Raw genomic sequence first — 99,073 nt, 5'->3', positions numbered from 1 at the left:
CAGCACCGAGGCGCTGGCAACAGCACTGCACGAGTACATCCGCTGGTACAACACCGAAAGAATCTCCACGAAGCTCAACGGCTTGAGCCCGATACAACACCGAAGCCAGGCCCTTGCAGCCTAGGCCTTACTAACCAGGTCCAACTATCGGGGACCAGTTCATTTCGTCGTCTGAATCCGGACGCTTCCTCAGGTTTGGCTGAGGCACATCATGCCTGTGGATAACTTCTGCGGTTCGAGCCGGTTTCGAGCAACAATGCCTTATGCAAAGATGTACCGATCTTCCTGTCAGCCTGCTGTCTGCCCCCTTCACGCTGGGATCCGCGAAAGCGTCCGGAGTTCCACCCAGCAGACTGCGACGGGCCGACGTCGCGCATGTAAGTCGTGAACTGTACCGCCCGAGCGGCTGGAGCTTCGAGCTTGAGGGCGCGTCACGCGCGCTGTCTGCGGCATCGCCCGGTGCTTGGATTTCGCATGTCACAGCGGCCCGGATTCGAAGCCAAATTCTGCCCGCACGGCTGGCAGATTCGACCGAATTGCATTTAAGCAAACCGCATTCCCTGCCGGAGGTGCGGCGAAGAGGCGTGATCGGGCACTCGGTGTTGGCGTACGAGGACGAGATCGAAGTCGTCGACGGAATTCGAATAAGCAGCAGGTCCCGCACCTGGCTCGATATGGCGAGACGGCTGTCGGAGGGCGAACTGGTCTGCATGGGCGATGAACTGATTCGCGTTCCCAGAGCGGAATTCGAAGACCGGATCGAGCCGTTCGACACGCTTGATGGGCTGCGTTCCCTCGTCGCCCGCCATCCGAATCTTCAGGGTGTGGTCCGGGCGCGGGCCGCGCTCGAGCGGATGCGCGTCGGAGCGGATTCTGCGCCCGAGTCGCTGCTCCGCCTCGCGATGGAGGACGCAGGCCTGCCGGAGCCTCAGCTGCAGGTGCCACTGCGAGAGGACCAGACCGTCGGGCCGACTGCCGATCTCGGCTACAGGAACCGGCGGCTGGCCATACAGTACGACGGCGGACACCACCTTCTCGAGCCTCAAATCTTCAGCGACAGGCGGCGTGACAAAGCATTCGAGGCTGCTGGGTGGACCGTTGTTGTGTTTGGCAAGGCGGATCTGGCTGATGGCTTCGAGCGGGCCATCCGCCTGATCAAGCGCGCGATGCGAGCGAGCCACCTGGACCATCCTCAGGCGTCCGGATTTGCCGATGCGGTCTGAGGACGCGTTGGGGGTGGTAGCGGCGGGAGGTGAGGACGCGTTGGGGTGGTAGCGGCGGGAGGACGCGTTGGGGGTGAAGCGGCGGGAGGTGAGGACGCGTTGGGGTGGTAGCGGCGGGAGGACGCGTTGGGGGTGAAGCGGCGGGAGGTGAGGAAGGGTTGGGTGGATGCGGCAGGAGGTGAGGACGCGTTGGGGTGGTAGCGGCGGGAGGTGAGGAAGGGTTGGGGTGGTAGCGGCGGGAGGTGAGGAAGGGTTGGGGTGGATGCGGCAGGAGGTGAGGACGCGTTGGGGTGGAAGGTGGCGGGAGGTGAGAGAGGGGCTAGAAGAGGCCAACCGGGTTGCCGAAGTCGTCCACGTCCATCCGCATCGCCGCGGGAACGGCCGGAAGGCCTGGCATGGTCATCACCGCTCCGGTCAGGGCCACGATGAAGCCCGCGCCGGTCTTCGGAATGAGGTCGCGCACATGGATGGTGAAGCCCTTGGGCGCCCCCAGCCGCGAGGCGTCGTCCGTGAACGAGTACTGGGTTTTGGCCATGCAGACAGGCAGTCCGGACCAACCGTTCTTCTCAATATCCGCCAGCCGGCGCAGTGCAGGCACCGAAAAGTCCACGCCGTCGGCGCCGTAGATTTCCTGGACGATGGTGCGGATCTTGTCCTCCACGGACATGTCCAGCGGGTACAGATGCCGGAACGACGACGGGCCGTTCACCGCCGCGGCGACCTTGGCCGCGAGCTCATCGCCGCCGTCGCCGCCCCCGCCCCGCCCCCAGATGTCCGCCACCGCTGCCTGGATGCCCTCGCCGGCACACCAGCCGAGCAGCCAGTCGAGCTCCTCCGGGGTATCGGCGGGGAATTTGTTGATCGCCACCACCGGTGTCACGCCGAACCGCTCCACATTCCGGACATGGCGGCGAAGGTTCACCACACCCGCCGCCGCAGCCTCCACGTTCGGCTCGTTCAGCCGGTCCTTGGGAACCCCGCCTTGCATCTTGAGCGCGCGGACGGTGGCCACCACCACGACGGCGGACGGCGCCACATCAGCGATCCGCGCCTTGATGTCCATGAACTTTTCCGCACCGAGGTCGGCCCCGAATCCCGCTTCCGTCACCACGATGTCTGCCAGCCGCCGGGCGGTTTGCGTGGCGATCAGCGAGTTGCACCCGTGGGCAATGTTCGCGAACGGCCCGCCGTGGACCAGGGCCGGAGTGCCGGCGATGGTCTGGACGAGGTTGGGCTTGATCGCGTCCTTCAGCAGCAGCGTCAGCGCGCCCTGCACGCCGAGGTCCGCAACGGTAACCGGCGCCCGGTCGTGGGTGTAGCCGAAGGTGATCCTGCCCAGCCTGTCCCGCAGGTCGGCAATGTCGGTGGCCAGGCAAAAGACCGCCATGATTTCGGATGCGACGGTGATGTCGAAGCCGTCCTGGCGGGGGACCCCCTGGGTGGGGCCGCCGAGTCCAATGACCATCTCGCGAAGGGAACGGTCGTTCATGTCCAGGACCCGCTTGAACGTCATGCGGCGGGGGTCGATATTCAGTTCGTTGCCCTGGTAGATGTGGTTGTCTACGAGGGCCATGAGGGCATTGTTGGCCGATGTGACGGCATGGAAGTCACCGGTGAAATGCAGGTTGATCTCGTCCATCGGCAGAACCTGGGACAGCCCGCCGCCCGTGGCCCCGCCCTTCATGCCGAGGATGGGGCCCAGCGAGGGCTCCCGCAGCGCGACCATCACCTTGTGGCCCGCCCGCGCCAGCGAATCCGCCAGTCCCACAGTGGTGGTTGATTTCCCTTCCCCGGCGGGCGTGGGCGACATCGCCGAAACCAGGACCACTTTTCCCGCTGGTGCAGGGGCTGACAGCTTCGCGGGGTCGATCTTCGCCTTGTAGCGGCCATAATGCTCCACCGCTGCCGCATCGATGCCCGCGCTTGCTGCGATCTCCTCGATCGGCCGCAGCACCGCCCTGCGGGCAATGTCCAGGTCGCTCAGGGAAGTGCTGCTCGGGCCGGTACCGCTCAGGGGAGTGCTGTCAGACATCATTGTCCTTTCCGGAAGGGTTTAGCCGGTGAGCCGGGACCCGTAAACGGTGGCCATCGGGTGGCGGGAGGCATATTCGTCGACGGCGGCGTGGTAGCTGTCGAGGGTGATGGCGGCGGTGCGCTGCCAGCCGGAGTTTGCGGCGTGGATGGCGGCAGCGGTGCCCATGTTGTGGCGGGTGGTGGGGTCATCATGCAGGGCTTCGAGGGCATCGGCCCAGTCGGCGGCATGGTGGCCGTCCACGAGCAGGCCGGTGCGGCCGTGGCTGACTGCTCGTGTGAGTCCGCCGACGCGGGTGGCGAGGACGGGGGTGCCGCAGGCCTGGGCCTCGAGGGCCACCAGGCCGAAGGATTCGCTGTACGAGGGCATGACGACGACGTCGGCGGCTCGGAACCAGCCGGCAAGGTCGGGTGCGCCGACAGGCGGGTGGTGGGTGACGACGTCGTCCAGTTCGGCGGAGCTGACGAGGGTTTTGAGGTTGAAGTCCTTGGCGCCGCTGAGCGCACCGAGGATGGTGAGCTTGAGGTCGATGTCGGGGCGGCGGCGGCGGAGCAGGGCGGCAGCCTTGAGCAGGATCTGCGGGCCTTTGAGGCGTTGGATCCGGCCGGCGAAAAGCAGGTGGAAAGTGCCGGGAGTGATGCCGTGTGCGGCGCGGGACCGGGCGCGGAACGCAGGCGTGAAGACGGAGAGGTTCACACCTGGGGGTGCGACGTCGATGTGGTCGAAGTCGGCGCCGTAGTGGGAGACGAGTTCAGCGGCCTCGGCGGTGGTGTTGGCAATCAGGCGGGTGGCGCCGTCGACGATTCGGTGTTCGCCGTCCTCGCGGCGCCGGGGTTCGGGTTGTTCGCCGGAGTGCAGGAGGAGGTTTTTGACCTTGGCCATGGTGTGCATGGTGTGCACCAGGGGAACATTCCATAACTGGGACAGTTCGAGGCCGGCGACGCCGGAGACCCAGTAGTGGGAATGGATGAGGTCGTAGCGGCCGTGCGGCTGCTGGCCTCGGACGCGTTCAATTTCGGCGACCATGCTGTGCAGCAGTTCGGGGAGTTCTTCCTTGGGGAGCTTGCGCGGCGGACCGGCCAGGACATTGTGGACGCAGACGCCGGGGTCGGGATGTTCGACGGCGGGCTGCCCGGCAGCGGTGGAGCGGGTAAAGATCTCCACTTCGACGCCGCTTTCGGCCAGGGCGGAGGCAAGGCCGCGGATGTAGACGTTCATGCCGCCGGCGTCCCCGGAACCGGGCTGCTCCATCGGGGAGGTATGCAGTGACAGGAACGCCACACGCTTGATCACAGACACGGGCCTCCCTCCTCTCCGGACTGCTGGAACTTCATCGGGTAAAACACTACTCCTGAACGGTCCGCGCGACGGTGGGGCTGCAGCTGCCGCTGGCGTGGTGTTTCACACGCCAGCAGCGCGGCCAGCGGATGTAGCGCGGCCATGCTAAAACCGCAGCCTGCCCGTCACCGCCCCGTGCCCCGTCACTGGCGCCACAACCGGGCCAACTCCGGGAACGCGCCCTCGTATCCGGTGAGCAACGCATCGGCGAGGTCAGGGGACCCTACCAGCGGGTGTTCCGCGAAGGCTTCCAGCGCTGCATCACGGTCGCCGGTAGAGGCCGCACGGACGGTGAGCAGTTCCACTGTCTTGACCTGCTGCAGCAGGCGGAGTTGCGGTTCGGCGGGCCTGTCCTGCGGGAGCGGCACCGCGCCGTCCGGCGTGACCGTGCAGGGAACTTCGACGACGGCGTCCGGCGGCAGCCCGGGAATAGCGGCCTGGGAGCCGCCCGCCCCGGCAAAGGACTGTCCGGTGGAGTTCGGTGTATTGAGGATCAGCTCGGTAGCAGCCCCCACCCCATCGACGACGGCACCCCCGGCCAGCGCCCGCATCACGGCCAGGGCCACCTGCTCGTAACCGCCGCCGGCCAGATCCTCGGGGTTCCGCGCTTCGCCACCGGTCCTGGCTTCGGCCAGGTAGCCCTCCTCGCGGGACAGCCGCGCCGCCTCCCACACGCCGTACGCTTCGTCCCCGGCGATGGCCAGCCGCGGATACAGCTCCGCCTGCTGGCCGTGGATCGACTCTCCGCGCGTCCTGGCCATGGCCCGCATCCCCGCCGTCGCGCGCGCCGCCTCGTAGTAGTAGAACAGGTACTCGTTCGGCAGCAGCCCCAGATCGCGCAGGAAAGGCTGCGGAAACAGCCTGCCCTCCTCGAAGCTGGCCAGGGCTTCCCGGTCGGTCAGCAGGCCGGGAAGGACATCCCGTCCGCCGCTCTCCAGCCGGTACAGCCAGCCGAGATGGTTCAGCCCGTAGTAGCCCACGCCATCGAGCGTTCCCGCCGGCAGCGGCACCTTGGCCGCCCGGGCGGCGCGGTGCACCAGGGCGCTCGCGGAATCACAGATGCCGATCACCTTTCGGCCCAGCACGGGAGCCAGCGCCTGGGTGACCATCCCCGCCGGATTGGTGAAGTTGATCAGCCAGGCGTCCGGGCAATGCGTCCGCATGTGGGCGGCCAACTCCAGCATCGCCGGAATGGACCGCAACGCATAAGAGATGCCGCCCGCGCCGGTGGTTTCCTGGCCCAGCAGCCCGAGGCCCTGGGCCACCCGTTCGTCGGCAACCCGGCCGGCCGTTCCGCCCGGGCGGATGGCGGCAAACACCATCTCCGTCCCGTCGAGGGCCTGGGGGAGGGACGTCGTGGACGTCACCACGGGTGGGCGCCCGGAGGAACGTCCGACGCCGGAACTTCCGTCCGGAGCGCCGCTCACCTGTGAAGACATGGACCGTAGGACGGCCTCGATTGCCGCCAGGCGGCCGCCGTCGACGTCGTACAGCACCACTTCGGTGACCAGCCCGGCATAGGGCCCGGAACACAGGGCACGGTAAACGAGGGGAACCCGGAATCCGCCGCCGCCGGCGATCATGAGCCGCATGGCAGGAGTTTATGCGCAGCAGCCAACAACTCGGCAGGTCCTGAAGCGCCGGAGGCCAGCCGGACGCGTCCCCACCCCACATCGCGGGGTTTCAACGCCAAGGTACACAGCGTAATGTGCCGAACATGGAGGCGAATCCCGCACGCCGTTTCGACCCGCTTTCGGCCGTCCGTACCCAGGCGGCCGGAGAGTTCGACCTGCTGCTGGCCGGGACCGTCTTTCAGGACATCATCTTCACCGGGCTGCCGCATGCGCCCGAGCCCGGGACCGAAATCTGGAGCGAGGGGATGGGCAGCTGCCCGGGCGGCGTGGCCAACCAGGCCATCGCGGCCGCGCGCCTCGGCCTGCGGACCGGGCTGGCTGCGGCCTTCGGCGACGACGGCTACGGCGACTACAACTGGAAGGTCCTGGACCGGCAGGAGCACGTGGACCTCTCACTCTCCAGACGGATCCAAGGCTGGCACTCGCCGGTGACCGTATCACTGAGCGTGGACCACGACCGCTCCATGGTCACGCACGGGCACCCGGCACCGGTGACCTCCTCCGAGCTGATCGGCAATCCGCCCCGTGCGCTGGCTGCCGTGGCGGACCTCGGCCATGAGCTGGAGCCGTGGGCGCTCGCGGCGCACAAGGAGGGGGTGAAACTGTTCGGCGACGTCGGCTGGGACCCCACCGGCGAATGGGCCCATGCGCGGCTTGCCAACCTGCAGTACTTCCACGCCTTTATGCCCAACCAGCGCGAGGCGATGGCCTTCACCGGCAAGAACGATCCCTGGGCGGCGCTGTACTCCCTGGCGGACCGGGTGCCGGTGGCGGTGGTGACACTGGGCGCGCAGGGTGCCGTGGCAGTGGACTCGGAAACCGGCGAGGAGGAATGGGTGCCCTCGCTGCCGGTGGCCGCCTACGATCCAACCGGTGCCGGGGACTGCTTCGGGGCCGCCTTCATCGTGGGGAGCCTGGCGGGGTGGCCCCTCGGCGACCGGCTCCGGTTCGCCAATCTCTGCGCCGCACTGGCAGTCCAGGAAGTGGGCGGTTCCCTGGCAGCGCCCGGCTGGGGCGACATCGCCGACTGGTGGAAACGCGCCAACGCCCGGCCGGAACGCCGCGGCAGCCAGTGGCTGCGCCGCTACTCCTTCCTCGCCGACATCGTCCGGGATGTTCCGCAGGAAGCCCAGCGGCGCGCGGCGGCCACCATTGCTCACCTCTCGGATGCCTGAGCAGGCGCCGTTTTCCCGGCAATTATTCGGCCTGAACCGCCAGCACTAGAATCAGTAGAGTGATTTATCCAGCAGCAACAGGAGACCGCCCGGCTGTAACGGGCCAGGCCGGGACGCCGCACGGTTACGCCCGAACGGCCCACGAGCGTTCCGCGGTGATCGACCTCGACGCCATCCGGCACAACGTCCGACGGCTGGCCGCGGCCGCTGAACCGGCCAAGGTCATGGCGGTCGTCAAGGCCGACGCCTACGGACACGGCGCCGTGCCGGTGGCCCGCGCGGCCCTTGAGGCAGGCGCAAGCTGGCTGGGCGTCGCGCACATCTCCGAAGCTCTGGCACTGCGCGCGGCGGGCATCGAAGCGCCGCTGCTCGCCTGGCTGCACACCCCGGAAAGCAACTTCGGCGCGGCGGTGGCCGCCGGCGTCGACATCGGGTGCTCCGGCTGGGAGCTGGAACAGATCGTGGCCGCCGCCCGGGAACAGGAACGGCCGGCGCGCGTCCACCTCAAGGTCGACACCGGACTGGGCCGCAACGGCGCCACAGTCGAGGTGTGGGACAGGCTGGTGGGCGAAGCCGTGGAGTACCAGGACCAGGGGCTGCTCCGCGTAGTGGGCATCTTCTCCCACCTCGCCGTGGCCGACGAGCCCGAGCGGCCGGAAACCGATGACCAGCTCGCAGCCTTCCGCGAGGTCCTGGCCATCGCCGAGGACGCCGGCGTGGACCCCGAAGTCCGCCACCTGGCCAACACCCCGGCCACCCTGTCCCGGCCCGACACTCACTTCGACCTGGTCCGCGCGGGGCTGGGAATCTACGGCCTCTCGCCCTTCGAGGGGCAGACCTCCGCGGAACTGGGCCTTCGCCCCGCGATGACCCTGCGCACGGTCGTATCCCACTGCAAGGACGTGCACTCCGGCCAGGGCGTCTCCTACGGTTTCAACTACCACACCTCCGGCGAGAGCACGCTGGGACTCATTCCGCTCGGCTACGCCGACGGCGTTCCCCGCATCGCCACCGGCGGTCCCGTCCGCGTGGAGGGCGTCACCTACCCCGTGGTGGGACGGATAGCGATGGACCAGATGGTCATCGACCTCGGCCTCCTGGACGTTTCCCGCGGCGGGCACAGCGTCCTAGGGGCAGAGGCCGTCCTCTTCGGAGACGGCGCCGACGGCGGCCCCACGGCCGATGACTGGGCCCGCGCCGCCGGCACCAACAACTACGAGATCGTCACCCGCATCAGCCCCCGCGTGCCGCGCACCTACATCAACGAATCACCCGCAACCGAAACGCCGGCGCCGTGAGCCTCCCCGAAACCGGCAACGCTCCGCTGTGGGTGCAGACCCTGACGGTCACGACGGCGGACCAGACCCACGCGTTCGGCGCGGCCCTGGCGGAGGTGCTCCAGGCGGGCGACCTCCTGGTGCTCACGGGCGAACTGGGCGCCGGAAAGACAACATTCACGCAGGGCCTCGGTGAGGGGCTGGGCGTCCGCGAGGGCATCATTTCCCCGACCTTCGTACTGGTGCGCATCCACCCCAACCTCCCCGACGGGCCGCGCCCGGGCGGACCGGATCTGGTGCACGTGGACGCCTACCGGCTGGGATCCGCGTCGGAAATCGACGACATCGACCTGGAGAACACGCTGGACTCTGCCGTGACTGTGGTGGAGTGGGGCCGGGACCGTGTGGAGCACCTGACCGAGAGCCGGCTCGAGGTGGAACTGCACCGCCAGCTGGGCGGCGCCGCCCCCGTGCACCTTCACGCCGGGGATCCAACGGGAACCGGTGATCCTGACGCGCCCCTCCTGGACTTCGAGTCGGAGGACGACGACGAACCCCGCACCATCATCATCCGCGGCTTCGGGCCGCGCTGGGCAGAACAGCCCATCCTGGCCGCGGAAGGAATCTCCTGATGCTCATACTCGCCATTGACACCTCAGCCGTGGCCAGCGCCGCGCTGGTGTCCGACGACGCCCTGGAAGGCGTGGTGGGCAGCTTCTCCACCGAGGACACGAGGAGCCACGCCGAGGTCCTTGCGCCCGGAATCGAGCAGCTGCTGGCAGACGCCGGAGTAACCGGAGCCGCGGTTGACGCGATCGTGGTGGGCGTCGGTCCCGGTCCCTTCACCGGGCTCCGGTCCGGCATCGCGACGGCGCGCACCCTGGCGTTTGTCTGGAACACGCCGCTGCACGGCATGATGAGCCTTGACGCCGTCGCCCTCGAAGTGGCCGAATCCACCGAAGCGCCGGCAGAGTTCCTCGTGGCCACCGACGCCCGGCGCAAAGAGGTCTACTGGGCGCGCTACACCCTGGCCGCGGGCCAGCTGCCAAAGCTCACGGACGGGCCGCACGTGGGCTTCGCCGCGGACCTTCCCGACCTGCCGGCCTACGGCGCGGGCGCAGGGCTCTATCCCGACGACGTGCGGGCGGATCCGGACTTCAGCACCGAACAGCCGGACGCGCTGTACCTGGGGCAATTCGCACTGGCGAGGCTGGCAGCGGGCGAGCAGCTCCTGGACTCCACGCCCCTCTACCTGCGGGAATCCGACGCCCAGGTCCCCGGCCCCCGGAAGCGTGCCCTGTGAACCTGCTGCCCGAACCATCCGGCAACGCGCCCGTCCTGCCCCGCCAGCTGGCCTCGGGCGTAACCGTCCGCGACATGCTTCCCGCCGACATCCCTGCGGTCCACGAGCTGGAAGTGCGGCTGTTCCCGGTGGACGCCTGGCCGCTGCAGATGTTCATGGACGAACTGATGCAGCCGGAGACCCGCAGATATCTCGTGGCGGAGGCGCCGGAGGGCATCGTTGGGTATGCGGGACTCATGTGCGTCGAACCGATCGCCGACGTCCAGACCATCGCGGTCGTCCCGGAATATGAGGGCAGAGGCATCGGCACGGCACTCCTCACCGACCTGATCGCCGAGGGCCGGCGCCGCGGCGCAGCCGACATCCTGCTCGAGGTCCGCGCCGACAATCCGCGCGCCCAGCAGCTGTACACCCGCTTCGGCTTCGAGCAGATCCACGTGCGGAAAAGGTATTACCGCGACGGCGTGGACGCCCTGATCATGCGGCTTCAGCTCGAGGACGTGCTCACCCTGCACAATGAGATCGTGCACCAGGACATCGTGCATGACGCCGAACCGCGGCCCGTGCAGACTGACGAAGCCGGCCGCGCCGGCGAGACCGCGCCTACGGAGGCAGACCAGAAATGAACCGCTCGCAGCCGCTGGTACTGGGCATTGAATCATCGTGCGACGAAACGGGCGTGGGTATCGTCCGCGGGACCGAGCTCCTCACCAATACCGTGTCCTCGTCCATGGAGGAGCACGTGCGATTTGGCGGCGTCATCCCGGAAATCGCCTCGCGCGCCCACCTGGACGCCTTCGTTCCTGCCCTGCAGGCGGCCCTGGCCGAGGCGGACGTGACGCTGGACGAGATCGACGCCATTGCGGTGACCTCCGGACCCGGGCTGGCCGGAGCGCTGATGGTGGGCGTGTGCGCCGCAAAGGCACTCGCCGTCGCCACCGGCAAGCCGCTCTACGCCATCAACCATCTGGTGGCCCACGTGGGCGTCGGCCTGCTGAACCCCCGCAGCAGAACCGGCGGCACCGTCGATGATGGCGCGGACAAGCCAATACTGCCGGACAACCTCGGGGCGCTCCTGGTGTCCGGCGGCCACACCGAGATCCTGCGGATCCGCAGCATCACGGACGACGTCGAGCTCCTCGGTTCCACCATCGACGACGCGGCGGGCGAGGCCTACGACAAGGTCGCCAGGATCCTGGGCCTGGGCTACCCCGGCGGCCCGGCCATTGACCGGCTGGCGCGCGACGGCAACGCCAAGGCCATCCGGTTCCCGCGCGGACTGACGCAGCCCAAATACATGGGCACCGCGGAGGAGCCCGGCCGCCACCGGTACGACTGGTCCTTCAGCGGGCTGAAGACCGCGGTGGCCAGGTGCGTGGAGCAGTTCGAAGCCGCCGGCGATCCGGTGCCGGTGGCGGACATCGCGGCCGCCTTCCAGGAGGCCGTGGTTGATGTCATCACATCCAAGGCGGTCCTGGCCTGCCGCGAGCGTGGCATCACGGACGTGCTGCTGGGCGGAGGAGTGGCCGCCAACTCGCGGCTTCGGCAGCTGACCGAACAGCGCTGCTCCGCCGCCGGGATCACGCTGCACGTTCCGCCGCTGGACCTGTGCACGGACAACGGCGCGATGGTGGCCGCGCTCGGCGCGCAGCTGGTCATGGCCGGCATCGAACCCAGCGGCATACACTTTGCGCCTGACTCGTCCATGCCTGTCACCATGGTTTCCGCGCCAAATGCGTCGCAGAACAGGGCCTTTTCGGCGCTGGGAACGCCTTCAACTGCCACCTAGTTGCGTCGGCGCCTTACGCGGTGGGACCGTTCCGCATCTGCTTCACGAGGTCGAGGACCACGGCCTGGAGGTTTCCGCCGCTTTCGGCAGCCACCCGCCGCTGGCGCTGGTATCCCGCGCCGCGGCTGATGATCTTTTCGACGTCGGCCAGCTCATCCAGGCAGCCCAGCTTCGCGGCGATCGGTTCGAGCCGGTTAAGCGTCTCCAGCAGGTGGTCCGTGACGAGCTGCTCGTTGCCCTCGGCGTCGAGGATGATGATCGCGTCCATGCCGTAACGGGCGGCCCGCCACTTGTTTTCCTGTACGTGCCACGGCGGCATGGTGGGGATGCTGCCGCCGGCGTCGAGGATGGTGGAGAACTCATGCACCAGGCACTGCGTCAGCGCCGCCACGGCCCCCACTTCTTCGAGCGTGGCGAGGCCGTCGCAGATGCGCATCTCGATGGTGCCCAGGGCCGGCACCGGGCGGATGTCCCAGCGGATCTCCGAGATGGTGTCGATCACGCCGGTGGTAAACATGTCCTGGACGTAGGACTCGTACTCTTCCCACGTGGCGAACTGGAATGGCAGTCCAGCCGTGGGCAACTGCTGGAACATGAGGGCGCGCTGCGAGGCGTAGCCGGTGTCCTCGCCGCCCCAGAACGGGCTGGACGCGGACAGGGCCTGGAAATGCGGGAAGTAGTTGACCAGGCCGTCAAGCACGGGGAGGACTTTGTCGCGCCGGTCCAGGCCGACGTGGACGTGCACCCCGTAGATCACCATCTGCCGGCCCCACCACTGGGTGCGGTCGATCAGCTTGGCGTAGCGTTCCTTGTCCGTGACCGGCTGCAGCTGCGGCGGGCTGAACGGGTGGCTGCCGGCGCAGAACACTTCCACGCCCATCGGGTCCGTGACTTCGCGGAGGGCGGCCAGGGAGCGGGCGAGGTCTTCCTTCGCTTCCGCGGCGGTCTCGCAGATGCCGGTGACCAGCTCCACGGTGTTAAGTAGCAGCTCCTGCTTGATGTGGGGGTGTTCGTCATCCTCGTTCAGCTCGGGATGCCGTTCAACCACGCCGCGCAGGACCTCGTTGGCTACTGAGGACAGCTCACCGGTCTGCGCGTCCACCAGGGCGAGTTCCCATTCCACACCAAGAGTTGATTGCCTGGATGAAGCGAAATCAATCTTCATGTGTTCCTCGCTGTCTGCTGGCCTAGTGACGTCTGGTCCGGTTGCCGTCCGTTCCTGGCGAACGGCTGGCAGGGGAACGGTCATCCAAGTCTAGTGCAGGGGTAGCATCGAAGAGATGGCTTGGCTACACAGGGCGCGTGAGAGTGTTCACAAAACGAGCCGCCCCGATACCCCCAGAAAACACTCCGGCATTGCAGGCTCCCGGACTGCGGCAGCGCTTGCGGCGCTGTTCGCCATAGCGTCGTGCACGGCGCCACCGTCACCTGAACCAGGACAAAGTACGACGACGGCGCCCGCGGCTTCCGCTTCCGCTTCCGCCTCACCCAAGGTGCCACAGGCCGCGTCTCCGCAGACAGGCACGCACAGCGCGGCCCCGTCCGCGCCGAAGCCCGCAACGAGGGAAACTGCGGCGCTGGGCTGGGGCCCGCAGCAACGCCATGCCGACACTGCCGCCGCTGCGGTGGCAAAAATGACCCTGGCAGAGAAAGCAGGCCAGGTGATCCTGCCCTTTTACACCGGCCTTGACCATGAAGCCCAAGCCGCCACAGTCGAACGCCTCCACCTTGCCGGTTCCATGATCATGGCCGACAACGTCCCCGGAACTGCCACCGGCCTGGTGGACGTTCCGGCGCTGTCCGGCGTGACGCGGCGGCTGGACAAGGCGTCGCGTTCCGGCGGCCGCACCTGGCCCGGCCTGATCGGGGTCGACCAGGAAGGCGGGGCGGTGAGCCGCGTCGGCGCCCCGCTGACCCGCTGGCCCACCCCCATGAGCTACGGCGCGGCCGGCAGCGTGCCACTGGCCGCAGAGGCCGGGACCGGGCTGGCGGCGGAACTCGCGCCGCTGGGCTTCACCGTGGACTTCGCGCCGGCGGCCGACGTCACCATGGGCCCCGCCGATCCCACCATCGGCGCGCGGTCCATGTCCAGTGACCCCCGTGCCGCGGCATCGCTGAGCGCCGGCTTCGCCAAAGGCATGCTCGCCGGCGGCGTGCTGCCCGCTGTCAAGCACTTTCCCGGTCACGGCTCGGTGACCACCGATTCGCACAAGGGCCTCCCCGTCCAGAACGCCACCCTCGCGCAGCTCAAGGCCCGGGACTGGCAGCCGTTCCAGACCGCGGTCAGGGCGGGAGCGCCAATGATCATGACCGGACACATCGCAGTACGGGCCCTTGACCCGGGCGTGCCCGCGTCCCTCTCGAAGGCAACCTACAAGGCGCTCCGCGGGCTGGGCTTCAAGGGCGTGGCTGTCACGGACGGTTTGAACATGGGCGCTGTGGCGGGCCCCTATCCCCACGGGTCAGCGGCCCCGGCCGCGTTGGCTGCCGGGGCGGACCTGCTGCTGATGCCGGCGGACGCCGCCGCGGCGCATGCCGCCCTCGTCCGGGCCGTCACCGAGGGCAAGCTTCCGCTGGCCCGCCTTGAGGAAGCGGCCCGGCGGGTGGTCACCATGATGCTCTGGCGCGGACGGACCGCGCAGCCGAAGCCCCCGGCGGCGCCGGGGAGCGGCGAGGCACTTTCCGCGAAAATTTCGGCCCGCGCCATCACAGTGGTGGCCGGCCGGTGCACGGGCGCCTCCGTGTACGGCCACGTGCGGGTGGCAGGCGGCACGGCAGCGGACCAGGCCCGTTTTGCCGCTGCGGCGAAGGATGCGGGGATCGCCTTGGGAACAGGCCCGCTGGTCACACTGATCGGCTATGGCGGCGGGCCCGCACAGGGCGACATTGCGGTGGCCCTGGACGCGCCCTGGCCCTTGGCGCAGTCCGCCGCGCCCACCAAGATCGCCCTCTATGGCCGCAGCCCCGGAGCCTACAAGGCGCTGCTGGCCGTCCTGGCCGGCAAGGCCACCGCCCCCGGCAAGCTGCCGGCCGCCGTCGGGCACTACCGCCCCGGCACCGGCTGCAAATAGGCACCGGCAGCAGATAGCAACGGGCTGCAGGTAACACAGGTGGTGCCGCCGTTTAATGGAGGGGTGCCGATACTGAATAAAGACATGACCCTGTGCATCTCCCTCTCGGCCCGGCCGAGCAACAACGGAACCCGCTTCCACAACTACCTGTACGACCAGCTGGGCCTGAACTGGATTTACAAGGCCTTCGCTCCGACGGACCTGGCCCAGGCGATCGCGGGCGTCCGCGGCCTGGGGATCCGGGGCTGCGCCGTCTCCATGCCCTACAAGGAGGACGTGATCGCCCTGGTGGACGCCATGGACCCGTCCGCCAAGGCCATCGACTCCGTCAACACCATCGTCAATGACGGCGGCCGGCTGACGGCGTACAACACGGACTACACGGCAATAGAGCAGCTGCTGCAGCGCAACGCCGTGCCGGCCGAGTCATCGGTGCTGCTTAAGGGCGCCGGCGGCATGGCCAAGGCCACGGCTGCAGCCCTGCGCGACGCTGGGTTCAAGGACGTGACCATCATCGCCCGGAACGAAGCAGCCGGCCGGGCGCTCGCCGATCTCTACGGCTTTGACTGGCGGGCGGAGCTGGGCGCCGGCCCGGGGGCCACTTCGGACATGGTCATCAATGTCACGCCCGTGGGAATGGCCGGGGGACCGGAGGCGGACGCGCTGTCCTTCCCCGCGAAGACCATAGCGGCAGCCAAGGTGGTCTTCGATGTAGTGGCCCTGCCGGCGGAAACGCCGCTCATCAAGGCGGCTCGGGAGGCCGGCAAACAGGTCATCACCGGCGCCGAGGTGGCCACCATCCAGGCGCTGGAGCAGTTTGTGCTGTACACCGGCATCCGGCCCACCGAGGAGCAGGTCCGGGACGCCGAGGCGTTCGTCCGGGCGCAGTAGTATTCACGCCCAGCAACTAAACGGGCTCCACGGAGACAGCCACTCTCTCTTCCCCGATCCGGGTGAGGACCAGGGTGGCTGTCTTCTTGCCCGCGGCCTTGCCGCCGGCTTTGCCTCCGCCCTTGCTCCCGGGCAGCAGCTGCTTGCGCAGCTCCTCCGGTGTCACCGACGTGCCGCGCTTCTTGATGTCCAGCACGCCGACGCCGTTCTCCCGGACCCAGGCCTTGAGCGCCCTGACGTTGTACGGCATGACTTCCAGGACCCGGTAAGCCCGGGCAAACGGAGTGTCCACAAGCTCCGGGGCGCAGATGTAGGCGATGTGCTCGTCCACGAGGTGGCCGCCCAGGTCCAGGGCCAGGTCTGCCACGAGCCCGGCACGGATGACGGCGCCGTCCGGCTCGTAGAGGAAACCCTCCACCGGGCCGACGGGGGCCGCCGGTCCGGCGTCGAACTCCTCCGCGCTGGTAAGTTCTGCGGCGCCCTCCGCGCCGATGACCAGCGCCGCCCGCCGGATGCCGGGACGGGCCACGGCGTTGAACCACAGCGCGACTTCCGTGACGTCGCCGCCCACCGAGACCCACTGCGCCTCGCAGCCGGCAGGCACGGAATCGTGCGGCATGCCGGGCCCCATCTTGACGCCGACGGCGCGCCCCGCGGCGGCTAGCGATTCGACGAAGGACAGCGGCGGGGAGAACGCCTCGGGGTCCCAGATCCGCTTGGTGCCGGATGTGGTGGTGGTGCGCCGGGCGGGATCCAGCCAGACGCCCGCCCCGTCCGCCAGCTCCACCGACGTGGCATCCGAATGGACCACCGTGGCGTGCGGAAAGGGAATGAGGTTGATCGTGGCGCAGGCGGCCGTGGTCTCGTCGACCTCCACGGCGGTCACGGCGATGTCCAGCGACGCCAGGGCCATGGCATCCGCGCCGAGGCCGCAGCCCAGATCGGCAACGTGGCGGACGCCCGCCTGGGCAAAGCGCTGGGCGTGCCGGGCCGCGACGTTGAGCCGGGTGGCCTGCTCCAGGCCGGCCTGCGTGAACAGCATCTGCTGGGCAAACTCGCCAAACTTGGCCTCGGCCCTGGTCCGGAGCCGTGACTGCGTGAGCACGGCGGACACGAGTTCGGGGGAGTGGCCGGACTTGCGGAGGCTCGAGCTGAGGGCGAAGGAATCGTCCTCCCGGTAGGGTCCGAGCGAGGCCAGCAGCTCCCATCCTTCTTCTGTGAGGAGCGGGGCGATCTGGTCCTGCGGTGCTTCAGACATGGGATCAAGCCTAGTGGAGCGGCCGCCCAAGCTCTTCCCGATAGGGTGGTCTGAATGGAATCCAGCGAAACGCCCACCCCCGGTCAGCCCGAAAGCACCAACCCCGGCCCGGCGGAGCATAGCCGCCTGGTCCGGTATGCACGGTCCGCACTGATCGCCGGAGCCGTGGCTGCCGTCGTCTGCTTGGTCCTGCTGGTGATTATCTTCCTGCTGGACTCCTTCAATGCCACCGTCTACTCGGTGGGCGGCAAAAACATCAGCGACGCCACCGAAGAAGCCCGGCAGATCCGGGACCTGTACCTGGGCGCGCGTGTTGGCGGGATCGTGGTGCTCATCGTGTCGATCGTGACCGCGGCGGCGGCCGCCGTCGTGCTTGTCCGCGAACAGCGGAAGGCCGGAGACAAAGACGCCGACGGCGGCGAGGACCTGGGGTTCGACGACCTCGCCGGGCGCTGAACGACGGGTCTGCGCGGGTTACGGCAGATGAATTTCTGGCACTCACCTTGACCGAGTGCTAACCCCTTACATAGAGTCATCATTAGCACTCTCCCTAGGAGGGTGCTAACACACGAAGAGCTGCCAGCCTGGCTGCTGCCGGCACCGCGACGACGGTATGCCGCCACGGCGCAACAGTTTTACTGTCCATGAATTTTGACGAAAAGGAGAGGTCCGAGTGTCGGTCTCTATTAAGCCTCTTGAGGATCGTATTGTTGTCCGCCCGCTCGAAGCCGAGCAGACCACGGCTTCCGGCCTGGTCATCCCGGACTCCGCGCAGGAGAAGCCGCAAGAAGGCGAAGTTGTTGCAGTAGGCCCCGGCCGCTTCGAAGACGGCAACCGCGTACCGGTCGACGTAGCCGTTGGCGACGTCGTCATCTACTCCAAGTACGGCGGAACTGAAGTCAAGACCGGCGGCACCGAGTACCTCGTGCTCTCCGCCCGCGACGTTCTGGCGATCGTCGTTAAGTAACTCTCTGGATCCCCGTGCCGCCTTCCGCGTCTGATTTGTGTCTGACCGGTCGGCTGCACGGGGTTCTGTCTTGAAAGGACAAACCATGGCAAAGCAGCTTGCGTTTAATGACGCTGCCCGCCGGTCGCTTGAAGCCGGCATCGACAAGCTCGCCAACACGGTTAAGGTGACGCTTGGTCCCCGCGGCCGCAACGTCGTGCTGGACAAGAAGTGGGGCGCCCCCACCATCACCAACGACGGCGTCACCATCGCCCGGGAAATCGAGCTGGACGACCCGTACGAGAACCTTGGCGCCCAGCTGGCCAAGGAAGTCGCCACCAAGACGAACGACGTCGCCGGTGACGGCACCACCACGGCTACCGTGCTTGCCCAGGCACTGGTCAAGGAAGGCCTGCGCAACGTTGCCGCCGGCGCCGCTCCGGGCCAGATCAAGCGCGGCATCGAGGTCTCCGTCGAGGCCATCGCAGCACGCCTGCTGGAGAACGCCCGTCCCGTCGAGGGCACCCAGGTGGCCAACGTTGCCGCCATCTCCGCCCAGAGCGACGAGGTGGGCGAGCTGCTCGCCGAGGCATTCGGCAAGGTGGGCAAGGATGGTGTGATCACCATCGAGGAGTCCTCCACCACGCAGACCGAACTGGCCCTCACCGAAGGCATGCAGTTCGACAAGGGCTACCTGTCCCCGTACTTCATCACGGACACCGAGCGCCAGGAAGCCGTCCTCGAGGACGCCCTCATCCTGATCAACCAGGGCAAGATCTCCTCGGTGCAGGAATTCCTGCCGCTGCTGGAAAAGGCGCTGCAGAGCTCCAAGCCGCTGTTCATCATCGCCGAGGACGTCGACGGCGAGGCCCTGTCCACGCTGATCGTCAACCGCATCCGCGGCACCCTGAACGTGGTTGCCGTCAAGGCTCCGGGCTTCGGCGACCGCCGCAAGGCCATGCTGCAGGACATCGCCACGCTGACCGGCGCCCAGGTTGTGTCCCCCGAGCTGGGCCTGAGCCTGGACTCCGTGGGCCTCGAGGTGCTGGGTACCGCCCGCCGCATCACGGTGACCAAGGACAACACCACCATCGTTGACGGCGCTGGTTCCGCCGAGGACGTCGCTGCACGTGTTGCCCAGCTGCGTGCCGAGCTGACCCGGACCGACTCCGACTGGGACCGGGAAAAGCTGCAGGAACGCCTGGCCAAGCTGGCCGGCGGCATCGGCGTGATCAAGGTCGGCGCAGCCACCGAGGTTGAGCTGAAGGAAAAGAAGCACCGCATCGAAGATGCAGTGTCCTCCACCCGTGCCGCCCTCGAAGAAGGCATCGTGGCCGGCGGCGGTTCCGCCCTGATCCACGCACTGAAGGCACTGGACGAGGACCCCGCTGTCACGGCACTCGAAGGTGACGCGGCTGCTGCCGTCGGCATCGTCCGCCGTGCACTGGTCCAGCCGCTGCGCTGGATCGCCCAGAACGCCGGCCACGACGGCTACGTTGTGGCCGCCCGGGTTGCCGAGCAGGACAACAACCACGGCTTCAACGCCAAGTCCGGCGAGTACGAGGACCTGATCGCGGCGGGCGTCATCGACCCCGTCAAGGTCACCCGCGCCGCCCTGCGCAATGCAGCCTCCATCGCTGCATTGGTGCTCACCACCGAGACCCTCGTGGCCGACAAGCCCGCCGAGGAAAACGAGCACGCAGGCCACAGCCACTAGGCTGCAGCCCGCTCTCGCGGTTTCACAAGGAGGTCCGGTCCAGCTGTCGCTGGCCGGGCCTCCTTGGCGCTTTAAGGAGCATCTTCCCAGCCGAGACGCCGGTCACACGCCGCGCGTTTGATTCGTCTCGAATGTCACGAATCGGTAACATGGGTGCTTTGTGCTGCCGTTTGAGGGGTTATCTGTGCCAGAAGCGAGATCGACTGACCCGATGAAAAGCATGCCGGGCGGGGAGCCGGCAGCGGGGCAAAACCATGAACCGCGGGCTGCCCGGCTGAAGGCCAAGGCAGGCTACCGGCCCGAGGTCCAGGGCCTGCGCGCCCTCGCGGTGCTCATGGTGGTCACGTACCACGTCTGGCTTGGCCGGGTTTCCGGCGGCGTGGACATCTTCCTCCTCATCTCCGCCTTCCTGCTGACCATGTCCTTCGTCCGCAAGGTGGAGAAGGGCACGCCGCTGCGCCTCGTGAGCCACTGGCTGCACCTCTTCAAGCGCCTGCTGCCTGCCGCCGTCGTCGTGATCCTGGGCGTGCTCGCCGGAACCTGGCTGGTCCTGCCGCAGAGCCGCTGGCCCGACGTCCTCAACGAGGCGTGGGCATCCCTGCTCTACGGGCAGAACTGGCTGCTGGCCAACAGCGCGGTGGACTACTACGCGCAGGACCACTCCGGGGCCAGCCCGCTTCAGCACTTCTGGTCGCTGTCCATCCAGGGCCAGGTCTTCATTCTTTGGCCCCTCATCTTCGCCGGCTCCGCCCTGGTGTGGCGGCTGCTGCGGCGCCGCGGGGAAGTCAGCTACCGGACTGTCCTGATGGTTGCCTTCAGCGGCATCTTCATCGCTTCCCTGGTGTTCTCGATCGACCAGACGGCCAGCAACCAGGCCTATGCCTACTTCGACACACGGACCAGGCTCTGGGAGTTCGCGCTGGGATCGCTGCTGGCCCTGGCCCTGCCCTACCTGAAACCCGGGAAGGCGCTGCGCGTGGTGCTGGGCTGGGCCGGGCTCGCCGCCATGATCTCCTGCGGACTGCTCCTCACCGTGGACCGGTCCTTCCCCGGCTTCATAGCGCTGTGGCCCACCCTGGCCGCGGCCGCCATCATCGTCGCCGGGCAAAGCGGCAGCCGGTTCGGCGTGGACCGGATCCTGTGCTCCAAACCCCTCGTGGCACTGGGGGACAACTCCTATGCCCTGTACCTCTGGCACTGGCCGGTCCTGGTGCTGGCACTGGCGGGCGCCGGCATCGCGGCGCCCAACCTGGTCCAGGGCCTCCTCATCGTGGCTGGTTCCGTGGTCCTGGCCGTGCTGACCACCCGCTTCGTCGAGAAGCCCCTGCGCGAATGGCACTGGCCGCAACTGCGGGCCTGGCGCACCGCCGTCGTTATTGTTGCCTGCGGCGCCCTGCTGGCCGGGCCGGTTGCGGTGTGGCAGTCCAAGCTGAACGCCGAGGAGGCGGCAGCGGCGGCGCAGCCGCGCGAGCTGACTCCGGGCGCCGCCGCGCTGGCACCGGAAAACGCCGGCAAGCCGACGCCGGAAGCCACCGTTATCCCGGCCCCCGCGGCCATGAAAAACGAATGGGCGGACATCGACGGGCTGTGCACCGGCGACAACGTCCCCAGCGACCCGGTGCTGAGCGGCTGCCTGCAGAACAGCAAGCCGGACAAGGTCACCAAGCGGATCGTCGTGCTCGGTGACTCCCATGCGCAGCAGTACATGGCCGCGCTCGGCCCCATCGCCAGGGACCACGGCTGGGAGGTGGTCACCCTCCTGAAGGGGAACTGCCGGTTCGGCGCCGAATCCCCGGAGCGCGACGCCGACTGCAACGCCTTCAACAGGGCCAGCGCCGCGTACGTCATGGAGCACCAGCCGGACGCAGTGTTCACCGTGGCATCCCTTACGCACAAGGAAGCCCCGTTCGAAACCGAAGTGCCCGGCTATCTGGAGGGCATCAAGCCGTTCACCGACGCCGGGATCGACGTGGTGGGGGTCCGGGACAACCCCCGCTTCGCCCTCAACATGCCCGAATGCGTGCAGAAGTACGGCACCGACGCCCTGGAGTGCAACCCGCCGCTGGGTGAATCGCTGGCCGCGAAGTCGCCGCTGGACGCCTACCGGGGAAAGGTGGACGGCCTGCACCTGATGGATATGAGTGACTTCATCTGCGCCGGCGGGATCTGCCCGGCCGTGGTGGGCAACGTTTACGTCTACAAGGACGACAACCACCTCACCAAGACGTACGTCCAGTCCATGATTCCGATGTTCGAAAAGCGGCTCCTGGCCAGCACCGGCTGGAAGTAGCTGGGCCTTTGCGGAGCCCACGCCCGCGAGGGTGTCGCGTGCCGTTGCTCACAATGCCGGCCCGGAATATGGGGATCGGCGCCGAGGTTCTACTATTAATTCATTCCTCCAGCATCACCTTCTGGCCCCGGCCAACCCTGCACAGGCCAGTCCCGTAATGACGGGCTGGTCATCGGCTGCAACCCCTACCCGTGAACCTGTAAACCAAGGTAAGAGGCGCACTCATGACCCAGCCCGAGCACGATCCCTTCGGCTTCATCGGCCTGACGTACGACGACGTCCTGCTGCTTCCCGGCCACACCGACGTGATCCCCTCCGAAGCGGACACGTCGTCCCGGATCTCCAAGCGCATCACCGTCCAGACGCCGCTGCTGTCCGCGGCCATGGACACCGTCACCGAATCCCGGATGGCCATCGCCATGGCACGCCAGGGCGGCCTCGGCGTCGTCCACCGCAACCTCGCGATCGATGACCAGGCCGACCAGGTGGACCGCGTCAAGCGCAGCGAGTCGGGCATGATCACCAACCCGCTCACCATCGGCCCCGAGGCCACGCTGCAGGAACTCGACGAGCTCTGCGCCCGGTACCGCGTCTCCGGCCTTCCCGTGGTCGACGACGGCAACCGCCTCCTCGGCATCGTCACCAACCGCGACACCCGCTTCGTGCCGGAATCCGACTTCCCGATCCGTCTGGTCAGCGACGTCATGACCAAGATGCCGCTCGTCACCGGCCACGTCGGCATCAGCCGCGACGAGGCCTCGCACAAGCTGGCCACGAACAAGATCGAGAAGCTCCCGCTGGTGGACGAGCAGGGCCGCCTGAAGGGCCTCATCACCACCAAGGACTTCACCAAGGCCGAGCAGTACCCGCTGGCCACCAAGGACGACGAGGGCCGGCTGCGTGTCGGTGCCGCCATCGGCTTCTTCGGCGACGGCTGGGAGCGGGCCATGAAGCTCGTGGACGCCGGAGTTGACGCCCTCTTCGTGGACACCGCGAACGGACACTCGCAGGGTGTGCTGGACATGATCCGCCGGCTCAAGTCAGACCCCGTTGCCGCTCACGTGGACATCATCGGCGGCCAGGCTGCCACCCGCGAAGGCGCCCAGGCGCTGATCGACGCCGGTGCCGACGGCATCAAGGTGGGCGTCGGCCCGGGCTCCATCTGCACCACCCGCGTCGTGGCAGGCGTGGGCGTTCCGCAGATCACCGCCATCTACGAATCGGCGAAGGCTGCCATTCCGGCCGGCGTTCCGCTGATCGCCGACGGCGGACTCCAGTACTCGGGCGACATCGGCAAGGCGCTGGTGGCCGGTGCTGACACCGTGATGCTCGGCTCCCTGCTGGCCGGCTGTGACGAGTCGCCGGGTGAGCTCATCTTCGTCAATGGCAAGCAGTTCAAGAGCTACCGCGGCATGGGCTCCCTCGGTGCCATGCAGTCGCGCGGCAAGAACACGTCCTACTCGAAGGACCGCTACTTCCAGGCGGACGTCTCCGGAGATGACAAGCTCATCCCCGAAGGCATCGAAGGCCGCGTGGCCTACCGCGGCCCGCTGGCGTCGGTGGCGTACCAGCTGGTGGGCGGCCTCCGCCAGACCATGTTCTACGTGGGTTCCCCGAGCATCCCCGAGCTGAAGGCCCGCGGCAAGTTCGTCCGCATCACCCCGGCCGGCCTGAAGGAATCGCACCCGCACGACATCCAGATGACCGTCGAGGCGCCGAACTACGGCTCGCGCTAGAAGCACGAAGGCCGGGATGGGCAGTTCTGCCCATCCCGGCTTTTTGCTGTCCTAAAGTACAATCGATGGATAAATTGGTGCCGAGTTTTGGGAGACGAATTGGCTGGGGGATTCCACGGGGCTAACGTGGCGGAGCTGCGGCAACTCGCCTCCAAGATGCGAGCCACGGGCCAGAAGCTGGACGGCGAACGACGGGCATTCAGTGCCCGCGTAGCCGGAACATCCTGGCCGGGGCCGGATGGAGACCGATTCCGTCAGGACTGGGACACTCATCACAGCCGGTCCATGGGAGCGGCAGTGCTATTCCTCAAACGGGCTGCCGACGAGCTGGTGCGGCACGCGAACGAACAGGAGACAGCAAGTTCGGGAAGCGGTGGGTCTATTGCGCGCGGCGTGCTTGCAGGAGTGCAAGCCTCGGTGCCCGGTCCGGGTGACGTTCGGGGCAAATCTGCCGGCCAGGTCCGGACCTGGTGGCTAGGCCTGACGGCTTCCCAGCAGAGGGCCTTCATCCAGAACTACCCTGCAGTAGCGGGCAACACTAACGGCATACCGTTCTCTGTGCGGACCGAGGCGAACCGTGCCAACGCCCAGCGCCGGATCGACTGGCTGAACAACCACGACCCCGAACCCGCGTTCAATCCATGGATGATGGCTATTTCCGGCTATCCCGAGCGCTACGCCGCCGAACACAAGGCATGGGAGGTCCGCCAGTCGGGGCTGGAGTACCTCCGCAAGGCCGTCGAGGGCGAGGTGCAGCTCGCGGCTTATGATCCCGCAGCCAATTCCATCGTGGAACTCATCGGAAACTTCGACGAACAGACGTCAACGGTGATCACTTACGTGCCCGGCACGCTGACCAACGAGGCGTCGTTCTACGGCAGGGGGGCACAGGAGATGGCTCAATATCTGGTCGACAACGATGCCACCAAAAGCACCGCAGCCTTTGTTTACAAAGGCACAGAGTTCCCCGATGGCGGCCCTGAGGCCTTCCTCGTGGAGGCCAAAGAGGACTATTTCGTGGCGGCCACGGCGCCGGTGTTGAAGGAATTTCAGGCTGCCGTTGACGTCGAGAAGCCAGCCGGTGCACAGACGGTCGGCATTGGCCACAGCTGGGGAGCGCGCAACCTCACCGGCTCCGAAGTAGCGGGAGCTCGCTATGACAAGGTCATCGCTTTGTCCGGCGCCGCCATTCCGCCCGGCTGGACCCCGAATCCCCACACGAAATACTTCACGCACACTTACCCCGACCTCCTGTGGACCGCGGAACTCGCTGGTGCGGTGGGTGCCAACTACCCCATGAAGGAACAAGCGTTCGAAAAGTATGTATACGCGCCTCCCGGCGGGATGGATTGGGGTGACGCTGTCAGCATGGAAAACCACAGCCTTATCGCAACCGCCGGAACGGAAAACGATTTGGTACTAAGGGACATTCGAAAGGAAATTCATCGGTGAGGGGCACACGAAAACGCGGAGCGGTGTGGCTGCAGGCCGCCGTCACCATAAGCCTGGCCGTTGGCCTTTCATCATGTGGAGCAGCAGGAGCAACCAAGCAGATGCCGAACATCACGCTGGAAGAAGCAAAAACAAAAGTACTTGACCTCCAGCATCAGATCGTCGGGCGAGTGCCACAGGATCTGGTTATTTCCGTCTTCGAAAGTGACGCCTCCAGCCTTATGTCCTGCGGGGGCGACCGAAAGAAGTGGACAGGCACGGGTCAGGTTGAGCTGCAGCCTGGGCTGGACCGCAACAAATTCCTCGACGAGGTCCGGGACAGTGTGTCAGGCCAGGACGGGTGGAACGCCAGCGACAGCACGGACAAGGACGGCGCGCGTATCGTGAACCTGCTACACGACGACGGTACGCACCTGATCGTCGGCATCTGGGATGGGCCTGAGAGCCTGCAGATTGACAGCTTCAGTGCCTGCTTCGACTTCCCGGAGTACGAGTACGGCAAAAAATACTAGGCACGGGACGGGGCTAGGCTGATGCCATGTCCCAACCACGTCATCCCGCTGAACTGAACCCAAAAAGTGAGCCTCAGCGGCGGCTGGCACTGAAGCCGTACGCCCGTGCCGTGGCCCAGGTGCTCCGGGTCAGTTTCCGCGCTTCGCCGGGTGCCGTGCTGATGAAGGTGGCGGGTTCGCTGATCTCGGCGGTGTTGCCCCTTGTCACCACCTATTTCGCCGGCCTGACCACAACTGCGCTGGCGGCCGCCTACAGCGGGGACGCCGCCGCCGGGCAACAGGCCATCGTCTACGTCATCATCACCGCCGCGCTGGGCCTGTTCTGGGGTGCGTTCAGCAGCGTGGACCGCTACATCCAGCAGCTCATGAGCTTCAGGGTGGGGGCCATTGTGGGCGACCTGATGTACGAGCGGTTCCTTGCGCTGGATTTCTGGCGGTACGACGACAAGGAAACGGTAGATCTTTACGACCGCGCCAAGCGGTTCTCCGACTCCTATGCCAGGGTCCTGGACCGGATCGCGGCCATCTTCACGCAGCTCGTGTCGGTGATCCTGGCCGTCGGTGCACTGCTGCTGGTGAGCTGGTGGATCGCCGCGATCGTGCTCGTCGCAATTGTTCCCAGCGTCTACCTGCAGTTCAAACTGTCCCGCGAGCAGATCGCGCACTGGAACACGCAGGTGGACTCGCGTCGGCAGCGGCGGATGATCGAGACCAACCTGCTCCGCCCGCAGCACATCGCTGAGATGCGCCTGTACGGGATCGTCGGGTACCTGATGGGACTGCGCTCCCGGCTCCGGGACGCGGACGAGAAGCGCCGGCTGGACTTCCAGAAGCGGTACATCCCCAAGCAGCTGGCGGCTGACGCCCTGCAGTACGCCGCGGAGGTCGTCTCGCTCATCTGGGTGGTGGGCCAGATCATCGCCCGGGCCCAGCCGGTGGGGCAGTTCCTCTACGTCCAGCAGATCGTCAGCAGGGCGCTGTCCACTGCGAACAATCTGGTGTCCTCGCTCAGTTCCATCGACGAGGACCTCGCCAACCTCAAGGACTACGAGCTGTTCATGGCGCTCCCCGTGCATTCCAGCCATGCACCGCCGCTGCTGGAGGTCCCCAAGACCGTTGAGCTGCGGGACATCCGCTTCACCTATACCGGCAGTGACATCGAGGTGATCCGCGGCATCAGCATGACCATCCGCGAAGGCCAGCACATCGCCATCGTGGGGGAGAACGGCGCTGGCAAGTCCACGCTGATCAGGATCCTGGCGGGGCTCTACCGCCCGGACTCCGGGCAGGTAATGCTCGACGGCGTGGACCTCGCCGCCGTCGATGTCACCTCCTGGCACCGCCACCTGGCGGTGCTAAGCCAGGAGTTCCTGAAGTACGAGTTCGCCACCGCAGCCGAAAACATCCTCTTCGGCGACGTCGACTCCCCCCGCGACGACGAACGGATCCGCCGGGCGGCCGCCGACGCCGAGGCCCTGGACTTCATCAACAAGCTGCCCAACGGCCTGGACAACCACGTCAGCAACTGGATGGAGGATCCGCGCGGCCGAAAGGGAAGCGGCCTGAGCGGCGGGCAGTGGCAGCGGCTGGCCATGGCACGGAACTTTTACCGGAATGCGGCCTTCATGGTCATGGACGAGCCCACCTCCGCCATCGACGCGCTGGCAGAGCACCGCATCTTCACCCGCCTGTTCGCCGAGCGCAGCAGCACCATCATCGCCATCAGCCACCGGCTCGCCACGATCGAGAAGGCGGACATCGTGTACATGCTGGAGGACGGCCGGATCGTGGAGCAGGGCACGCACCGGGAACTGGTGGCACTCCGCGGCCGCTACTTCCGGATGTTCGAATCCCAGCTCAGCGTCGAGGAGGCCGGCGGGATCTAACGGTCAGCGGAGCAACGCTTAAAGCCGCTCAAGCCACCCGGCATAGCGCTGCGTGCTGTTTGTCATGAGCCACCCCGCTTTTCCACGGAGTTGTCCCCAGCCCTGCGGCTTTCCACCACGGTGGTCCGGACGCGGGCAAGGCTGGGCCGCGGCGGCACGCTGCTGAACCCGAACGTCACCGGAGGGGCGATGGGAGACAGTGTCCCGGCGTTCTCGCCTTCCCAGCTGACGACGGCGGAGCTGACGTGATGCAGGTCGGTCACCCCGTAATACTCCAGCCTGCCGTTCCCCGCCGTGCCGAAGGTCCGGGTTCCGGGGCTGGCTGCAGCCACGAACGGGCTGACTGCGGTCAGCCAGCGGGTGTGGACGGCAACCGGGCGGGGCACCGCACGCAGCAGCGAGCCAAGGAGGGCCCGGCTGCCGATGCCTGCCCGGATCACCAGGGGTCCGGCGTCGACCGTCAATAACTGCCCGGCCCGGACGGCATCAACGTCCACGACGCGGACCTCCTCGAAGCTGTACGTGGCGGCAATGAAGCCAGCCACCTCCGCCGCCGGAGCCAGCAGTATCCGCCGACCCGTCGGCAGCTGGACCATCACGTCCGCGAACGGACCGAAGGGCGACTCCTGCCAGAGCCCCACCACCGTGCGCAGGCCGGACGCGGTTCCGATCCCTGCGATATGGCCGTCGAAGACCCACCGTCTGCCCATCCGGCCACTGTAGCTGGGATAACCTAGAGCAGTGACTTACGAGATTGAGATTGGCCGTGGCAAGCGTGGGCGTCGTGCCTACTCCCTGGATGACATTGCGATCGTCCCCAACCGTCGCACCCGCGACCCCAAGGACGTCTCCGTCTCGTGGCAGATCGATGCCTACAAGTTCGACATGCCGGTCATCGCGGCACCCATGGACTCCGCCATGTCCCCGGCGACGGCCATCACGCTCGGCAAGCTCGGCGGCCTGGGCGTCCTGGACCTCGAGGGGCTCTGGACCCGGTACGAGGATCCGCAGTCCGTACTGGACGAGATCGGCGGGCTTGCCGACGAAACCAACAGCCCGGCCGTCACGCGCAGGATGCAGGAGCTCTACAAGGCGCCCATCCAGCCGGAACTGATCACGTCCCGGCTGGCCGAAATCCGCGCGGCCGGAGTCACCGTCGCCGGCTCGCTGACCCCGCAGCGCACGCAGGAGCACTACAAGACCGTGGTGGCAGCCGGCGTCGACATCTTCGTGATCCGCGGAACCACGGTGTCCGCCGAGCACGTCTCGAAGGACCATGAACCGCTGAACCTCAAGCAGTTCATCTACGAACTTGACGTCCCCGTCATCGTGGGCGGCGCCGCCGGCTACACGCCCGCCCTGCACCTCATGCGCACCGGCGCGGCCGGCGTCCTGGTCGGTTTCGGCGGCGGTGCCACCACCACCACGCGCCGCGCCCTGGGCATCCACTCGCCGATGGCCTCTGCGATCTCCGACGTCGCCGCCGCCCGCCGCGACTACATGGATGAGTCCGGCGGACGCTACGTCCACGTCATTGCCGACGGCGGCATGGGCACCTCGGGTGACATCGTCAAGGCCATCGCCATGGGGGCCGACGCCGTCATGCTCGGCACCGCCCTCGCCCGGGCAGAGGAAGCCCCCGGCAAGGGTTGGCACTGGGGCCAGGAAGCCCACCACCTGGAACTGCCCCGCGGCGACAGGGTCAACATCGGAACTGTCGGTCCGCTCGAAGAGGTGCTCTTCGGGCCGGGCCACCACACGAACGGGACCTCCAACCTGATCGGCGCGCTCCGCCGCTCCATGGCAACCACCGGCTATTCGGACCTCAAGGAGTTCCAGCGGGTCGACGTCGTGGTTTCTCCGTACGCGGGAAACTGAGCTGCCGCTCCCGGCAACATGGCCCGCGCCCTGCCCATCGGCAGACGTACCAAGTACTCTGGTGAACTACAACGTTCCATGAGGATGGAGGCCTGTCATGACCGGTTTTGGTGACCGTCCGGCGGCGACCAAGGGAGCTCTTGGCCCCGAGGCACGGGATGCCGCGCTGGCCGCGCTGAAGGCTTCGGCGGAGCCAGGCAAGGAGCTGGACATCCTCATCGTGGGCGGCGGCATCGTCGGCACCGGTGTGGCCCTTGACGCAGTGACCCGCGGCCTGAACGTCGGCATCGTTGAAGCCAGCGACTGGGCCGCCGGGACGTCATCACGGTCCTCCAAGCTCATCCACGGCGGCCTCCGTTACCTGGAAATGCTCGACTTCGCACTCGTGAAGGAAGCGCTCCAGGAACGGGGGCTGCTGCTTTCCGAGCTGGCGCCGCACCTGGCCAGGCCTGTCCCGTTCCTGTACCCGCTCACCAAACACTTCGTGGAGCGGCCGTACATCGGTGCAGGCATCGCGCTGTACGACGTCATGTCCATCTCCGGCGGGCACAAGCGCGGCGTGCCGTTCCACAAGCACCTCTCGCGCCGGGGCACCCTGCGCGCCGCCCCGAGCCTGAAGGACGACGCCTTCGTCGGTTCGATCCGCTACTACGACGGCCAGGTGGACGACGCGAAGTACGTGGCCAACCTGGTGCGCACCGCCGCCTACTACGGCGCGCACGCGGTCAACCAGACCGCCGTCGTCGACTTCCTGCGCGAGGGGGAGCGCGTCGTGGGCGCCAAAGTGGTCAACCGCGAGGACAACTCCACCTTCAACATCCGGGCCAAGCAGGTCATCAACGCCACCGGGGTGTGGACCGACGAAACCCAGGCCATGGTCACCGAGCGCGGCCAGCTGAAGGTGCGCGCATCCAAGGGGATCCACCTGGTGGTGCCGCGGGACCGCTTCCAGTCAACAGTCGGCCTGATCCTGCGGACGGAGAAGTCCGTGCTGTTCGTCATCCCGTGGGGGCGGCACTGGATCATCGGCACCACGGACACCGACTGGCACCTGGACAAGGCCCACCCGGCGGCCTCCAGCAAGGACATCGACTACCTCCTGGAACACGTCAACAAGGTCCTGAAGCGGCCCCTCACCCGGGAAGACGTGGAAGGCGTCTATGCCGGGCTCCGGCCGCTGCTGGCCGGGGAAAACGACTCCACGGCCAAACTCTCCCGCGAGCACGTCGTGGCCCATCCCGTGCCCGGCCTGGTGGTAGTGGCCGGCGGCAAGTGGACCACGTACCGCGTCATGGCAAAGGACGCCGTGGACGAAGCCGTGCGCAGCATGGACGAGCGCGTGCCTCCGAGCTGCACCGAGACCATCCCGCTGCTGGGGGCCAACGGCTTCAAGGCCGCCTGGAACCGCCGCAACCGGACCGCCGAGGAGTCGGGGGTGCATGTGGCGCGCGTGGAGCACCTGCTGAACCGCTACGGGTCCATGGCGTCGGAGGTGCTGGCCATCATCAAGGACCGGCCCGAACTGGCCGAGCCGCTGCCCGGTGCCGACGATTACCTGCAGGCCGAGGCGGTCTATGCGGCAACCCACGAGGGTGCCCGGCACGTGCACGACGTCCTGACCCGGCGCACGAGGATTTCCATCGAGGCGTGGGACCGCGGTGTGTCCGCCGTCCCGGTAGTCGCTAAGCTTATGGGAGAAATTCTTGGCTGGAGCGACGCGCAGCGGGAAAGCGAAGTCAAGCATTACCTTGCGCGGGTGGAAGCCGAACGGCTCAGCCAGCAGCAGCCCGATGATGAATCGGCCGATGCTGCCCGGCTGGGCGCGGAGGACATCGTCCCGCTGCGCTGAGCTCGCAACCCGCCGCCGGACAGGCCCCGGCCTCACTGAAGGGACACCACTTGGCGGAACCACTGGACCGTTACGATGCCGAGCTCACCACACCGGACATGGTGATCCTCGAAATGGACGCCGAGGACAAGGTGGACGCGGCCGGCCAGCTGGCCCGGAAGCTGTTCGACGCCGGCCGTGTCTCAGACCTCGAGGGCTTCCTGGCGCACGTCAACGCCCGTGAGCACCAGCTGGCTACCGGCCTGCCCGGGGGAGTTGGCCTGCCGCACGCCCGCAGCGAGTTCGTCTCCGAAACCTCGATCGCCGTCGGAATCACCAAGTATGGCAAGGCCCTGGACTTTGGCGCCTCTGACGGTCCGGCCACCGTGGTCCTGCTCATCGCCACACCGGCGAGCTCGTTCTCCGACCACCTCGAAGTGCTCGCCACCCTGGCACGGTCACTGTCCAAGGAATCGTTCCGCGAGTCGCTGCGCCGGGCCTACGACGCCGAGGTCATCGCTGAACTCATCAACTCAAGCCTGGTCTTCTTCGACCACTGAGAATTGGGGCAGGCCCCTGCGTGTCGACTCCGTCGCCACGCAGGGACCCGGCTGCCCCACTCTTGGGGAGTCCTCTGGCGGTTCGTTGTTCTACACGCGGACGAAGTAACGTTAAGGGGTGTGGAAAACAGCCCTCCAGCCCCGGTGGATCGCAGGCCTGGTCTTTGCGATCGCCGTTTCGGGTGTCTTTGTGCTCCTGAGCCAGTGGCAGTTCAGCCGTTCCACGCAGCCCGAGGTGCCGGTCAACCCCGCCACGGAGCAGGTCCGGGCCCTGACGACAACCCTGCAGCCCGGTGACTTCTTCCGGGGTTCGGTGGCGGACCAGATGGTCCAGGCGTCCGGCACCTACGACCCGGCGAAGCAGGTCCTGGTTGCGGGCCGGCTCAAGGACGGCAAGACCGGATATTGGGTGGTCACAGCCTTCGCCGTGACGGACGCCCCCGTGCTCAAAGGCGCGGCAGCCTCGCCGAAGACCTACATACCGGTGGCCCGCGGCTGGATCGCCGATCCCGCTGACGCCAGCGCCCCGCCGTCGGGCGTTATCCAGCTGACCGGACGGCTCCTGCCGTCCGAAGCCCCGGTGCCCAACGCGGCCCCCGACCCCGGCCGGGCGACGGCAGTCTCCGTGGCCGAACTCATCAACGCCTGGAACGTCAGCAGTTACCCCGCGTTCGTTTCCGCCACGGCGGAAAAGTCAGGAACGGCCGACGTCGGTGCTGCCGCCGGCAGCGGCCTCGAGCCGCTCAACATCGCTGCCCAGCCGCCGGCCGAGAAGGTCAACTGGCTGAACCTGTTCTACTCCGTGGAGTGGATCGTTTTCGCCGGATTTGCCCTGTTCATCTGGTGGCGGCTGGTCAAGGATGACTACCGCAGAAGCCTCGAGGACGCCGAGGACCATGACGCCGGTGGCCACACCCACGACGGACCAGAACCTACCCAGCCCAACGAGATCCAACAAAAGGTACAGCCATGATCGAACCCAAGCCGGCCATCCAGCCCTCGAACCCGACCGGGGCGGCGAAGAAGCGACGCTTTGGCGGTACGGAGGCGCAGATCCGCTCCGCCCTGAAGTTCTACAAGGTCATGGCCTACCTCACAGGTGCCATGCTGCTGCTGCTCTGCGCGGAACTGGTGGCCCGCTACGGCTTCGGCCAGTACCTCTTCGCCGGCGGAACGGACGCCGTGACCGGCCAGCCATTCGGCTTCGGCTTCGCGCAGGCAGAACCGAAGGGCGTCCTCAGCGGGTTCAACGTGTCCGTGACCGTGCTCATCGTCCACGGCTGGATGTACGTCGTGTACCTCATGTCCAACTTCCGGCTTTGGACGCTGATGCGCTGGCCGTTCGCCAAAATGATCCTGCTGGCGCTCGGCGGCGTGGTCCCGTTCCTGTCCTTCATCGTGGAGAAGAAGTTCCATGCCGAGGTGGAGGCCGAACTCGCCGCGAACCCGCAGGCCGCCAGCCGCTACTGATCCGCGTTCCGTGCGTCACAGCGGGCCCGCTCAAGATGCATCGGGGCAATCGCGCCAAGTAGGCTAGTACGGTGACTACTCCCACTGCATCCCAGACTTCCCAGAAGCCGGTGCTGGTTGTTGACTACGGTGCCCAGTACGCGCAGCTGATTGCCCGCCGCGTCCGGGAAGCAAATGTGTATTCGGAAGTGGTTCCGCATACCTACAGCACTGAGCAGCTCCTGGCCAAGAACCCCGCCGCCATCATCCTCTCCGGCGGACCCGCCAGCGTCTACGCCGACGGTGCCCCGAGCGTCGGCGCCGACCTTTTCGAGGCCGGTGTTCCGGTCTTCGGCATCTGCTACGGCTTCCAGGCCATGGCCAACGCCCTCGGCGGCAAGGTGGACAAGACCGGCCTGCGGGAGTACGGCTCCACCCAGACCACCATCCTTGGGGAAGGCCGTTCCGTCCTCGAAGGAATGCCCCAGCACCAGAACACCTGGATGAGCCACGGTGACTCCGTCCACGAGGCTCCCGAGGGCTTTGAGGTGCTGGCCACCACAGCCGGCGCTGAAGTTGCCGCGTTCGCCAACGAGGAGAAGTGCCTGTACGGCGTGCAGTGGCACCCCGAGGTGAAGCACTCGGCCTACGGCCAGCAGGTCCTGGAGAACTTCCTGTTCAAGGGCGCCAAGCTGGAACCGAACTGGACCACGGGCAACATCCTTGAGGAGCAGGTGGAGCGCATCCGCAAGCAGATCGGCGATGCCCGGGTTATCTGCGGCCTCTCCGGCGGTGTGGATTCCGCTGTTGCCGCAGCCCTCGTCCAGCGCGCCGTGGGCGACCATCTCACCTGTGTGTTCGTCGACCACGGACTGCTGCGCGAGGGCGAGGCCGAGCAGGTGGAGCGTGACTTCGTTGCCGCCACCGGCGTGAACCTCTACGTTGCCAACGAGCAGGAGCGCTTCCAGGCCGCGCTGGCCGGCGTCAGCGATCCCGAAACCAAGCGCAAGATCATCGGCCGCGAGTTCATCCGGGCCTTCGAAGAGGCCGAGCGCGCCATCATCGCCGACGCAGCAGCGCACGGTGAAAAGATCAAGTTCCTCGTGCAGGGCACCCTGTACCCGGACGTCGTCGAATCCGGCGGCGGCGAGGGCGCAGCGAACATCAAGAGCCACCACAACGTGGGCGGACTCCCGGAGGACCTGCAGTTCGAGCTCGTTGAGCCGCTGCGCGCCCTGTTCAAGGACGAGGTGCGTGCCGTTGGTGCCCAGCTCGGCCTGCCGCAGGAGATCGTTGGCCGCCAGCCGTTCCCCGGCCCCGGCCTGGGAATCCGCATCGTCGGCGAGGTCACCAAGGAACGCCTGGACCTGCTGCGCAAGGCAGACGCCATCGCCCGCGCAGAACTGACCGCTGCCGGACTCGACAATGACGTCTGGCAGATGCCTGTGGTACTCCTCGCGGACGTCCGGAGCGTTGGTGTCCAGGGCGACGGCCGTACCTACGGCCACCCGATCGTGCTGCGCCCCGTCTCTTCCGAGGACGCCATGACGGCTGACTGGTCGCGGCTTCCCTACGACCTGCTGGCCCGGATCTCCAACCGGATCACCAACGAGGTGGACGGCGTCAACCGCGTGGTGCTCGATGTCACCAGCAAGCCGCCGGGAACCATCGAGTGGGAATAGCGTTGTGAAAATGGCCGGCCTCCGCAGAGAGGCCGGCCATTTGCATTCCCGGGGATCGGATCGGCCATGACGGGCAACGGTGCGAAATGCGCCGCAACTTGGGCCGACCCAGTGTTGCGGTCTCTCAACCGCGGCGGTTTCCGGCTACGCTCGAAACTATGCCCGTATGGTCCAAGGCGTCACGCGCAAGCTCAGAAAAGAAGGCAGTAGTGTCAGTAGGTCAGGTCGACTCCGAGGGTTCGGAGGAGCTCAGGAAGTGGCTGTCCGGGCTCAAGCCCGTTACGGGGGCAGACACCATGCTGCGCTTCACCAAAACTCCCGAGGGTTCCATCGACCTTACCCACGCGCACCCTTCCGGCCTGGCGCAGCTCATGGCCGGGCGGCGGACACGGCTCTCCACACTGATCCGCGACCAGCAGCAGTACGTCGTGGCCGCCCGGGCCTGCCGGAACCTGCGCTCCAAGATTTTCGAACTGGCAAATGACCGCGGCATCGAGGCCGGGTACTTCTCGGCCGGCACCGTCGTGTGGACCTCCGCCGTGGGCGGCAAACCGCAGCGCGTCTCGGCGCCGGTGATGCTGACTGCCATGTCGCTTACCATCCGCCCCGGGGAAGACGACTACGAACTCCAGCTCACGGAGCAGGCGCACATTAATCCTGCCCTGATCAGGCATCTGAAAAACATCCACGGGATCGTCTTCGACGTCAACGCCGTGACACGCATGGCGTACAGCACTGCGCGGTTCGACCCCCTGCCCGTGCTGGACAGGATCAGCACCCTGGTCAAGCCGATCCACGGCGCCGACGTGGAGCACAACCTGCTAGTCTCGACCTTCGCGGACCTTTCCGGCAACCTGGACGATCCGTGGATCAACGCACACAACCCCCTGGTGGCCGCGCTGGCCAAGGCCGCATCGGGTGAAATCGTTGACGTGCCCGCGCTCCAGCCCGGACGCTTTCCCAGCGTGGACGAGCGGGACCCGGCTGAGGAGCTGCTCCTCCTGGACGCCGACGCCGACCAGCAGTACGTGATCGACGCCGTCAGGGCAGGCGACTCCCTGGTGGTGAGCAGCCCGCCCGGCACCGGCCAGACCCAGACGGCCATCAACACCATCGGCGCGCTCGTGGACGAAGGCAAAACCGTTCTGGTGGTGGGGGACCGGCGTGCCAGCCTCAACGAAGTAGCCGGACGCCTCGAAAACCTGGGCCTGGACTCCATCCTTTTCCAGCTGTCCGGAAACGCAACACCACAGCAGCTCAAGGGCCAGCTGGTGCGCGCCATCGTGCGCAACGAGAAGGCCCAGGAGCCGCAGCTCGGGAACCTGCACAAGACCCTCACCGAGCACCGCCATGCCCTGGTGGACCACGTGGCGTCGCTGCACAACGTGCGGCAGCGGTGGGGGTGCTCACCGTACCAGGCCATGCAGTCGCTCGCCGAGCTGACATCCATCCAGCCCGCCCCGGCCACCACCGTCCGGCTCAAGCGCAGCGTCCTGGACAGCATCCGGGACCGCGAGGAGCTCGCCGGCCGGCTGAAGCGGGCCGCCGAACTCGGTGCGTTCAGCAGGGCATCGACCACCAGCCCCTGGCACGGTGCCCGGCTGGTGACGCGAAAGGAAACCGAGGAAGCGCAGGAACTGGCGCGTGCGGTGGCGAAGAAGCTGCCGCTGCTGCAGGAACGGATGAAGGACGTGGCCAGCCACGCCGAAATCCGCTTGGGCACCACCTTCGCCGAATGGGGCTCCCAGCTCAAGCTCCTGGTGGCCGTCCGCGAAAGCCTGGACAAATTCACCCCGGACATTTTTGACCGGCCCGTGACCGACCTGATTTCCGCGACGGCGTCCTCGTCCTGGCGCAGGGAGCGCGGCATCGAGATGGCCTCCATGCAGCGGTCCCGCCTGCGCCGGGTGGCCAAGGAGTACGTCCGCCCTGGCGTGCACATTGCCGACCTTCACAGTTCGCTGGTGCTGGTCCAGGAACAGCGTGCCCAGTGGGCCGGCTACGCCACCACACAGCGGCATCCGGCGGTGCCGTCCGGACTGGCGGAAATCAGCATCATGCACCGCGGACTGACCCGCGAGATGAAGATGCTGGGCGAGGCCCTGCGGCATACGGCAGCCGGCGGTTCGCTCGAAAACATTCCGTACCCGGAGCTCATGGAGCGTCTGGAACGGCTGGTCGCGGACACCCAGACGCTGCAGACACTGCCCGAGCGCACGCTGCTCATCGAGAACATGCGCGAGCACGGGCTGGGGGAGCTGCTGGCAGACCTTTCTGAGCGCGAGGTCGGGGCCGGGTCCGTCGCCGCCGAACTGGACCTGGCCTGGTGGCAGTCGGCCCTTGAGGCGATGATCAGCGGTGACGACTACCTGGCCATGTCCGACGGCGACGCGCTGCGCCAGCTGGAGGCGGAGTACCGGCTCGCGGACAACGCCCACATCGCCAGCGGCGCCGGGCGGCTGCGGTGGAAGCTGGCTGAGCGCTGGCGCGCGGGCATCGAGGAACACGCCCGTCAGGCGGACCTGCTCCGGAGCCTGCTCAAGGACGGGCGGGTCACGTTGGCTGCGCTGACGGCGCAGGCACCGGGGCTGGTTCCCATGCTGGTGCCCGTCTGGTCGGTCAGCCCCTACCTCATGACCGGCCTCCTGCCTGCCGAGCAGAAGTTCGACGCCGTGGTGATCCTCGACGCCGAGGCGACCTCGCTGCAGGCGGTCCTCCCCGCCGTCGCGCGCGCCCGGCAGGTGATCGCCTTCGGTGACGACAGGATCGCCAGCCCGCGCACCTTTACCGTTGCCGTGGAGCGGCTCGCCGCCGGCGAACAGTCGCACCAGAGTGTCGAAAGCGCCTTCACCGCACTTTCGGCAGTGCTGCCGACGGCGCCGCTGCGCTCTGTCTACCGGGCGGTGGACGAGGACCTGGTGCTGCAGCTGAGCAAGAACTTCTACGACGGCGGCCTCCGCCGCCTCCCCGAAGGGCAGTCGGCCACCGGGCTGGACCGTGCGCTGACGGTGGAGTACCTGCCCGACGGTACTGGCCTGCCCAGCGCTGACCATGAGGGCGTAGAGTCTGTGGTGGCCGAAGTGAACCGCGTGGTGGAGCTCGTGTTCGAGCACGCGCGGCTCCGTCCCCGGACGTCGCTGGCGGTGGTGACTGCTAGCCTCCGGCACGCGGCACGCATCGGCGAGTCCATCCGCCTGCAGCTGCCCAACCATCCGTCGCTGTCCGGATTCTTCACAGCGGGTGATGAATCCTTCCGGGTTGTGGACCTGGAGCGTGCCCAGGGGCTGGTCCGCGACCGCGTGATCTTCTCGCCGGGCTACGGGCGGACGCCGCACGGCCGCGCCCTGCACAGCTTCGGCCCGCTGTCCGCCGAGGGAGGCCGGGCCAAGTTCGCCCTCGCCATGACCAGGGCGCGGCAGTCGCTTCATGTCCTCACGTGCTTCAAACCGGAGGACCTTGACCGGACGCGGCTGGCCCACGGCGCCGTCGATCTCTTCGAACTTCTGGACCGGGAGATCTCCGGCAACACGGATCTGGGGACGCCTGCGTCCAGGGCAGCGGCAAGTGAACAGGCGTTGGGGGCCGACCCACTGGTTGCGGATCTCGGCGACCGCCTGCGGGCCTGCGGTGCCCGTGTGTGGCACCAATACGACGGTGTTATCGACGTCGTGGCCGCGGCCGACCCGCTCAGCACCATGGGCCAGGACGAGGCCGATATTCCCCGGCCGGTAGCCATCGAATCGGACGGTACCGAGCAGTACCGGCAGATGACAGTCCGGGAACGCAGCCGGCTGCGCCCCCAGCTGTTGGAGCGGCTCGGCTGGCGGTACATGCCGCTGTGGACCATCGAGGTGTTCACCGATCCCTCGGCGTGCGCCGACAGGATCGGCGGGTACCTCGGGCTTGAGAAGCCTGCCCCTGCGCTGCGCTCCGTGGGGGCGCCGGGATTCTTCCTGGATGACGACGTCAGTACCCTCGCGGTGGGCGACTTCGAGTCCGGTCCGGGGGAGGAGGACCCCTACCAGGACATGGATGGCCGTTTCGGCGACGAGCGGGATGGTAACGATGCGGACCAAGGCGGTTGGGAAGCACCCGGTGGGGGCGCAGCCGAGGCGGACCAGACGGACGTGCAGCCGCCGGGCGCGTACTCGTCCGGCCGGCAACAGACGGACGGGGACCAGTCGGACCCTGACGTGACAGACGCTGACCAGACAGCTGACCGGACGGACGGTGATCAGGCAGTGGCTGATCAGACTCGCTTTGATCAGGCTGGCACCGATCAATCTGACGGTCACGGGGACGATTCCGGCGCGGCCGGCGCCGGAGTAGGCCTCGGCTCTGAGCCCGGCTTGGAACGGCCGGCCAAGGAACGCAAGGAGGGCCTGCTGTGACATCCGACGGCGGGACCGGACGCAACGACGAGGCCGAACGCAACGACGAGGCGGGACGCCAGAACGGGGCCGAGCCCCAAGGCGAGCAGACGGCGGACCGGGAGAAGCCCGCAACGGCTCCGCGCCCCAAGGCTGGCGGCCGGCCGACCGGCGTGGTCCCTAAGCGGGCAGCCGAGGACGATCCGCGCACCTGGGGCGACGCAGAATCTGGCAACGACCACGACGCCTGGCTGAAGGAGCAGAAGCCCCCGCACTGGGGCTGAACCATCGGCAAACACGCCGGATTCCCACAGACCAGAGGTTCGCACCGGTCTGAGGACTCGCACCTGAGGACTCGCACGGGTCTGGTGTTTTGCACGGGCCTGCTCACCCGGCACCGGATCCCACCAGGACAAAAAACAGCTTTCCCTGGGTTGACGCGCCCGCCAAGGCACTGGCCTGGGCAGGAGTGGCAGCAACGACCAGCAGCCCGTCAGAATCCCCGGCGGCAAGCCACTGGCCGCCCTGCCCTTCCCGGCCGGAGGTCCACAGGACGGGCACCGACTTGGCAAGGACCTTCGAGGCTGATGCCTGCTCGTAGCCGTTGCCGCTTGTCAGAACGACGTTCACCAGTTGCCCGGGGGACACCAGTTGGATGGACGACGGATCTGCCATCCGCAGCGGCACCGCCGCGGACCCGGGCGGCGCTCCCGTCAGCAGGCCCGGCCCCACCAACTGCGCGTTGGTGAGGAGCTGGCCCTTGCGGAGCGGCGCTGCCAGCTGCCTGCCGTCCACTCCGGAGCTGTCAGCGAAAGTCCCGTCAGGCACCAGGGCCGGCGGAACGCTGACGGAACTGACGTCGCTCCTGGCCAGACTCGCTCCGGCTGGAAGGTCACGGGCCGCGGCCAGAACGTTCACGGTCTGGGCAGGGGCAGGAGTGAGCTGGTGGACGGCGATTCCCGCGGCTGCGCAGAGCAGGAGTGCCACGGCAAGACGGCGGTTACGGTTCAGCCATCCCGCGAAGCGCCGTCCGGGCGGACGCGGGCGGGCGGCAGAACCGGGCAATGCGTGGGCGCGGCCGGGGCGAAGGGCCGGGCGGGATGCCCTTGCAGGGAATATTCCGGTAGCTGGCATGCCGCCACGCTACGGGCCACCCGTCGGCTCATGACAGGTGGCACTAGCCGTATGTGGAAAAGCGCTTCGAGGCGCATCTGAAGACTGACGTGCAAGCGCGCACCGGCAGGCGCGCCGGAGGGGTACCTAATGGAAGCGCGAGAGTCCGGCGGGGTAATCCCGGCCGGACTCTCTGAGCCTGAAGGCGGCAGGTGCCGCAGGAACTCGCCTAGCTCGCGGCTGCCGCCGCCGGGGCAGCGGAAGATGCAGACGAAGAGGAGGCAGCCGGGGCGGCCGGCGCTGACGCAGCGGGGGAGGGCGAGACGGTGCTGCCCTTGGAATCGCGCGAATCAGTCCGGTAGAAGCCCGAGCCCTTGAAGACCACGCCCACGCTGTTGAACTTCTTGCGGAGCGTGCCCTGGCATTCGGGGCAGGACGTCAGAGTGCTGTCGGTGAAAGACTGCACGATGTCGAAGGCATGGCTGCAATCCTTGCAGGCATAGGCATACGTGGGCACTGTAGATCCTCCTCTTGGACAAACGACAGGTCCCGTGCTGCCTGGCTTCATTTCCCGGATTCTCCTCAACGGATCACCGCGGCGGAAATGCCTCCATTAGCAGTCGCAGGGCCTGAGTGCCAATTCTATCACCCCGCTCGGGCGCGGTCACGCGAAGGCTACCAGCCCGGAGGGCATCAGCACTGCCTCGACTGGGCGGTCGAAGTCCTCAGCCGGGATTGACTGGGCCGGCAGGAGTTCGGAGTCGTAGATGATGGCGGCCTTCGGAAGGTGCAGGCCGCCGGCGTTGGCTGCAGCCAGGAACTTGTCGTAGTAGCCGCCGCCCTGTCCGATCCTGTTGCCGCTGCGGTCAACCGCCGTCGCCGGCATGAACATTCCGGCCGCTGTCCGCACCGTATCCAGGCCGTGTCGCTCACCCGCGGGTTCCTGGATGGGCGCGTACCTGCTGCGGATGAACTCGCTGTCGGGGGTCCAGAAAACCCAGCTGAGCTCCCGGTCCGGTTCGCAGACAGGGAGCAGGATGCTGTGGCCGGCCTCATGCAGCGCATGCAGCAGGGGAAGTGTTGGCGGTTCGAAGTCGACGCCGAGATAGGCAGTGAACGTGGCCGGCCTGCCCGCAGCGATGGCTTCGGCCCAGGGCAGCCCATGGGTGGCGATGCCGTCGCCGGCCATTGCAAGGTCCGTTGCTGTCATCGTGGCCCGGATCTGCCGGTGCCGCGAACGGATCCCGTCCTTCGACGGCATGGTCCCTGTTGGCATGGATGTCATCCTTTGTCGCAGCGGCAGGCGGCCGGGCCACTCCCGGAAGCATTTACCGTATGAATGTTCCCTCGGATAGATTAGACCAGTGACTTCCACTAATTGTTCAGTCCGCAAGGCCGTAATCCCCGCTGCTGGGCTCGGCACCAGGTTCCTGCCTGCCACCAAGGCCATGCCCAAGGAAATGCTGCCGGTGGTTGACAAGCCGGCCATCCAGTACGTCGTCGAGGAGGCCGTCAAGGTGGGCCTTAGCGACGTCCTGATGATCACGGGACGCAACAAGCGCGCGCTCGAGGACCACTTCGACCGCGTCCCGGCCCTGGAAGCGACGCTGGAGGCCAAGGGCGACACCGCAAAGCTGGAATCCATCCAGGCCGCGAGCAACCTCGGTGACATCCACTATGTGCGCCAGGGAGACCCCAAGGGCCTTGGCCACGCGGTGCTGCGTGCGCGCCAGCACGTGGGCTACGAGCCGTTCGCCGTTCTCCTCGGCGATGACCTGATCGATGCCCGCGATGAACTTCTGAGCACCATGATTGAGGTGCAGGCCAAGACCGGCGGATCCGTGGTGGCGCTCATCGAGGTGGAACCGTCCCAGATCAGCGCCTACGGCTGCGCGGATATCTCCGAGATTGATGGCGAGGGTTTCGTCCGCATCAACAAGCTGGTGGAGAAGCCGGACGTCGACGAGGCGCCCTCCAACCTGGCTGTCATCGGCCGGTACGTGCTCCACCCCGATGTGTTCGATGTGCTGGAAAAGACCGAACCCGGCCGCGGCGGCGAGATCCAGCTGACGGACGCCCTGCAGGAGCTGGCCAGCAGGGACGGCGAAGGCGGCGGTGTGTATGGCGTCGTCTTCCGTGGCCGCCGTTACGACACCGGGGACAAGCTCAGCTACCTCAAGGCCTGCGTGGAGCTGGCCATCGACAGCGAAGACCTCGGACCTGGCCTGCGTGCCTGGCTTCCGGAAATTGCCAGCCGTCTGTCCGAGTAGCCTTTCATGAGGGTCAGCCACATCTGGCCGGTCACGCTGGAGTGCGGGGACATTGTCCTGCGGCCCATCAGGTACCGGGACCGGAAAGAGTGGACTGAGGTCCGTTCCCGCAACAGCGACTGGCTGGCGCCCTGGGAGGCCTCGAATCCGATCGCGGGCGGGGCTCTGCCCGACTACCGCCAGATGGTCAGGTCCCTGAACGCACAGGCGGCCCAGGCCACCGCGCTGCCCTTTGTGATCACGGAATGGACACCCGGACACCGTGACCCCGTCATTGTGGGGCAGCTGACGGTCTCCTCCATTGTGTGGGGATCCGCCTTGATGGCAACGCTCGGCTACTGGGTGGACCAGGCGCGGGCCGGGCACGGGATCGCTCCCACGGCGGTGGCCATGGCAACTGACCATTGTTTCCGGACCCTTGGCCTGCACCGGATGGAAATCAACATCCGTCCCGAAAACGGACCCAGCCTTCGCGTCGTGGAGAAGCTCGGCTTCCGGGACGAGGGTTACCGTCCGCGCTATCTGCACATCAACGGGGAATGGGCAGACCACCGCTCCTTCGCCCTGACGTCGGAGGAAGTCCCGGAAGGTCTCCTCAGCCGCTGGCTGCGGGTCAGGCCTGCCTGACCGCTGACCGGCGGAGCCGCTGGTCAGGGCCGGGTTTCACCACATAAGTCCATTGATTTGAAGCTCGGCCGCGACACACCGAGACGAATGCCACAACAGCCCCCACATACCTCATACGGTTTTGTGTGTGGACTTCCCCCTTAGCAGCTCAGTCATCCTTGTGGTTGCTGTCGCGCTCTGGATCGTTTGGGTTGCCCCTTACGTGCTCCGCAACGGCCGGCATCAGTTCCAGGCTGCCGGTGACCTGATGCTGGAGAGCATCGACGCCGAAACTGCAAACCCGCAAGCCGGAACGGTTGTGTATATGGCCGCCCAGCAGGAGAAAAGCATGGACACCAGGAAGAGCAGCGAACCAGCAACAGGCCCCACCCCGGCTCCGTCCGGCAGCAGGCCTGCCGCCAAGGGGGCCGGTGCCTTTCGGATCCGCTACGGACGGACGGCAATCGCGTTTGTCGGGTTGCTGTCCTTCGTGACGGCGATTGTGTCCGGAGTCCTGCGTCTCTTTGGGCTCGGCAACCCCTGGATTCCGGCCGTGGCGTTCCTGACCGGTGCTGCCGCCGTCGTAATTTTGCGGCGGCTCGCTGTCCGAGACCGGCGCAGGAAAGTCAACGCCGCCTTCAAGGCCGCCATGGGCTCGCCCGCCGACCGGGAGCCGGCCGTCGAGCGCCCAGCGGAGGCGGCACCCGCCCCGGAGTCTGTGAAGCCCCGGGAAAACACCCTCTTCGACGCCGAGGCGGAAGCGCCGAAGCCCAAGCCCCTCACGGCAGTCGAACTGCGCGAGGCGGCACTGGCGGTTGCCCTCGCGGCCGGCGACGAAAGCGCGGCAGCCCCTGCGCAGGCTCCGGCGGCCCCGCCAGAATCCAGCTGGGATCCGGTGGAAGTTCCCAAGCCGACATACGTTGAAGCGGCCAAGGCCGAGCGTCCCGCACCCGAGCCGCTGGTTCTCCCGGAGGCTCCGAAGTCCGTGGGCAAGCCGTCACTCAAGCAGGGTCCGGCCGCCGCACCTCCTGCGGCCTCCCCGAATGCCGAGCCCGCCAAGCCGCTGACCAAGGCGCAGAGCGCGCTGAGCAACCTCGATGACGTACTGCAGCGCCGCCGCGCCTAGCCGGCCTTCACTGCGAACAGCGTTACGGACACGCGACATTTGAAGCCTGGTTGGCAAACCGGCAAGAAAATTTGTAGCCTAGGGAAACCGGCGTTGGAGTTCCTTCGGAAAACGGCGCCATGGGGTTATAGCTCAGTTGGTAGAGCGCTTCGTTCGCATCGAAGAGGTCAGGGGTTCGAATCCCCTTAGCTCCACAGTCCCACCCCGGTCCTCGGACCGGGGTGTTTTTGCTTTGCCTTGTGAGGTTGTACCGGGGCATGGCATACAAGCTGGGAATGCGTGGCTGCGGCTCATGAGCCCGGAGCACCGTGTGACTTGGGCGGCAGATGGCCGCGCCTGGACGCTTCCCGGACTACCTGGCGGATGTTGGCGAACAGGACTGCCTTTACCGCCGTCATGTCAGGGCTGTGCCCGTGTTTCAGCGCGCTCTCAAGGCTGTGGCAGTATGCCTCGAGGCGCTGCGCGCCCGCCATCCCGGAGCTGACCCTCAGGCTGATGATGGCCTCCAGGGTCGTGTCTGTATCGCCGCGGGTGAGGCCCTTGAAGATCTTGGCCGCCCGCACGGGGAGCATCACCAGATACTCCTCCATGAATTTCTGTGCTGCGTCCTCCCCGGCTTCTTCCGTAAGGTCCTGCAGCGCGCCATCATCCAGTACCGGAAGGTCCTGGCCCGCGTCCGGGTCCTCCGCCATGCTGCCACCTCATCAGTTGTCTGCGCCGTCCTGCGATTCTCAATGAAATGGTCCGGGACATAGCTCAAGAACCTGACACTGTCATCGCAGGTTCGGATCAAGAGTTCGCCAACGTTCATCCGAGGAGCCGCAGCCGGGTGATCCGCCGGGCAGCTGGCGGGAGATGTTTGTCCGCCGGGTCCGGAGTACATGGGGGGAATGCGTTCCGGACCCGGCAGTTCTGAAGCGACGGTTCGCGGCTACCTTCTGCTTCAGGGACAGGAACAGTCTGCGGCCTGCACGCTATGAATCGCCGGTGCTACCTGAGAGTCAAACTTCGTTTCTACCCCCTAGGCGAGGGGGTAGGCGCTCCGTGCCCAAGGTTTTCCCAAGCTTGGGGGCGCGGCTTCCATTTCAACGAAGATTCGTCACCGCAGGAGCCCTTTTGCCAATGCAAAAGCGGCCACGGGGAGGGAAATGCCCTGCCCGTGGCCGCCAGACGTGTTAGAGAGGCGGTCTACTGGCCGCCGCAGAACTTGCTGTAGGTACTGCCGGCCTGCTCGTAGCCGGCCTTCAAATCGGTGAGCTTGGCCTCGTCCGGAGTTTCCTTGGCGGACTCGTCCGTGTATTCCAGAATGGCCTGCAGCGCCGGGCGCAGCTCGTCCGAGGACACAGCCTCGATGGGGCGGATCTGGTTCGCCAGGCGGGTCATGCCGGTCTTGCCCACGGAGTTCGTGGGGTTCGAGACAACCGTCCTGATCCGGTCGCAGGTTTGTGCGGTGGTGAGCTGCGGTGCAGCGCAGGCGGAAGCGGAGAGGACGAACCCGGCGGCAAGCAGGGCAGTAGCGAGTTTCTTCATGTTTCCCTCAGTAGTTGATGTCAATCGATTGTAAGCAGACACAACCGGCTCGGGACGGCCGGGTTACGCCGGTTGTTAGCAGCCGGCGGACTGTTCATCCGCCAACTGTTCGTCCGACTCGATCCTGCGAAGCACGGAGAGCCGCGCTCCAATGAGTGCGAGGACGGCGGCCAGTTCCTCGGGAGCGGCGCCCTCCTGCGAACTAAACGGGCTGCCAAACACGCCAGGCGCAATGAGGAACGGGGTGATGTCCCGCTCGTGGAGGACGTTCAGCAAAGCCAGGAACCGCTGCCAGTCAGCCGGGCTGGCCGCGGACTCTGCAGAAGGTGAAGGGATGCCGTCCACCACCCAAGCCGGGAACGATTCCGCCAGCAGAAGATAGTCCGCCGTCGACCTATCCCTGCCGCACAGCTCGGCAAAGCTGGCCCAGAGCATGTCCGGGTCGGCGCTTTTGACCGGCATCGGACCGGTGGGCAGGCTCAGGACGTCCCGCTGGGACGGGGAGGGCCGGAAAAGCCCGTAGGCACCCAACTGCCGCTCGGTGCCGGGCGTGATGACCAGGCCGCGGTGAAAACCCGCCACTAGAGCCAGCCCTTCCGCTTGAAGATGAGATACATGAGGGCGGCTGTGGCTGCCATCAGCAGCATCGCCATCGGGTAGCCGTAGGCCCAATGCAGCTCCGGCATATGGTCAAAGTTCATGCCGTACACGCCGGCCACAAACGACGGTGCGAAGAAGATAGCCGCCCAGGACGAGATCTTTTTTACCTGCTCGTTCTGCTGCGCGCTCGCCTCATTCTGCCGGTTGGCGGTAAGCGTGCCGTCCAGCGTCAGCGCGTTCTGAAGGAGGTCCCTGAATGAATCAGCCCGCGAAATCACCCGCTCCACGTGGTCCTCGACGTCCCGGAGATTGTGCTGGAGCTCGGCGTCGGCAGCAAAGTCGTCAAATCCCTCGTTGAGCTGCTGCATCATGGCCGGCAGCGGATGGATGGCCCGCTGGAACTGGATGACCTCGCGGGCGAGCTCATAGATGCGGCGGGACACCGCGGAATCCCCGGAAAACAGTTGGTCCTCGATTTCGTCGATGTCGTTTTCCAGCCCCGCCACCACCGGGGCGTAGTCGTCCACCACCTGGTCCAGCAGCGCGTACAGGACCGCAGGTGGTCCGTGGCGGAGGAGGTCCGGCCTGGACTCCAGACGCCGGCGTACCTGTCCGACGCCGGACATTTCGGCATGCCGGACGGTCACCACGAAGTTCGTTCCCACGAAAATATGGAGCTCACCGAATTCCACGGTTTCGGTGTCATCGCGGTACCGGGCCGGCCTCAGGACAGTGAACAGGCTGTCCCCGTAGCGCTCCAGCTTGGGCCGTTGGTGGGCCGAGACGGCGTCCTCAACGGCCAGCTCGTGGAGACCAAACTCCTCGGCGACGGCGGCCATTTCGGCTTTCGAGGGACGGTACAGGCCGATCCAGGCCATTCCGCCGTGGTTATCGAGCGTTTCAAACGTCTGCTCCAGGTTTCCGGGCTCCGCGGTGCGCACCCCGTCGACGTAGACGGCGTTGTCGATGATGGTCACAGTCTGCAGGTCTCCGTCTATTCGGGTCAGGACTTCGCTTTGGGTCAGGACTTCGCGTTGGATCAGGACATTGCGCCGATGATGACTCCGGCGGCTGTCATGGCGAGGACATCGTGGCCGGAGTCGATGAGCGTCACCGCCGCAGGACGTCCGGCGAAACCGTTGTGGATTACGTGGCCCCCTACGCGGAACACCACGGCCAGTACAAAAGCGAACGATCCGCCGGCCAGGGCGCTGCCGAGTCCGAGCTTGCTGATCAGAACTGCGAGGAGGATGGCTGTCAGGGCTGCAGCTGCCATCATGGGAACCCATATTCCGGTGCCGCCATCAGTGTTCCTGAGGTCCTGTTCCGTCTTGCCCACGGCCTCCATCCACCGCCTGCCGAGCACAGCGGGCAGGTACCAGACGAAGCCGATGGCCATGCTCGCGACGAAGGCAAGAAGCACCGCGAGCCAGTTGACCTGAAAGAAGTAAGAGAACCAATCCATCCTCGAATCCTATTCCGGCCGGAGGGCCGCAGCCCCCGGAGCCGACTGGACCAGGCGGCTGATCAGCGGCTCGGTCCGGTACGGGATGTGCGTGTGCAGGGCCAATACGGTTTCGGTGCGGATCACGCCCTTGATGCGCAGGATCGAACGCAGTGCGCCCTGGAGATTCTGCGTGTCCGTGGCCACCACCCGGCACCAGACGTCGCCCCGGCCGGAGATCTCGTGCACTTCAAGTACCTGGGGAATCAGCCGCAAAGCGGCGATCACGCCGTCTAGCTCCCGGTGCGTCACTTCAATTGTCACAAAAGCGACGACGTCGTATCCCACCGCTTCGAGGTCGATCTCGCGGCCGCCGTCGTGCAGGATGCCAGAGCGCAACATCCGGCGCACCCGTGACTGGGCAGTGTTCCGCGCAATGCCGAGTTTTTCGCTCAGCTCGCCGATCTGGACCCGGGGGTCGCGGATCAGCTCGAGCAGGATCTTCAGATCCGTGGGGTCCAACGTGTTCAATTCGTCACTTCGGTTCATGATTCCGGCCAAAGATTGATGGTTTTGCTCAATATTCGCACAGAATGGCACCCCGGTACGCACTCCTGCCGCATTCTTTAGGGACCAAGATTTCATCCGCGGGAGGAGCCCCCACAAGGGGCCGGGTTCCCCGGACACAGGCAAGGGCACGTGCATGACCGTCTTTAGCGAACTTCGAATGCGTCCGGCTGCGGCCTCCCGCTGGGGCTGGGATGCATCCACCACCTCACGGCTGGCCATGGCCGGCGTCGTCATTTTCACGCTCCTGGTGGGAGCAAACCTGGCGACCCCCCTGTATCCGCTCCTGCAGGCGCGGCTGGGCATCGGTTCCCTGGGTATCACCGTCGCGTTCGCCGCCTACGTCATGGCGCTCGTGGCAACGCTCATGCTCGCGGGCCACTGGTCCGACCACATCGGGCGCCGTGCGGCCCTTCTCCTTGCCGTGCTGACGGGGCTCGCGGGTGGGCTGGTGTTTGCTAACGCGGACAGTCTTGCCGGGCTGTGCGGCGGCCGGGCACTCCAGGGTGTCGCTGTGGCCCTGGCCACCGGGGCCAGTTCGGCCGCGCTGCGCGAACTGCTGCCGGAGCGCCCGGAGTGGGCTTCCCGTTTCACCCTGCTTGCCTCCGCCGGGGGCGTGGCAGCGGGCCCCGCAATCGGCGGGATCCTCTCCCTCCTGCCCGGCTCCACCACCACGCCGTACCTCATCCACTCGGTCGTCCTGGCCGCCCTGCTTGTCCCGCTGTACCTGCTGCGGGCCCGTCCCGCCATTAAGCCCGCTGCCGGCCCCCGCCCGCTGAAGGTGCTGGCGCCGCGCCGGCCCACGGTGTCCCGCGACGCCCGGGGCGCCTTCTGGCTGGCGGCGGCCGTCGGATTCCTTAGCTTCGCCGTCTTTGGCTTCTGCCTGTCCCTGGCGCCTGGCTACTTCGCGAAGATCCTCGGCACCGATTCGCGGCCGCTGATCGGCCTGCTCGCCGGGCTAACCCTGGGGTCGTCCGCCCTGAGCCAGCTGGTCGCCCTCCGGAGCAGGTTCGCCGTGCCGGCCGGACTCGCCGTGCTGGGCGGCGCCGTGGCGCTCATCGCGGCCGCGGCTGCCGCCGGCAACCCGTGGCTGCTGGTCGCGGCGAGCATAGCGGCGGGCGCCGGCCAGGGCGTCGCCTTCCGGACCGTTTTCAACGACGTGGCGGGCAAGGTGGAGGCATCCCGGCATGCGCAGATCATCAGCACCGTTTATGTGATCACCTACCTCGGAAGTGCCGTCCCGGTAATGGGGCTGGGGCTCGCGACGGCGGCCTACGGGCTAGACGCGGCCGTGGCCGGCTTCGTGACGGCGTGCGCCTGCGCCGCCGGGCTGCTGGCGGCGGTCACCTGGCGCCGCAGTCTCCGCCGCTAGCAGCAGCCGGAACCCGCGGCTACCGGTAGCAGCGGTGGGAGGTTCCGCCGTCGTATGCTGTGGTTCCTGCAAAGGAAACGGTTGCAAAGGAATGATTGCAAAATAGCCGTTGCAAAGAAATGTTTGCAAGAGTAGCCTTGCCATATGGCCAGCAAGACGAGCTCCGATATCCCCGACGTGCACGATCTGCCGTTCCCCGTACGGAAGATGGACCCGGCTTCGCTCAAGGCCCTTGCGCACCCGCTGCGGGTCCAGATCCTGGAAATGCTCTCCCGGTACGGCGCGCAGACTGCGTGCAGCCTGGGCGAGCTGCTGGGGGAGTCCAGCGGTTCCACGAGTTACCACCTGCGCCAGTTGGCCAAGCACGACTTCGTCCGGGAGGTAGAGGGAAAGGGCACTGCGCGGGAGCGGTGGTGGGAGCGGCCGCGCGGCGCCATAGAAGTATCGTCACCCGAGCTTGCCAGTTCCCCCGCTACCCAGGAAGCGTCGCGGCTGGTGAATAGGGAATTCGAACTCCGCCGCCAGGCCGTGCTCGCCGATTTCATGGCGCACGGGGCGGAATCCCTGAACCGCGACTGGTTGGAAGCCGCAACCGTCAGCACCGCCAACGTGCGGATGAACGGGGAGCAGCTGGGTGCCTACACGCGGGCCATGGAGGCCTACTCCTACCGGCTGCTGGAGGAGATCCGCGCCGAGGGGGACCAGGAAGGTGCCCGGCCGGTCCAGATCCACTTCAACGCCTTCCCCATCCTCGGGGTCCCCGCAAAGGCGGGCACCGGTGGCAGGGGCAAGACTCATAACCCCGCCCTGGCGGAAAACAACAGCACAAATCAGCCAACGAGTCCCGAAAGGAAAGAGCCATGAGTGCTCTATCGGTCAACCAGTCCGTCTCCGGCTACCGCCGCGCCTCCGTCCTGGAAGCCGTGGCCGTCCGCGTCGGCGCCGGCCTGGTGGAATGGGCGGAACGGCGCCGGGTTGTTCCGGAGGAAACTGTCCGGCAGCAGCGGGTCGCCGCACGGCGCCGCGACGAATTGAACCTGTTGCGTGGAGATGCCCTCGGAGCGGCCCACTCGGGCCTGCTGCTTCCCCGCCGCTAGGCAGCGACTGGCCGGTCATCCCGCCTGGCCAGTTGTTGCGCCCGGTCGGTTGCGCCGCCTGGTCAGTCCTGTTCCGGCAGCGGTCCGTGGTTGCCCTGCATGTGGTCGAACACCAGCGTGGTTTCGGTGTGGCCCACCACGGGATCGGTGGCCAGGTTGTCCAGCACCCAGTCCCGCAGGTCCTCGGTGGTGGCGACGGCGATGTGCAGCAGATAGTCCACTGAGCCGGACGTGTGGAAGGTTGACAGTACGGCGGGCAGCTTGGGGACGCGGGAGGTGAACCGGTCGATCTGCTCCCGGTCGTGGGCGCGGAGCCGGACGGCGATCAGGGCTTGCACGGACCGGCCGATCGCGGAAAGGCTCAGTTTCGCCTCAAATCCCTGGATGATGCCCCGGTCCGAAAGCGCGCGGGTGCGCATGAGGGCGGTGGAGGGGGCGATGCCCACCAGCTCGGCCAGCTGCTTGTTGGATATCCGGGCATCGTCCACGAGGGCCGCCAGCAGCCGCTCGTCGATGGCGTCCAGCGGCTCGTGTCCCGCCGGCGGCCGAATATTCTTCGGGTTGCTGCTCACGGATCCTCCTGAAGTGTCCTGCGTTCATCTTAGCGGCGGCAATGGTGCCAAGACCTTCACAGGAGGCGGGCACTTCCGAACATCTGCCGGTTTTGGCCCCGGTTCTGCGGCGAATTATTCAGGAATGCTGCAGGCTTGGTTTGTCCGGCCGGCGCTGCCGCCGCTGGCGAGCGGAAATGGGGTGTACGACGGCGGTGATCACCGCCGTCGTACACCCCAGGACGATGACGCCGGCCGCCAGCGCGGGCCAGCCGAAAGACTGGAACACCAGTCCTCCCGCCCAGCCGAGGATGCTGGAGCCGAGGTAGTACGCGAGGTTGTACAGCGATGCCGCCTGTGCCCGGCCTGACTGGGCGATGGCACCGGTCCAGCCCGCGCCGATGCTGTGGGCCGCGAAGAAACCGCCGGTGAAGATGATGAGGCCGGTCAGTATCAGCAGCAGCACCTCGGTGAGGGTGAGGGCGAGGCCTGCGGCCATCACCGCAATGCCTGCCAGCAGCACCGTGCGCCGGCCGAAGCGTTGGGTCAGGGCACCGGCCCAGCGTGAGGTCACAGTGCCCGACAGGTAGGCCAGGAAGATGAGGCTGATGAGCGTGGCCGGAAGGCTGAACGGTTCGCCGGAGAGCCGGAACCCGAGATAGTTGTAAACGGCCACGAAGCCGCCCATCAGCAGGAAGGCCTGCAGGTAGAGTGCCAGCAGCCGCGGGTTGGCCAGGTGCCCCGACAGGGTCCTGGCCGCTCCGCGGAGGCCCATGCCCCGGGCCGGGCTGAAGCCACGGGCTTTGGGAATCAGGACCAGGAAGAGCACGGCGGCCACGGTGGCCAGGACGGAGACGGCGAGCGCTGCAGCACGCCAGCCCCACAGTTCCCCTGCCGGCCCGGCCACAAGTCTGCCGGCCAGGCCGCCCAGCGTGGTGCCCGCGACGTAGCTGCCTGCGGCCACGGCAGCGTGCGCCCGGTCGATCTCCTCGTTGAGGTAGGCGATGGCGATGGCCGGGATGCCGCCCAGGGCCATGCCCTCCAGCATCCGGAGGCCCAGCAGGACGGGGAAGGACGTGGCCAGCGGCACCAGCAGTCCCAAGGCTGTGGCCAGGCAGATTCCCCAGGTCATGGCCTTCACCCTCCCGATCCGATCCGCGAGGAACGACCATGGAATGACGGTGACGGCCAGGCCCACGGTGGCCAGGGAAATGGTCAGCGCGGCTTCCGCGGCGCTCACCCGTAGCTCGGCGGCCATGACCGGGAGTACTGCCTGGGTGGAATAGAGCTGGGCGAAGGTGGCCACACCGGCAAACGCCAGGCCGGCCAGAATCCTGCCGTAGGCCTGTGAACCCTTCGGATGCCCGTTCCACCCGACGCCTGCCCCGGCAGCCGGACTTGCCCCTGCAGTTGGCGCCTGCCGGGTCTGGTTCGGCTGGATTCTGGGGGAATGTTGGCGGGACGTTGGCATGCCTTCAGCGTAGATCTATGCTGTCCTAGCATCCAATGCATCATTCATTGATAATTCATGCTGGAGTGGATTGGTTATCGGAGGAACACCGTGGATATCGAGCACAGGCAACTGGTGCAGCTGCTGCCGGTTCTGCCGCTGCTGGCGGAGCTGGGGAGGACACAGCACATCACCGAAACCGCCGAGCTGCTGGGCGTTCCGCAGTCGACGGTCAGCCGCGCGCTGGCGCGCGCCAGCGCCGTGGTGGGGACCGATCTGCTGGTGAGGGATGGCCGGGGAGTGCGGCTGACGCCTGCCGCCACGGCGCTGCTGCCCTACGTGGAGTCGGCGCTCGCCGAGTTCCGCGCCGGCCTGGACCTTGTCCGGCACCAGTCGGAGGTGGTGCGCGGCCGGATCGCCGTGACCTTCCAGCACACGTTCGGCGAAGCGACGCTGCCGCTGCTCATCAGTGCGTTCCGGAGCCGCTATCCGCAGACGGAGTTCGCTCTCAGCCAGGGCTCCCGCGACAGCTGTCTGGCGGAACTCTCCTCCGGGTCCGCCGATCTCGCCCTGACGGCACCCGTGGCACCCGCCGGAAGGACCATCGGGTCCGCCGCCCTGTACCGGGAACCACTGCGGCTCGTTGTGCACCACCGGCACCGGCTGGCGGAGCGGAAATCAGCGTCTGTGGCCGAGATCCGGAAAGACCCGTTCGTCGCGCTGGGATCGGGGTACGGGCTGCGGTCCCTGACAGACGTCCTGTTCCGGGAAGCCGGCTTCAGGCCGCGGATTGCCTTTGAGAGCCAGGATGCACACACCGCGCGGGGCCTGGTGTCCGCCGGGCTGGGTGTCAGCATCCTTCCGCCGGAGGGCGGCAGCGGTCCGGGCCGCGGCGTCACGGCTGCCACCGGCGATCTGGGCTGGGTGGAAATTGCGCTGGAATCGGAACTGGCATACCGCGAGATCGGTCTGGCCTGGCGGGAGCGCCGCGGTGTGCGGGAGGACGAACCGGACGCGCTGCGGCTCTTCCGCGAGCTGGTGTTGGGCGAGGGGCCAGGGCTGCTGGCGGGGCTGGTCCGGGCCCGGTCGGGCGCCTGACCGTCTTATTGGCTCCGGACCTTTGACGCCCGGCCCTCAACTGTGCCGGTAGCTCGCCTGTGCCGGCACCTAACTGTCCAGGAGCGCTCCCACCGCCTCGGCCACGGGGCCGGTTCTGGCCGAGCGCCAGCCTTTGCCTGCCCAGAGGTTCAGCCGCTCCGCGTCGCCGGCGGCCGCTGCCGCCGCGCGGATCGGAGCTGTCAGGTGGTGGATGGCGGGGTAGCCCTCAGGGGCGTCCGTGTGGTCGCGGACAAAGTCATTGACGAGTGCCCGTGCGTAGCGGCCGGTGAACGCCCGCGTGGATGTTGTTTCGGTGAAGCGGTCCTCGCCAAGGGCGTCCTTGTGCAGCTGCCGGGCGCCGCTTTCGTCAGTCCGCAGCAGCGCCGTTCCCACCTGCGCGGCGACCGCCCCGGCGGCCATGACCGACCTGACGGCGGCGGCGTCGGACACCGCACCGGCAGCGATCAGCGGAAGGCCGACGGCGGCCGCCACCTCCCGGATCAGGTCAGCCGTCGACGGCGGCATGCCGCCCGGTTTGGTCACGGGCAGGAACGCGCCGGAGTGGGCGCCGGCGCTGCTGTGCTGGACCACGAGGGCGTCGACTCCGCGGTCCGCTGCCAGCTCGGCCTCGGCGCGGCTGGTGACCGTGGCGACGATGGTCGAACCGGCTTTCCGGAGCGCCCCGACAACTGCAGAATCCGGCAGCCCGAAGGCGAAGCTGACCAGTTCAACGGGCTGCTCCAGCAGGAGGTCGATCTTCGCCTGCCACGCGTCGTTGTCGTCAAGCACCAGGGGCGGCACCGTCACCCCGTACCGCCCGGCGTCCCGGCCAAGGCTGCCCCGGTACTCCTCCAGCCGTGCCACGGCGTCGGGGGACGGGTTCAGCTGTTCATGGTCGGGTACAAAAACGTTGACGCCGAACCGGACGCCGGCATCGCGGCAGGCGCGGATCTCGGCGCTGACCGCGTCCGCGCTCTTGTAGCCTGCGGCGAGAAAGCCCAGTCCGCCGGCGCGGTGGACCGCCGATACGAAGGCCGGCGTGGACGTCCCGCCTGCCATGGGCGCTGCAATGATGCGGGTATCGATCTCGGCGTGGGGCATGGCCGGCTCCTTGGGGCTAATCAGTACGCTGTTCAGGTGACTAACTCTGACAACCTATCCGGTGCGGCCCCTGTTCCGTCCAATGCCGTTTCATCCAGCACTGTCCCGTCCGGTTCCGGTGGGTCCGGCACCGCCCAGCCCAACGACGTCGTGATCGGCCTCGACATTGGCGGCACCAAGACTCGGGGCGTCCGCTTCGAGCACGGGGAACCGGCAGCCGACCAGAGTGTGGGCAGCGCCAACGTCCAGAACGTCAGCCGTGAAGAAGCCGCCGCACACCTCGCGGAGCTGTTCGCCAGAATCGGCGCTGGCCCGGTGGCGCAGGTCTACGCCGGCGCCGGCGGGATCGACACCGATGAGGACGCCGCCGCCCTGGCTGCCCTCATTGAGCCCCACGTCCCGGGGGCCCGCATTACCGTGGTCCATGACTCCCGGCTCCTGCTGGCGGCAGGCGGCGCCAGCAGCGGCGTCGCAGTGATTGCGGGCACCGGATCCGCGGCCTGGGGAACGAACGGGAACGGCGATGAGGCGCGGGCCGGCGGCTGGGGCTACCTCCTGGGCGATGAAGGCAGCGGCTACTGGCTGGGCAGGGAGGCCGTCCGGCACAGTCTGCGGCGCATGAACCAGGGCCAGGAGCCGGACGAGCTGACCAGGGCGCTGCTGGACTCCTGCAACACCGATCACCCGAACAAGCTGATTGCGCTCTTCCACTCCCCGGACACCGGACGCCGCTTCTGGGCGCAGCAGGCCCGGCTCGTGGTGGCGGCGGCCGACGCCGGCCACAAAATGAGCCGCGACCTGATCGACCAGGCGGGCAAGGACCTGGCGGACATGGCTGCCCAGGTCCTCCGGCAGCTGGGGCTGGACGGACCGGTCATCCTGGGCAGCGGCCTGGGCATGAACGTTGTCCGGCTCCAGGAATCGTTCCGGCGGCACCTGGCCGCGGCAGGAGTCCGTGACGTGCGGGTCCTCGAGCAGGACCCCGTTTTCGGTGTCCCGCTGCTGGTCCGCGAGCAGACCTGACCCGGGCATGGCTGAGCCCCCACGCGGTTAGCGCAAGGCTACGCTGGAGCCATGACCGTTCTCTTCGACACCCGCCCTGCCGCGTACGCGGTGATTATCCGCGACGACGCCATCCTCCTGGCGTACTGGAAGCAGGACGGCAAGGAAGGTTGGACGCTGCCGGGCGGCGGGCTGGACCTGGCCGAGCATCCGGTGGACGGCTGCATTCGTGAGGTCTTCGAGGAGACGGGCTACCATGCCGAAATCGGCGCGATGCTCGGGATCGACGTCGGACACTGGCCGGCGGGTTCGCGGCTGGACGGGATGGACCGCGACTTCCAGGCGCTCCGCCTGGTTTATGAGGCGAGGGTGACAGGCGGGGAGCTCACCCACGAAGCGAACGGCACCACCACACACGCCGCGTGGATACCGCTCCACGACGTCGGCTCGCTCAACAGGGTGTCCCTGGTCGACGCCGCGCTGCGGCTGTTCCGGGAGAGGCCGGTCAACGGCAAACTGGACTGAATTTCCTGCCCCACTCTGATTTCCCTAGCCAGCCGGCGCCCCGCTGGCTATTCTGGGGGAGTCCCCGGACGTTCTGTCCGGTGGCGGCCAGTCTGGCATGAACTTCGTGCGGGGGAGGTGGACCTGATGATTGCAGAATTCGTGTGCGCTCCGCGCCCTGTTGAAAGCACCCTCATTACTCCTGCCCCCGCCGCTGACCACTCGTAACCACTCCAGCGCACTCTGTGCAGAACGCACTGCCTGGACGGCCTGTGGCGCTTCGGGGCCAACCCGAGGTTCACATTGAAAAATACTTCCGGCATTCGTGCCAACCAGCTTCAAAACCAGACTCCTTCAACAAAACCTGACCCCGTGCCTGGCCCGGTCCGGTACGGTTTTACCGAGGCAGCGGCGCAGCACTTCGCGGCCCATCCGGCAGCCGGCGGCGAGGCGGCCGCCCGTGTTGTCCGGGTGGACCGCAACCGGATTGTCGCGGCCACGGCCGACGCTCTGGTGCACCTGCCTTACCCGGCCAGTACCGTGCCGGCCACCGGCGACTGGATCTGGCTCGGCCGCAACCGGGCTGCGGAACCGGCCATCGTTGGCGTTCTTCCGCGCAGGTCCGAGCTGAGCCGCAAGCGTGCCTTTGACCCGTCCACGGACGCGCAGGTCCTCGCAGCGAACGTCGACATGGTGGGGGTGGTTGTTCCCGTGGACCGTCCGCTGAGCCACAACAGGCTTGAACGGACACTCGTGGCCGTGTGGGATTCCGGGGCCACGCCCCTGGTGATCATCACGAAGGCGGACCTGGCAGACATCGCCGATGACGTCGTCGGGAAGGTGATCCTGCAGGCAGCGGGGGTGGACGTGGTGACCACCTCTGCCGAGCAGGGGGACGGGATCGACGAACTGCTCTCCCGGGTGCTGCCGGGGACGACGCTGGCCCTGCTCGGCCCGTCCGGCGCCGGAAAGTCCACGCTCATCAACGCCCTCGTGGGACACCACGTCCAGTCAACTGGTGACGTACGCGCCAACGACGGCAGGGGGCGGCACACCACGACGTCGCGGGAGCTGGTGCCGCTGCCCAACGGTGCCGTGCTGATGGACACGCCCGGTGTCCGCGGGTTTGGGCTGTTCGACGCCGAGGACGGCATGGAGGAGATGTTCGGCGACCTGCAGGTGCTCTTTGAGCAGTGCCGGTTCGCCGACTGCGCCCATGACAGGGAACCCGGGTGCGCCGTGCGGGCGGCGCTCGAGGACGGGTCGCTTGAGGAGCGGCGGTGGGCCAGCTACCTCAAGCTCCAGCGCGAGCTCGCTGCCCTTGAGCGGCGCCATGACGCTGCGGCGAGAAGGGCATACCAGCGGGAATGGCACCAGAAGGTGGTGGTGGCCGGCCGGAGCCAGCGGGCAGCCGAACGCTACCGCCATTCCTGAAACGGACTCCCGAAAACGGTGTAGTTTTTGTCCAGGTAACGGCCGCTCCGGGGGCTTTGGAAGCCATTATCTGGACAAAACTCGTCCACCCATCCCGACGGGCAGAACGCCTCCTCAACAGAGTGTTTGTCTCCGAATGATTACGGTATCCGCGCCTGCTGCGGTTTTGCTGCGGGCACTGGTTACGCTGTGTCAAGACGCGCTTTACAGCCAAAAAACAGCGTGCTTATGATCAATTCGCTTTACCGTCCGATGTTGCCGCCCAACAGTTAGGTAAGCCGGGTATGGCCGAAGCCATGATTGAGTTCCAGAACGTCACCAAGCAGTACCAGGGCGGGCAACCGGCGGTGGACCAGCTGAGCATGTCCATTGACCGGGGCTCCATCACGGTGTTCGTAGGACCATCAGGCTGCGGCAAGACGACTTCCCTGCGGATGATCAACCGGATGGTGGAGCCCACGACCGGGACCATCACCGTGGGCGGGCGCGACGTCACATCCGTACCAGCGGCCGAGCTCAGGCGCTCCATGGGCTACGTGATGCAGTCGTCCGGGCTCATGCCGCACCGCTCCGTGGTGGACAACATCGCCACCGTGCCCCGGCTGAACGGCGTCTCGAAGGCCGACGCCCGCAGGCGCGCGGAGGAACTGCTCGACGTCGTGGGGCTGGCCCCTTCGCTCGGCAAGCGGTACCCCTCGCAGCTCTCGGGCGGCCAGCAGCAGCGTGTCGGTGTGGCCCGGGCGCTCGCCGCCGATCCGCCCGTCCTGCTGATGGACGAGCCGTTCAGTGCCGTGGATCCCGTGGTGCGCGACGAGCTGCAGCAGGAACTCCTGCGCCTGCAGCGCGACCTGGCCAAGACCATCGTCTTTGTTACCCACGACATCGACGAGGCCACCGTGCTGGGGGACAAGGTGGCGGTCTTCGCCGTCGGCGGCAAGCTGGCGCAGTACGCCACGCCGGAGGAGATTCTCCGGGCTCCGGCCAATGACTTCGTGGCTTCGTTTGTGGGCCGGGACCGCGGGTTCCGGCACCTTGCCTTCACCACTGCCGACGGCGTTGCGGTCCATCCCGTGGAAACGGTCACCCGGGGCGGGGGTGCAAGGGCCAACGCGGATGACTGGCGCCTGGTGGTGGATGAAGAGCAGCGCCCGCTGGGCTGGGAAGGCCCGGGGCTTGACTCGCAGCTCATCCCCGGCGGCTCACTGTTCCGTCCGGGCGACACCCTCCGGCGGGCCCTCGACGCCGCGCTGTCGTCCCCCTCGGGGCTCGGTGTCGCGATCGACGCCGACGGCAAGGTTGCCGGCGTCGTCAGGGGTGCGGAGGTGCTCTCCGTCATCGAGTCCGCACGGCGGACCCGGCAGGGCGCACTCTGATGGAGTGGTTCCTGGCCAACAGTCCCATGGTCTTCGAACGGGCCGGCCAGCACCTGGTCTTGGCCCTGGTTCCGATGGTCCTGGGCCTGCTGATCTCCATCCCGCTGGCACAGTTCTCGCGGCGGCACACCGCACTCCGGCAGCTCGTGGCCACCGTGAGTTCCCTCCTCTACACTGTCCCTTCCCTGGCCCTGTTCATCATCCTGCCGCCACTGCTGGGAACCCGGATCCTTGACCCGGTGAACGTCATTGTTGCCCTGACCATTTACGCGGTGGCGCTGCTGGTGCGGGCCGCCATGGACGCGTTCGATTCCGTTGATGATGACCTCCGGCAGGCTGCCGTGGCAATGGGCTACCAGCCGACCGCCCGGTTCCTGCAGATCGACCTGCCGCTGTCCCTGCCCGTGATGTTCGCCGGCCTCCGTGTGGTGTCGGTGAGCAACATTTCGCTGGTGAGCGTCGCCGCCCTTCTGGGGGTTGGAAACCTCGGAATGCTGTTCACGGACGGCCTGCAGCGGAACTTCGTCACGGAAGTAGTGGTGGGGATTATCGCCATCCTGCTGCTGGCCCTGGTGATGGATGCGCTGCTGGTGATCCTGGAACGGCTCCTCACGCCGTGGACCAGGGCAAGGGCAGGCTCCGCAAGGACCGACGCGAACGCCAGGTCCGCTGCCGAATTCCTCGCCGATGCCAAAGTGCACCCGGGGGCGGGCTCATGAACATCTTTACGGAAACATTCGCCTGGCTGGCGGATCCAACGCACTGGTCCGGTCCGGGCGGGATCCCTGTCCGCCTGCTCGAACACCTGCAATACAGCGGTCTGGTCCTGGTCATCGCCGCGGCCATTTCGGTCCCGGTGGGCCTATACATCGGGCACACGGGCAGGGGCCGCGTTGTGGCCGTGGCCGTGGCCGGCGCCCTTCGCGCTCTGCCCACCCTCGGACTGCTGGTGCTGTTCGCCCTCATCGCCGGAAGCGGCCTGATGCCGCCGGTATGGGCGCTGGTCATCCTCACGGTGCCGCCGCTGCTGGCCGGCACGTATGCCGGCGTCTCCAGTGTGGACGCCAACGTGGTCGATGCCGCCCGCGCCATGGGCATGAAGGAGCTGCAGGTGCTGTTCGGCGTGGAGGTGCCCAACGGGCTCCTGGTGATGTTCGGCGGCATCCGCACCGCCGTGCTGCAGGTGATCGCCACCGTATCGGTGGTGGCCTACCTTCCGCTCGGAGGCCTGGGGCGCTATTTGTTCGACGGGCTGGTGCTCCAGGACTTCCCGCGGATGCTGGCTGGCTCGCTGCTCATCGCGGTGCTGGCGATCGTCGTCGACCTCGTCCTCGCCGTAGTGCAGCGCCTGGCCGTTTCACCAGGACTTTCCGCACGTTCCAAGGGCGGCCCCAAGGCCGCCACCGATCTCTCGGCTGCCGCGCCCGCGGCGGCCGCTGTTCAAGGAGGCACCGCATGAAGTATCCCGACCGCACGACTCTTACCCGCCGTGGCCTGGGCGGCCTCGCTGCCGGCGTCGGCATTGCCCTTGCACTTTCAGCCTGCGGCGGCGGCGACCCGTTGTCTTCCCCGACCACCAGTGCAAGCGGCGGCGCCACCGCCGGCGGTTCGCTGATCGTCGGCTCAGCCGACTTCCCGGAAAGTCAGATCATCGCGGAGATCTATGCCGGCGCCTTGAATGCGGCCGGGGTCACCGCCACCACGAAGCCGAACATCGGTGCCCGCGAGATCTATTTCAAGGCCGTCCAGGACGGGTCGGTGGACGTCGTTCCGGATTACTCCGGCAACCTGCTCTCCCACGTCGACGCCCAGGCCCCGGAGGTCACAGCGGAGGACATCTACAAGGCGCTGCCCGAAAAGCTGCCGCAGGGACTCGGCGTGCTGGAGCCATCCAAGGCGGAGAACAAGGACGCCATGGTGGTCACCAAGGCCACCGCGGAAAAGCACCAGCTCAAGTCCATTGAGGACCTGGCCAAGGTGTGCAAGGACCTGACCATGGCCGCGCCCGCCACGTTCGAGACCCGCTCCTACGGGTTCCCGGGGCTCAAGAAGAACTACAACTGCGAGCTCAAGGCTCTCAAGCCCTTCAGCGACGGCGGCGGCAACCTCACGCTGCAGGCGCTCCTGAGCGACGAGGTCCAGGTTGCTGACATCTACACCACCACGCCGTCCATCGCGGACAACGACCTCGTTGTCCTGGAGGACCCGAAGAACAACTTCAAGGCACAGCAGGTGCTGCCGCTGTACAACTCCGCGAAAGTGACGGACAAGGCCAAGGAGGCGCTCAACAACGTCTCCAGGACCCTCACCACGGACGACCTGATCAACCTCAACCGTGCCGTGAGCGGAAGCCAAAAGCAGAACGCCAAGGACGCGGCTGCCGCATGGCTCAAGGACAAGGGCATCATCAAGTAATACTGACTACTGACTGAATGAGTACGACGGCGGTTGCCGGTTCCGCGCGGACCGGCAGCCGCCGTCGTCGTTAAGCGGATAACGGGTAAGGCGGATGGCGGGGATGACCGGGCCACGCGCGATGATGCCCTCCGGGTCAACAGCGTGTGAGGCACGTCTCCCCGGAACTGCATCCCGCTTGTGGCATATTTGATGAATGGCAGAATTCAAGCAGTCCACCAAGCTTCATAATGTCCTTTACGACATCCGTGGACCGATTCTTCAGGCCGCCCAGCAGATGGAGGCAGAGGGTCACCGCATCCTTAAACTGAATATCGGCAACCCCGCACCCTTCGGTTTTGAAGCGCCGGACGCGATTTTGGTGGACATGATCCGCCATCTGCCCCACGCCCAGGGATACAGCGATTCCCGCGGCATTTTCTCTGCCCGCACGGCCGTCTCGCAGTACTACCAGACCCGCGGCATCCAAAGCATCCACGTGGACGACATCTACCTCGGCAACGGTGTCAGCGAGCTCATCACCATGTCGCTGATGGCCCTGCTCGAAGAGGGCGACGAGATCCTGATCCCCACCCCGGATTACCCGCTGTGGACCGCCTCCGTGGCGCTGGCCGGCGGACGTCCGGTGCACTACCTCTGCGACGAGGAGTCCGGCTGGCAGCCTGACCTGGAGGACCTCGAGGCAAAGATCACGCCGCGCACCAAGGGGATCGTGGTCATCAACCCGAACAACCCCACCGGCGCCGTGTACCCCGAAAGCACGCTGCGCAAGATCGTTGCCCTGGCCGAAAAGCACGGGCTGGCGATCTTCGCCGACGAAATCTACGAGAAGATCCTCTACGAGGACGCCGTGCACGTGAACATGGCCGGGCTCACCGGCGACGACGTGCTGTGCCTGACCTTCAGCGGGCTGTCCAAGGCCTACCGCGTCTGCGGCTACCGGGCGGGATGGATGGCCATCTCCGGACCCAAGAAGGAGGCCGCGGACTACCTCGAAGGCATCAACCTGCTGGCCAACATGCGGCTGTGCGCCAACGTCCCGGCCCAGCACGCCATCCAGACGGCCCTGGGCGGCTACCAGAGCATCAACGACCTCATCCTGCCCGGCGGCCGCCTGCTGGAACAGCGCAACAAGGCATACGACATGCTCAACGCCATCCCCGGCGTCAGCACCCAGCAGGCCCGCGGCGCACTCTACCTGTTCCCCAAGCTGGACCCTGAGGTCTACAACATCCGGGACGACGAAAAGTTTGTCCTGGACCTGCTCAAGGAACAGAAGATCCTGGTTTCCCACGGCCGGGCGTTCAACTGGGTCCGGCCCGACCACTTCCGGATGGTGACGCTTCCGAACGTCAAGGACATCGAGGAAGCAATTGGCCGGATGGGAGACTTCCTCAGCAGGTATCAGGGGAACTAGCCTTTACCCACATTCAACTGTGGAAAGAGGTCCCCATGGCCGGCGTTGTGGAATTCGCGAAGTTCCCCTCCAAATCCTTGAGAGTCGGCAAGGGCTTCAAGCTGTCGGATGTCGACCCTGACGCCACTACGGGCTATTCCGGGGTCAAGGCCGACGGCGAGGCGCTCCTTGAGGACCTTGACGGCAAGCTTGCCGAGCTTCAGGAAAAGCTGTTCGCCGAGTCCAAGTTTGGCGGCACCAAGCGTGTCCTGCTGATCCTGCAGGGCATGGACACCGCCGGCAAGGGCGGGATCGTGAAGCACGTACTGGGGGCCATGGACCCCCAGGGCGTGCAGTTCAAGTCCTTCAAGGCCCCCACGCCTGAGGAAAAGGCCTACGACTTTCTCTGGCGCATCGAAAAGGAAGTCCCGGCCGCCGGCATGCTGGGGGTCTTTGACCGCTCCCATTATGAGGACGTCCTGATCCACCGGGTTCACCGCTGGGCGGACCCGAAGGAGCTTGAGCGCCGCTACGCGGCGGTCAACGAGTTTGAGGCGCGGCAGGTTGCCGTGGGCACGAAGGTCATCAAGGTCATGCTGCATATCAGCAACGACGAGCAGAAAGATCGGCTGCTGGCGCGGCTGGACAATCCGGCCAAGCACTGGAAGTACAACACCGAGGACCTGAAACAGCGTGCCTTCTGGGACGACTATATGGCCGCTTACCAGGCAGCCTTCGATGTCACAAACACGGAGCATGCACCTTGGTACGTCGTGCCGGCCAACAAGAAATGGTATGCGCGGATCGGAGTACAGCAGCTGCTGCTGGAGGCTCTGCAGGAACTTGAGCTGGAGTGGCCCAAGGCGGAGTTCGACGTGGACGCAGAGCGCCGCCTCGTCGAACGCTCCTAAACCTTCAGCTGTCCTTGCGGGCAGCCGCGAGCCTCTTCCGGGCGCCCTCCAGCCATTCCTCACAGCGCCGTGCCAAGGCCTCGCCCCGTTCCCACAGGGCCAGGGAGTCCTCAAGGCTGGTCCCGCCGGCCTCGAGCTTGGAGACCACGGCCACCAGCTGTTCCCGTGCTTCCTCGTAGCTGAGGGCATCGATGTCCGGAGGAAGCGCGGGGCCGCGCGCGGCTGCGCTGTCTGGCTGGTCTGAATTGTTCGGCGGCGCTGCGTTGTTCGCCGGTTCTGTGTTGTTTGCCGCTTCCGTGTGGGGCGTCGGGTCTGTCATGTTTCCTGGCCTGTCATGTCGGTGGTGAGGTCATCGGTGCCCGGCGTCGCGCCGGGCACCGGCTTGGGATGCTTCTCGGTTTATGGTGCCCCTGTGGACTCCGCGCCGAACCGGCCGCCGGCCACCCGGACCGAGAGCGCGGTTCCGGCAGGGACCTGTGACGGCTGGCGGACAACTGCTCCGCCGGACCCGGAAAGCTGCACAACGGCGTAACCGCGGTCCAGGGTCTGCTGCGGTGACAAGGCACGGACCTGCGCCTGTAGGTGGACCAGCTGGTCGGAAGCCCTCGTGACGGCGGCGCTGATGGCCGCCGTGGACCGGCGGGCCAGCCGTTCGACATCGTCCGCGCGCGCCGTGATCATGCTCTCCGGGGCCGCGAGGACGGGACGGGACCGGACTGCCGCCAGACGGTCCGTTTCCCGGGCCACCAGGAGCGTGACGGAGCGGCGCAGCTGGGCCTCGGCCTGCCGTACCCGGGCAAGTTCCTCCGAGACTTCCGGCACGATCCGCTTGGCCGCGTCCGTGGGCGTGGAGGCCCGGAGATCGGCGACGTCGTCCAGGATGGGCCGGTCCGCCTCGTGCCCGATCGCGCTGACCACCGGAGTCACCGCGGCTGCCACCGCCCGGATGAGTTCCTCGCTGCTGAACGGCAACAGGTCCTCCAGCGCTCCGCCGCCGCGGGCGATGACGATGACGTCGACCTCGGGGCGGGCATCGAGCTCGCGCAGTGCCCTGACCATCTGGGCTACGGCAGTGTTGCCCTGCACCGCCACTTCGCGGATCTCGAACTCAACTGCCGGCCAGCGCAGCGCAGCGTTGCGCAGGACGTCCTTCTTGGCATCGGAGTCACGGCCGGTGATGAGCCCGATCCGGTGGGGGAGCAGCGGCAGGCGCTTTTTCCGCGACTCGGCAAACAGGCCCTCCCCGGCCAGGGCATGGCGCAGGCGTTCTATCCGTGCGAGGAGATCGCCCAATCCAACAGGGCGGATGTCCTTCACGGACATGTTCAGGCGCCCGGTCTTCAGCCAGAACTCAGCCTTGAGCAGGGCCACCACCCGGCTTCCGCGCTCAAGTGGCGTCTCCTGCCGGTCCAGCAACTTGGACCAGATGGAAGCCGGCAGGGAGATTTCCGCGTCCACATCCCGGAGCGTGAGGAAAGCACTGCCGCCGCGCCGGTTCAGTTCGATGACCTGCCCTTCAACCCAGGCTGCCGGTGCCCGCTCGATGTGGGTCTTGAGCTTCTGGGAGAGCAACTGCAGCGGCCACGGGTTGTCCGGGCTCGTCTCGGCGGCGGTGGCCGGCACCGTGCTCGGGCCGGCCGCAGGGGCCGTGCCGGGGACGGGGACGGTGGCGTTTTCAGCCATGTGGAGCCCCGGTGGCGGCGAATGCCAGTTGCATAATCGCGGTCCTTTGCCTGTGGATGGTGCGTGCGCGGTGGGTTAATCCACTCTATCCATAGCTGTATCACCGGGCCCTGACATTGTTGGTAGCGCGGCATTGCCGAAACCGGCATTCCCGATGGCTCGGCGTTGCCGGCGGCCGGCATTCCTGACTGCCTGGCTTTTTCGATCGTGGGACGGCGCGCCTAGGATGGCAGTGTCCTGCTGACCAGCCAGGCACCCGACCAGCCGAGAAACCCGACCAGCTAGGAATCCCTTGCGCTCATTTTTTGCGGCCTTGGCCGTCATCCTTGGTTTTCTCCTCTCCGCCGCCGCGGTTCCCGCCATCTGGGTGGACCGCAACATCGTGCAGGAAAACGGCTTCGTTGCCCTGGCCGCACCACTGGGCAAGGACCCGGATTTCCAGAAGCGCCTGGCAACCGCCGCCGTCAACACCATTGATACCGGCGGCAGCATCCCGGCGCAGGTGGCAGCACTGGTTCGGCCGCTGCTGGAGAAGGCCGCAACCTCCCTCACAGGCCTGCCTGAGTACCCGGCTGCCTGGGAAGAAACGCTGCGGAAGAGCCACCGCCTCAACTTCGCCGATCCGGCGACCCTTCCCCCCGAGGGAGATTCCAGCACCTCGGTGACCCTGGATGTGGCCCCGCTCGTCGCCCTTGCGGCCAAGCAGATTTCCAGCCAGGTGGGCGTTCCGCTGGATGCTCCGGGCCAGAGTCTGGTGAACATCGGCCAGACGAACCAGCGCCAGCTCATTGAACGGGTTTCCGCATACTCTCCGCTGGGATACAGCTTGGCCTTCGGTGCAGGAGCGGCATTTCTCCTGGCACTCCTTACCGCCCGCCGGCGGTGGAAAGTCCTGGCCGGCATCGGAGTGGGGGCACTGGCGATTTCCGGACTGTGGACGCTGGCATCCCGCTGGGCCGCCGACGCCGTCATGGGAACCGCGAGCGGAAACGAAATGGCAGACCTGTTCAAGCGGGAGTTCGTTGCCGCCTCCGCTGCCGGGTTTGCCTCCTGGACGCTGGCGGCCGCCATCATTGGTGCAGCCCTGGTGGCGGCAGGGGTGCTGCTCCGGGTGGTCAGCGGTCCTGCCCGCAGGCGATGAGCCGCCCAGAGGCCTGTCGCCCAGCCGGTAGCATGGAGCAATGACTTCCTCAGCAGTTTCCCTTTCGATGCCAACCGTCCCGCGCCGGCGGCGTTCGCCGGAGGAAGTGCTCGCGGCGGCACCGGTCCCGGGTCCCAAAAAGGTCCTGCTGGCGGCCCCGCGCGGATACTGCGCAGGCGTGGACCGCGCCGTCATCGCCGTCGAAAAGGCACTGCAGCACTACGGACCGCCCGTCTATGTCCGGAAGCAGATCGTCCACAACGTGCACGTGGTCAGCTCGCTGGAGGAGCAGGGCGCCATCTTCGTCGACGAAACGGACGAGGTGCCCGAGGGCGCCCTGGTCATCTTCTCGGCCCATGGCGTGTCCCCGGCTGTGGTCCAGTCCGCCGAGGACCGCGGGCTGAGGACGATCGATGCGACCTGCCCCCTTGTGACCAAGGTCCACAAGGAGGCCGTCCGCTTCGCCAAGGACGACTTCGACATCCTGTTGATCGGCCACGACGGCCACGAGGAGGTTGAAGGCACGTCCGGCGAGGCCCCCGACCACATCCAGATCATCAACGGCCCCCATGAGGTGGACAAGGTGACTGTACGGGATCCCGAAAAGGTCATTTGGCTTTCCCAGACCACGCTCAGCGTGGATGAGACCATGGAGACCGTCCGGCTGCTCAAGGAGCGCTTTCCCACGCTCCAGGATCCGCCCAGCGACGACATCTGCTACGCCACGACCAACCGCCAGGTGGCCATCAAGAAGATCGCGCCTCAGGCGGATCTGGTGATCGTGGTCGGTTCGGCAAACTCCTCCAACTCCGTGCGCCTCGTCGAAGTGGCACTCGAATACGGCGCCAAGGCGTCATACCGTGTCGACTTCGCCAACGAGGTGGATGAGTCCTGGTTCGAGGGTGTTGCCACCGTAGGCGTGACCTCAGGCGCGTCCGTTCCCGAGGTGCTGGTCAAGGACGTGCTCCGGCTCCTGGCCGACTACGGATACGACGCCGTCGAGGAGATTGTGACTGCGGAGGAGGACCTCCTCTTCTCCCTGCCCAAGGAGCTCCGCGCCACGCTCAAGGAAGCGGGGGACGTGTCCCGCGCCCTCGGCGGACGCCGTTCGCGCTAGCAGGAGCACGCGAACCGGCGTCCATGCGGCGGCTTTTTAGGCAGCTTCCTCTTCCTCCACGGCGGACCGCAGTCCGCCTGAGTCCAGCCCGCCGGTCTCCAGTGCACCGGTTTCCAGTTCGTCGGCTTCGAGTTCGGTCGCTGCCAGCTCCTTGGCATTAAGGGCATCGTGCTGCGGCCGCGACTCGCCCTGCAGCTCGGGGGCGGCGAGGGACCGCGGCGTGACCTGCACGGCCGGAGGAGTCACCAGTCCGCTCGTGTCCAGGGCATTCAGTTTCCGCGCGGTGGGAAGCACCCGTGCCTCCAGTGTGCCCACCATCGCGTTGTAGCGGTCCACCGAGCTCTTCAGGGAGGACCCCAGCTTGCCCACGTTGTCTCCGAGCGTGCCCATGCGCTCGTACAGCTGCCGGGCAAGTTCGAAGAGCTCGCGGGCGCTGTCAGTGAGAACGTCCTGGCGCCACGTGAACGCCACGGATTTGAGTACGGCGAGCAGCGTGCCGGGGGAGGCCAGCACCACATTTTTGGACAGCGCGTAATCCAGGAGCGCTGCGTCCGCGGAGAGCGCGGCGGAGAGGATTGACTCGGCCGGGACAAAGCAGATCACCAGTTCAGGCGAGTTCCCCGAAATGTCCCAGTACTTCTTGGTGCTGAGGGCGTCCACATGCGTCTTCAGCGCCTTGGCGTGCGCCGCCAGGAGGTTTTGCCGCGCTGCCTCGCTGAGCCCGGGCTTGTCACCGGCAGACTGGCCCAGCTCCTGCGCCTCAAGGTAGGCCGACAGGGGGACCTTGGCGTCTACAACGAGCTGCTTGTCGCCCGGCAGCTGGACCACAAGGTCCGGGCGGACGGCGGTGTCGGCGCCTGCGGTGCCGTGGTGCTGCTCATGGAAATCGACATGCCGCATCATGCCGGCCGCCTCCACGACCCGCCGCAGCTGCACTTCGCCCCACTGGCCGCGGGCGCTGTTCGACCGGAGCGCCGACTCAAGCGCATGCGTGGACCGCATCAGCTGCTCGTCCGTGAGGCGGGCCTCCTGCAGCTGCTGGGCCAGCTGCCCGTACTGTTCCAGCCGGTCCCGTTCCAGCAGGGATACCTGCTGCTGCACCGCCGTCAGTTTCTCGGCCACCGGCGCCAGAGCCCGCAGCACGCTGGCGTCCTGCTCTCGCGACGTGCCCAGCTCCCGGTTCTGGGCTGACAGGAGCCTCCGCTCGGCATCCGCGGCGGCAAACTGGGCGCTCACCTCCGAAAGACGGGCCGAAACGCCGTCGAAGTCCGCCTCCAGGGCGGTACTCCGGCGGCGCAACACAACGTACACCGCGCCTGCGCCGGACACGGCGCCCAGCAACAGCATTAACAGGGCCAGAATGACTGCAAAAGGTTCCATGCCCTCACTGTGGCATGGGGCTGTGACATTTATTGTGAAGGCGGCACCTCGCCGCCGGCATCTGGCCGCCGGCACAGGAGAGACCCACAGGACAGCGGCAGGGACGCGGGAGCCGGGACATCGGCCGTCGACAGGGAACAGCGGCGCGGGATGCGGGAGCCGAGCGGGTAGAATCAATGTCCGTGGCTCTTACTATTGGCATCGTCGGACTGCCCAACGTCGGCAAATCAACACTTTTCAACGCACTGACCCGCAACCAGGTCCTGGCCGCGAACTATCCGTTCGCCACCATCGAACCCAATGTCGGCGTCGTGAACCTGCCCGACCCCAGGCTCCAGCAGCTCGCCGGGATCTTCGGATCGCAGCGCGTACTGCCCGCGGCTGTCTCCTTCGTTGACATCGCCGGCATCGTCAAGGGCGCCTCCGAAGGGGAAGGCCTGGGAAACCAGTTCCTCGCCAACATCCGTGAAGCGGAAGCCATCGCCGAGGTGGTGCGCGTCTTCGACGACCCCGACGTCATCCACGTCGACGGCAAGGTCGACCCCCGCTCGGACATGGAAACCATCAACACCGAGCTGATCCTCGCCGATCTGCAGACCATCGAGAAGGCGATTCCCCGGATCGAAAAAGAGGTCAAGATCAAGAAGCGGGAGGCCGCGGAGCTAGCCGCCATCAAGGCCGCTCAGGCGGTGCTGGAGCGCGGCGACACCATCTACTCGTCTGTCACGAGCGACAAGCTGGAGATGGAACACCTCAAGGAGCTCAGCCTCCTGACGGCCAAGCCCTTCATCTACGTCTTTAACGCGGACGAGGGAATCCTCGGCAGCGAGGAGAAGCAGGCCGAGCTGCGCGCCATGGTGGCGCCGGCCGACTGCATCTTCCTTGACGCCAAGCTCGAGTCCGACCTCGTGGAGCTGGATGAGGCCGAGGCGCGCGAAATGCTCGAAATGAACGGGCAGGACGAGTCCGGACTGGACCAGCTGGCCCGGGTCGGATTCCACACTCTGGGGCTGCAGACCTACCTCACGGCCGGGCCCAAGGAGGCGCGCGCATGGACCATCCACCAGGGCGACACCGCCCCGCAGGCAGCCGGGGTCATCCACTCGGACTTCCAGCGCGGCTTCATCAAGGCTGAGGTTGTCTCCTTCGAGGACCTCATCGACGCCGGTTCAATGGCGGAGGCCAAGTCGCGCGGCAAGGTCCGCATCGAAGGCAAGGAATACGTCATGGCCGACGGCGATGTGGTGGAATTCCGCTTCAACGTGTGAGTTTCCGCTGAGGTACTCAGTGATTGAGTATTAACGGCAATAAGCCCCGATCCTTTGGATCGGGGCTTTTTTGTGATTGGCACCCCTACCCTCCGTGCAACACGACGTCAAGGAAAAAGAGCGCTGGCTTTTCGTCCGGCAACGGCTTGGTTGCATCTCGATAACAACCTTTACTGAGGGACAACTTTCGGACCGCAGGCGGCAGGTTCGGGTCTAGGCTACTTGTCATGTGAGACTCGCCACATCTCACTGGGGGGATGTAGCGGGTCTGGCCGGCGCCCACAGCGAAGGTCTTTTCCACACTCACAGAAACATAGGAGGCGGAATGCGATTCAGTCGTATTTCCAAAGCAGTAGGCGTTGCAGCCGCGGCTGCACTGGCGCTCAGCGCCTGCGCGAGCACCAATGGCGGGACAACCCCGTCCAGTAATGCGGCCGGCAAACAGGGGGGAACAGCCACTGTTGTTGAGGTCAACGCGTTTAACACCTTCAACCCCAACACGGCCGATGGCAACACTGACATCAACTCGAAGGTCAGCTACGCCACACACTCCGGGTTCTACTACATCGACAACCAGCTAAACGTCGTCCACAACGACAAGTTCGGCAAGATGGAAAAGACATCTGACGATCCGCTGACCGTCAAGTACACCATCAACGAAGGTGTGAAGTGGTCGGACGGCACGCCCGTCACCGCAGCGGACCTGCTCCTGCAGTGGGCAGCCTTCTCCGGGTACTACAACGACGCCGACGCCGAGGGCAAGGCGGGAACGTCCTACTTCTCCTACGCGGGCGACCCCACTGGCCTCGCCCTTACCGATTTCCCTGAAATCGGCGACAACAACCGTTCCATGACCATCAAGTACTCCAAGCCGTTCGCTGACTGGGAGATCGCGCTGGGCGGTCCGGGCATTGATATTCCGGCCCACGTCCTGGCCAAGAAGGCCGGCCTGTCCGACACCCAGGCGTTCATCGACCACCTCAAGAGCCTGCCCCGCGGCGACTCCAAGGCGCCGAAGGCCGCCGACGCCAAGCTCAAGGCAATGTCCGACATGTGGAACACCGGCTTCGACTCCAAGACCCTGCCGAGCGACCCGAGCCTGTTCCTCTCCAACGGCCCCTTCGTTGTCCAGAGCATTAACCAGGACCAGTCCCTGACCATGGTCCGGAATAAGGACTACAACTGGGGCCCCGAGGCCAAGCTGGACGAGATCACCGTCCGCTATATCGGTTCCTCCCCGGCCCAGGTCCAGGCACTGAAAAACGGCGAAGCTGACATCATCGCTCCGCAAGCCTCGGCTGACACCCTCGAGCAGCTCAAGGCACTTGAGAGCCAGGGCGTCACGGTGGAGCAGGGCAACCAGCTCTCCTATGACCACATCGACCTGAACTACTCGGGGCCCTTCGCTGAGAAGAGTGTCCGCGAGGCATTCCTGAAGACGGTTCCGCGCAAGGACATCGTCGACAAGATCATCAAGAAGCTCGACCCCGAGGCAAAGCCCTTGGACTCGCAGCTGTTTGTTCCTGCGCAGCCGGCCTACGAAGCCTCCGCGCAGGGCAATGGGTCCTCGGCGTACCAGGATGCGGATGTTGACGCCGCCAAGAAGCTCCTGAACGGTGCGACCCCCGAGGTCCGCATCATGTACAACAAGGACAACCCGAACCGTGTGGATGCGTTCTCGCTGATCCGCGAGTCCGCAACCAAGGCGGGCTTCAAGATCGTCGACGGCGGACTCGGCGCCTCTGACTGGGGCAAGGCCCTCGGCAAGGGCGGCTACGACGCCACGATCTTCGGCTGGATCAATCCGGGTGTCGGAGTCTCCGGCGTGCCGCAGATCTTCCGCACCGGCAACGGTTCCAACTTCAACAAGTTCAGCGATCCTGAGGCCGACAAGCTCATGGACGAACTCATTGTCACGACCGACCGCAGCAAGCAGGATGACCTGACCAAGCAGATCGACAAGAAGATCTGGGACTCGGCATACGGCCTGCCGCTGTTCCAGTCCGTTGGTGTTGACGCCTACAGCGACCGCATCACCGGCGTGAAGTTTATGCCGAACCAGACCGGTGTCTGGTGGAACTTCTGGGAGTGGGCCGAGAAGTAAGCCCGTGCCACGAACTGCAATTAGCTAGGTGAGGCGCCGGGACCATGCACCACGGTCCCGGCGCCTTGCAGCGCCATCTCCCGGCAGTGCCTGTGTTGGCAGCACAAGCAGTAAGGCGCCGCCAAACCTGCGACCGGCCCGGGCAATCCCCGGGCCCGAATCCTGAGGTTCTATCACAATGGTGACCTACATAGTCCGGCGGCTCGTCACCGCCGCACTCATCCTTCTCGGCGCATCCTTCCTGGTGTACCTGCTGACCGCCGCATCAGGCGACCCGCTCGCAGAGTTCCGCGCCAGCAGTGCGCCGAACAAACAGCAACTCATGGACTCGAGGTCCGCGCTGCTGGACCTCGACACCCCGGCGCCCGTGCGGTATTTCAAATGGCTCGGCGGTGCAGCGCAATGCCTGGTGCCCTTCACCGGCTCCTGTAATCTCGGCAAGAACATCGCCGGCCAGCCCATCACGGACGCCCTTGGCCATGCACTCATTCAGACACTGACTCTTGTCACCGGGGCCACCGTTCTGGCCATCCTCGTGGGCATCACGCTGGGCATCATCACCGCCCTGCGGCAGTACAGCACACTGGATTACGGCGTCACCTTCATGGCCTTCCTGTTCTTCTCCCTGCCGATCTTCTGGGTCGCCGTCCTGCTCAAGGAATTCGGCGCCATCGGCTTCAACAACTTCCTCCGTAACCCGGAGATACCTCTGACTGTCTCACTCGGCGTCGGCGCCGTCCTCGGTGCAGTGGCCATGATTGTCGCAGGCGGCGAGACCAGGCGCAGGGTAGTGATCGGCGGCGTCGTGTTCGCTGTTGTCACGGCCGTCCTCATCTACTTCTCGGTCACGCAGTGGTTCAAGACCCCAGGCCTCGGCCCGGTGGTCATCGCCATCGCCGGGGTGGGCATCGCCTTCGCCGTGACCCTGCTGACCGCCGGACTCCGGAACCGCAAGGCGCTGCAGTCCGCCCTGATCGCCGTCGGCGCGGGAGTGGTTCTCTACTTCGTGCTCCAGCCGCTGCTGAACCAGGCGACGTTCCTGATGATCGTGCTGCTGGCCGTCGCGGCGGTCCTGGTCGGCATGGCCATCGGCTACTTCATGGGAGGCTACGACCGCGGGCAGTCCATGCGCGCGGCGGCCATCACGTCCTTCCTTGTCGGTTTCCTCATCCTGCTGGACCGCTTCATGCAGGCCTGGCCCGCCTACTTCAACAACAGCAGGGTCCGGGGACGGCCGATCGCCACCATCGGCGCGGGCACACCGAACATCGAGGGCGACTTCTGGATCCTGGGCATCGATTCGTTCACCCACCTGATCCTGCCCACCACCGCCCTCATCCTTATCTCCCTCGCCGGGTACACGAGGTTCACCCGGGCCTCCATGCTGGAAATCATGAACATGGACTACATCCGCACGGCCCGTGCCAAGGGCCTTTCCGAGCGGACCGTCGTTATGCGCCACGCCTTCCGCAACGCCCTGATCCCCGTGGCCACCATCGTCGCGTTCGACATCGGCGGCCTGATCGGCGGCGCGGTCATCACCGAGACGGTCTTTTCCGTCCGGGGGATGGGGTTCCTGTTCCTGGACGGTATCCAGCACGTTGACCCCAACCCCGTCATGGGCGTCTTCATTTGCGTCGCCATTACGGCCATGGCGTTCAACCTCATCGCGGACCTCGCCTACTCCGCACTGGATCCACGAGTAAGGGTGAAAGCATGAGCCAGCCCAGTCAGCAGGATGAAATCATGGCCGAGGAAGCCGGCCTGCGGCAGGAAGCTGCCGGCATCGAGCCTGTCTCCGAGGCCAGGGGCCTGAGCCAGGGCCAGATTGTCCGCAAGCGGTTCCTTGGTCACTCCGGCGCCATCGTCGGCCTGGCCGTCTTCGCCATCATTTTCGTCATGGCCTTCACGTCCGTCGGCTATGCCGGGATTCCCGGCTGGTGGAAGTACACCCACGAGGCCGTTTCGCCGCTGGTCAACGACGGCACCCCCACAGCTTCACTGTGGCCCCTTGCCTGGGGTGAGCATCCGTTCGGCCAGGACCGGATCGGGCGCGACCTGTTCGCCATGACCATGCGCGGCGCCCAGCAGTCCATCACGATCATGGTGGTCATCGGCCTGATCGCGGGCCTGATCGGGGTGGTCGTCGGGGCCCTGTCCGGTTACTTCCGGGGCTGGATGGAAGCTGTCCTGATGCGGCTCACCGACGTCATCATCATCGTCCCGGCGCTTCTCCTGGCCGCTGTCATGGCGCAGCTGGCAGGTCGCCGGGATGAAGGCAGCTGGTTTGCGGCCTTCGCCAGCAGCAATGGTGTCCTCGCCCTCGGCATCTTCCTGGGACTGATCAGCTGGGTGGGCCTGGCGCGGCTCGTGCGCGGCGAGTTCCTTACCCTGCGGGAGCGCGAGTTCGTCGACGCGGCGCGGATCTCCGGGGCCAGCAACGCGCGGATCATCTTCAAGCACATCCTGCCCAACGCGGTGGGCGTGCTGATCGTCAACGTCACCCTCACCATGTCGGCGGCGATCCTGACCGAAACGGCACTGAGCTACCTAGGCGTCGGCGTCAAATCCCCGGACACCTCGCTGGGCCTGCTTATCTCCCAGAACCAGGAAGCCTTCGCCACCCGCCCCTGGCTGTTCTGGTTCCCGGGCCTGTTCATCGTCCTCATCTGCCTCAGCATCAACTTCATCGGCGACGGCCTGCGGGACGCCTTTGACCCGCGGCAAAAGAAGTTCAATGCCAAGAAGGCCAGGGACACCGGGGCAACGGTTCCGGAGGTTACGCCGGTGGCGGCGATGGACAGCAGGGCAGATGATGGCCGGACCTCCGGCGGGGACAGGGGAGCCTGAGATGCTGCTGCGACGCCGCGGGCGGACGCACCGTGCTTCCTGCCTACAGGACGGCCACGCTCCAGTAGCTCAGCCCGAGAAGGATCAGGGTCACCGCAGCCTCGGGCCAGCGGAACTTCACGCTGACCGGAGTGGTCTCGGCCGCCCCGGTATCAAGCAGCCCGGCCTCAACCAGTTCCTGCCAGCGTCCACGGACCAGCTGCGCGGCCTGCCCCGAGTCGGTGGTTCTGAGGTCGCCGGGCCGGACGGACTTTCCCGGCCCGTACGTGCTGTCCGGCAGTCCCCGAAGGTCCTCGGGGCGGGCGTTGCGTCCGCCCCAGATGCCAGGGGCCGGAGCGGCCCACGCCCCGTAGCTTCGGCGGGGGGTGACGAGGGTCAGCGAGTACCTTGTGTCCACCTGCACCAGCGCCCCCCAGGGCACTGTGATGGCACGGAACGGATTCTCGATGGTGACCCCGGCGTCGTGCACAACCACCGCGGGACGCCAGAACAGCAGCCACCCCAGGTAGGCGATGAGCAGCAGCGGTCCGGCGCCGGCCAGGGCAGGGACACCGCCTGCCACGAGCAGGCCGGCCAGCCCGGCAGCCCCCACGAACCACGAAAATCCGGCAAACCATTTGTTGGTGCGCGCTTTGAAGATTGCGGCGTTTCCGGCATGCGGCACAGTGCTCATGCCCCCCATAATTCAGTATTCCCGGCCGCAGCACTAATCTCAGTTGCTCCGCTGGCCCGGGTGGAAGGAAATCCCCAACATGTCTGACTACATCAGCCCTGACCGCCTGTCGTCGGACCCGCTGGAGCCTGGCTCCAGTGAGCCAGGCGACGGACGGCCGAGGGCAGGCGGGAAGGGTTCCGTCGTCCTTGAAGTGCGCGACCTCAGCGTCGACTTCGGCGTCGAAAAGAAGTGGGTGCCGGCCGCCGTCGGCCTGAACTATGAAGTCCGCGCCGGCGAGGTTCTTGCCATCGTGGGCGAGTCCGGCTCCGGCAAGAGCGCCAGTTCCATGGCCCTGCTCGGCCTGCTGCCGAGCAACAGCAGGGTGTCCGGAAGCGTCAAGCTGTCCGGCAAGGAGCTGCTGGGCGCGGATGCGGCCAATATCCGCAGCGTCCGGGGCAAGGATGTGGCCGTCATCTTCCAGGAGCCCATGACGGCGCTGAACCCGGTCTATACGGTTGGTGCGCAGATCGTCGAGACGGTGCGCCTTCACAACGAAGTCTCACCGGACCAGGCCAAGGAACGCGCGCTGCGGATGCTGGAGCTGGTGGAGCTGCCGGACCCAGTGAAGGCGTTCAAGTCCTATCCGCACCAGCTCTCGGGTGGCCAGCGCCAGCGCGCCATGATCGCCCAGTCGCTGTCCTGCGACCCCAAGCTGCTGATCGCTGACGAGCCCACCACCGCGCTGGACGTCACCGTGCAGGCGGAGATCCTTGACCTGATGAGGAACCTGCGCAACAAGCTGGACAGCGCCATCGTCCTGATCACCCACGACATGGGCGTCGTGGCGGACCTGGCCGACCGGATCGCCGTCATGCGCAAGGGCCTGATCGTGGAGACCGGCACCGCCGAGCAGATCTTCCACAACCCCCAGCACCCGTATACGCAGGCGCTGCTTGCGGCCGTGCCGCACCTCGGACAGGGCGGAACGGACGCCGCGCCGGACGTGGACGTGACAGCAGCGCTGGCCGCGGCCACCCACGCCGAGCTGGACTCCGTGGACCACGATGAACTGGTCCGCCGCGAGCGGGAGAACGCGGCGGCCCTGGCGGCCGCCGAAGCCAGGGGGCCCGTGGGCGAACCGGTCCTGGAGCTCACCGACGTCGCCATCGAGTACCCGAAGCAGGGCCGTGTGCCGGCCTTCCGTGCCGTCGAGGGGGCCAACCTGACCATCCATCCCGGGCAGGTGGTGGGCCTTGTGGGCGAGTCCGGGTCCGGCAAGACCACCATCGGGCGCGCCGCGGTCGGACTGCTGCCGGTGGCGGCCGGGACGATGCGCGTGGTGGGCGAGGACATCTCCGCCGCGAAGAAGAACGGCAAGCAGCTGCACCAGGTGCGGCGCCACATAGGCATGGTGTTCCAGGATCCGTCCTCGTCCCTGAACCCGCGCCTGCCCATCGGCGAAAGCATCGGCGAGCCGATGTACCTTGCCGGGGTGGCGAAGGGCGCTGACCTGCAGAAGCGCATCGAGGCGTTGCTGGACCAGGTGGAGCTGCCGCGGAACTACCGGAACAGGTACCCGCACGAGCTGTCCGGCGGGCAGAAGCAGCGTGTCGGCATTGCCCGGGCGCTCTCGCTCAAGCCGAAGCTGATGGTGGCTGACGAGCCGACGTCGGCCCTCGACGTATCGGTCCAGGCCAAGGTACTGGAGCTGTTCCAGAACCTCCAGCGCGAGCTCGGGTTCGCCTGCCTTTTCGTTACCCACGACCTCGCCGTCGTAGACGTGCTGGCGGACCGCATCTGCGTCATGCAGCGCGGCCGGATCGTGGAGCAGGGCACCCGTGACCAGATCCTGCGCAACCCGCAGGAGGCATACACCCAGCGGCTGCTTGCCGCCGTCCCGCTGCCGGATCCGGAAAAGCAGCGCGAGCGCCGGGAACTGCGCGCCCAGCTGCTGTCCACCGGAACGGAATAGACCGGGGACAAGCACTGGCAAAAGGGAGCCGGTGACCGCCACCAGGCGGCCACCGGCTCCCTTGCTGTTTCGTGCTGTGGGCGCCGAGGCCCGCCCCTAGGACAAGGCAAGCCCCAGCTGCTCGAGCCTGTCACCCAGGAGCTCACCCAAGGCACGGTGCCCCTCGCCGTTCATGTGGACGCTGTCCTTGAGCTGCGACTCCAGCCCGTACCGGGTGAGCCAGTCGCCGACGCTGACAAACGGAACGCCATGGTCCGCGGCAACAGTCCCCAGCAGTGCGTCAACCTCGGCGCGCCGGACGCCGCCGTGCTCCGCTCCCTTGCCTAGCGTTCCCACCATGGCCAGCTTCGCGCCAGGGTACCGCTGCTTGATCGTCGTGATCAGCCGGTCTGCGTTGGCCGAGATCTGCTCGTTGCTCGCCCCTTGCTTCGCGTCGTTTCCGCCGCCCTCGATGAGCACCAGCGGGGGGAAGCCGTAGGGCAGGTGCCAGTCGCCGCGCTGCAGGGCATCGACGTAGTTGCCCGTGGTGCCGTTGGAGGCGACGAAGCCGGTTCCGCCCTTGCCGCAGAAGAAAACGTCATAGCCCAGCCCCGTGAGGGCCCGGCGCGGCCAGCTGGCCTGCGGCTCGGACTGCGAGTCGCCGATCAGCAGTGCGGTGCGGGCTATGTTGCCCACGATGACCTCGTCCCGGCCGTTCGCCGGATTGCGGTAGAGCGCTCCTGCCGGAAGGCTGGCGGGGTCGACGGCGGCCCCCAGGTCGCTCACGACCGCCGAACCCGCAGCCACGGCCTCACCGGGAGCGGCGATCGGGGCGGCGGCACGGGGCGCCGCAGATCCGGCACCGGACGCCGGTTCCATTGCTGCGCCGCAGCCCGTCAAAAACACGGTGGCGGCGATGACAGGGCCAATCAGGAAGGCCCGCGTTGAGGCTCGTAACATCCCTGGACTCCTGGCCTGTTCGTAAAGTGGTCTAGCCAATAGTGGTGGATCACTTGCCGAAAAGCCAGTGATTTTGCTCACATAACGTGAGGGGGGATTCACGATTTGGTAACGGGCCGGGGAATGGGGGAGGTGCCCGTTTTAGGCCAATAAATGGCTCAGCGTTTAGACTGGCAGTAGGTGCCCTGTGTTAAGGGTCTGATCCGTCGTGCGTTCCGGTTGGAAATGTCGCGATACAACAGCTGACTTCACCACTGAATCGAGCAATAACGCATGTCTGAAACCACCACCAACACCGCGGTAGCAACTGCAGTTCGCAGTGACCTGCGCAACGTCGCGATTGTGGCCCACGTTGACCACGGCAAGACCACCCTTGTGGACGCCATGCTCAAGCAGACGAACTCCTTTGCCGAGCACAACCACCTCGAAGACCGCGTCATGGACTCCGGTGACCTGGAGCGCGAAAAGGGCATCACCATCCTGGCCAAGAACACCACCGTGGCCTACAACGGACCGTCCTCCAACGGCGAAACCATCACCATCAACGTCATCGACACCCCCGGCCACGCCGACTTCGGCGGCGAAGTGGAGCGCGGGCTGTCCATGGTTGACGGCGTCGTCCTCCTCGTGGACGCCTCTGAGGGCCCGCTGCCCCAGACCCGCTTCGTCCTCCGCAAAGCCCTCGCCGCGCACCTGCCGGTGATCCTCCTGGTCAACAAGACCGACCGCCCCGACGCCCGCATCGAAGAGGTTGTCCACGAGTCCATGGACCTGCTCCTGGGCCTGGCTTCCGACCTCGCCGATGAAGTTCCGGACCTTGACCTGGACAAGATCCTCAACGTCCCGGTTGTTTACGCCGCCGCCAAGGTAGGCCGCGCGTCTCTCGAGCAGCCTGCCGACGGCACCGCCCCGGAGAACGAGGACCTCGAGCCGCTGTTCAGCGCGATCATCGAGCACATCCCCGCTCCGACCTACAACCCGGAAGGTGTCCTGCAGGCGCACGTCACCAACCTGGACGCCTCCCCGTTCCTGGGCCGCCTCGCACTGCTGCGCATCTACAACGGCACCCTCCGCAAGGGCCAGCAGGTTGCCTGGGCCCGCGCCAACGGTGAGCTCAAGACCGTCAAGATCACCGAACTGCTCGCCACCAAGGCCCTTGAGCGCGTACCGGCTGAATCCGCCGGCCCGGGCGAAATCGTTGCCGTCGCCGGCATCGAGGAGATCACCATCGGTGAGACCCTGACAGACGTCGAGAACCCCCAGCCGCTTCCCCTGATCACCGTTGACGATCCCGCGATCTCGATGACCATCGGTATCAACACCTCCCCGCTGGCCGGCAAGGTCAAGGGCGCCAAGGTCACGGCCCGCCAGGTGAAGGACCGCCTGGACAAGGAACTGATCGGTAACGTCTCCATCAAGGTTCTCCCCACGGAGCGTCCGGATGCCTGGGAAGTCCAGGGCCGTGGCGAGCTCGCGCTGGCCATCCTCGTGGAGCAGATGCGGCGTGAAGGCTTCGAGCTCACCGTCGGCAAGCCCCAGGTGGTCACCAAGACCATCGACGGCAAGGTCCACGAGCCGATGGAGCACATGACCATCGACGTGCCCGAGGAGTACCTGGGCGCCGTCACCCAGCTCATGGCCGCCCGCAAGGGCCGCATGACGAACATGGCCAACCACGGCACCGGCTGGTGCCGCATGGAGTTCATCGTTCCCGCCCGTGGCCTGATCGGCTTCCGCACCAAGTTCCTTACGGACACCCGCGGCGCCGGCATCGCTGCTTCCATCGCCGAGGGTTACGAGCCCTGGGCCGGCCCCATCGAATACCGCACCAACGGTTCCATGGTGGCCGACCGGGCCGGTGTGGTGACCCCGTTCGCCATGATCAACCTGCAGGAACGCGGTTCCTTCTTCGTCAAGCCGACCTCTGAGGTCTACGAAGGCATGATCGTGGGCGAAAACTCCCGCGCCGACGACATGGACGTCAACATCACGAAGGAAAAGAAGCTCACCAACATGCGTGCGGCTTCCTCCGACAGCTTCGAGAACCTCACGCCCCCGCGCGAGCTCACCCTCGAAGAGTCCCTCGAATTCGCCCGCGAAGACGAGTGCGTCGAGGTCACGCCTGAGGACATCCGCATCCGCAAGGTCATCCTCGACTCCAACGAGCGTGCCAAGGCCAACCGCGCCCGCGCCAAGGCATAACGGCACCCTCCCGCAGGGAACTGCGACCGTGAACAAAAGAGCTGCCGGCATGGCAGGCGGCCTGGCCGCCGCCGTGCCGGCAGCTCTTTTTGCTGCCTTCGCCGGGACCGCGCTGCACCGCCAGGAGTTCGCGGCCAGCGGTGCTGCGCTGCCGCTCGGGGCCGTCGCGGCACTGCTGCTCCTGGTGTCGCTCCAGCTGTTCCTCGGGGCGGCGTTCAGAACGCTGATTCCGACGGCGGTGTGCGGCGCCCTTTGTTACGCCCTGGCCGGCTGGTGGTCAGGGATGGAGTCCGGCAAGCGGCTGATCGCCGGGGACTTGGCCGGGAGCATCTGGGTGTACGGGATCGTGGCGGTTACGGTCGGGATGCTGGCCTGGTGCCGCCGCTACGCCCGTTAGTCTTTCAGGGAGGCAACTTCCACCGCCCGCCGGGCGGCAACGGCCGCTAGTCAGCCGTCGGGTCCCGGTGGTGGGCAATCATGAGTGAGGTGGCCTCGCCGTCGTCGTCTGCGGGAAGTGCCATGTACTCCTCGACGACGGCGCGGAGCTTGCCCAGCATTTCCTCCCGCCGGGCGGCGTTGAACTTCACGCCCAGCCGCCACACCTCGATGTCCTCGGGCGGCAGGTCCCGGGTCTCCTGCAGGAACGTCTCGATGAGGATCGGAGAGACATTGTCCACAGGCGTGCTCCACGACTTGCGGCTGGCGATGTAGGGCACCTCCGTGGCGCCACGCCGGCCTTTCCGGCGTTCCTCCGCCAGCAGGAAGCCGGTCCGCACCAGGGTCCGGACGTGGTGCAGGCTGGACGCCGGGTTGAGGCCGAGCAGCTCAGCGATTTCCTTGTTCGTCCGCGACTGGTGCAGGCACAGCCGAAGAATCCTCAGCCGCAGCGGTGAACTCAGCGCGCGGCCTTTGGCCACCAGGTCCGCGTCATCGCTCTCCGGCGGGGTGTTCATAGACGCAAGTGTAACGAGCACTAAGTGATTGACATATATCAATCGCCCGCCGAGACTGAAGCCGTGACTGCCGAACCCACTGCCGCGGAGCCAACGCCAGGGCCGCTGTGGCGGGACCGCAACTTCGCCACCTTTTGGGCCGGCCAGGCCCTGGGACAGTTCGGTGCGCAGCTGGGCCAGCTCGCGTTGCCGGTGCTGGCCGTCACCCTGCTTCACGCCTCGGAATTCGAGGTGGGCGTGCTGAACGCCGCAGGTCTGGCGGCGTTCCTGGCAGTCGGTCTGCCGGCCGGGGCCTGGGTGGACCGTTGGCGGAAGCGCCGGACCATGATCTCTGCCGATCTGCTGCGGATGGCCGCCATGGCCGTGGTGCCGCTCCTGTGGTGGAGCGGCGGCCTGGAAATCTGGCACCTCTTTCTGGTCGCGGCGGTCGTGGGGACGGCCACCGTGTTCTTCGACGTCGCCTACCAGAGTTACGTGCCGGTCCTGGTGGCCTCCCCGCAGGTGCGGGAGGCCAATTCCAAGCTCGAAGCGACAGCCCAGATCGCACGCATCGGCGGGCCGGCCGCCGGCGGTGCGCTGCTGGCGGTTGTCTCGGCACCCGTGCTTTTCGTGGGCGAGGCCGCCGGGTACCTGCTCTCCGCGGTTTTCCTTGCCCGTACCCGCGACTCTGAGGTCCGTGTGCCGTTGGCCGGGCGGCGCCCGCTGCCGGTCGAAATACGGGAAGGCCTCTCGTTTGTGGTCCGGCATCCGCTCATCAGCCGCATCGCGGCCTGCACCGGCGGAATGAACTTTTCCGGCATGCTGATCTATACGCTGATGCCGCTGCTGGTGCTGCGCAGCCTCGGGCTCGGGCCGCAGGGAATGGGCCTGATCATGACCGTCGGCGCCGCCGGCGGGCTGCTGGGCGCGGTGGCGGCGCCGCGGCTCGCCGCCCGGATCGGCGAGGGCACCGTGATTCCCGTGTGCGCCCTGGTCAGTTCGGTCTTTCTCCTGCTGGTGCCGTTCGCGGGGCTCGTTTCCGAACCGGGAGCCGCGCTGGCCCTGCTGCTGATCTCGGAGTTCGGGTTCGGCTTCAGCGTTCTGGTGCACAACATCATGCAGCTCACCATGCGCCAGCGGGTTTGCCCGCCACGGCTGCTCGGCCGGATGAACGCGTCCATCCGGTTTGCGGTGTGGGGCGTGATGCCCCTGGCGGCCTTGGCGTCCGGGTATCTGGGCGAACACCTTGGCTTGGTGCCCACCATGATGATCGGAGCAGTAGGCAGCTTCCTGGCCACCGCCCCCGTCCTGTTCTCGCCGCTGCGGAGGATGCGCACTCTTCCGGACGGGATGCCGCAAGACGGTGCCGTGGATGGCGAGGCCGTGGATGACGGGTCGCTGGAGGAAAAGGACAGGGCCTAGCTAAGCCGGGCCCAAGGTCAATCCCCGGCCGGCGGCGTCCGCCGTGAACCACGGCGCGGCGGTGCCGGCGGCACCTGCTTGGCGGCCACCACCCTGTCCAGGGGAATGCCGACGTCGGCACTGCGGGTCCGTACGGTGCACTCACTTTCGCCGCACTCCAGGAGGTCTCCCAGGGCGTCGGTAAAGCCGCCGTCGAGCCTGTAGCGCACCACTACGCGTGTTCCCGCAGGGGCCGTGGCCAGGAACTGCCGGGGTGTTGGTGGTGTCGGACTCACCCGTCCATCGTATGACGCGTCGCGAGTGTGACGCGCCCGCTTCGTTCGCGGGACGGGCCTGGGAGATAATAGGCTTTGAAGTGGACAGCCCGGCATGCAGGCCGGATGCAGGAACCGGCCAGTCGCCGGGAATCAACGTGGAGAGGCAAGGGACGTGACGTACGTAATCGCGCAGCCGTGTGTGGATGTTAAGGACAAGGCATGCATTGAGGAGTGCCCCGTCGATTGCATCTACGAAGGTGAACGCTCCCTCTATATCCATCCCGATGAGTGCGTCGACTGCGGTGCATGTGAGCCCGTCTGCCCGGTGGAAGCCATCTACTACGAGGATGACACCCCGGAGGAATGGGCCGACTACTACAAGGCGAACGTCGAGTTCTTCGACGACCTGGGCTCCCCGGGCGGCGCCGCCAAGGTGGGCAACACCGGCAAGGACCACCCGATGATTGCAGCGCTCCCGCCGCAGAACCAGGACCACTGAGGCGGACCCCTTCGTGACTACAGCTGTGCGCAGTTTCGGCCTTAGCCTGCCCGACTACCCGTGGGAAGCGATGGCGCCGTACCTCGCCAAAGCGGCTGATCACCCCGGCGGAGCGGTGAACCTGTCCATCGGCACGCCCGTGGACCCGACGCCGGCGGTCATCCAGGACGCCCTTAAGGCGGCCGCGGATGCGCCCGGTTACCCGACCGTCCATGGCACCCCCGCGCTCCGGGAGGCTATCGCCGGGTGGTTCGCCCGCCGCCGCGGCGTCGAAGGGCTCGATCCGCGCGCCGTCATGCCGACCGTCGGTTCCAAGGAACTCGTGGCGTGGCTGCCGTTCCTGCTGGGCCTCAAGCCGGGCGACGTCGTCGTCCGGCCTACCGTTGCCTACCCCACCTACGACATCGGGGCCACGTTCGCCGGGGCCACGGCGGTGGCGGCCGATGACCTCGACGAACTGGATGCGGCCACTCGGGCCAGGGTCCGCCTGGTCTGGGTCAACTCCCCGGGCAACCCCACCGGCAGCGTCCGGGACGCGGCATCCCTGAAGAAGATTGTGGACCAGGCCCGCGAGATAGGCGCGCTCGTGGCGTCCGACGAGTGCTATGCCGAGCTCGGCTGGGGGGAGTGGGACCTGCAGCGCGGAGGGCAGGCTGTTCCGAGCATCCTCGATCCGCGCGTCGCCGGTGCGTCCCACGACGGGCTCCTCGCCGTGTACTCGCTGAGCAAGCAGTCCAACCTGGCCGGCTACCGGGCGGCCTTCGTCGCCGGGGATGCGGCCCTCATGGCCAACCTCGTCAACAGCCGCAAGCATGCCGGGATGATCGTGCCGTACCCGGTGCAGGAAGCCATGCGGGTGGCGCTGGGCGACGATGTGCATGTCCTGGCGCAGAAGGACCTGTACCGCGGACGGCGGGAGCGGCTCCTGCCCGCCCTCGAGTCCTTCGGGCTGACGCTGCACGAGTCGGCCGCCGGCCTGTACCTGTGGTGCACCGCAGGTGAAGCCACGTGGGACACCGTGGCCCGGCTCGCGGAGCGGGGGATCGTGGTGGGTCCGGGGGTGTTCTACGGCGACGCGGGGCACGGCTATGTGCGCGTGGCCCTCACCGGAACTGACGAACGGATCGACGCCGCGGTGGCCCGCCTGGCCTAGGCCGGTTTCCGGGCGTTCAGCCGGCACCGTCACGGGGCTCTTGGTCTCGCAGAGGCGACTTTTGACGCTCGGGACGCCGTAACAATGGTGTGACTCGCGCCACAACTGGCCTGTTTTAGGGATAATTCGGCGCTCCCGGATTAGTGGCAACCTCCAAGTGGCGGTAGTTTTTTAACTGACTATCAATGGTGGCTTTCTACAAGAAGGCGGCAAGGCCGTTGGAATTCCCGTCTGGGCGGGACCCCGCGCGGCTCACCTGATGTTGGATCAAGCTTTCTAGAGAGGCCAGACGCCTCATGAAGGGGACTCCATGACTGAGACCACCAGCGCAACCCTGCGCCACGCAGGCGGCGAGCTCGAACTCCCGCGCATCAAGGTTGTTGAGGGAAACGAAGGCTACGACGTTTCCAAGCTACTGAAGCAGACCGGCGCCGTTGCCTTTGACCCCGGCTTCATGAACACGGCCGCCACCACGTCGGCCATCACCTACATCGACGGCGACGCCGGCATCCTGCGGTACCGCGGCTACCCGATCGAGCAGCTGGCCCAGCACTCCAGCTTCCTCGAGGTCTCGTACCTGCTGATCTACGGCAACCTTCCGACGCCGACCGAGCTGGACGAGTTCGACCAGAAGATCCGCCGCCACACGCTGCTGCACGAGGAACTCAAGGGCTTCTTCGGCGGCTTCCCCCGCGACGCGCACCCCATGCCCGTGCTGTCCTCGGCTGTGTCCGCGCTGTCCACGTTCTACCAGGACTCACTGGACCCGTTCAATGACGAGCAGGTGGAGGTTTCCACCATCCGCCTCATGGCGAAGCTGCCTGTCATTGCCGCCTATGCGCACAAGAAGTCGATCGGGCAGCCGATGCTGTACCCGGACAACTCCATGAACCTCGTGGAGAACTTCCTGCGCCTGAGCTTCGGCCTGCCGGCCGAGCAGTACGAGCTGGACCCGGTAGTGGTCAAGGCCCTGGACCTGCTCCTCATCCTGCACGCGGACCACGAGCAGAACTGCTCCACCTCCACGGTGCGCCTGGTGGGGTCCTCCAACGCCAACCTCTTCGCGTCCGTGTCAGCCGGCATCAACGCCCTGTTCGGCCCCGCCCACGGCGGCGCCAACGAGGCCGTCCTGAAGATGCTCCGCCAGATCCAGGCCGACGGCGTCAAGCCCGAGGACTACATGGAGAAGGTCAAGAACAAGGAAGACGGCGTCCGCCTGATGGGCTTCGGCCACCGGGTCTACAAGAACTACGACCCCCGCGCCAAGATCATCAAGGCCACCGCGCACGAGGTCCTCAGCAAGCTCGGCGGCCACGACGAACTCCTGGACATCGCCATGCGGCTGGAGGAGAAGGCCCTCGGCGACGACTACTTCATCCAGCGCAAGCTGTACCCGAACGTCGACTTCTACACCGGCCTCATCTACAAGGCCATGGGCTTCCCGGAGAAGATGTTCACCGTGCTGTTCGCCATCGGCCGCCTGCCGGGCTGGATTGCCCAGTGGCGCGAAATGATCAACGATCCCAACACCAAGATCGGCCGTCCGCGGCAGCTCTACACAGGAGAACCCGAGCGGCAGTACCCCGCCCGCTAAATCCGCAGCGGTTCCCAGGACCCGTACCCCGGTTCGGGCCCCATTGGGGGCCCTTTCAGGGAGCACGACGGCGGCCGCCCACCTTTTCGGTGGGCGGCCGCCGTCGGCCTTTAACCCGGCGGACCACACCCGCGGATCCGCGGACCGCACCCGCCTTGGGGCTGGCGGGAGCGCCGCCGCGGTTTCGGCGCACACCCGTGCTAAAAACAAGAATGCCGAAAATCGTGGATGCCGCGCAGCGCCGGCAGGAGATCGTTGGCGCGGTGTGCAGGATCATCGCCACCGACGGACTGGAACGCGCGTCGCTGCGGGAGGTGGCGGAGGAAGCCGGCCTGGCGGTGGGCTCCGTGCGGCACTATTTCGACAGCAGCGATGACCTGCTGGCCTACTCGTTTGCGGCGGTTTCCGACCGTCTCCTGACGCGCCTTCATACGGCGCTGACCGGGGTCGGGCCCCCGGCCGATGGCCCGGATGCAGGCGGGGCGGTTTTAACACTTCTGGGCGAATTCCTGCCCCTGGACGAGGAACGCGCCCTGGACACGTGCGCCTGGATGGCGTTCAGGAACGCGGCGAGGATTCGTCCCTTCCTGGCCGCCGAGGCGGACAGGAGCCACCGGGCCGTGGCCGCCGTCGTAGGCCAGGTGATCAGGCGGCTCCTGCACGGGGACAATGCCGGCGGGTCCGGGTCCGGGTCCGGCCCCGGGTCCGTATCCGGGGCCGGGGCCAGCGCCGATGCCGGGCCGCAGCTGGTGACGGCGGCCGAACACCTGCTGGCGACCCTGGACGGGCTGGCCATGCACGCCCTGCTGCAACCTGCCTGGATGTCCCCGGAAATGTGCCGTGACGTGCTCGAAGCCCACGTCGAGGGGCTCCGAAGGAGGGTCGGTGCCAGCCATTAACCTCCCCGGGCTGGGGGAATAGACTGAAAGCCGGAGAGCGGGTTGCCGGCACAACGGGGCGGATAACGAGATTCCAAGGAGGCATACGCATGCAGCACACAGGCGGTCCAGGCTGGCGAATCACTATGGACACGTCGGGGCCCATGCTCATTGCCCTCTACATACGTGATGTTGCCGGACTCGACGGTGCAGGCTTTCCGGCGCTTTCGCATGCCGCACCGAAGGTCCGCCACGTGGACCATGCCCACCTCACCGCCGAGGTGGGCGGCATCAGCGCCCTGAAAACGGAGTGGGAAGCCTGGTGGCAGCAGCTCCTCAAGGCCCACCCGCAGATGTCCCCTGAACTGTCTCCCCCGGGATTCCGGTCCTTCGCCAATTCGCCGGCGCTGCGCAAGGTGCTGCAGGCGCACTTCGGGGCAGCCCTGACCTGGGCCAGGGAGCGGCGGGCGGAATACGCCGAGCTGGAGGCCGAACGGGTGGCCGGGGGCTCCGCGCACCTGCTCGAGGACATCGTGGAGGACCGGCTCCTGGAAGTGGGCCGGGACTCCAGGGACTTTGCGCTGACGATCATCGAGCTGCCCCTGGATGAGCAGCGGGCCTGGTACCTGGAACCGGACAAGATCATCATGAGCCACGAGCTGCTGTCCCAGCCCGAGGTGTTCCGCAGCTACGTGCAGCCGGTTGTGGAGATGCTCGTCTAAGGCCCGGCGGTCACGGATCTAGGGCCCGTGGGGCACGACGGATTCAGGGTCCGCCGGCAGCAAGCGTGATGGCCACGCCGCCGACGGCGGCCGGTGCATCCTGCCACCCGTTTCGGGCCTTCCTGTCCCAGCGCTTTCCGTCCACGTCCACGCGTTCCACGGAGAACTCTTTGGCGTTTGCCACCGCCCAGTGGGCCACGGACCAGGCAAAGCTGTCGCTGACGTCCACCTGCAGCGTCTGGCCGGTGGACGTCGTGGGGATGCTTCCGTACGAGGCGTCCAGCTCATTGAGCAGGGCGGCGGGGTCGCCGGCGGTGTCCGGCGAGCGGAGAGTGCAGTTCAGGGCAGCCGGGGACTCGCCCGTCAGCGCCGAGGCGAACGACCTGCCCATCGCCTCGTGCTCGGCGTATGCCGCCGGGTAGGCGGAGCGCTGGACCCGCTGGGCGGCGTCGGTTATTTCCAAGGTGGCATAGCCGGGCACCTTCACGAGGGCATCGTAGAAGGCGTTCGTGGCATAGACCGGGTCCATCACCTGGTCCTGGGTGCCCCAGCCCTGGGACGGGCGCTGCTGGAAGAGTCCCCTGGAGTCCGGTCCGGCAAGATCGCCGTGGTCGATGTTCCGGAGCTTGGATTCCTGCATCGCGGTGGCCAGGGCTATGCTGGCTGCCCGCGGAGGGAGACCGCGGCGCACTGACACCGCTGTGATCAGCGCAGCGTTCGCGGCCTGGTCGGTGGCCAGTGTGGCCCGCTGGGAGCCGACGGCGGCGGTGCATTCCTCTGTGATCAGCTGTTCAGAGCGCTGCAGCAAAGTGGTCGCTGTGTAGATGCCGCCCGCAACCAGGACGAGGGAGAGGCCGGTGATGGCAGCTCCGCGCAGTCTGCGTCCGCGTGTCACGTGGTTACTCCAGCAATCTGCCGGCACGCCCTATTGGGTGGCGTGCCGGCTACGTCCTCACGGTCAGTTGGCGTGCGGTCAGTTGGCGTGCAGGGCGTCGTTCAGTTCCACGGTCTGGCCCTTGCGGGGCAGGACTTCAACTTCACCGGTGGTGGAGTTGCGGCGGAAGAGCAGGTTCGGCACGCCGGACAGCTCCACTGCCTTAACGATCTTGCTGGTGTCCTCGCCGTCGGCGTCCTTGGGGCCGGCAACGCGGACACGGGTGCCTGCCGTGACGTACAGCCCTGCCTCCACCACGGAGTCGTCCCCGATGCTGATGCCCACGCCGGAGTTGGCGCCCAGCAGGACGCGCTGGCCCAGGGATACCTTTTCCTTGCCGCCGCCGGACAGGGTGCCCATGATGGAGGCGCCGCCGCCGACGTCGGTGCCGTCCCCGGCCACCACGCCGGCGGAGATGCGGCCCTCAACCATGGAGGTGCCCAGGGTGCCGGCGTTGAAGTTCACGAAGCCCTCGTGCATGACCGTGGTGCCTTCGGCGAGGTGGGCACCCAGCCGCACGCGGTCGGCGTCGGCAATGCGGACGCCCGCCGGGACGACGTAGTCCACCATGCGCGGGAACTTGTCCACGCCGTAGACAGTGACGGCGCCGCGCTTGCGCAGCTTGGCGCGGGTCAGTTCGAACCCGTCCACGGCGCACGGGCCGAAGTTGGTCCAGACGACGTTGGGGAGCTTGCCGAAGATGCCGTCAAGGTTGATGCTGTTGGGCTGGACCAGACGGTGCGAGAGGAGGTGCAGGCGCAGGTAGGCGTCGGCGGTGTCGGCCGGGGCTTCGTCCAGGTTGATCTGGACGAACACCACCTTCTGTTCGGTGCCGCGGTCGGCGTCAGTGCCGGCGGCTGCGATGTCCGTCAGGGTTTCGTCGGCGTTTTCCACGGCGCGGAGGCTTTCGGCGGCCACACCGAGGGCGGGGGCCGGGAACCAGGTATCGAGCACGGTGGCTTCGCCGTTCCGCGTGGCGATGGTGGCTACGCCAAATCCATAGGCCGAACGGGAGTCGTCGGACAGTGTCTGGGCAGCGGGCACGGCGGAAGAAGCGGTTTCAGTCATGCGCCAAGTCTATCGAGACGAGGTGCACGCACCGAAACCGGTCCGCACGTCTCTGTGTCGCATTTCGGGGCGTTCCGGGCGCCGGGAACGCCCCGACTGGTGCCGGGCTGGGACGGGCAGGTGCGGATACAGTGGGATGGTGATTGCCGAAACAGCCCCCGTAACCCTCGACCTGCGCCAGGATGTGGCACTGCTGACCTCCGCGCTGATCGACATCAACAGCGTCTCCGGGAATGAGCGCGAGCTGGCGGATGCCGTCGAGTCTGCACTCCGCCGGCTGCCCGGCCTCGAACTGGTGCGTGACGGCGACTCCATCATCGCCCGCACCAATCTCGGCCGGAGCGAACGGGTCATCCTGGCAGGGCACCTGGACACGGTGCCGCTGCCGGTCACGGAAGGCTCGCTGGGAACGGTGCCGTCCACCTGGCCGTCGGGAGTCCCCGGCGACGGCGTCCTGTACGGCCGCGGCGCCACGGACATGAAGGGTGGCGTTGCGGTCCAACTCGCACTGGCCGCTTCAATGTTCGACGGCGGGGCGGAACCGGGCAAGGACGTCACCTTTGTGTTTTACGACCATGAGGAGGTGGAGGCGGTCAAGAGCGGGTTGGGCCGGCTGGTGCGGAACCACGGCGGGCTCCTCGGCGGCGACTTTGCCATCCTCCTCGAACCGACCGACGGCACTGTGGAGGGCGGCTGCAACGGCACCATGCGGTTCCACGCCATCACCTCCGGCGAGGCTGCACACTCGGCCCGGGCATGGATGGGACGCAACGCGATCCACGCCGCCGCGCCCATCCTGGAACGGCTCGCGGCGTACAGACCGCAGACCGTGGCCGTGGATGGGCTGGACTACCGGGAAAGCCTGAACGCCGTGAAGATCCATGGCGGCACCGCGGGCAACGTCATCCCGGACCGCTGTGTCGTGGAGATCAACTACCGCTTCGCCCCGGACAAGACCCCCGATGAGGCGGAGGCGCATGTGCGCGCGCTGCTGGGCGGTTTCGACGTGGTCCGTACGGACAGCGCCGCCGGCGCGCGGCCGGGACTGAACCACCCTGCCGCCGCGTCCTTCGTGGCCGCCGTTGGTGGCGAGCCGAAACCCAAATACGGCTGGACCGACGTTGCCCGCTTCAGCGAACTGGGCATCCCCGCCGTGAACTTCGGGCCCGGGGACGCGCTCCTGGCGCACAAGGACAACGAGCACGTGGAGGCCGAAGCCATCCGTACGTGCCTTCGGGCGCTGCAGACGTGGCTGTCCTGAGCATGCTGTCGTGAGCCTTTGACGTTAGGGGCGCGGGCAGTTCAAACACGCATCAAACACGAAGGGTCCGCAGCCGGATGGCTGCGGACCCTTCGCTGTATCGGCCTGCCGTTTATTTCACTATGGTGGAGACGCCGGCGGTGGGGGCCTTCGCCACTCCGCCGGCTGCCTTCTTGGACCCGTGCCGTTCAATCCAGATGGCCAGCCGGGACACCGCCAGGTTAATGGCGATGTAGATGGCCGCGGCCACGAAGAACACCGGAAACAGGAACTGCGGGCCCAGGAAGTCAGCCATCACCTGTACCGCGCGCAGCAGCTCGGCGTAGGCCACGATGTAGCCCAGCGACGTGTCCTTCAGCAGGACCACCAGCTGCGCCACGAGGGATGGCAGCATGCGGCGAACCGCCTGCGGCAGCTCGATGCTCAGCCGGGACTGGAAGCTGGTCAGGCCGATCGCCAAACCCGCTTCGCGCTGGCCCCGGGGCAGGGACTGGATGCCCGCGCGGATGATCTCCGCGAAGATCGCGGCGTTGTAGAGCACCAGGCCGGCCACCACGGCGATGAACGAACTGGTGGCGAACACCAGCAGCACGAACAGCATCATCAGGACCACGGGCATGCCGCGCAGGAACTCGAGCACGATCCTGGTGGGAATCCTGATCCAGGCAACGTCGGAGATGCGCATCAGGCATAGCAGAAGTCCCAGCGGAAAGGCAATGACCGCCGCGATGGCGGCCGCGCTCAGCGTAGCGCCGATACCGTTGGCGATCAGCGACCAGACGTCCGCCTGCCCGAAGATGGCCCAGCGCTGCGCCTGGAAGATGCCCTGCTGGGCGAGGGTCATGATGGCCCAGGCCAGCAGGATGGCGATCAGGACGACGCCGATCACGGAACCGATCAGCGAGATGCGGCGGGCCTTGGGGCCGGGGACGTCGTAGAGAACCGAACTCATCGGGCGATCGCCACCTTTCGTTCGACCTGGTGGGCGAGGTAGCCCAGCGGCACGGTGATCAGGAGATAGAAGAAGGCGACGCCCACCAGCACCCACATGACGGCGTCGCCGTGGTCGTTGGCCAGCTGCTTGCCGTAGCCGAACAGTTCCAGCACGTAGAAGGCACCGGCCACCGAGGAGTTTTTCACGAGCGCGATGAGGATGTTGATCATCGGCGGGATCACGGTGCGCAGTGCCTGCGGAAGGATGATGAGGGAGAGCACCTGGCCGAACTTCATGCCGATGCTGCGGGCCGCCTCGGCCTGGCCCACGGGAACGCTGTTGACGCCCGAGCGCACAGCCTCGGCGATAAACGCGGAAGTGTAGGCGCTCAGGGCGATGATGGCTGCGATCTCGAACTGCTGGAAGGTCACACCCAGCCGGGGGAGGACCACCGCCGCGAAGAAGAATGCGATGGTCAGCGGCGTGTTACGCACCACCTCCACATAGGCCATGCTGAAGCCGCGGAGGGCAGCCACGGGGGAGACCCGGGCGGCGGCCAGCAGGGTGCCCACAACCAACGCGATGATGCCGGAAACGGCGGCCAGGAACAGGGTTCTGAGAAAGCCGTCCCAGTATTGGGGAAGGCTTTCAATAATGACGTCCATAGGATCCTTTAGCTGCGTTCAGGGGAAATGTGCGGAAAACGGAAGCGGCGGTTACCGGCAGGCCATGGAATGCACAGCCGCCGGTAACCGCCACGAGCGTCCTAGTAGCGGTCGATGGCCGGAAGTTCCGGTGCCGTCTTGATAACCGCGCCGGCGGTATCCTCCCAGGCCTTCTTGTAGGATCCGTCCTTGCCGAAGGCCTCGAGCTGGTCGTTGATCCAGTTGCGGAACTCGGTGTCGCCCTTCTTCAGGCCGATGCCGTAGGGCTCCTTGGTGAAGGTCTCATCGGATGCCAGCTTGAAGGCGTCCGGTTCCTTGTTGACGAAGCCGGCCAGGATCACGTTGTCGGTGGTGATTGCCTCAACCTGCTTGTTCCGCAGCGGCTCAAGGCAGCCCGAGTAGGTGGCGGCCGGGACAAGGACCGCGCCGTACTTCTCCACGATGGTGGAAGCCGGGGTGGAGCCCGTCACAGAGCAGACGTTCTTGCCCTTGACGTCTTCGGGCTTGGTGATGGACGTGTTGTCCTTGTTCACCATCAGCGCCTGGCCGGCTTCGTAGTACGGGCCGGCGAAGTCGACTTCGGTCTTGCGCTTGTCATTGATGGTGTAGGTGGCCACGATCAGGTCCACCTTGCCCTGCTTGATGAACTGCTCGCGGTTGGCGGAGACGGTCTCAACCCATTCAATCTTGTCAGCGGGGATGCCCAGCTTGGCGGCGAGCAGCTTGCCGATTTCAACGTCGAAACCGACTGGCTTGCCGTCCAGGCCCTTCTGGCCGAACAGCGGCTGGTCGAACTTGGTTCCGATGGTCACCTTGCCGGCCGAGGCGAGCTTTTCCATGGTGGTGCCTGCAGCGAAGCTGGGCTTTTCGACCGGCGTGGGGTTGGAGCCGGTCCCGGTGCCGCCGCCGCCGCAAGCGCTCAGTGTAAGAGCGATCGCCGCGGATGCTGCTGCCAGAAGGGATTTCCTTCGGGTCAAAAATGCCTTCATGACATTCCTTTCATTGGGCGGCCGCCGGTGACGGCCTGGGTGCGAAAATCGGGTGGTCTTGAAGTTGGTGGGGATTGCTGGATCGGTTGTCAGTGCGTGAGCAGCTTGGACAGGAAGTCCTTGGCGCGGCTGCTCTGGGGATTGGTGAAGAACTCCTCCGGAGTGGCGTCCTCCACGATTTGTCCGTCCGCCATGAACACCACACGGTCGGCGGCCTTGCGGGCGAAGCCCATCTCGTGGGTGACCACGATCATGGTCATGCCCTCCTTGGCCAGCTGGATCATGACGTCCAGGACCTCGTTGATCATCTCGGGGTCGAGCGCCGAAGTCGGCTCGTCGAACAGCATGACCTTGGGCTTCATGGCGAGGGCGCGTGCGATGGCCACACGTTGCTGCTGGCCGCCGGAGAGCTGGGCCGGGAGCTTGGGCGCCTGGTGGCCCACGCCCACGCGTTCAAGCAGGGCCATGGCCTCCTTGTCCGCTTCCGCCTTGGAAACACCCTTGACCTTGATGGGGCCCAGCGTCACATTTTCCAGGATGGTCTTGTGCGCGAACAGGTTGAACGACTGAAATACCATGCCGACGTCGGCGCGCAGCCGGGCAAGCTCCTTGCCCTCCTCGGGCAGCAGCTTGCCGTCAATGGCGATGTCGCCGTCGTCGATGGTTTCCAGCCGGTTGATGGCCCGGCACAGTGTGGACTTCCCCGAACCTGACGGGCCGATGACCACAACCACCTCGCCCTTGCGGACCTGGAGGTTGATGTCCTTCAGAACGTGCAGCTGACCGTAATGCTTGTTGACGGCATTCAGAGAGACGAGTGCATCGCCGGGCAGTTGAGTAGTCATAGGTAAGAATCTAGCGAAGATTGCTCGGTTATGACCGGAATCACTCCAACTTCCCGCTGATCGTAATTCAAGAGATACCTGCTGGTCAGCAGGTTAGCCTTGGGGGATGAGCATCAACGCAGATCCGTCAAAGTCAGTACAGCCCCGCCGGAAAGGGCCCCTCGAGTTGCGCCGCAAGCAGGCTGCAGTGGAGATGTCGGATCAGCGCCTGCTCGACACAAAAGGCCCCGGCCACTTCATCCACACTGATCCCTGGCGGGTCATGCGGATCCAGAGCGAGTTCGTCGAAGGCTTCGGCGCCCTTTCCGACCTGGGCCAGGCGGTCAGCGTTTTCGGCTCCGCGCGCACCAAGCCCGGAAGTGCGTTCTACGACATGGGCGTCGAGGTGGGACGCAAACTTGCAGAAGCGGGCGTGGCCGTCATTACCGGCGGCGGGCCCGGCTCGATGGAAGCGGCCAACAGGGGAGCGGTGGAAGGCAACGGCGTCTCCGTTGGCCTCGGCATCGAGTTGCCGTTCGAGCAGGGCCTGAACCAGTGGGTGGACCTCGGCATCAACTTCCGCTACTTTTTCGCACGCAAGACCATGTTCGTGAAGTACGCCCAGGGCTTCATCGTTCTTCCCGGAGGCCTCGGCACGCTGGATGAGCTCTTCGAAGCCATGGTCCTCGTCCAGACGCAGAAGGTGACCTCGTTCCCGATCGTCCTTCTGGGCGCGGCGTTCTGGGGGCCGATGATCGACTGGATCAGGGGAACGCTGGTGGCCGAGGGGATGGTCTCGGAAAAGGACCTGGACCTGATCCAGGTAGTGGACACCCCGGAGGAAGCGGTGAATCTGGTCCTCCATGGCCACGTCCGGGCGCCCGCCACCAACGGCGACCAGCGGCCCGAGTAGCAGTAGCCCGGGCATGCTGCCAGGCAGCCCCGCGCGGGTAAGCGGCAGGTGGGGCTGTGTCTGGCACGATTGGTGATGTGAGTTCCTTCCTCGTTTTCCTCGCCATCGTCCTGATTGGAGCCACCGCCCTCATCGGGACCGACCTTGGGGCGGGCATGCTGCGGAAGAAACGCGCACGCGCACCCTTCGCCAAAGAGGGCTTCCAGGACGGGTTCGATGACCCCGTGGCTTCCCTGCCTCCTGTGCTGCTTCCCGCCGACGCCACACCGGCCGACGTTGACCATGTCCGGTTCGCGCTAGGGCTGCGGGGTTACCGGATGGACCAGGTGGACCAGGTGCTGGATGACCTGCGCGACCAGCTGGCCGCCAGGAACGCGGAAATAGAAAGCCTCCGCGAGCAGCTGCGCGTCTGCACCGGACAGTTGACTGCCGCCGAACTGCCGGCCGCCGAGGACCGGACGTGAGCTCGCCTATGCCGCCTCCGGGCGCCGTTCCGCCAGGCAGCCCCGTTCCGCCGGGCGCCGTTCCGTCGGTCAGCCCCGTTCCGCCAGCAGCAGCCGATCCCCCTTCGCCGGATGAGGGGACGCGGCTGGACACGGCGTTCCGGCACGCCGCCGTGCGGCTCGGCGGCCGCGTGGTCCGCTGGCCGTGGTGGGTCCAGGTGGGGGCGGTCTACGTGGCCGCCCGGCTGGTCAGCGCCTGCATCTTCATGTCGGCCGCCCTGCACCAGGGCTTCAACCCCTGGTTCCCGGCCAAGCCCGACTACTGGAACTTCATCAACATCTGGGACGCGCGCTGGTACGAATCCGTCATGACCGGCGGGTACCCGTCCGAACTCCCGGTGGATGCAGCCGGCAACGTCCAGGAGAACACCTGGGCCTTCTATCCGCTGTTTCCAACGCTGGGGCGGATGCTCGCCGCTACCACGGGCATGGGCCCCGCCAGCGCCCTCATCCTGATCGCGATGTTCGCCGGGCTGGCCGCCTCGCTGGTGGTCTACCAGCTTTTCCGCACCCGGGCAGCCCACTGGCCGGCCATGTGGGGCGTCGCATTCTTCTCCACCTTCCCCGTCTCGCCGGTGCTCCAGGTGCCGTACGCGGAATCCCTGAACCTCCTGCTGCTTGCCGCAGCGCTGCTGCTGGTGGTCCGGCGCCACTACCTGTGGGCCATCCCCGTGGTGCTGGCCATGTGCCTTTCCCGGCCCACGGGTGTGCCGTTTGCTGCGACCGTCGGGATCCTGTTCCTGTACCGCGCCGGTGAGGCATGGCTCGCCGCACGGAACCACCGGCCGGCCGCCACAGCGGGCCCGATCCACAGCCGGAACGAACTGTGGTCCCTCGCCGGGCTGACCGCCGTCAGCGGTGCCGGCGCCCTTGCCTGGCCCGCCATCGCGTGGGCGGCCACCGGCGACATCGCCGCGTACACCAAGACCGAAACCGTATGGCGCGGACACGACCTCGTGCCCTTCAAACCCTGGTTCGATACCGGCGTCCTGTTGTTCGGGCCCGTGCTGGGGCTGGTGGCACCGTTTGTCTTCGTGGCGGTGTTCGGGCTGTTCATGGCCTCCCCGCCGGTGCGCCGGCTGGGAACAGAACTCCGGCTGTGGTGCCTGTGCTACATGGGATACCTCGTGGTGTTCCTGCATCCGCAGACCAGCACGTTCCGCATGCTGCTTCCGCTGTTTCCGCTTGCGCTGGCTGCTGCGCTCGTCTCCCGGTCCAGGGCGTACCGCGGCGCCGTGATCACGATGTTCGTCCTGTTGCAGATCGTGTGGGTGGTGTGGCTGTGGGCCTGGGCGCAGCTGCCGGGCGGAGGGGATTATCCGCCGTGACGGGCCCGCGGTTTCCCCGGTGTGAGGCTGCAACGGGGCGCAGGAATCCGCACATGAACGAATTGTCCATCGATTAGCTACAGACGGGTAATTACAGGATAATAGGTAATAAGCAAGGACAAAAAGCATTGGGATTGTTCAGCCATGGCGGCTGCCGAAAGGACCGCCAGGGCGGCATTGTTTTGACCACGCGGACTCAGCCCGGCCGGGCTGCTCGGTCCTGGGACTACTGGAGGGGATATTCCTCATGGCGGCTATGAAACCACGCACCGGCGACGGCCCTATGGAAGTAACCAAGGAGGGCCGCAGCCTGATCATGCGTGTGCCGCTCGAAGGCGGGGGCCGGCTGGTGGTTGAACTCAATGCCACAGAGGCGGCCAACCTCAAGGACTGCCTCGTCGGCGTCACAGAATAGAAGCAAAGGCAGGGCCCGCAGCCGGATGGCTGCGGGCCTTGCCTCTTTCGACGTCCTGCCGTTTCGTGGACCTGCCTACTTCTTGACCGCCACCAGCAGCCCGTCGCCGGTGGGGAGCATGGCGGAAGCCAGCCGGTCGTCGTCGCGCACGGCCTTGCCCACCTGCCGCAGCACAACGGTCGTCGCGTCGCGGGCCGCCGGGTTCGACACGCGG

The 99,073-nt window shown here is 66.6% G+C and carries 94 protein-coding genes and 1 tRNA gene (1 of these 95 only partly in view); 63 read left to right on the top strand and 32 right to left on the bottom strand.

The window, feature by feature from the left end:
* Positions 1–124 (top strand): IS3 family transposase (locus AC5RWD_RS04560; protein ID WP_494018906.1); only part of this gene is annotated, 124 nt, incomplete at its 5' end.
* A 139-nt stretch (positions 125–263) separates the two neighbouring features.
* The gene (locus AC5RWD_RS04555) at positions 264–1,223 is read left to right on the top strand and encodes an endonuclease domain-containing protein (RefSeq protein WP_494018894.1); all 960 of its coding nucleotides are present in this window, start codon (positions 264–266) and stop codon (positions 1,221–1,223) included.
* A 319-nt stretch (positions 1,224–1,542) separates the two neighbouring features.
* On the opposite strand, the gene AC5RWD_RS04550 is transcribed toward AC5RWD_RS04555, so the two are convergent.
* The 3 genes from AC5RWD_RS04550 to AC5RWD_RS04540 all read right to left on the bottom strand — a co-directional run bounded on the left by AC5RWD_RS04550 (position 1,543) and on the right by AC5RWD_RS04540 (position 6,185).
* Positions 1,543–3,255, bottom strand: coding sequence for a formate--tetrahydrofolate ligase (locus AC5RWD_RS04550; RefSeq protein WP_494018893.1), 1,713 nt, complete (start codon positions 3,253–3,255; stop codon positions 1,543–1,545).
* A gap of 21 nt (positions 3,256–3,276) precedes the next feature.
* Positions 3,277–4,554 carry a D-inositol-3-phosphate glycosyltransferase gene (mshA, locus tag AC5RWD_RS04545; RefSeq protein ID WP_494018892.1) on the bottom strand — a complete coding sequence of 426 codons (1,278 nt, stop codon included), beginning with the start codon at positions 4,552–4,554 and terminating at the stop codon, positions 3,277–3,279.
* 182 nt (positions 4,555–4,736) lie between these two features.
* On the bottom strand, positions 4,737–6,185 hold the full coding sequence (locus AC5RWD_RS04540) for a family 4 glycosyl hydrolase (RefSeq protein ID WP_494018891.1): 1,449 nt from the start codon (positions 6,183–6,185) through the stop codon (positions 4,737–4,739).
* Between the two features lie 125 nt (positions 6,186–6,310).
* On the opposite strand from AC5RWD_RS04540, the gene AC5RWD_RS04535 reads away from it, so the two are divergent.
* The 6 genes from AC5RWD_RS04535 to tsaD all read left to right on the top strand — a co-directional run bounded on the left by AC5RWD_RS04535 (position 6,311) and on the right by tsaD (position 11,771).
* The gene (locus AC5RWD_RS04535) at positions 6,311–7,402 is read left to right on the top strand and encodes a carbohydrate kinase family protein (RefSeq protein WP_494018890.1); all 1,092 of its coding nucleotides are present in this window, start codon (positions 6,311–6,313) and stop codon (positions 7,400–7,402) included.
* A gap of 59 nt (positions 7,403–7,461) precedes the next feature.
* The gene (gene alr, locus AC5RWD_RS04530; protein ID WP_494018889.1) at positions 7,462–8,700 is read left to right on the top strand and encodes an alanine racemase; all 1,239 of its coding nucleotides are present in this window, start codon (positions 7,462–7,464) and stop codon (positions 8,698–8,700) included.
* Positions 8,697–9,311: a tRNA (adenosine(37)-N6)-threonylcarbamoyltransferase complex ATPase subunit type 1 TsaE gene (tsaE, locus tag AC5RWD_RS04525; RefSeq protein WP_494018888.1), complete on the top strand. Its 615-nt coding sequence runs from the start codon at positions 8,697–8,699 to the stop codon at positions 9,309–9,311. The genes alr and tsaE overlap by 4 nt, the downstream gene beginning before the upstream one ends.
* Positions 9,311–9,982, top strand: coding sequence for a tRNA (adenosine(37)-N6)-threonylcarbamoyltransferase complex dimerization subunit type 1 TsaB (gene tsaB, locus AC5RWD_RS04520; protein WP_494018887.1), 672 nt, complete (start codon positions 9,311–9,313; stop codon positions 9,980–9,982). Before tsaE ends, tsaB begins: the two co-directional genes overlap by 1 nt.
* A 74-nt stretch (positions 9,983–10,056) precedes the next feature.
* Positions 10,057–10,608 (top strand): ribosomal protein S18-alanine N-acetyltransferase, encoded by a 552-nt coding sequence (gene rimI / locus AC5RWD_RS04515; protein WP_494018905.1) that lies wholly within the window; start codon positions 10,057–10,059, stop codon positions 10,606–10,608.
* On the top strand, positions 10,605–11,771 hold the full coding sequence (gene tsaD, locus AC5RWD_RS04510; protein WP_494018886.1) for a tRNA (adenosine(37)-N6)-threonylcarbamoyltransferase complex transferase subunit TsaD: 1,167 nt from the start codon (positions 10,605–10,607) through the stop codon (positions 11,769–11,771). The genes rimI and tsaD overlap by 4 nt, the downstream gene beginning before the upstream one ends.
* A gap of 13 nt (positions 11,772–11,784) precedes the next feature.
* Here the strand turns inward: tsaD and AC5RWD_RS04505 are convergent, their stop codons facing one another.
* Positions 11,785–12,936, bottom strand: coding sequence for a glutamate--cysteine ligase (locus AC5RWD_RS04505; RefSeq protein ID WP_494018885.1), 1,152 nt, complete (start codon positions 12,934–12,936; stop codon positions 11,785–11,787).
* 469 nt (positions 12,937–13,405) lie between these two features.
* Between AC5RWD_RS04505 and AC5RWD_RS04500 the strand changes: the two genes are divergently transcribed.
* Both AC5RWD_RS04500 and AC5RWD_RS04495 read left to right on the top strand, forming a co-directional pair.
* The gene (locus AC5RWD_RS04500) at positions 13,406–14,842 is read left to right on the top strand and encodes a glycoside hydrolase family 3 N-terminal domain-containing protein (RefSeq protein WP_494018884.1); all 1,437 of its coding nucleotides are present in this window, start codon (positions 13,406–13,408) and stop codon (positions 14,840–14,842) included.
* A gap of 63 nt (positions 14,843–14,905) precedes the next feature.
* On the top strand, positions 14,906–15,733 hold the full coding sequence (locus tag AC5RWD_RS04495) for a shikimate 5-dehydrogenase (RefSeq protein WP_494018883.1): 828 nt from the start codon (positions 14,906–14,908) through the stop codon (positions 15,731–15,733).
* Positions 15,734–15,749: 16 nt separating this feature from the next.
* On the opposite strand, the gene AC5RWD_RS04490 is transcribed toward AC5RWD_RS04495, so the two are convergent.
* Positions 15,750–16,991, bottom strand: coding sequence for a THUMP-like domain-containing protein (locus AC5RWD_RS04490; protein ID WP_494018882.1), 1,242 nt, complete (start codon positions 16,989–16,991; stop codon positions 15,750–15,752).
* Positions 16,992–17,045: 54 nt separating this feature from the next.
* Here AC5RWD_RS04490 and AC5RWD_RS04485 point away from each other — a divergent pair, with 54 nt between their 5' ends.
* The 8 genes from AC5RWD_RS04485 to AC5RWD_RS04450 all read left to right on the top strand — a co-directional run bounded on the left by AC5RWD_RS04485 (position 17,046) and on the right by AC5RWD_RS04450 (position 27,530).
* The gene (locus AC5RWD_RS04485) at positions 17,046–17,447 is read left to right on the top strand and encodes a hypothetical protein (RefSeq protein WP_494018881.1); all 402 of its coding nucleotides are present in this window, start codon (positions 17,046–17,048) and stop codon (positions 17,445–17,447) included.
* 217 nt (positions 17,448–17,664) lie between these two features.
* Positions 17,665–17,958 (top strand): co-chaperone GroES, encoded by a 294-nt coding sequence (groES, locus tag AC5RWD_RS04480; RefSeq protein WP_003805290.1) that lies wholly within the window; start codon positions 17,665–17,667, stop codon positions 17,956–17,958.
* Positions 17,959–18,043: 85 nt separating this feature from the next.
* A complete protein-coding gene (gene groL, locus AC5RWD_RS04475) occupies positions 18,044–19,654 on the top strand; it encodes a chaperonin GroEL (protein ID WP_494018880.1) in 1,611 nt (536 codons plus the stop codon).
* Between the two features lie 220 nt (positions 19,655–19,874).
* Positions 19,875–21,944, top strand: coding sequence for an acyltransferase family protein (locus tag AC5RWD_RS04470; protein WP_494018904.1), 2,070 nt, complete (start codon positions 19,875–19,877; stop codon positions 21,942–21,944).
* Between the two features lie 224 nt (positions 21,945–22,168).
* Entirely contained in the window at positions 22,169–23,680 is a 1,512-nt protein-coding gene (gene guaB, locus AC5RWD_RS04465) for an IMP dehydrogenase (protein ID WP_494018879.1), read from the top strand.
* A 285-nt stretch (positions 23,681–23,965) separates the two neighbouring features.
* Entirely contained in the window at positions 23,966–25,132 is a 1,167-nt protein-coding gene (locus AC5RWD_RS04460) for a hypothetical protein (RefSeq protein WP_494018878.1), read from the top strand.
* Positions 25,129–25,644: a hypothetical protein gene (locus AC5RWD_RS04455; RefSeq protein ID WP_494018877.1), complete on the top strand. Its 516-nt coding sequence runs from the start codon at positions 25,129–25,131 to the stop codon at positions 25,642–25,644. Before AC5RWD_RS04460 ends, AC5RWD_RS04455 begins: the two co-directional genes overlap by 4 nt.
* A gap of 26 nt (positions 25,645–25,670) precedes the next feature.
* The gene (locus tag AC5RWD_RS04450; RefSeq protein ID WP_494018876.1) at positions 25,671–27,530 is read left to right on the top strand and encodes an ABC transporter ATP-binding protein; all 1,860 of its coding nucleotides are present in this window, start codon (positions 25,671–25,673) and stop codon (positions 27,528–27,530) included.
* A gap of 62 nt (positions 27,531–27,592) precedes the next feature.
* On the opposite strand, the gene AC5RWD_RS04445 is transcribed toward AC5RWD_RS04450, so the two are convergent.
* Positions 27,593–28,240: a hypothetical protein gene (locus AC5RWD_RS04445; RefSeq protein ID WP_494018875.1), complete on the bottom strand. Its 648-nt coding sequence runs from the start codon at positions 28,238–28,240 to the stop codon at positions 27,593–27,595.
* 31 nt (positions 28,241–28,271) lie between these two features.
* On the opposite strand from AC5RWD_RS04445, the gene AC5RWD_RS04440 reads away from it, so the two are divergent.
* The 8 genes from AC5RWD_RS04440 to AC5RWD_RS04405 all read left to right on the top strand — a co-directional run bounded on the left by AC5RWD_RS04440 (position 28,272) and on the right by AC5RWD_RS04405 (position 39,581).
* The gene (locus AC5RWD_RS04440) at positions 28,272–29,408 is read left to right on the top strand and encodes a GuaB3 family IMP dehydrogenase-related protein (protein ID WP_494018874.1); all 1,137 of its coding nucleotides are present in this window, start codon (positions 28,272–28,274) and stop codon (positions 29,406–29,408) included.
* A 97-nt stretch (positions 29,409–29,505) separates the two neighbouring features.
* Positions 29,506–31,257: a glycerol-3-phosphate dehydrogenase/oxidase gene (locus AC5RWD_RS04435; RefSeq protein ID WP_494018873.1), complete on the top strand. Its 1,752-nt coding sequence runs from the start codon at positions 29,506–29,508 to the stop codon at positions 31,255–31,257.
* Positions 31,258–31,307: 50 nt separating this feature from the next.
* Positions 31,308–31,796: a PTS sugar transporter subunit IIA gene (locus AC5RWD_RS04430; RefSeq protein WP_494018872.1), complete on the top strand. Its 489-nt coding sequence runs from the start codon at positions 31,308–31,310 to the stop codon at positions 31,794–31,796.
* A 118-nt stretch (positions 31,797–31,914) separates the two neighbouring features.
* Positions 31,915–32,769 carry an SURF1 family protein gene (locus AC5RWD_RS04425; protein WP_494018871.1) on the top strand — a complete coding sequence of 285 codons (855 nt, stop codon included), beginning with the start codon at positions 31,915–31,917 and terminating at the stop codon, positions 32,767–32,769.
* A complete protein-coding gene (locus AC5RWD_RS04420) occupies positions 32,766–33,266 on the top strand; it encodes a DUF3817 domain-containing protein (protein WP_494018870.1) in 501 nt (166 codons plus the stop codon). The genes AC5RWD_RS04425 and AC5RWD_RS04420 overlap by 4 nt, the downstream gene beginning before the upstream one ends.
* Before the next feature lie 71 nt (positions 33,267–33,337).
* Positions 33,338–34,927 (top strand): glutamine-hydrolyzing GMP synthase, encoded by a 1,590-nt coding sequence (gene guaA / locus AC5RWD_RS04415; RefSeq protein WP_494018869.1) that lies wholly within the window; start codon positions 33,338–33,340, stop codon positions 34,925–34,927.
* A 158-nt stretch (positions 34,928–35,085) separates the two neighbouring features.
* Positions 35,086–39,318, top strand: coding sequence for an AAA family ATPase (locus AC5RWD_RS04410; protein ID WP_494018868.1), 4,233 nt, complete (start codon positions 35,086–35,088; stop codon positions 39,316–39,318).
* Positions 39,315–39,581, top strand: coding sequence for a hypothetical protein (locus tag AC5RWD_RS04405; RefSeq protein WP_494018867.1), 267 nt, complete (start codon positions 39,315–39,317; stop codon positions 39,579–39,581). The genes AC5RWD_RS04410 and AC5RWD_RS04405 overlap by 4 nt, the downstream gene beginning before the upstream one ends.
* Before the next feature lie 103 nt (positions 39,582–39,684).
* Here the strand turns inward: AC5RWD_RS04405 and cpaB are convergent, their stop codons facing one another.
* The 3 genes from cpaB to AC5RWD_RS04390 form a co-directional block, all read right to left on the bottom strand.
* Positions 39,685–40,431, bottom strand: a complete 747-nt coding sequence (cpaB, locus tag AC5RWD_RS04400) for a Flp pilus assembly protein CpaB (RefSeq protein WP_494018866.1) — start codon at positions 40,429–40,431, stop codon at positions 39,685–39,687.
* Between the two features lie 208 nt (positions 40,432–40,639).
* Positions 40,640–40,927: an FmdB family zinc ribbon protein gene (locus AC5RWD_RS04395; RefSeq protein ID WP_307104183.1), complete on the bottom strand. Its 288-nt coding sequence runs from the start codon at positions 40,925–40,927 to the stop codon at positions 40,640–40,642.
* Between the two features lie 147 nt (positions 40,928–41,074).
* Positions 41,075–41,686: a 5-formyltetrahydrofolate cyclo-ligase gene (locus tag AC5RWD_RS04390; protein ID WP_494018865.1), complete on the bottom strand. Its 612-nt coding sequence runs from the start codon at positions 41,684–41,686 to the stop codon at positions 41,075–41,077.
* 88 nt (positions 41,687–41,774) lie between these two features.
* Here AC5RWD_RS04390 and galU point away from each other — a divergent pair, with 88 nt between their 5' ends.
* The 4 genes from galU to AC5RWD_RS04370 all read left to right on the top strand — a co-directional run bounded on the left by galU (position 41,775) and on the right by AC5RWD_RS04370 (position 44,606).
* Entirely contained in the window at positions 41,775–42,680 is a 906-nt protein-coding gene (gene galU / locus AC5RWD_RS04385; protein ID WP_494018864.1) for a UTP--glucose-1-phosphate uridylyltransferase GalU, read from the top strand.
* A 6-nt stretch (positions 42,681–42,686) separates the two neighbouring features.
* Positions 42,687–43,307: a GNAT family N-acetyltransferase gene (locus AC5RWD_RS04380; RefSeq protein WP_494018863.1), complete on the top strand. Its 621-nt coding sequence runs from the start codon at positions 42,687–42,689 to the stop codon at positions 43,305–43,307.
* 127 nt (positions 43,308–43,434) lie between these two features.
* Positions 43,435–44,412 (top strand): hypothetical protein, encoded by a 978-nt coding sequence (locus AC5RWD_RS04375; RefSeq protein ID WP_494018862.1) that lies wholly within the window; start codon positions 43,435–43,437, stop codon positions 44,410–44,412.
* Between the two features lie 121 nt (positions 44,413–44,533).
* Positions 44,534–44,606 (top strand) — tRNA-Ala (locus AC5RWD_RS04370).
* A gap of 96 nt (positions 44,607–44,702) precedes the next feature.
* Here AC5RWD_RS04370 and AC5RWD_RS04365 read toward each other — a convergent pair.
* The 6 genes from AC5RWD_RS04365 to AC5RWD_RS04340 form a co-directional block, all read right to left on the bottom strand.
* Positions 44,703–45,104, bottom strand: a complete 402-nt coding sequence (locus AC5RWD_RS04365; protein ID WP_494018861.1) for an Hpt domain-containing protein — start codon at positions 45,102–45,104, stop codon at positions 44,703–44,705.
* Positions 45,105–45,600: 496 nt separating this feature from the next.
* A complete protein-coding gene (locus AC5RWD_RS04360; protein WP_494018860.1) occupies positions 45,601–45,942 on the bottom strand; it encodes a hypothetical protein in 342 nt (113 codons plus the stop codon).
* 75 nt (positions 45,943–46,017) lie between these two features.
* Positions 46,018–46,524, bottom strand: a complete 507-nt coding sequence (zapE, locus tag AC5RWD_RS04355; protein WP_494018859.1) for an AFG1/ZapE family ATPase — start codon at positions 46,522–46,524, stop codon at positions 46,018–46,020.
* Positions 46,524–47,519 (bottom strand): magnesium/cobalt transporter CorA, encoded by a 996-nt coding sequence (gene corA, locus AC5RWD_RS04350; protein WP_494018858.1) that lies wholly within the window; start codon positions 47,517–47,519, stop codon positions 46,524–46,526. Before corA ends, zapE begins: the two co-directional genes overlap by 1 nt.
* Positions 47,520–47,581: 62 nt before the next feature.
* Positions 47,582–48,007 carry a DUF1761 domain-containing protein gene (locus AC5RWD_RS04345; RefSeq protein ID WP_494018857.1) on the bottom strand — a complete coding sequence of 142 codons (426 nt, stop codon included), beginning with the start codon at positions 48,005–48,007 and terminating at the stop codon, positions 47,582–47,584.
* Between the two features lie 9 nt (positions 48,008–48,016).
* The gene (locus AC5RWD_RS04340) at positions 48,017–48,535 is read right to left on the bottom strand and encodes an Lrp/AsnC family transcriptional regulator (RefSeq protein WP_494018856.1); all 519 of its coding nucleotides are present in this window, start codon (positions 48,533–48,535) and stop codon (positions 48,017–48,019) included.
* A gap of 154 nt (positions 48,536–48,689) precedes the next feature.
* Between AC5RWD_RS04340 and AC5RWD_RS04335 the strand changes: the two genes are divergently transcribed.
* From AC5RWD_RS04335 to AC5RWD_RS04325, 3 genes are all read left to right on the top strand, one after another.
* Positions 48,690–49,925: an MFS transporter gene (locus AC5RWD_RS04335; protein WP_494018855.1), complete on the top strand. Its 1,236-nt coding sequence runs from the start codon at positions 48,690–48,692 to the stop codon at positions 49,923–49,925.
* Between the two features lie 144 nt (positions 49,926–50,069).
* Positions 50,070–50,789, top strand: coding sequence for an ArsR/SmtB family transcription factor (locus AC5RWD_RS04330; protein WP_494018854.1), 720 nt, complete (start codon positions 50,070–50,072; stop codon positions 50,787–50,789).
* Positions 50,786–51,022, top strand: coding sequence for a 2-nitropropane dioxygenase (locus tag AC5RWD_RS04325; protein ID WP_494018853.1), 237 nt, complete (start codon positions 50,786–50,788; stop codon positions 51,020–51,022). Before AC5RWD_RS04330 ends, AC5RWD_RS04325 begins: the two co-directional genes overlap by 4 nt.
* Before the next feature lie 62 nt (positions 51,023–51,084).
* Here AC5RWD_RS04325 and AC5RWD_RS04320 read toward each other — a convergent pair whose 3' ends face one another.
* Entirely contained in the window at positions 51,085–51,594 is a 510-nt protein-coding gene (locus AC5RWD_RS04320) for an Lrp/AsnC family transcriptional regulator (protein ID WP_003805226.1), read from the bottom strand.
* A 118-nt stretch (positions 51,595–51,712) separates the two neighbouring features.
* Positions 51,713–53,044 (bottom strand): MFS transporter, encoded by a 1,332-nt coding sequence (locus AC5RWD_RS04315; RefSeq protein WP_494018852.1) that lies wholly within the window; start codon positions 53,042–53,044, stop codon positions 51,713–51,715.
* 90 nt (positions 53,045–53,134) lie between these two features.
* On the opposite strand from AC5RWD_RS04315, the gene AC5RWD_RS04310 reads away from it, so the two are divergent.
* On the top strand, positions 53,135–54,121 hold the full coding sequence (locus AC5RWD_RS04310) for a LysR substrate-binding domain-containing protein (protein WP_494018851.1): 987 nt from the start codon (positions 53,135–53,137) through the stop codon (positions 54,119–54,121).
* Between the two features lie 69 nt (positions 54,122–54,190).
* Here the strand turns inward: AC5RWD_RS04310 and AC5RWD_RS04305 are convergent, their stop codons facing one another.
* A complete protein-coding gene (locus AC5RWD_RS04305; protein WP_494018850.1) occupies positions 54,191–55,222 on the bottom strand; it encodes a nitronate monooxygenase in 1,032 nt (343 codons plus the stop codon).
* A gap of 150 nt (positions 55,223–55,372) precedes the next feature.
* Between AC5RWD_RS04305 and AC5RWD_RS04300 the strand changes: the two genes are divergently transcribed.
* The 9 genes from AC5RWD_RS04300 to AC5RWD_RS04260 all read left to right on the top strand — a co-directional run bounded on the left by AC5RWD_RS04300 (position 55,373) and on the right by AC5RWD_RS04260 (position 64,257).
* A complete protein-coding gene (locus tag AC5RWD_RS04300) occupies positions 55,373–56,245 on the top strand; it encodes an N-acetylglucosamine kinase (protein WP_494018903.1) in 873 nt (290 codons plus the stop codon).
* Between the two features lie 51 nt (positions 56,246–56,296).
* Positions 56,297–56,749 carry an NUDIX hydrolase gene (locus AC5RWD_RS04295; RefSeq protein ID WP_494018849.1) on the top strand — a complete coding sequence of 151 codons (453 nt, stop codon included), beginning with the start codon at positions 56,297–56,299 and terminating at the stop codon, positions 56,747–56,749.
* Positions 56,750–57,100: 351 nt separating this feature from the next.
* Positions 57,101–58,162 (top strand): ribosome small subunit-dependent GTPase A, encoded by a 1,062-nt coding sequence (rsgA, locus tag AC5RWD_RS04290; protein WP_494018848.1) that lies wholly within the window; start codon positions 57,101–57,103, stop codon positions 58,160–58,162.
* A gap of 284 nt (positions 58,163–58,446) precedes the next feature.
* On the top strand, positions 58,447–59,535 hold the full coding sequence (locus AC5RWD_RS04285; RefSeq protein WP_494018847.1) for an ABC transporter ATP-binding protein: 1,089 nt from the start codon (positions 58,447–58,449) through the stop codon (positions 59,533–59,535).
* Positions 59,535–60,254 (top strand): ABC transporter permease, encoded by a 720-nt coding sequence (locus tag AC5RWD_RS04280; protein ID WP_494018846.1) that lies wholly within the window; start codon positions 59,535–59,537, stop codon positions 60,252–60,254. Before AC5RWD_RS04285 ends, AC5RWD_RS04280 begins: the two co-directional genes overlap by 1 nt.
* Complete coding sequence (locus tag AC5RWD_RS04275) at positions 60,251–60,994, top strand: ABC transporter permease (protein WP_494018845.1); 744 nt, start codon at positions 60,251–60,253, stop codon at positions 60,992–60,994. Before AC5RWD_RS04280 ends, AC5RWD_RS04275 begins: the two co-directional genes overlap by 4 nt.
* Positions 60,991–61,950, top strand: coding sequence for an ABC transporter substrate-binding protein (locus AC5RWD_RS04270; protein WP_494018844.1), 960 nt, complete (start codon positions 60,991–60,993; stop codon positions 61,948–61,950). The genes AC5RWD_RS04275 and AC5RWD_RS04270 overlap by 4 nt, the downstream gene beginning before the upstream one ends.
* A 196-nt stretch (positions 61,951–62,146) precedes the next feature.
* Positions 62,147–63,367: a pyridoxal phosphate-dependent aminotransferase gene (locus tag AC5RWD_RS04265; RefSeq protein WP_494018843.1), complete on the top strand. Its 1,221-nt coding sequence runs from the start codon at positions 62,147–62,149 to the stop codon at positions 63,365–63,367.
* 35 nt (positions 63,368–63,402) lie between these two features.
* Positions 63,403–64,257, top strand: coding sequence for a PPK2 family polyphosphate kinase (locus AC5RWD_RS04260; RefSeq protein WP_494018842.1), 855 nt, complete (start codon positions 63,403–63,405; stop codon positions 64,255–64,257).
* Between the two features lie 4 nt (positions 64,258–64,261).
* On the opposite strand, the gene AC5RWD_RS04255 is transcribed toward AC5RWD_RS04260, so the two are convergent.
* Together AC5RWD_RS04255 and xseA are read right to left on the bottom strand one after the other, a co-directional pair.
* The gene (locus AC5RWD_RS04255) at positions 64,262–64,576 is read right to left on the bottom strand and encodes an exodeoxyribonuclease VII small subunit (protein WP_494018841.1); all 315 of its coding nucleotides are present in this window, start codon (positions 64,574–64,576) and stop codon (positions 64,262–64,264) included.
* 80 nt (positions 64,577–64,656) lie between these two features.
* Positions 64,657–65,940, bottom strand: coding sequence for an exodeoxyribonuclease VII large subunit (xseA, locus tag AC5RWD_RS04250; protein WP_494018840.1), 1,284 nt, complete (start codon positions 65,938–65,940; stop codon positions 64,657–64,659).
* A 292-nt stretch (positions 65,941–66,232) separates the two neighbouring features.
* Here xseA and AC5RWD_RS04245 point away from each other — a divergent pair, with 292 nt between their 5' ends.
* Positions 66,233–67,081, top strand: coding sequence for a hypothetical protein (locus AC5RWD_RS04245; protein WP_494018839.1), 849 nt, complete (start codon positions 66,233–66,235; stop codon positions 67,079–67,081).
* 40 nt (positions 67,082–67,121) lie between these two features.
* The gene (locus AC5RWD_RS04240; protein WP_076801478.1) at positions 67,122–68,198 is read left to right on the top strand and encodes a 4-hydroxy-3-methylbut-2-enyl diphosphate reductase; all 1,077 of its coding nucleotides are present in this window, start codon (positions 67,122–67,124) and stop codon (positions 68,196–68,198) included.
* A 36-nt stretch (positions 68,199–68,234) separates the two neighbouring features.
* On the opposite strand, the gene AC5RWD_RS04235 is transcribed toward AC5RWD_RS04240, so the two are convergent.
* Complete coding sequence (locus AC5RWD_RS04235) at positions 68,235–69,578, bottom strand: DNA recombination protein RmuC (protein WP_494018838.1); 1,344 nt, start codon at positions 69,576–69,578, stop codon at positions 68,235–68,237.
* Between the two features lie 182 nt (positions 69,579–69,760).
* Between AC5RWD_RS04235 and ychF the strand changes: the two genes are divergently transcribed.
* From ychF to AC5RWD_RS04215, 4 genes are all read left to right on the top strand, one after another.
* Positions 69,761–70,846 carry a redox-regulated ATPase YchF gene (gene ychF, locus AC5RWD_RS04230; RefSeq protein WP_306924692.1) on the top strand — a complete coding sequence of 362 codons (1,086 nt, stop codon included), beginning with the start codon at positions 69,761–69,763 and terminating at the stop codon, positions 70,844–70,846.
* Positions 70,847–71,171: 325 nt separating this feature from the next.
* Entirely contained in the window at positions 71,172–72,950 is a 1,779-nt protein-coding gene (locus AC5RWD_RS04225) for an ABC transporter family substrate-binding protein (RefSeq protein WP_494018837.1), read from the top strand.
* A gap of 178 nt (positions 72,951–73,128) precedes the next feature.
* A complete protein-coding gene (locus tag AC5RWD_RS04220; RefSeq protein WP_494018836.1) occupies positions 73,129–74,670 on the top strand; it encodes an ABC transporter permease in 1,542 nt (513 codons plus the stop codon).
* The gene (locus AC5RWD_RS04215; protein ID WP_494018835.1) at positions 74,667–75,800 is read left to right on the top strand and encodes an ABC transporter permease; all 1,134 of its coding nucleotides are present in this window, start codon (positions 74,667–74,669) and stop codon (positions 75,798–75,800) included. Before AC5RWD_RS04220 ends, AC5RWD_RS04215 begins: the two co-directional genes overlap by 4 nt.
* A 43-nt stretch (positions 75,801–75,843) precedes the next feature.
* On the opposite strand, the gene AC5RWD_RS04210 is transcribed toward AC5RWD_RS04215, so the two are convergent.
* A complete protein-coding gene (locus tag AC5RWD_RS04210; RefSeq protein ID WP_494018834.1) occupies positions 75,844–76,473 on the bottom strand; it encodes a PH domain-containing protein in 630 nt (209 codons plus the stop codon).
* Between the two features lie 79 nt (positions 76,474–76,552).
* On the opposite strand from AC5RWD_RS04210, the gene AC5RWD_RS04205 reads away from it, so the two are divergent.
* Positions 76,553–78,427, top strand: a complete 1,875-nt coding sequence (locus AC5RWD_RS04205; protein ID WP_494018833.1) for an ABC transporter ATP-binding protein — start codon at positions 76,553–76,555, stop codon at positions 78,425–78,427.
* A 96-nt stretch (positions 78,428–78,523) separates the two neighbouring features.
* On the opposite strand, the gene AC5RWD_RS04200 is transcribed toward AC5RWD_RS04205, so the two are convergent.
* Entirely contained in the window at positions 78,524–79,366 is an 843-nt protein-coding gene (locus tag AC5RWD_RS04200) for an SGNH/GDSL hydrolase family protein (protein ID WP_494018832.1), read from the bottom strand.
* 273 nt (positions 79,367–79,639) lie between these two features.
* Here AC5RWD_RS04200 and typA point away from each other — a divergent pair, with 273 nt between their 5' ends.
* Both typA and AC5RWD_RS04190 read left to right on the top strand, forming a co-directional pair.
* On the top strand, positions 79,640–81,568 hold the full coding sequence (gene typA / locus AC5RWD_RS04195; RefSeq protein ID WP_003805173.1) for a translational GTPase TypA: 1,929 nt from the start codon (positions 79,640–79,642) through the stop codon (positions 81,566–81,568).
* 28 nt (positions 81,569–81,596) lie between these two features.
* Positions 81,597–81,965, top strand: coding sequence for a hypothetical protein (locus tag AC5RWD_RS04190; protein WP_494018831.1), 369 nt, complete (start codon positions 81,597–81,599; stop codon positions 81,963–81,965).
* Positions 81,966–82,011: 46 nt separating this feature from the next.
* Here AC5RWD_RS04190 and AC5RWD_RS04185 read toward each other — a convergent pair whose 3' ends face one another.
* A complete protein-coding gene (locus AC5RWD_RS04185) occupies positions 82,012–82,521 on the bottom strand; it encodes a helix-turn-helix domain-containing protein (RefSeq protein WP_494018830.1) in 510 nt (169 codons plus the stop codon).
* 63 nt (positions 82,522–82,584) lie between these two features.
* Between AC5RWD_RS04185 and AC5RWD_RS04180 the strand changes: the two genes are divergently transcribed.
* Positions 82,585–83,922, top strand: a complete 1,338-nt coding sequence (locus AC5RWD_RS04180) for an MFS transporter (protein WP_494018829.1) — start codon at positions 82,585–82,587, stop codon at positions 83,920–83,922.
* A 17-nt stretch (positions 83,923–83,939) separates the two neighbouring features.
* On the opposite strand, the gene AC5RWD_RS04175 is transcribed toward AC5RWD_RS04180, so the two are convergent.
* The gene (locus AC5RWD_RS04175) at positions 83,940–84,197 is read right to left on the bottom strand and encodes a putative acetyltransferase (protein WP_494018828.1); all 258 of its coding nucleotides are present in this window, start codon (positions 84,195–84,197) and stop codon (positions 83,940–83,942) included.
* Between the two features lie 154 nt (positions 84,198–84,351).
* Here AC5RWD_RS04175 and fdxA point away from each other — a divergent pair, with 154 nt between their 5' ends.
* The 5 genes from fdxA (at position 84,352) to AC5RWD_RS04150 (ending at position 89,025) form a co-directional block, all read left to right on the top strand.
* Complete coding sequence (gene fdxA / locus AC5RWD_RS04170; RefSeq protein ID WP_026265673.1) at positions 84,352–84,678, top strand: ferredoxin; 327 nt, start codon at positions 84,352–84,354, stop codon at positions 84,676–84,678.
* Positions 84,679–84,691: 13 nt separating this feature from the next.
* Positions 84,692–85,831 carry a succinyldiaminopimelate transaminase gene (dapC, locus tag AC5RWD_RS04165; protein ID WP_494018827.1) on the top strand — a complete coding sequence of 380 codons (1,140 nt, stop codon included), beginning with the start codon at positions 84,692–84,694 and terminating at the stop codon, positions 85,829–85,831.
* Positions 85,832–86,141: 310 nt separating this feature from the next.
* Positions 86,142–87,425 carry a citrate synthase gene (locus tag AC5RWD_RS04160; RefSeq protein ID WP_494018826.1) on the top strand — a complete coding sequence of 428 codons (1,284 nt, stop codon included), beginning with the start codon at positions 86,142–86,144 and terminating at the stop codon, positions 87,423–87,425.
* A gap of 212 nt (positions 87,426–87,637) precedes the next feature.
* Positions 87,638–88,324 (top strand): TetR/AcrR family transcriptional regulator, encoded by a 687-nt coding sequence (locus AC5RWD_RS04155; protein ID WP_494018825.1) that lies wholly within the window; start codon positions 87,638–87,640, stop codon positions 88,322–88,324.
* Positions 88,325–88,413: 89 nt separating this feature from the next.
* Positions 88,414–89,025 carry a hypothetical protein gene (locus AC5RWD_RS04150; protein ID WP_494018824.1) on the top strand — a complete coding sequence of 204 codons (612 nt, stop codon included), beginning with the start codon at positions 88,414–88,416 and terminating at the stop codon, positions 89,023–89,025.
* A 43-nt stretch (positions 89,026–89,068) separates the two neighbouring features.
* Here the strand turns inward: AC5RWD_RS04150 and AC5RWD_RS04145 are convergent, their stop codons facing one another.
* Both AC5RWD_RS04145 and dapD read right to left on the bottom strand, forming a co-directional pair.
* Entirely contained in the window at positions 89,069–89,920 is an 852-nt protein-coding gene (locus AC5RWD_RS04145; RefSeq protein ID WP_494018823.1) for a hypothetical protein, read from the bottom strand.
* A gap of 78 nt (positions 89,921–89,998) precedes the next feature.
* A complete protein-coding gene (gene dapD / locus AC5RWD_RS04140) occupies positions 89,999–91,027 on the bottom strand; it encodes a 2,3,4,5-tetrahydropyridine-2,6-dicarboxylate N-succinyltransferase (protein ID WP_494018822.1) in 1,029 nt (342 codons plus the stop codon).
* A gap of 136 nt (positions 91,028–91,163) precedes the next feature.
* Here dapD and dapE point away from each other — a divergent pair, with 136 nt between their 5' ends.
* On the top strand, positions 91,164–92,288 hold the full coding sequence (gene dapE / locus AC5RWD_RS04135) for a succinyl-diaminopimelate desuccinylase (protein WP_494018821.1): 1,125 nt from the start codon (positions 91,164–91,166) through the stop codon (positions 92,286–92,288).
* Between the two features lie 112 nt (positions 92,289–92,400).
* On the opposite strand, the gene AC5RWD_RS04130 is transcribed toward dapE, so the two are convergent.
* The 4 genes from AC5RWD_RS04130 to AC5RWD_RS04115 all read right to left on the bottom strand — a co-directional run bounded on the left by AC5RWD_RS04130 (position 92,401) and on the right by AC5RWD_RS04115 (position 95,721).
* Positions 92,401–93,240, bottom strand: coding sequence for an amino acid ABC transporter permease (locus AC5RWD_RS04130; RefSeq protein WP_494018820.1), 840 nt, complete (start codon positions 93,238–93,240; stop codon positions 92,401–92,403).
* The gene (locus AC5RWD_RS04125) at positions 93,237–93,887 is read right to left on the bottom strand and encodes an amino acid ABC transporter permease (RefSeq protein ID WP_494018819.1); all 651 of its coding nucleotides are present in this window, start codon (positions 93,885–93,887) and stop codon (positions 93,237–93,239) included. The genes AC5RWD_RS04130 and AC5RWD_RS04125 overlap by 4 nt, the downstream gene beginning before the upstream one ends.
* 101 nt (positions 93,888–93,988) lie before the next feature.
* The gene (locus tag AC5RWD_RS04120) at positions 93,989–94,876 is read right to left on the bottom strand and encodes a glutamate ABC transporter substrate-binding protein (RefSeq protein WP_494018818.1); all 888 of its coding nucleotides are present in this window, start codon (positions 94,874–94,876) and stop codon (positions 93,989–93,991) included.
* Between the two features lie 89 nt (positions 94,877–94,965).
* On the bottom strand, positions 94,966–95,721 hold the full coding sequence (locus AC5RWD_RS04115) for an amino acid ABC transporter ATP-binding protein (RefSeq protein ID WP_494018817.1): 756 nt from the start codon (positions 95,719–95,721) through the stop codon (positions 94,966–94,968).
* A 106-nt stretch (positions 95,722–95,827) separates the two neighbouring features.
* On the opposite strand from AC5RWD_RS04115, the gene AC5RWD_RS04110 reads away from it, so the two are divergent.
* From AC5RWD_RS04110 to AC5RWD_RS04095, 4 genes are all read left to right on the top strand, one after another.
* Positions 95,828–96,613, top strand: coding sequence for an LOG family protein (locus AC5RWD_RS04110; RefSeq protein WP_494018816.1), 786 nt, complete (start codon positions 95,828–95,830; stop codon positions 96,611–96,613).
* 77 nt (positions 96,614–96,690) lie between these two features.
* The gene (locus tag AC5RWD_RS04105) at positions 96,691–97,077 is read left to right on the top strand and encodes a DivIVA domain-containing protein (RefSeq protein ID WP_494018902.1); all 387 of its coding nucleotides are present in this window, start codon (positions 96,691–96,693) and stop codon (positions 97,075–97,077) included.
* Between the two features lie 170 nt (positions 97,078–97,247).
* Complete coding sequence (locus AC5RWD_RS04100) at positions 97,248–98,444, top strand: hypothetical protein (RefSeq protein ID WP_494018901.1); 1,197 nt, start codon at positions 97,248–97,250, stop codon at positions 98,442–98,444.
* A 247-nt stretch (positions 98,445–98,691) separates the two neighbouring features.
* Positions 98,692–98,859 (top strand): DUF3117 domain-containing protein, encoded by a 168-nt coding sequence (locus AC5RWD_RS04095; RefSeq protein WP_003805139.1) that lies wholly within the window; start codon positions 98,692–98,694, stop codon positions 98,857–98,859.
* 75 nt (positions 98,860–98,934) lie between these two features.
* Here the strand turns inward: AC5RWD_RS04095 and AC5RWD_RS04090 are convergent, their stop codons facing one another.
* Positions 98,935–99,073, bottom strand: the 3' portion of a protein-coding gene (locus AC5RWD_RS04090) for an O-methyltransferase (RefSeq protein ID WP_003805138.1). 494 nt of this gene lie beyond the right edge of the window; 139 of the gene's 633 nt are visible here — the last part of the coding sequence; the start codon falls outside the window, past its right edge — the gene reads right to left on this strand; it ends in the stop codon at positions 98,935–98,937.

This window comes from Arthrobacter sp. CMU6, assembly GCF_059090205.1.
This window is presented reverse-complemented; position numbering and strand designations above follow the sequence as displayed.

Coding starts and splice junctions, on each gene's coding strand:
- AC5RWD_RS04485 (WP_494018881.1), top strand. CDS start 17,046: ATGGAATCCAGCGAAACGCCCACCCCCGGTCAGCCCGAAAGCACCAAC.
- AC5RWD_RS04285 (WP_494018847.1), top strand. CDS start 58,447: ATGGCCGAAGCCATGATTGAGTTCCAGAACGTCACCAAGCAGTACCAG.
- AC5RWD_RS04460 (WP_494018878.1), top strand. CDS start 23,966: ATGGGAGCGGCAGTGCTATTCCTCAAACGGGCTGCCGACGAGCTGGTG.
- AC5RWD_RS04365 (WP_494018861.1), bottom strand. CDS start 45,104: ATGGCGGAGGACCCGGACGCGGGCCAGGACCTTCCGGTACTGGATGAT.
- AC5RWD_RS04340 (WP_494018856.1), bottom strand. CDS start 48,535: ATGAACCGAAGTGACGAATTGAACACGTTGGACCCCACGGATCTGAAG.
- AC5RWD_RS04380 (WP_494018863.1), top strand. CDS start 42,687: ATGAGGGTCAGCCACATCTGGCCGGTCACGCTGGAGTGCGGGGACATT.
- groL (WP_494018880.1), top strand. CDS start 18,044: ATGGCAAAGCAGCTTGCGTTTAATGACGCTGCCCGCCGGTCGCTTGAA.
- AC5RWD_RS04345 (WP_494018857.1), bottom strand. CDS start 48,007: ATGGATTGGTTCTCTTACTTCTTTCAGGTCAACTGGCTCGCGGTGCTT.
- AC5RWD_RS04550 (WP_494018893.1), bottom strand. CDS start 3,255: ATGTCTGACAGCACTCCCCTGAGCGGTACCGGCCCGAGCAGCACTTCC.
- tsaD (WP_494018886.1), top strand. CDS start 10,605: ATGAACCGCTCGCAGCCGCTGGTACTGGGCATTGAATCATCGTGCGAC.
- AC5RWD_RS04185 (WP_494018830.1), bottom strand. CDS start 82,521: ATGAACACCCCGCCGGAGAGCGATGACGCGGACCTGGTGGCCAAAGGC.
- AC5RWD_RS04540 (WP_494018891.1), bottom strand. CDS start 6,185: ATGCGGCTCATGATCGCCGGCGGCGGCGGATTCCGGGTTCCCCTCGTT.
- tsaB (WP_494018887.1), top strand. CDS start 9,311: ATGCTCATACTCGCCATTGACACCTCAGCCGTGGCCAGCGCCGCGCTG.
- AC5RWD_RS04295 (WP_494018849.1), top strand. CDS start 56,297: ATGACCGTTCTCTTCGACACCCGCCCTGCCGCGTACGCGGTGATTATC.
- AC5RWD_RS04435 (WP_494018873.1), top strand. CDS start 29,506: ATGACCGGTTTTGGTGACCGTCCGGCGGCGACCAAGGGAGCTCTTGGC.
- AC5RWD_RS04280 (WP_494018846.1), top strand. CDS start 59,535: ATGGAGTGGTTCCTGGCCAACAGTCCCATGGTCTTCGAACGGGCCGGC.
- dapE (WP_494018821.1), top strand. CDS start 91,164: ATGGTGATTGCCGAAACAGCCCCCGTAACCCTCGACCTGCGCCAGGAT.
- AC5RWD_RS04270 (WP_494018844.1), top strand. CDS start 60,991: ATGAAGTATCCCGACCGCACGACTCTTACCCGCCGTGGCCTGGGCGGC.
- AC5RWD_RS04490 (WP_494018882.1), bottom strand. CDS start 16,991: ATGTCTGAAGCACCGCAGGACCAGATCGCCCCGCTCCTCACAGAAGAA.
- AC5RWD_RS04235 (WP_494018838.1), bottom strand. CDS start 69,578: ATGGAACCTTTTGCAGTCATTCTGGCCCTGTTAATGCTGTTGCTGGGC.
- AC5RWD_RS04505 (WP_494018885.1), bottom strand. CDS start 12,936: ATGAAGATTGATTTCGCTTCATCCAGGCAATCAACTCTTGGTGTGGAA.
- AC5RWD_RS04095 (WP_003805139.1), top strand. CDS start 98,692: ATGGCGGCTATGAAACCACGCACCGGCGACGGCCCTATGGAAGTAACC.
- AC5RWD_RS04390 (WP_494018865.1), bottom strand. CDS start 41,686: ATGCCAACAGGGACCATGCCGTCGAAGGACGGGATCCGTTCGCGGCAC.
- cpaB (WP_494018866.1), bottom strand. CDS start 40,431: ATGCCAGCTACCGGAATATTCCCTGCAAGGGCATCCCGCCCGGCCCTT.
- AC5RWD_RS04330 (WP_494018854.1), top strand. CDS start 50,070: ATGGCCAGCAAGACGAGCTCCGATATCCCCGACGTGCACGATCTGCCG.
- AC5RWD_RS04325 (WP_494018853.1), top strand. CDS start 50,786: ATGAGTGCTCTATCGGTCAACCAGTCCGTCTCCGGCTACCGCCGCGCC.
- AC5RWD_RS04260 (WP_494018842.1), top strand. CDS start 63,403: ATGGCCGGCGTTGTGGAATTCGCGAAGTTCCCCTCCAAATCCTTGAGA.
- AC5RWD_RS04210 (WP_494018834.1), bottom strand. CDS start 76,473: ATGAGCACTGTGCCGCATGCCGGAAACGCCGCAATCTTCAAAGCGCGC.
- AC5RWD_RS04445 (WP_494018875.1), bottom strand. CDS start 28,240: ATGGGCAGACGGTGGGTCTTCGACGGCCATATCGCAGGGATCGGAACC.
- AC5RWD_RS04265 (WP_494018843.1), top strand. CDS start 62,147: ATGGCAGAATTCAAGCAGTCCACCAAGCTTCATAATGTCCTTTACGAC.
- xseA (WP_494018840.1), bottom strand. CDS start 65,940: ATGGCTGAAAACGCCACCGTCCCCGTCCCCGGCACGGCCCCTGCGGCC.
- dapD (WP_494018822.1), bottom strand. CDS start 91,027: ATGACTGAAACCGCTTCTTCCGCCGTGCCCGCTGCCCAGACACTGTCC.
- AC5RWD_RS04160 (WP_494018826.1), top strand. CDS start 86,142: ATGACTGAGACCACCAGCGCAACCCTGCGCCACGCAGGCGGCGAGCTC.
- AC5RWD_RS04155 (WP_494018825.1), top strand. CDS start 87,638: ATGCCGAAAATCGTGGATGCCGCGCAGCGCCGGCAGGAGATCGTTGGC.
- AC5RWD_RS04420 (WP_494018870.1), top strand. CDS start 32,766: ATGATCGAACCCAAGCCGGCCATCCAGCCCTCGAACCCGACCGGGGCG.
- AC5RWD_RS04120 (WP_494018818.1), bottom strand. CDS start 94,876: ATGAAGGCATTTTTGACCCGAAGGAAATCCCTTCTGGCAGCAGCATCC.
- AC5RWD_RS04205 (WP_494018833.1), top strand. CDS start 76,553: ATGTCTGACTACATCAGCCCTGACCGCCTGTCGTCGGACCCGCTGGAG.
- AC5RWD_RS04470 (WP_494018904.1), top strand. CDS start 19,875: ATGCCGGGCGGGGAGCCGGCAGCGGGGCAAAACCATGAACCGCGGGCT.
- AC5RWD_RS04555 (WP_494018894.1), top strand. CDS start 264: ATGCAAAGATGTACCGATCTTCCTGTCAGCCTGCTGTCTGCCCCCTTC.
- AC5RWD_RS04240 (WP_076801478.1), top strand. CDS start 67,122: ATGACTTCCTCAGCAGTTTCCCTTTCGATGCCAACCGTCCCGCGCCGG.
- guaB (WP_494018879.1), top strand. CDS start 22,169: ATGACCCAGCCCGAGCACGATCCCTTCGGCTTCATCGGCCTGACGTAC.
- AC5RWD_RS04305 (WP_494018850.1), bottom strand. CDS start 55,222: ATGCCCCACGCCGAGATCGATACCCGCATCATTGCAGCGCCCATGGCA.
- AC5RWD_RS04225 (WP_494018837.1), top strand. CDS start 71,172: ATGCGATTCAGTCGTATTTCCAAAGCAGTAGGCGTTGCAGCCGCGGCT.
- AC5RWD_RS04125 (WP_494018819.1), bottom strand. CDS start 93,887: ATGGACGTCATTATTGAAAGCCTTCCCCAATACTGGGACGGCTTTCTC.
- AC5RWD_RS04130 (WP_494018820.1), bottom strand. CDS start 93,240: ATGAGTTCGGTTCTCTACGACGTCCCCGGCCCCAAGGCCCGCCGCATC.
- AC5RWD_RS04255 (WP_494018841.1), bottom strand. CDS start 64,576: ATGACAGACCCGACGCCCCACACGGAAGCGGCAAACAACACAGAACCG.
- AC5RWD_RS04335 (WP_494018855.1), top strand. CDS start 48,690: ATGACCGTCTTTAGCGAACTTCGAATGCGTCCGGCTGCGGCCTCCCGC.
- rimI (WP_494018905.1), top strand. CDS start 10,057: ATGCTTCCCGCCGACATCCCTGCGGTCCACGAGCTGGAAGTGCGGCTG.
- AC5RWD_RS04110 (WP_494018816.1), top strand. CDS start 95,828: ATGAGCATCAACGCAGATCCGTCAAAGTCAGTACAGCCCCGCCGGAAA.
- AC5RWD_RS04500 (WP_494018884.1), top strand. CDS start 13,406: ATGACCCTGGCAGAGAAAGCAGGCCAGGTGATCCTGCCCTTTTACACC.
- AC5RWD_RS04150 (WP_494018824.1), top strand. CDS start 88,414: ATGCAGCACACAGGCGGTCCAGGCTGGCGAATCACTATGGACACGTCG.
- AC5RWD_RS04360 (WP_494018860.1), bottom strand. CDS start 45,942: ATGAAGAAACTCGCTACTGCCCTGCTTGCCGCCGGGTTCGTCCTCTCC.
- AC5RWD_RS04275 (WP_494018845.1), top strand. CDS start 60,251: ATGAACATCTTTACGGAAACATTCGCCTGGCTGGCGGATCCAACGCAC.
- typA (WP_003805173.1), top strand. CDS start 79,640: ATGTCTGAAACCACCACCAACACCGCGGTAGCAACTGCAGTTCGCAGT.
- AC5RWD_RS04450 (WP_494018876.1), top strand. CDS start 25,671: ATGTCCCAACCACGTCATCCCGCTGAACTGAACCCAAAAAGTGAGCCT.
- AC5RWD_RS04215 (WP_494018835.1), top strand. CDS start 74,667: ATGAGCCAGCCCAGTCAGCAGGATGAAATCATGGCCGAGGAAGCCGGC.
- AC5RWD_RS04200 (WP_494018832.1), bottom strand. CDS start 79,366: ATGTTACGAGCCTCAACGCGGGCCTTCCTGATTGGCCCTGTCATCGCC.
- AC5RWD_RS04535 (WP_494018890.1), top strand. CDS start 6,311: ATGGAGGCGAATCCCGCACGCCGTTTCGACCCGCTTTCGGCCGTCCGT.
- AC5RWD_RS04115 (WP_494018817.1), bottom strand. CDS start 95,721: ATGACTACTCAACTGCCCGGCGATGCACTCGTCTCTCTGAATGCCGTC.
- AC5RWD_RS04220 (WP_494018836.1), top strand. CDS start 73,129: ATGGTGACCTACATAGTCCGGCGGCTCGTCACCGCCGCACTCATCCTT.
- AC5RWD_RS04410 (WP_494018868.1), top strand. CDS start 35,086: ATGCCCGTATGGTCCAAGGCGTCACGCGCAAGCTCAGAAAAGAAGGCA.
- AC5RWD_RS04315 (WP_494018852.1), bottom strand. CDS start 53,044: ATGCCAACGTCCCGCCAACATTCCCCCAGAATCCAGCCGAACCAGACC.